The 115343-nt window shown below is 70.6% G+C and carries 93 protein-coding genes, 1 tRNA gene and 2 pseudogenes (2 of these 96 only partly in view); 51 read left to right on the top strand and 45 right to left on the bottom strand.

Going from position 1 to position 115343, the window contains the following annotated elements:
- A protein-coding gene (locus WA640_RS16255) for a helix-turn-helix domain-containing protein (protein ID WP_335988942.1) crosses the window boundary here: on the bottom strand, positions 1 to 646 show its beginning. Its footprint begins 869 nt before the window's first position; only the first 646 of its 1515 coding nucleotides appear in the window; its start codon is at positions 644 to 646; its stop codon lies off the left edge, out of view.
- 129 nt (positions 647 to 775) lie between these two features.
- On the opposite strand from WA640_RS16255, the gene aceA reads away from it, so the two are divergent.
- The 4 genes from aceA to WA640_RS16235 all read left to right on the top strand — a co-directional run bounded on the left by aceA (position 776) and on the right by WA640_RS16235 (position 6057).
- Complete coding sequence (gene aceA, locus WA640_RS16250; RefSeq protein ID WP_106362466.1) at positions 776 to 2089, top strand: isocitrate lyase; 1314 nt, start codon at positions 776 to 778, stop codon at positions 2087 to 2089.
- A gap of 74 nt (positions 2090 to 2163) precedes the next feature.
- Positions 2164 to 3774, top strand: a complete 1611-nt coding sequence (aceB, locus tag WA640_RS16245) for a malate synthase A (RefSeq protein ID WP_442904767.1) — start codon at positions 2164 to 2166, stop codon at positions 3772 to 3774.
- Between the two features lie 173 nt (positions 3775 to 3947).
- Entirely contained in the window at positions 3948 to 5459 is a 1512-nt protein-coding gene (locus WA640_RS16240) for an FAD-dependent monooxygenase (RefSeq protein ID WP_335988939.1), read from the top strand.
- A gap of 19 nt (positions 5460 to 5478) precedes the next feature.
- On the top strand, positions 5479 to 6057 hold the full coding sequence (locus WA640_RS16235; RefSeq protein ID WP_335988938.1) for a TetR/AcrR family transcriptional regulator: 579 nt from the start codon (positions 5479 to 5481) through the stop codon (positions 6055 to 6057).
- 5 nt (positions 6058 to 6062) lie between these two features.
- Here the strand turns inward: WA640_RS16235 and WA640_RS16230 are convergent, their stop codons facing one another.
- A complete protein-coding gene (locus tag WA640_RS16230; RefSeq protein ID WP_335988937.1) occupies positions 6063 to 7097 on the bottom strand; it encodes a hypothetical protein in 1035 nt (344 codons plus the stop codon).
- Positions 7098 to 7389: 292 nt separating this feature from the next.
- Positions 7390 to 8097 (bottom strand): annotated as a pseudogene (locus WA640_RS16225) (FadR/GntR family transcriptional regulator); the annotation flags it as partial.
- A gap of 92 nt (positions 8098 to 8189) precedes the next feature.
- Between WA640_RS16225 and WA640_RS16220 the strand changes: the two are divergent.
- Both WA640_RS16220 and WA640_RS16215 read left to right on the top strand, forming a co-directional pair.
- A complete protein-coding gene (locus WA640_RS16220; RefSeq protein ID WP_106362471.1) occupies positions 8190 to 8693 on the top strand; it encodes a gluconokinase in 504 nt (167 codons plus the stop codon).
- An 88-nt stretch (positions 8694 to 8781) separates the two neighbouring features.
- Positions 8782 to 10176 carry a GntP family permease gene (locus WA640_RS16215; RefSeq protein WP_335988934.1) on the top strand — a complete coding sequence of 465 codons (1395 nt, stop codon included), beginning with the start codon at positions 8782 to 8784 and terminating at the stop codon, positions 10174 to 10176.
- Positions 10177 to 10249: 73 nt separating this feature from the next.
- On the opposite strand, the gene WA640_RS16210 is transcribed toward WA640_RS16215, so the two are convergent.
- Positions 10250 to 11440 (bottom strand): M20 metallopeptidase family protein, encoded by a 1191-nt coding sequence (locus tag WA640_RS16210; protein ID WP_335988932.1) that lies wholly within the window; start codon positions 11438 to 11440, stop codon positions 10250 to 10252.
- A gap of 164 nt (positions 11441 to 11604) precedes the next feature.
- Positions 11605 to 13386 (bottom strand): bifunctional metallophosphatase/5'-nucleotidase, encoded by a 1782-nt coding sequence (locus tag WA640_RS16205; protein ID WP_335988931.1) that lies wholly within the window; start codon positions 13384 to 13386, stop codon positions 11605 to 11607.
- Positions 13387 to 13658: 272 nt separating this feature from the next.
- On the opposite strand from WA640_RS16205, the gene WA640_RS16200 reads away from it, so the two are divergent.
- From WA640_RS16200 to WA640_RS16185, 4 genes are all read left to right on the top strand, one after another.
- On the top strand, positions 13659 to 14657 hold the full coding sequence (locus WA640_RS16200; protein WP_335988930.1) for a 2-dehydropantoate 2-reductase: 999 nt from the start codon (positions 13659 to 13661) through the stop codon (positions 14655 to 14657).
- 90 nt (positions 14658 to 14747) lie between these two features.
- Positions 14748 to 15101 (top strand): YbaB/EbfC family nucleoid-associated protein, encoded by a 354-nt coding sequence (locus WA640_RS16195; RefSeq protein ID WP_335988928.1) that lies wholly within the window; start codon positions 14748 to 14750, stop codon positions 15099 to 15101.
- Positions 15102 to 15422: a type VII secretion target gene (locus tag WA640_RS16190; protein WP_335988927.1), complete on the top strand. Its 321-nt coding sequence runs from the start codon at positions 15102 to 15104 to the stop codon at positions 15420 to 15422.
- Entirely contained in the window at positions 15419 to 16444 is a 1026-nt protein-coding gene (locus tag WA640_RS16185; RefSeq protein WP_335988926.1) for a WXG100-like domain-containing protein, read from the top strand. Before WA640_RS16190 ends, WA640_RS16185 begins: the two co-directional genes overlap by 4 nt.
- A gap of 78 nt (positions 16445 to 16522) precedes the next feature.
- On the opposite strand, the pseudogene WA640_RS28875 reads toward WA640_RS16185, so the two are convergent.
- The 3 genes and pseudogenes from WA640_RS28875 to WA640_RS16170 all read right to left on the bottom strand — a co-directional run.
- Positions 16523 to 17221: pseudogene (locus WA640_RS28875) on the bottom strand (sensor histidine kinase); the annotation flags it as partial.
- Between the two features lie 251 nt (positions 17222 to 17472).
- Complete coding sequence (locus tag WA640_RS16175) at positions 17473 to 18141, bottom strand: response regulator transcription factor (protein ID WP_335988924.1); 669 nt, start codon at positions 18139 to 18141, stop codon at positions 17473 to 17475.
- Between the two features lie 11 nt (positions 18142 to 18152).
- A complete protein-coding gene (locus tag WA640_RS16170) occupies positions 18153 to 19802 on the bottom strand; it encodes a serine hydrolase domain-containing protein (protein WP_335988923.1) in 1650 nt (549 codons plus the stop codon).
- Between the two features lie 239 nt (positions 19803 to 20041).
- Here WA640_RS16170 and WA640_RS16165 point away from each other — a divergent pair, with 239 nt between their 5' ends.
- The gene (locus WA640_RS16165) at positions 20042 to 22285 is read left to right on the top strand and encodes a rhamnogalacturonan lyase family protein (RefSeq protein WP_335988922.1); all 2244 of its coding nucleotides are present in this window, start codon (positions 20042 to 20044) and stop codon (positions 22283 to 22285) included.
- Positions 22286 to 22346: 61 nt separating this feature from the next.
- Here the strand turns inward: WA640_RS16165 and WA640_RS16160 are convergent, their stop codons facing one another.
- Positions 22347 to 23645 (bottom strand): BNR-4 repeat-containing protein, encoded by a 1299-nt coding sequence (locus WA640_RS16160; protein ID WP_335988920.1) that lies wholly within the window; start codon positions 23643 to 23645, stop codon positions 22347 to 22349.
- A 167-nt stretch (positions 23646 to 23812) separates the two neighbouring features.
- On the opposite strand from WA640_RS16160, the gene WA640_RS16155 reads away from it, so the two are divergent.
- From WA640_RS16155 to WA640_RS16125, 7 genes are all read left to right on the top strand, one after another.
- Positions 23813 to 24553, top strand: coding sequence for a GAP family protein (locus tag WA640_RS16155; RefSeq protein WP_335988919.1), 741 nt, complete (start codon positions 23813 to 23815; stop codon positions 24551 to 24553).
- 641 nt (positions 24554 to 25194) lie between these two features.
- Positions 25195 to 26433, top strand: coding sequence for a hypothetical protein (locus tag WA640_RS16150; protein WP_335988918.1), 1239 nt, complete (start codon positions 25195 to 25197; stop codon positions 26431 to 26433).
- A gap of 56 nt (positions 26434 to 26489) precedes the next feature.
- Positions 26490 to 30065 carry a LamG-like jellyroll fold domain-containing protein gene (locus tag WA640_RS16145; protein WP_335988917.1) on the top strand — a complete coding sequence of 1192 codons (3576 nt, stop codon included), beginning with the start codon at positions 26490 to 26492 and terminating at the stop codon, positions 30063 to 30065.
- A gap of 36 nt (positions 30066 to 30101) precedes the next feature.
- Positions 30102 to 36533 carry an RHS repeat-associated core domain-containing protein gene (locus WA640_RS16140; RefSeq protein WP_335988916.1) on the top strand — a complete coding sequence of 2144 codons (6432 nt, stop codon included), beginning with the start codon at positions 30102 to 30104 and terminating at the stop codon, positions 36531 to 36533.
- A gap of 957 nt (positions 36534 to 37490) precedes the next feature.
- Positions 37491 to 39179 (top strand): ABC transporter ATP-binding protein, encoded by a 1689-nt coding sequence (locus WA640_RS16135; RefSeq protein WP_335988914.1) that lies wholly within the window; start codon positions 37491 to 37493, stop codon positions 39177 to 39179.
- Positions 39176 to 40888, top strand: a complete 1713-nt coding sequence (locus WA640_RS16130) for an ABC transporter ATP-binding protein (RefSeq protein ID WP_335988912.1) — start codon at positions 39176 to 39178, stop codon at positions 40886 to 40888. Before WA640_RS16135 ends, WA640_RS16130 begins: the two co-directional genes overlap by 4 nt.
- A 23-nt stretch (positions 40889 to 40911) precedes the next feature.
- Positions 40912 to 41526: a hypothetical protein gene (locus WA640_RS16125; RefSeq protein WP_335988910.1), complete on the top strand. Its 615-nt coding sequence runs from the start codon at positions 40912 to 40914 to the stop codon at positions 41524 to 41526.
- Positions 41527 to 41554: 28 nt separating this feature from the next.
- Here the strand turns inward: WA640_RS16125 and WA640_RS16120 are convergent, their stop codons facing one another.
- A complete protein-coding gene (locus WA640_RS16120; RefSeq protein WP_335988908.1) occupies positions 41555 to 41788 on the bottom strand; it encodes a DUF397 domain-containing protein in 234 nt (77 codons plus the stop codon).
- Between the two features lie 13 nt (positions 41789 to 41801).
- Positions 41802 to 42602 carry a DUF5753 domain-containing protein gene (locus tag WA640_RS16115; RefSeq protein WP_335988907.1) on the bottom strand — a complete coding sequence of 267 codons (801 nt, stop codon included), beginning with the start codon at positions 42600 to 42602 and terminating at the stop codon, positions 41802 to 41804.
- A 169-nt stretch (positions 42603 to 42771) separates the two neighbouring features.
- On the opposite strand from WA640_RS16115, the gene WA640_RS16110 reads away from it, so the two are divergent.
- Both WA640_RS16110 and WA640_RS16105 read left to right on the top strand, forming a co-directional pair.
- Positions 42772 to 43047 (top strand): hypothetical protein, encoded by a 276-nt coding sequence (locus tag WA640_RS16110; protein WP_106362495.1) that lies wholly within the window; start codon positions 42772 to 42774, stop codon positions 43045 to 43047.
- Positions 43040 to 43360, top strand: coding sequence for a hypothetical protein (locus WA640_RS16105; protein ID WP_335988906.1), 321 nt, complete (start codon positions 43040 to 43042; stop codon positions 43358 to 43360). The genes WA640_RS16110 and WA640_RS16105 overlap by 8 nt, the downstream gene beginning before the upstream one ends.
- Positions 43361 to 43529: 169 nt before the next feature.
- Here WA640_RS16105 and WA640_RS16100 read toward each other — a convergent pair whose 3' ends face one another.
- The 4 genes from WA640_RS16100 to WA640_RS16085 form a co-directional block, all read right to left on the bottom strand.
- Positions 43530 to 44048, bottom strand: a complete 519-nt coding sequence (locus WA640_RS16100; protein ID WP_335988905.1) for a hypothetical protein — start codon at positions 44046 to 44048, stop codon at positions 43530 to 43532.
- Between the two features lie 172 nt (positions 44049 to 44220).
- On the bottom strand, positions 44221 to 44562 hold the full coding sequence (locus WA640_RS16095; protein ID WP_335988904.1) for a DUF6204 family protein: 342 nt from the start codon (positions 44560 to 44562) through the stop codon (positions 44221 to 44223).
- Complete coding sequence (locus tag WA640_RS16090) at positions 44559 to 45182, bottom strand: TetR/AcrR family transcriptional regulator (protein ID WP_335988903.1); 624 nt, start codon at positions 45180 to 45182, stop codon at positions 44559 to 44561. The genes WA640_RS16095 and WA640_RS16090 overlap by 4 nt, the downstream gene beginning before the upstream one ends.
- Before the next feature lie 57 nt (positions 45183 to 45239).
- On the bottom strand, positions 45240 to 45953 hold the full coding sequence (locus WA640_RS16085; protein ID WP_335988902.1) for a DedA family protein: 714 nt from the start codon (positions 45951 to 45953) through the stop codon (positions 45240 to 45242).
- A gap of 150 nt (positions 45954 to 46103) precedes the next feature.
- Between WA640_RS16085 and WA640_RS16080 the strand changes: the two genes are divergently transcribed.
- Positions 46104 to 46544, top strand: a complete 441-nt coding sequence (locus WA640_RS16080; protein ID WP_335988901.1) for a hypothetical protein — start codon at positions 46104 to 46106, stop codon at positions 46542 to 46544.
- A 75-nt stretch (positions 46545 to 46619) separates the two neighbouring features.
- Here WA640_RS16080 and WA640_RS16075 read toward each other — a convergent pair whose 3' ends face one another.
- Genes WA640_RS16075 through WA640_RS16050 form a run of 6 tightly spaced genes read right to left on the bottom strand, consistent with a single transcriptional unit; the run spans position 46620 to position 52607 of the window.
- A complete protein-coding gene (locus WA640_RS16075) occupies positions 46620 to 47477 on the bottom strand; it encodes a phosphogluconate dehydrogenase C-terminal domain-containing protein (RefSeq protein WP_335988899.1) in 858 nt (285 codons plus the stop codon).
- A complete protein-coding gene (locus WA640_RS16070) occupies positions 47474 to 48268 on the bottom strand; it encodes a sugar phosphate isomerase/epimerase family protein (protein WP_335988898.1) in 795 nt (264 codons plus the stop codon). Before WA640_RS16070 ends, WA640_RS16075 begins: the two co-directional genes overlap by 4 nt.
- Complete coding sequence (locus tag WA640_RS16065) at positions 48265 to 49035, bottom strand: triose-phosphate isomerase family protein (RefSeq protein ID WP_442904761.1); 771 nt, start codon at positions 49033 to 49035, stop codon at positions 48265 to 48267. Before WA640_RS16065 ends, WA640_RS16070 begins: the two co-directional genes overlap by 4 nt.
- Positions 49035 to 49520 carry a ribose-5-phosphate isomerase gene (locus WA640_RS16060; protein ID WP_335988896.1) on the bottom strand — a complete coding sequence of 162 codons (486 nt, stop codon included), beginning with the start codon at positions 49518 to 49520 and terminating at the stop codon, positions 49035 to 49037. The genes WA640_RS16065 and WA640_RS16060 overlap by 1 nt, the downstream gene beginning before the upstream one ends.
- Complete coding sequence (locus WA640_RS16055) at positions 49513 to 51240, bottom strand: dihydroxyacetone kinase family protein (RefSeq protein ID WP_335988895.1); 1728 nt, start codon at positions 51238 to 51240, stop codon at positions 49513 to 49515. The genes WA640_RS16060 and WA640_RS16055 overlap by 8 nt, the downstream gene beginning before the upstream one ends.
- Complete coding sequence (locus WA640_RS16050) at positions 51237 to 52607, bottom strand: MFS transporter (protein ID WP_442904760.1); 1371 nt, start codon at positions 52605 to 52607, stop codon at positions 51237 to 51239. Before WA640_RS16050 ends, WA640_RS16055 begins: the two co-directional genes overlap by 4 nt.
- A gap of 221 nt (positions 52608 to 52828) precedes the next feature.
- On the opposite strand from WA640_RS16050, the gene WA640_RS16045 reads away from it, so the two are divergent.
- From WA640_RS16045 to WA640_RS16000, 10 genes are all read left to right on the top strand, one after another.
- Positions 52829 to 53569, top strand: coding sequence for a FadR/GntR family transcriptional regulator (locus WA640_RS16045; RefSeq protein ID WP_335988893.1), 741 nt, complete (start codon positions 52829 to 52831; stop codon positions 53567 to 53569).
- A complete protein-coding gene (locus WA640_RS16040; protein WP_335988891.1) occupies positions 53566 to 54102 on the top strand; it encodes an SUKH-4 family immunity protein in 537 nt (178 codons plus the stop codon). Before WA640_RS16045 ends, WA640_RS16040 begins: the two co-directional genes overlap by 4 nt.
- Before the next feature lie 60 nt (positions 54103 to 54162).
- Complete coding sequence (locus WA640_RS16035; RefSeq protein WP_106362509.1) at positions 54163 to 54465, top strand: GNAT family N-acetyltransferase; 303 nt, start codon at positions 54163 to 54165, stop codon at positions 54463 to 54465.
- Between the two features lie 127 nt (positions 54466 to 54592).
- Positions 54593 to 55585: an LLM class flavin-dependent oxidoreductase gene (locus tag WA640_RS16030; protein ID WP_335988889.1), complete on the top strand. Its 993-nt coding sequence runs from the start codon at positions 54593 to 54595 to the stop codon at positions 55583 to 55585.
- 91 nt (positions 55586 to 55676) lie between these two features.
- Positions 55677 to 56408, top strand: coding sequence for an SDR family oxidoreductase (locus tag WA640_RS16025; protein ID WP_335988888.1), 732 nt, complete (start codon positions 55677 to 55679; stop codon positions 56406 to 56408).
- A 106-nt stretch (positions 56409 to 56514) separates the two neighbouring features.
- Positions 56515 to 57585 (top strand): LacI family DNA-binding transcriptional regulator, encoded by a 1071-nt coding sequence (locus WA640_RS16020; RefSeq protein ID WP_335988887.1) that lies wholly within the window; start codon positions 56515 to 56517, stop codon positions 57583 to 57585.
- A gap of 65 nt (positions 57586 to 57650) precedes the next feature.
- A complete protein-coding gene (locus WA640_RS16015; protein ID WP_335988885.1) occupies positions 57651 to 58976 on the top strand; it encodes an ABC transporter substrate-binding protein in 1326 nt (441 codons plus the stop codon).
- A gap of 7 nt (positions 58977 to 58983) precedes the next feature.
- Positions 58984 to 59883 (top strand): carbohydrate ABC transporter permease, encoded by a 900-nt coding sequence (locus tag WA640_RS16010; protein ID WP_335988884.1) that lies wholly within the window; start codon positions 58984 to 58986, stop codon positions 59881 to 59883.
- Positions 59880 to 60713, top strand: coding sequence for a carbohydrate ABC transporter permease (locus tag WA640_RS16005; protein WP_335988883.1), 834 nt, complete (start codon positions 59880 to 59882; stop codon positions 60711 to 60713). The genes WA640_RS16010 and WA640_RS16005 overlap by 4 nt, the downstream gene beginning before the upstream one ends.
- A 20-nt stretch (positions 60714 to 60733) precedes the next feature.
- A complete protein-coding gene (locus tag WA640_RS16000) occupies positions 60734 to 63523 on the top strand; it encodes a family 78 glycoside hydrolase catalytic domain (RefSeq protein ID WP_335988882.1) in 2790 nt (929 codons plus the stop codon).
- 78 nt (positions 63524 to 63601) lie between these two features.
- Here the strand turns inward: WA640_RS16000 and WA640_RS15995 are convergent, their stop codons facing one another.
- The 4 genes from WA640_RS15995 to WA640_RS15980 form a co-directional block, all read right to left on the bottom strand.
- On the bottom strand, positions 63602 to 64495 hold the full coding sequence (locus WA640_RS15995; RefSeq protein WP_335988880.1) for a carbohydrate ABC transporter permease: 894 nt from the start codon (positions 64493 to 64495) through the stop codon (positions 63602 to 63604).
- Entirely contained in the window at positions 64492 to 65475 is a 984-nt protein-coding gene (locus tag WA640_RS15990) for an ABC transporter permease (protein ID WP_335988878.1), read from the bottom strand. The genes WA640_RS15995 and WA640_RS15990 overlap by 4 nt, the downstream gene beginning before the upstream one ends.
- Positions 65472 to 67142: an extracellular solute-binding protein gene (locus tag WA640_RS15985; protein WP_335988876.1), complete on the bottom strand. Its 1671-nt coding sequence runs from the start codon at positions 67140 to 67142 to the stop codon at positions 65472 to 65474. The genes WA640_RS15990 and WA640_RS15985 overlap by 4 nt, the downstream gene beginning before the upstream one ends.
- Before the next feature lie 237 nt (positions 67143 to 67379).
- Positions 67380 to 68072 carry an NADPH-dependent F420 reductase gene (locus tag WA640_RS15980; RefSeq protein ID WP_335988875.1) on the bottom strand — a complete coding sequence of 231 codons (693 nt, stop codon included), beginning with the start codon at positions 68070 to 68072 and terminating at the stop codon, positions 67380 to 67382.
- A 159-nt stretch (positions 68073 to 68231) separates the two neighbouring features.
- Here WA640_RS15980 and WA640_RS15975 point away from each other — a divergent pair, with 159 nt between their 5' ends.
- The 7 genes from WA640_RS15975 (at position 68232) to WA640_RS15945 (ending at position 75428) form a co-directional block, all read left to right on the top strand.
- Positions 68232 to 69392, top strand: coding sequence for a LacI family DNA-binding transcriptional regulator (locus WA640_RS15975; RefSeq protein WP_335988873.1), 1161 nt, complete (start codon positions 68232 to 68234; stop codon positions 69390 to 69392).
- Between the two features lie 16 nt (positions 69393 to 69408).
- Positions 69409 to 70179, top strand: coding sequence for a ThuA domain-containing protein (locus tag WA640_RS15970; protein WP_335988872.1), 771 nt, complete (start codon positions 69409 to 69411; stop codon positions 70177 to 70179).
- Complete coding sequence (locus WA640_RS15965) at positions 70176 to 71300, top strand: Gfo/Idh/MocA family protein (protein WP_335988870.1); 1125 nt, start codon at positions 70176 to 70178, stop codon at positions 71298 to 71300. The genes WA640_RS15970 and WA640_RS15965 overlap by 4 nt, the downstream gene beginning before the upstream one ends.
- A gap of 16 nt (positions 71301 to 71316) precedes the next feature.
- Positions 71317 to 72459 (top strand): Gfo/Idh/MocA family protein, encoded by a 1143-nt coding sequence (locus WA640_RS15960; protein ID WP_106362523.1) that lies wholly within the window; start codon positions 71317 to 71319, stop codon positions 72457 to 72459.
- A 68-nt stretch (positions 72460 to 72527) separates the two neighbouring features.
- Complete coding sequence (locus tag WA640_RS15955; RefSeq protein WP_335988868.1) at positions 72528 to 73085, top strand: 3'-5' exonuclease; 558 nt, start codon at positions 72528 to 72530, stop codon at positions 73083 to 73085.
- Entirely contained in the window at positions 73086 to 73799 is a 714-nt protein-coding gene (locus WA640_RS15950; RefSeq protein WP_335988867.1) for a helix-turn-helix domain-containing protein, read from the top strand.
- 105 nt (positions 73800 to 73904) lie between these two features.
- Complete coding sequence (locus WA640_RS15945) at positions 73905 to 75428, top strand: alpha/beta hydrolase (protein ID WP_335988865.1); 1524 nt, start codon at positions 73905 to 73907, stop codon at positions 75426 to 75428.
- A gap of 51 nt (positions 75429 to 75479) precedes the next feature.
- Here the strand turns inward: WA640_RS15945 and WA640_RS15940 are convergent, their stop codons facing one another.
- From WA640_RS15940 to WA640_RS15905, 8 genes are all read right to left on the bottom strand, one after another.
- A complete protein-coding gene (locus tag WA640_RS15940) occupies positions 75480 to 78503 on the bottom strand; it encodes an alpha-mannosidase (protein ID WP_335988864.1) in 3024 nt (1007 codons plus the stop codon).
- A gap of 145 nt (positions 78504 to 78648) precedes the next feature.
- Positions 78649 to 79335, bottom strand: a complete 687-nt coding sequence (locus WA640_RS15935; protein ID WP_335988863.1) for a substrate-binding domain-containing protein — start codon at positions 79333 to 79335, stop codon at positions 78649 to 78651.
- Entirely contained in the window at positions 79332 to 80315 is a 984-nt protein-coding gene (locus tag WA640_RS15930; RefSeq protein WP_335988862.1) for a phosphoglycerate dehydrogenase, read from the bottom strand. Before WA640_RS15930 ends, WA640_RS15935 begins: the two co-directional genes overlap by 4 nt.
- Positions 80312 to 81739, bottom strand: a complete 1428-nt coding sequence (locus tag WA640_RS15925; RefSeq protein ID WP_335988861.1) for an NAD-dependent succinate-semialdehyde dehydrogenase — start codon at positions 81737 to 81739, stop codon at positions 80312 to 80314. The genes WA640_RS15930 and WA640_RS15925 overlap by 4 nt, the downstream gene beginning before the upstream one ends.
- Complete coding sequence (locus WA640_RS15920; RefSeq protein WP_335988860.1) at positions 81736 to 83454, bottom strand: GH39 family glycosyl hydrolase; 1719 nt, start codon at positions 83452 to 83454, stop codon at positions 81736 to 81738. Before WA640_RS15920 ends, WA640_RS15925 begins: the two co-directional genes overlap by 4 nt.
- 2 nt (positions 83455 to 83456) lie before the next feature.
- Positions 83457 to 84320, bottom strand: coding sequence for a carbohydrate ABC transporter permease (locus WA640_RS15915; RefSeq protein ID WP_335988859.1), 864 nt, complete (start codon positions 84318 to 84320; stop codon positions 83457 to 83459).
- The gene (locus WA640_RS15910; RefSeq protein WP_335988858.1) at positions 84317 to 85237 is read right to left on the bottom strand and encodes a carbohydrate ABC transporter permease; all 921 of its coding nucleotides are present in this window, start codon (positions 85235 to 85237) and stop codon (positions 84317 to 84319) included. The genes WA640_RS15915 and WA640_RS15910 overlap by 4 nt, the downstream gene beginning before the upstream one ends.
- Positions 85234 to 86511 (bottom strand): extracellular solute-binding protein, encoded by a 1278-nt coding sequence (locus tag WA640_RS15905; RefSeq protein ID WP_335988857.1) that lies wholly within the window; start codon positions 86509 to 86511, stop codon positions 85234 to 85236. Before WA640_RS15905 ends, WA640_RS15910 begins: the two co-directional genes overlap by 4 nt.
- A 164-nt stretch (positions 86512 to 86675) precedes the next feature.
- Here WA640_RS15905 and WA640_RS15900 point away from each other — a divergent pair, with 164 nt between their 5' ends.
- The 6 genes from WA640_RS15900 to WA640_RS15875 all read left to right on the top strand — a co-directional run bounded on the left by WA640_RS15900 (position 86676) and on the right by WA640_RS15875 (position 93073).
- The gene (locus tag WA640_RS15900; protein ID WP_335988856.1) at positions 86676 to 87395 is read left to right on the top strand and encodes a GntR family transcriptional regulator; all 720 of its coding nucleotides are present in this window, start codon (positions 86676 to 86678) and stop codon (positions 87393 to 87395) included.
- A complete protein-coding gene (locus WA640_RS15895) occupies positions 87392 to 88630 on the top strand; it encodes an FAD-binding protein (RefSeq protein ID WP_335988855.1) in 1239 nt (412 codons plus the stop codon). Before WA640_RS15900 ends, WA640_RS15895 begins: the two co-directional genes overlap by 4 nt.
- Positions 88631 to 88698: 68 nt before the next feature.
- Positions 88699 to 89424: a GntR family transcriptional regulator gene (locus WA640_RS15890; protein ID WP_219926539.1), complete on the top strand. Its 726-nt coding sequence runs from the start codon at positions 88699 to 88701 to the stop codon at positions 89422 to 89424.
- Positions 89425 to 89582: 158 nt separating this feature from the next.
- Complete coding sequence (locus tag WA640_RS15885) at positions 89583 to 90950, top strand: hemolysin family protein (protein ID WP_335988854.1); 1368 nt, start codon at positions 89583 to 89585, stop codon at positions 90948 to 90950.
- Positions 90947 to 91984 (top strand): hemolysin family protein, encoded by a 1038-nt coding sequence (locus tag WA640_RS15880; protein ID WP_335988852.1) that lies wholly within the window; start codon positions 90947 to 90949, stop codon positions 91982 to 91984. The genes WA640_RS15885 and WA640_RS15880 overlap by 4 nt, the downstream gene beginning before the upstream one ends.
- Positions 91985 to 92125: 141 nt before the next feature.
- Positions 92126 to 93073, top strand: a complete 948-nt coding sequence (locus WA640_RS15875; protein WP_335988851.1) for a cation diffusion facilitator family transporter — start codon at positions 92126 to 92128, stop codon at positions 93071 to 93073.
- Here the strand turns inward: WA640_RS15875 and WA640_RS15870 are convergent.
- Complete coding sequence (locus WA640_RS15870) at positions 93070 to 94005, bottom strand: M56 family metallopeptidase (RefSeq protein ID WP_335988850.1); 936 nt, start codon at positions 94003 to 94005, stop codon at positions 93070 to 93072. The two genes, WA640_RS15875 and WA640_RS15870, sit on opposite strands and share 4 nt — an antisense overlap.
- Positions 94002 to 94367 (bottom strand): BlaI/MecI/CopY family transcriptional regulator, encoded by a 366-nt coding sequence (locus WA640_RS15865; RefSeq protein WP_335988849.1) that lies wholly within the window; start codon positions 94365 to 94367, stop codon positions 94002 to 94004. The genes WA640_RS15870 and WA640_RS15865 overlap by 4 nt, the downstream gene beginning before the upstream one ends.
- 169 nt (positions 94368 to 94536) lie before the next feature.
- Here WA640_RS15865 and WA640_RS15860 point away from each other — a divergent pair, with 169 nt between their 5' ends.
- Entirely contained in the window at positions 94537 to 95580 is a 1044-nt protein-coding gene (locus tag WA640_RS15860; RefSeq protein ID WP_335988848.1) for a polysaccharide lyase family 7 protein, read from the top strand.
- A 72-nt stretch (positions 95581 to 95652) separates the two neighbouring features.
- Here WA640_RS15860 and WA640_RS15855 read toward each other — a convergent pair whose 3' ends face one another.
- The 4 genes from WA640_RS15855 to WA640_RS15840 all read right to left on the bottom strand — a co-directional run bounded on the left by WA640_RS15855 (position 95653) and on the right by WA640_RS15840 (position 99431).
- Positions 95653 to 96462: an RICIN domain-containing protein gene (locus WA640_RS15855; protein ID WP_335988847.1), complete on the bottom strand. Its 810-nt coding sequence runs from the start codon at positions 96460 to 96462 to the stop codon at positions 95653 to 95655.
- Between the two features lie 22 nt (positions 96463 to 96484).
- Positions 96485 to 98878, bottom strand: coding sequence for a TPR repeat region-containing protein (locus tag WA640_RS15850; RefSeq protein WP_335988846.1), 2394 nt, complete (start codon positions 98876 to 98878; stop codon positions 96485 to 96487).
- A 36-nt stretch (positions 98879 to 98914) separates the two neighbouring features.
- Complete coding sequence (locus tag WA640_RS15845; protein WP_335988845.1) at positions 98915 to 99244, bottom strand: hypothetical protein; 330 nt, start codon at positions 99242 to 99244, stop codon at positions 98915 to 98917.
- Between the two features lie 112 nt (positions 99245 to 99356).
- Positions 99357 to 99431: transfer RNA gene (locus WA640_RS15840), tRNA-Val, on the bottom strand.
- A gap of 192 nt (positions 99432 to 99623) precedes the next feature.
- Here WA640_RS15840 and WA640_RS15835 point away from each other — a divergent pair.
- Together WA640_RS15835 and WA640_RS15830 are read left to right on the top strand one after the other, a co-directional pair.
- Positions 99624 to 101930, top strand: a complete 2307-nt coding sequence (locus tag WA640_RS15835) for a rhamnogalacturonan lyase (RefSeq protein ID WP_335988844.1) — start codon at positions 99624 to 99626, stop codon at positions 101928 to 101930.
- Between the two features lie 277 nt (positions 101931 to 102207).
- Entirely contained in the window at positions 102208 to 104445 is a 2238-nt protein-coding gene (locus tag WA640_RS15830) for a hypothetical protein (protein ID WP_335988843.1), read from the top strand.
- Between the two features lie 91 nt (positions 104446 to 104536).
- On the opposite strand, the gene WA640_RS15825 is transcribed toward WA640_RS15830, so the two are convergent.
- Complete coding sequence (locus WA640_RS15825; protein ID WP_335988842.1) at positions 104537 to 105568, bottom strand: ABC transporter substrate-binding protein; 1032 nt, start codon at positions 105566 to 105568, stop codon at positions 104537 to 104539.
- Positions 105569 to 105706: 138 nt separating this feature from the next.
- Positions 105707 to 106717 carry an ABC transporter substrate-binding protein gene (locus WA640_RS15820; RefSeq protein ID WP_335988841.1) on the bottom strand — a complete coding sequence of 337 codons (1011 nt, stop codon included), beginning with the start codon at positions 106715 to 106717 and terminating at the stop codon, positions 105707 to 105709.
- A 98-nt stretch (positions 106718 to 106815) separates the two neighbouring features.
- Here WA640_RS15820 and WA640_RS15815 point away from each other — a divergent pair, with 98 nt between their 5' ends.
- From WA640_RS15815 to WA640_RS15805, 3 genes are read left to right on the top strand one after another with little or no spacing between them, the layout of a single operon-like run.
- The gene (locus WA640_RS15815; protein WP_335988840.1) at positions 106816 to 107889 is read left to right on the top strand and encodes a FecCD family ABC transporter permease; all 1074 of its coding nucleotides are present in this window, start codon (positions 106816 to 106818) and stop codon (positions 107887 to 107889) included.
- Positions 107886 to 108911, top strand: coding sequence for a FecCD family ABC transporter permease (locus WA640_RS15810; RefSeq protein ID WP_335988839.1), 1026 nt, complete (start codon positions 107886 to 107888; stop codon positions 108909 to 108911). Before WA640_RS15815 ends, WA640_RS15810 begins: the two co-directional genes overlap by 4 nt.
- Positions 108908 to 109705, top strand: a complete 798-nt coding sequence (locus tag WA640_RS15805; protein ID WP_106365458.1) for an ABC transporter ATP-binding protein — start codon at positions 108908 to 108910, stop codon at positions 109703 to 109705. The genes WA640_RS15810 and WA640_RS15805 overlap by 4 nt, the downstream gene beginning before the upstream one ends.
- Here the strand turns inward: WA640_RS15805 and WA640_RS15800 are convergent.
- The 4 genes from WA640_RS15800 to WA640_RS15785 all read right to left on the bottom strand — a co-directional run bounded on the left by WA640_RS15800 (position 109671) and on the right by WA640_RS15785 (position 114337).
- Positions 109671 to 110822, bottom strand: a complete 1152-nt coding sequence (locus WA640_RS15800; protein ID WP_335988838.1) for a low temperature requirement protein A — start codon at positions 110820 to 110822, stop codon at positions 109671 to 109673. The genes WA640_RS15805 and WA640_RS15800 overlap by 35 nt on opposite strands.
- 40 nt (positions 110823 to 110862) lie before the next feature.
- Complete coding sequence (locus WA640_RS15795) at positions 110863 to 112059, bottom strand: FAD-dependent monooxygenase (RefSeq protein WP_335988837.1); 1197 nt, start codon at positions 112057 to 112059, stop codon at positions 110863 to 110865.
- Positions 112060 to 112156: 97 nt separating this feature from the next.
- A complete protein-coding gene (locus tag WA640_RS15790; protein WP_335988836.1) occupies positions 112157 to 113572 on the bottom strand; it encodes a sensor histidine kinase in 1416 nt (471 codons plus the stop codon).
- A gap of 3 nt (positions 113573 to 113575) precedes the next feature.
- A complete protein-coding gene (locus WA640_RS15785; RefSeq protein ID WP_335988835.1) occupies positions 113576 to 114337 on the bottom strand; it encodes a response regulator transcription factor in 762 nt (253 codons plus the stop codon).
- A gap of 228 nt (positions 114338 to 114565) precedes the next feature.
- Between WA640_RS15785 and WA640_RS15780 the strand changes: the two genes are divergently transcribed.
- Positions 114566 to 115343: the 5' portion of an SDR family oxidoreductase gene (locus WA640_RS15780; protein ID WP_335988834.1), read on the top strand. It continues 74 nt past the right edge of the window; the window shows 778 of its 852 coding nt (coding positions 1-778); the start codon lies at positions 114566 to 114568; its stop codon lies beyond the right edge, outside the window.

Raw genomic sequence — 115343 nt, 5'->3', positions numbered from 1 at the left:
TGAACCGCAGGTGCGCCGCGAGGTCGGCGATCTGGTGCTGCGACAGCGGCCCGCCCGCGTAGTCGACCTTGCCGAGCAGCGTGCGCGCCTCGGCCTCGATGTCGGCGAAGTAGTTGTCCTTGTCGCGCATCCGCCGCCGCAGCTCGGTGTTCGCCCGCCGGGCCTCCTCCGGCGTCGCCGTGTGCAGGTTGACCTGGCGGTCCACCTCCCTGTGCAGGCCCACGAGGGCTTCGAGCGCCTCCGTGGGGATGCGGCTCGACGGCTTCACCGACGGCAGACCCAGCGAGCGGTACTGGCCGCTGCGCTGGGCCCGCTCCAGCTCGATCTCCAGGGCCACGCGCCGGTTCGGGGGCTCCGCGCCGAGCAGCTCGTCGGAAGAAACGCCGAACGCCTTCGCGAGCGCCCGCAGCATCGACAGCTTCGGCTCCTTCTTGCCGTTCTCGATGAGCGAGAGCTGCGAGGGCGCGGCGCCGACGGCCGCGCCGAGGTCGTCGAGGCTCATCTCGCGCTGTTTGCGCAGGTGCCGGATCTGCTTGCCGAGGCTGATGAGGTCGACCGAGACGTCGTCGGCGGCCAGTTCGGCGGCCTCGGCGGCGCCCCACGGGCGGTGCGGGGCCTCGGAGGGGCGCGGCGGCAGGTTCGTCATTTCCCCAGTATCGCGAAGAAACGCGAATCTTTCTACCGGGAACCTCTGATGCGCAGTCCCGATCGATGAAAGATTGCTGTTACCTGCAAGTAATGACCGCTGCGGCGGTCCCGACTCTCGGAGCCGACGATGTCCGACAGCAAGCGCGACCCGATCGACACGCAACTCGCCGCCGAACGCCTCGCCATCGAGTGGGCGTCCGACCCCCGCTGGGCGGACACCGCCCGCGACTACACCGCTGCCGACGTCGTGCGCCTCCGCGGCCGCGTCACCGAGGAGCACACCCTCGCCCGCCGCGGTGCGGAGCGCCTCTGGTCCCGGCTCACCGAGGACGCCGCCACCGGCGGGTACACCCACGCGCTCGGCGCGATGACCGGCGGCCAGGCCGTCGAGCAGGTCAAGGCCGGCCTGCACGCGATCTACCTGTCCGGCTGGCAGGTCGCCGCAGACGCGAACCTCGCGGGCCAGACCTACCCCGACCAGTCCCTGTACCCGGCGAACTCCGTCCCGCAGGTGGTGCGCCGCATCAACAACGCGCTCATGCGCGCCGACCAGATCGAGGCCGCCGAAGGCGTCCAGTCCGTCGACGACTGGCTCGTGCCGATCGTCGCCGACGCCGAAGCGGGCTTCGGCGGGCCCCTCAACGCCTTCGAGCTCATGAAGGGCATGATCGCCGCCGGCGCCGCGGGCGTCCACTGGGAGGACCAGCTCGCCTCCGAGAAGAAGTGCGGCCACCTCGGCGGCAAGGTCCTCATCCCCACGGGCCAGCACATCAGGACCCTGAACGCCGCCAGGCTCGCCGCCGACGTCGAAGGCGTCCCCAGCGTCATCGTCGCCCGCACCGACGCCGAGGCCGCCACGCTGCTGACCTCCGATGTGGACGAGCGCGATGCCCGGTTCCTCACCGGCGAGCGCACCGCGGAGGGCTACTACCGCGTCGCGAACGGCATCGAGTCGTGCATCGCCCGCGGCCTCGCCTACGCGCCCTACGCCGACCTGCTGTGGATGGAGACCGGCACGCCCGACCTCGAAGCGGCCCGCACCTTCGCCGAGGCGATCAAGGCCGAGCGCCCCGACCAGATGCTCGCCTACAACTGCTCGCCGTCGTTCAACTGGAAGCGCCACTTGGACGACGACACGATCGCGAAGTTCCAGCGCGAGCTCGGGTCCATGGGCTTCACGTTCCAGTTCATCACCCTCGCCGGGTTCCACGCGCTCAACCACTCCATGTTCGACCTCGCCCACGGCTACGCCCGCGAGGGCATGACCGCCTACGTGGACCTCCAGGAGCGCGAGTTCGCCGCCGAGGAACTCGGGTACACCGCCACGAAGCACCAGCGCGAGGTCGGCACCGGCTACTTCGACCTCGTCACGTCCGCGCTCAACCCGAACTCGGCGACGCTCGCGCTCGCCGGGTCCACCGAGCAGGGGCAGTTCCACTAGCCGTCCGGCGACCAGTCCGTTCGGGCGGGGCCGGAGCCGGTCCCGCCCAACCACATGAGGAGTTACCAGTGGTCATCGATTCCCAGATCCGCACCGACGCGGGCATCACGGTCAACGGGCCCCGCGTCGCGCGCGAGGACGAGGTCCTCACGCCCGAGGCGCTCGACTTCATCGCCGCCCTGCACCGCAAGTTCGCGCCCCGCCGCCAGGAGATCCTCCAGGCCCGGCAGGAGCGGCGCATCCGCATCGCCAACGGCGCCGACCCCGGCTTCCTGCCCGAGACCGCCGACGTGCGCGATGACTTCTCCTGGAGCGTCGCCACCCTCGCCCCCGGCCTGGAGGACCGCCGCGTCGAGATCACCGGCCCCTGCGACCGGAAGATGACGATCAACGCGCTCAACTCGGGCGCGAAATGCTGGATGGCCGACCTGGAGGACTCCTCCACCCCCAACTGGCACAACGTCATCGACTCGCAGGTGAACCTGCGCGACGCCATCGAGCGGCGCATCGACTTCACCTCCGAGCAGGGCAAGGAGTACCGCCTGAAGGGCGAGACCCTGACCGACCTGCCGACGATCATCGTGCGCCCCCGCGGGTGGCACCTCGCCGAACTGCACCTGCGCGTCGACGGCCTGCCCGTCGCCGGGTCCCTCGTGGACTTCGGCCTGTACTTCTTCCACAACGCCCACCGGCTCCTGGAACTGGGCCGCGGCCCCTACTTCTACCTGCCGAAGCTCGAATCGCACCTCGAAGCGCGCCTGTGGAACGACGTGTTCGACACCGCCCAGGACCTCCTCGGCGTCCCGCGCGGCACGATCAGGGCCACCGTCCTCATCGAGACGATCACCGCCGCGTTCGAGATGGAGGAGATCCTCTACGAGCTGCGCCGCCACTCCTCGGGCCTGAACGCCGGGCGCTGGGACTACATCTTCTCGGTCATCAAGAACTTCCGCGAGCGCGGCGCGCGCTTCGTGCTGCCCGACCGCGACCAGGTCACCATGACCGCGCCGTTCATGCGCGCCTACACCGAGCTGCTCGTGCGGACCTGCCACCGCCGCAGCGCCTCCGCGATCGGCGGCATGGCCGCGTTCATCCCCTCCCGCAAGGACCCCGAGGCCAACGCGGTCGCGCTGGAGAAGGTCCGCGCCGACAAGACCCGCGAGGCCGACGACGGTTTTGACGGCTCCTGGGTCGCCCACCCCGACCTCGTGCCCGTCGCGATGGAGGTCTTCGACGAGACCCTCGGCGGGGTGCCGAACCAGATCGACCGGCAGCGCGAGGACGTGGTCCCGAACGCCGCCGCGCTCCTCGACGTCGCCGCCACCCCCGGCGCGATCACCGAGGCCGGCATCCGCAAGAACCTCGAAGTGGGCGTGCGCTACATCGAGTCCTGGCTGCGCGGCGTCGGCGCCGCGGCGATCAACAACCTCATGGAGGACGCCGCGACCGCCGAGATCTCGCGCTCGCAGATCTGGCAGTGGATCAACGCCGGAGCCAGGACCGACGAGGGCCGCACCGTGACCCGCGACTGGGTCGGCCAGCTCCTCAAGGAGGAGTACGCGTCGCTCCAGCGCTTCGACGGCGACCGCTTCGACGACGCCCTGTCGGTCTTCACCGAGTGCGCGCTGGGCGAGGACTACCCGACGTTCCTCACCCTGCCCGCGTACACCCGGTTCCTCATCTGAGGGCCGACTCCCTCGGCCGACCCCGCATGCTGGCGCGCGGGGTCGGCCGCCCCCCGGGGATCACAAGATATATGTCGGCATCGATGTAAGCGGCTTTCTCGAATTGACAAGTGGGCAACTGCCCACTCATAATGGGCACGCGGTCATTATCGACTGCGAGGAGAGGAGTGCCCATGGAGGCTGCAACGGCGACCGAGGTCGTCATCGTCGGGGCCGGACCGGTCGGGCTCACGCTCGCGTGCGACCTCGCCCGCCGCGGCGCGGGGGTGCGGATCATCGACCGGGCCGAAAAGTTCCAGGTCGGGACCAGAGCGCGGGGCGTCCGCGGACGCACCCAGGAGGTCTTCGAGGACCTCGGCGTCCTCGACGAGCTGCGGAAGCACGCGGAAGCGCCGGGCACCTCGCGCTTCTACGACGAGGACGGCAACGTGGTGCGCGACGTCGTCATGTACGACGCCCCGCCCGTCCCCGGCGCGCCCTACCCCGGGAGCCTCATGGCCGGGCAGCAGTTCACCGAAGCCGTACTGCGCGAACGCCTTGCGTCCCACGGGGTCGCAGTGGAGCTCGGCGGCGAGTTCACCGGCTTCAGGCAAGACCGCGACGGCGTCACCGCGGACTTCCGGTTCTCCGGGCGCCGCGAGGAGATCCGGGCCCGGTACCTCGTCGGCTGCGACGGCGCCGGGAGCACCGTGCGCAAGCGGGCCGGGATCAGCTTCCTCGGCGAGACGTGGGAGCGGCAGCGGATGCTGTTCGGGAACCTCACCGTCGACGGGCTCGACGACTCGGTCGCGCACCTGTGGGCCGCGGGACCCGGCGGGATGCTCAGCCTCGCTCCGATGCCCAAGAGCGGCACATGGTTCTTCACCGCCCCGCTCCCCGCAGAGGGCGGCGGCGAGCCGGTCTCGGTGGAGGCCTTCGCCGATATCTTCGCCGAACGGGTCGGCCTGCCCGGCGTCACCTTCCGCGACCCCGTCTACCTCTCGGTCTACCAGGTGAACATCCGCATGGTCGACCGCTACCGCGCTGGCCGCGTGCTCCTCGCCGGGGACGCCGCCCACGTCCACCCGCCCGCCGGAGGGCAGGGCATGAACACCGGCGTCCAGGACGCCTACAACCTCGGCTGGAAGCTCGCCCGCGTCCTGCGCGGCGCCCCGGAGTCCCTCCTCGACACCTACGAGGAAGAACGGATGCCCGTGGCCCGCCACGTGCTCGACACGACCGTCGCCCGCGGTCGCCACTGGGCCGCCGCCGGGGCCGCGCAGGTCGCCGACCGCATGCGCGGCACCTTCGAAGGCAAGGACCCGTTCAGCGACGTCAGCGGCCTCAGCCTCCACTACCGCGGCTCCAGCCTCGCCCGGCAGCTCGACGACGGCATCGGCGTCCGCGCGGGCGACCGCGCCCCCGACGCGCACGGCACCGACACCGCGACCGGCGAGCAGGTGCGGCTCTTCGACCTGCTCCGCGGCACGCACTTCACCTTGCTGCTCTTCGGGTCCCGGCCCGCGCCGGTCGCGGGGGAGGACGTCCATGTCCACCGGATCGCCGGGGACGAGGCGCGCGAGCGCTACGGCGTCAAGGACGACGGCCTCGTCCTGGTGCGCCCCGACGGCTACATCGCGCTGGCGGGAGGCGCCTGGGGCGACCGGTCCGTCGCCGACTACCTTGCACCCCTGGCGGTAGAGTGAGCCGCCTGGAGGAGGACCCATGCCGACCGGAATCGCCATGCACGACGCGCGGGAGCGGCTGCTCGCCGCCGCCGAACGGGTCCTGCTGCGCGACGGCCAGAACGCGCTGACCAGCCGCTCCGTCACGGAGGAGGCCGGAGTTTCGAAGGGCGTGCTGCACCGGCACTTCGCGGACTTCGACGACTTCCTGGCCGAGCTCGTGCGCACCCGCATCGCCTCGGCCCAGAACGAGATCGGCTCGCTCCAGGGCTCGAAACCGCTCGTGGAGAACCTGTCCGCGGCCCTCACCTGCGTCTTCACACCCGTGAACCTGGGCCTGGTGAAGGCCGTGATCGCCCGCGACGGCCTGCGCTCGCGCCTGCGCGAGACGACCCCGCAAGGGCTCCCGATCCTCAACGAGGCCAGCGCGTCCCTCGCGGCCTACCTCGACGCCGAGCGCCGCGTGGGGCGCCTCAAGCCGGACGCCGATCCGCGCACGCTCGCGATGACCCTCGTCGGCACCGGGCACCTGCTGTTCGCGGGGGAGCTGGGCGGCCTGCCCGACGAGTCCGCGGTGCGGGAGGTCGTCGAGTCGGTCGTCGTGGGCGCCGTCTCCTGAGCGGCTCATTCGTCGTCGCGCAGTAATGCGCGCGCCGCCTCGACCGCGAGTTCCGCCTCTGCCGTGGCGGCCGCGTAGTGGAGGCGCCGCATCGAGCGGATCGCCGAGCGGATCTCCTGGAGGTAGCCGCTCGCGCTGTGCGCCTTGCGGAAGTGCGGTTCGGGGAGCACGGCGGGGTCGAGGCCGACGGTGTCGATCGCGACGCCGTACGGGAGTCCCATGTGGGCGATGGCGTCGCAGTGCTGGAACGCCGTGTACGGCGCGGAGGTGACGACCAGGACGCTGTCGCCGGGGGTGAGGTCGGCGATCTCGTCGGCCCAGAAGCGGCAGGTGTCGACGGTGTCGGCGCGGCGGCGGTCGGGGACGGACGAGGGGGCGGCGACGGCGCGGACGGTCATCCGGCCGGTCTCGTAGGTCGCGACTTTCCACGACCGGCCGGGTTCGCGGTGCGGGTCGCCGCCTTCGGCGATGTGCGGTCGGCCGTCGATGCCGAAGGCGCGCTTGAGGGACGCTTCGATGGCGTCGACTTCGAACGCGCCGCAGTGGAGTCCGCTGAGGCGCGCGGCCTCCAGGTCCTCGGGGCCGAGCGGCCGGAAGCCGCCGACGCCGGTGACGTGGTCGGCGCGGGTCCCGGTGGCGAGGATCTCTGCGGCGAAGCGGGTGCGGAACAGGCAGGAGGCGACGAGGCCGCCGAGGACCAGCACGTGCGTGTAGTGGTCCAGGCGCGGCTTGAGCTCGGCGCCGAGGCCGAGGGCCAGCGCGGCTTCGGTGACGGCGAGTTCCTGCTCGGGGTCGAGCGGCTGGGGCGCGGTCTCGTGGCGCTCGCGTCCGGCCCGGAAGTCCCAGTGGACGGCGGAGAACGCTTCGAGGTAGGCGAGGTCGGTCGCGGTGCCGGTACCCGGGAGTGCGCCGCCGTAGCGGCGCAGGAGGGCGGCCATGGGCGCGGATTCGACCCAGGCGGCGACGTCGTCGAGGAGCGAGCGGGGGCCGGGGCCCCGGCCGTCGTAGTGCGGCAATCGCACGGGTGCGAACTCGGGCATGGCTAGTCCGATCTGCGGTGGAGTCGCGGCCTTGTGAGCCGTGGTGTCTTTGGGGCTCATGCTAATCGGTTACTGCGTGTACTTCTCTGTTCAGACCAGGCGAAACGCCGTGTCGCGGCCCAAACACGCCGGTGCCGTCAGCGGAGTGGTGCGCGCGCGGCGTGGGGTTGCCGACCGCGCGTGTGGTGGTCCTGGTGTGCGGTGGGCGAACACGGGTGCGCCCCTGTCGCTTGGAAGGCGCTGTCAGGCCTCCCGGGGGTTGCCTCGGGCTCGCTCTGGGTGGAGGCCGGTCGCGTCGTAAGCGGGGGAGCATGGCGGTGCGGACTTCCGCGAGGAGTTCGCGCATGGCGTTCTCGGCGTCCTCGGAGCGGCCGGAGGCGACGGCGGCGGCGACGGCGTCGTGGAGGTCGAGGGCCTCGGGGACGGGCTTGTGGGGCATGAGGCCGAGCTGGGTGCGGCCGCGGAGGACGGCGGCGACGGGGTCGGCGAGGGCGCCGAACATCTCGTTGCCGCTGGCGCGCAGGAGGAGGTCGTGGAATTCGACGTCGCGCTCCATGAACTCGGTGAGCTCGGCGGCCTCGCCGAGGTCGCGGAGGGCCGCGGCGAGTTCGACGACGCGGGCGCGCTGGGGTGCGGTGGCGGCGCGGGCGGCGGCGCCGGCGGCGAGGGGCTCGACGGCGATGCGCATCTCGGTGAGGGTGCGCAGTTGCGCGTTGCGGCCGGGCCCGGCCAGGCGCCACCAGATGACCTTGGGGTCGAAGACGTTCCATTCGGCGATGGGGCGCACGGTGATGCCGACGCGGCGGCGGGAGCGGACCATGCCCATGTTCTCCAGGACCCGCATGGCCTCGCGGGCGACGGTGCGGGAGACGCCGAAGCGCTCCTGGATCCAGTCGAGGGTGAGCACGCGGCCGTCGGCGAGCTCGCCGGAGGCGATCTCCAGCCCGAGCTTGTCGAGCACGGGATCGTGGAGGCCCAGGGGGTTTCGCGTGTCGCCCATGCCGGAATCCTATCCGGGGCCGGGTTGCGCCGCGGTACGAATGGTGTTACCTTTCCGTCTGAAAAGTATTACCTTTCAAGGAGGAGGGGTCCATGTCCGCGACCTGCCTGGTCGTCATGGGGGTGTCGGGCTCGGGAAAGAGCACCGTCGCCGAGCTGCTCGCCGACCGGCTCGGCTGGCCCTTCACCGAGGGCGACGAGCTCCACCCCGCGGCCAACATCGCGAAGATGAGCGCCGGGATCCCCCTGACGGACGCGGACCGCGAGCCGTGGCTGCGGATCATCCGCGACCGCATCAGCGCCGCAGCCTCCCAGGGCCGCTCGACCGTCGTCACCTGCTCCGCCCTGCGCCGCGCCTACCGCGACATCCTCCGCGAGGCCGACGCCCGCGTCCGCTTCGTCCACCTCGACGGCTCCCGTGAGCTCATCGGCGAGCGCCTCGCCCACCGCGGCGGCCACTTCATGCCCCCGAGCCTCCTCGACTCCCAGTTCGCCGCGCTCGAACCGCTCGGCCCCGGCGAGGACGGCCTCGTCGTGAACGTCGCCGACACCCCGGCCGACATCGCCGACCAGGTCCTCGCCTTCCTCGAACACTGACCCGACCCCTCCGACCCCGGTCCCCTCGACCCCCGTCCCCTCCCCCTTTCCTCCCGATTCCCCCGCAATGCAAAGGAGCTTGCACCCCATGGAAATGGACTGGACCCAGACCCTCGGAGCGGGACCGCTCCTGGGGATAGCCGCAGGGGCCGTGGCCCTGCTGCTCGTCCTCATCATCTGGCTGCGCGTACACGCGTTCCTCGCGCTGGTCACCGTCTCGGTGCTCACCGCGTTCGCCACCGGCATCCCCGCCGATCAGCTCATCCCCGTGATCTCCTCGGGCTTCGGCACCACGCTCGCGAGCGTGGCCCTCCTGGTCGGCCTCGGCGCGATGCTCGGGCGCCTCGTCGAGGTCTCCGGCGGCGCGAAAGCCCTGACGGACATGCTCATCGCGAAGTTCGGGGAGGACCGCGCGCCGCTCGCCCTGGGCGTCGCGTCGCTGATCTTCGGCTTCCCGATCTTCTTCGACGCCGGGCTCGTCGTCATGCTGCCCATCATCTTCGCGGTCGCGCGCCGCCTCGGCGGCGGCGTCCTGCGCTACGCATTGCCTGCGGCCGGCGCGTTCTCCGTGATGCACATCTACGTGCCGCCGCACCCCGGCCCGGTCGCCGCCTCGTCGCTCCTCGGCGCCGACGTCGGCCTCGTCGTCGCGCTCGGCCTGCTCGTCGCCATCCCCACCTGGTACCTGACGAGCTACCTGTACGGCCTGTGGGTCGGCAGGCGGATCGAGCTGCCCGTGCCCGACGTGCTCTCGGGCGGCCCGCAGGTGGAGGACGCCGAGAACCCGCCGCGCGCCCGCACCGTGATCCTCCTGCTGCTGCTCCCGCTGGTGATGATCTTCTTCGACACCGGCCTGAACACCGCCGGGTCCGCGGGCTGGGTCGACTCCGAGGCCTCCTGGTTCAGCATCGCCCGCGCGCTCGGCTCCACGCCGATCGCCCTGCTCGTCACCGTGTTCGTCGCGTCCTACGTCCTCGGCGAGCGCCGCGGCCGCACCCGCGCCTGGGTCGAGGACCTGCTCAACAACGCGCTCGGCCCGGTCTGCGCGATCATCCTCATCACCGGCGCGGGCGGCATGTTCGGCGGCGTGCTGCGCACCAGCGGCATCGGCGACGCGCTCTCCGACGCGCTCTCGGGGATCGGCCTGCCGGTCATCGTGGCGGGCTTCGTGATCGCCACCGCCCTGCGCATCGCCCAGGGCTCGGCCACCGTGGCCCTGACGGCCGCGGCCGGGCTCGTGCAGCCCGTCGTCGGCGCGGGGGACTACAACGCCGTGCAGCTCGCCGCGATCGTCCTCGCGCTCGCCGCGGGCTCGGTCATGGCCAGCCACGTCAACGACTCCGGGTTCTGGCTCGTCGGCCGGTTCCTCGGCATGGACGTCAAGACCACCTTGAAGACCTGGACGGTCATGGAGACCACGATCGGCCTCCTGGGCTTCGGCCTCGCGTGCGCGGTCTACGGGATCGCCACGCTCGCAGGCTGACCGGTCGCAAGCTGATTCACTGAGGGAGCGAGGGGAGGCGGGCCGCGGCCCGCCTCCCCTCCGTTCCGTCTCGCTAACCGCGCTTCATGCGGCGCACGGCCAGCTCCGCGAGGAGCGCCGCGCCGTCGGCCAGCACCGAGTCGTCGAACGCCGCGCGCGGCGAGTGGTTCGACGCCGCGTCGGCCGGGTCCTCCTTCACGGTGGCGCCGTAGAACATGTAGCTCCCCGGCACCGCCTCCAGCACGCGCGAGAAGTCCTCCGAGCCCATGACCGGGTCGGGCATCTCCACGTACCGGTCCTCGCCGAACAGGTCCTTCGCGGTCTCGGCGACGAACGCCGCCTCGTCCGCGTTGTTGACCGTCGCCGGGTACTCGCGCTCGAACCGCACGTCGGCGGTGAGCCCGTGCGCGGTCGCGATGTCCTCGGCGAGCTTCACCGACTCCTTCTCGACCTGCGCGAGCGCCTCCTCCGAGAACGTGCGCACCGTCGCCGCGAACTTCGCGTTGTCGGGGATGATGTTGTGCCGGGTCCCGGCGTTGAACGTCCCCACGGTGATCACGATCGGGTCCCACACGTTGAACCGGCGCGTCACCAGCGCCTGGAGCGCCGTGATGATCTCGGCGGCCACCGGGATCGGGTCGAGCGTCGTGTTCGGGCGCGACCCGTGGCCGCCCTTGCCGATCACGTTCACGAACAGCCCGGAGGACGCGGCCATCATCGGCCCCGGCTTCGTGGTGAACACCCCGCGCGGCACCGTGTCGGAGATGACGTGGAGCCCGTACGCCGCGTCGACCTTCCGGCCCGCCGCCTCCAGCACGCCTTCGGCGATCATGTGCCCGGCGCCGTCCCAGCCCTCCTCGCCCGGCTGGAACATGAACACCACGTCCCCGGCCAGCTCGGCCTGGTGCGCGGACAAGAGCTTCGCGGCGCCCACGAGCCCGGCCGTGTGCAGGTCGTGCCCGCACGCGTGCATGGTCCCGACGTGCTTCGACACCCACTCGGCGGGGTTCTCCTCGGTCACCGGCAGCGCGTCCATGTCGCCGCGCAGCAGCACCGCCGGGCCCGGCTTCCCGCCGCGCAGCACCGCGGTCACCGCGGTCGACGACTCGCCGAGCGTGATTTCGAGGGGCAGGCCCTCCAGGGCGGCGAGCACGGCCGCCTGCGTCTTGGGCAGGTCGAGTCCGATCTCGGGGATCTGGTGGAGTTCGCGCCGCAGCGCGATCAGCTCGCCCTCGATGGCGGCGGCCTCTTCCCGGAAGTCCATGTGCGCTCCTGGCGTATTGGGTTCTCGTCTGCTAGCCGGGCGGTCAGTTCGCCTGGTGGACGCAATACTGCCACGTCCGCCCCGAACGTGAAAGGGCGCCGCGGCAATCGGCCGCGGCGCCCGTAATCCTATAGGATATAGGATATATCCTATTCGGTCGGTGGTCAGAAGACCGGGACCCCGTCGCGGGTCAGCACCCAGTCCACCGACGCGAACTCGGCCGGGTCCAGGGCGCCCTTGGCGGTCACCCACTCGATGATCCGGGTGCGGATCTCGATCGACTCGCTCCAGATCTCCTCGGCCGCGGCCACGTGCGGGAAGTTCCCGCCGCCGTTCGCGCGGTAGTTGTTCACCGCGAACACGAACTGCTGCGCGTCGTCCACGTCCGCGCCCGCGTGCTTCAGGTTCGCGATCCGCGACCCGGCGGGCTTGGCGATGTCGATCTCGTAGGTGAAGCCCGAGACGTAGTCGTAGTTGTAGTCGGGCCGGTTGTCCGCGTTCGTGATCGCGTCCGGGTCCACGGCCCCGCCCGCGGCGGTCTGCACGTAGTACTGCGCGGAGTACTCCAGGTAGTCCCGGATCTCGGCGCCCGTCAGCAGCTTCGCCACCAGCGTGTTGTCGTAGATGTACAGGCTCGACAGGTCCTTGATCTTCACGTCGCCCTGCGGGATCAGCGAGGTCCGCGAGAACGGCGACGCCTGCGACACCACCGGCAGGTCCGCGTGCTCGGTCCCCGCCAGCGCGCCCTTGACGACGTCCTCCTGGACCTTCGTGATGAGGTCGATGATCGGCTCGTCCTTGTAGCGGGCCTCGGCCGTGTCGAGGTCGATCGTCGCCTGGCCGACGACCTGGTTGACGTAGGCGACGACCTCGTCGTGCTCGGCGGTGAGGATCTCGGTGATCGCCGGGTGCTCCTCGGCCGTGTTCGAGTTGAGGACCGTCGCGCCCGCGGCCTCCACCTTCCAGGACCCCTTGTCCCACACCAGGTCGAAGTCGAAGCGGGTGAGGCGCTGGCCGTAGCAGAGCGGCTCGGAGAGGATCACCTCGCGCCCGTCGGGGCCGGCCACGCGGGTCTCGGCGATCTCGACGTGGGCGTGGCCCACCAGGATCGCGTCGATGCCGGGGACGGTCTCGGCGACGATCTTCGAGGCGTTCTCGATGCCCAGGCCGGTGGAGGTGTCGTACGCGGAGGTCCCGGAGGTGCCCGAGTGCGCGGAGACGATGACGACGTCGACGCACTGCTCCTCGCGCAGGTGCTTGACCCAGTACGCGGCCTCGGTCTCCAGGCTCGGGAATTCGAGGACGCCCTCGACGATGGCCTTGTCCCAGATGGTCACGCCGGGGGTGCACAGGCCGAGGATCGCGACCTTGACGTCGCGGCCGCGGGGCGTGCGCAGGCGCACGATGTGGTACGGCGGGAACGCGGGGCGGCCGGTCTCGGTGTCGATCACGTTGGCGCCCAGGAGCGGGAAGTCGAGCTGCGACTCGAACTTGCGGAGCGTGTCGAGGCCGTAGTTGAACTCGTGGTTGCCGAGCGCGGCGGCGTCGTAGTCGACGGCGTTCATGGCCTGGGCCATGGGGTGGACGGGCCCGCCGTCGGCGGCGATCGGGTCGACGCGCGCGTAGTAGTACGCGAGGGGCGTGCCCTGGATGGTGTCGCCCGCGTCGATGAGGATCGTGTTCTGCTTCCCGACCTCCTCGCGGATCTCCTCGACGAGGGTCGCGACGCGGGCGAGGCCGCGGGTGTTCCCGGCGGCGTCGGTGTACGCGGCGTCCTTGAAGTAGTCCCAGTTGAAGACGTTCCCGTGAAGGTCGGTGGTGCCCATGACCGTGAACGAGTAGCGCTTCGTGGAGGACTTCGCGGCCGCGGGCGAGGCGGCGGCGACGGCGGCCGCGGCCCCGGCGGCCGACGCGCCGAGGAGGGTTCTGCGGTTGACTGCTGGCATTCGGGGTCGCTCCTTGTTCAGCACCTGACTTGCGGGGATGCCTGGAGTATGGCACCCGGAGATTCCACTCCTCGCAGGGTGTCATCCCATGACCCCATCTTGAACGGCGGATGTCGAACGCGGGTCGAAACGGTGCATGAACCCCGCTTACAGGAACGGCAGGTCCGGTTGGGGGAGCAGCGGGGCGAAGAGGGGAACGGGCCGGTCCACTGTATGCCCCGCAGGCCGCGGCCGCCTCCTCAATGACCGCCCGGCGCCGATAGCATCCGGGGATGATCTGCGTCTACGGGGCCGGGAGCATCGGGTGCTACGTCGGCGGGCGGCTCGCCGCGGCCGGGGCCGATGTCGTGTTCGTCGGGCGCGAGCGCATCGCCGCCGAGGTCCGCGACCACGGCCTGCGCCTGACCGACCTCGACGGGGCCGACGAACACGTCGCGCACCCCCGCTACGAGACCGACCCGGCGGCCGCCGCGGACGCCGACCTCGTGCTGGTCGCCGTCAAGTCCGCCGCCACCGCCGACGCCGCCGCCCAGCTCGCGCCGCTCCTGCGGCCCGGCACGCCCGTCGTCTCCTTCCAGAACGGCCTGCGCAACACCGCGACCCTCCGCAGTGGACTCCCCGAGGCGGTCGTCATCCCGGGCATGGTCGCCTTCAACGTGGTCCACCGCGGCGACGGCGCCTTCCACCGCGGCACCGGCGGCGGCCTCGAAGCCCAGGCCCACCCCGCCCTCGCTCCCCACCTCGACGCCTTCGCCAGGGCCGCAATGCCCCTCGCCCTCCACGACGACCTCCTCGGCGTCCAGGCCGCGAAGCTCCTCCTCAACCTCAACAACGCCGTCAACGCCCTCTCGGGACTGCCGCTGCGCACCGAGCTGTCCCAGCGGCCCTACCGACGCGTCCTCGCCCGCGCCCAGCGCGAGGCCCTCGCCGCTTACAAGGCCGCCGGCATCAGGCCCGCGACGACCGCCGGGGCCGATCCGCGCCTCGTCCCCTACGTCCTCGACCTGCCCGACGCCCTGTTCGCGCGCATCGCCGCCCGGATGCTCGCCGTCGACCCCCACGCCCGCTCCTCCACCGCCGACGACCTCGCCGCGGGCCGCCCCACCGAGGTCGACTACCTCAACGGCGAGATCGCCGCGCTCGCCGCCGAGCACGGCACCGCCGCGCCCGTCAACGAACGCCTCACCGCGCTCGTCCACGCCGCCGAGGCCGGGGGCCGCCGCGACTTCACCGGCCCCGAACTCCTTGCGGCCGTGGTGCGCCCTGACTGAGCGCACCCGTTCAGCACGGGGCCACCTCCGGTTCACTCTCGTTGGCTAGCTTGACATCCGCCCCAACGGCACAACGAGGAAGGAGGACGAATGCGAACGCCAGAAGAGATCATGCAGGAGCTGGAGTCCCGCGTCGCCGTCATCCAGGAGCAGGCCGGGCGCGCCGAATCGCTCCTCGCCGAATCCGAGACCACCGCGGCCGACGAGGACGAGATCGTCACCGTCACCGTGAACGCGGGCGGCACCCTCACCGGCCTGCGCTTCTCGCCCCAGGCGCGCGGCCTCTCCGGCACCGGCCTCGCCGACCTCGTCCTGGAGGTCTACGGCCAGGCCCTCGAAGCGTCCGGCCGCAAGACCGCGGAGATCATGTCCGGCCTCCTCGGCGCCGACTCCGAGGCCATGAGCGTCATCACCGGCTTCACCCAGCCCCGGACGGAGTCCTAGATGGTCCACGTCGACCCCCAGACGCTCCGCGACCACGCGTCGCGGCTCATCAACGGCCCCATGCCCCTCGTGGTCCAGGCCGCCGACGCCGCCAAGACCGTGCGCCTCGGCGACGAGAACGCCTACGGCATCGTCTTCGCCCAGCTGATCCCGCCCGCCCTGGACCTGTTCCTCGACGACGGGTCCGAGACCCTCGACTCCATCGACGACCTCGGCACCGGCTTCACCACGGCCCTCCAGGCCACCGCCCAGCAGTACCAGACCGTCGACGACGAGGTCGCCGCCGTCTTCGACGCCCTCCAGAAGGAGCTCGACCGGTGAACGCCGCGAACCCCCTCATCGAGGGCGAGACCCCCACCTCGATGCCGCAGAGCTCCAAGATCTTCTACGGCGTCTACAAGGCCGGGCAGGCGTACGGCAACGCCATCACCCAGGGCCAGGTCGACGTCGGCGACATCGCCTCCTCGACGTTCTCCCTCGGCCTCGACGCGCTCTCCTTCATCTCCAACCCCTTCAAGCACCTCGTGCAGGCCGGCGTCTCCTGGCTGTTCGAGCACATCTCGTTCCTGCGCGAACCCCTCGACTGGCTGGCGGGCAACCCCAACGCCATCGAGGGCCTGGCGATGACCTGGAACAACATCTCCATGGCCCTCCACGACGCCTCCGAGGCCTGGAACGCCGAACTCCAGTCCACCGCTGACTGGGACGGCCAGGACGCCGACGCGTACCGCCAGAGCGCGGCCGCGTTCGGCGGCGTCATCGCCGGGACCGCCGACGGCGCGAAGTGGACGGCGAACCTCATCACCGGCGCGGGCGTCCTCGTCGCGATCTTCCGCACCATGTTCCTGGAGATCATCTCCAACTTCATCGCCGAGGCGATCCTGTGGATCCTCTCCGCGCTCGCCACCGCCGGGTTCACCTTCGGCGCCACGGCGGCCGCCGCCGTCGCCCGCGTCGTCTCCAAGGCCGTGTCGGTCTTCGCGAACCTCGTCGGCAAGCTCGGCCAGCTCATGTCGAAGCTCGGCCGCTGGGTCGCCTCGCTCCGCAAGTTCGGCACCCAGTCCACCGGCCTGAAGAAGGCCCTCGACGGTGCCACCGACACGATGCTCAAGGGCATCTCCACGGGCCTCATGCGCGGCGGGAGCAGGGTCATGGACGGCGCGCAGAACCTGCGGGGCCTCTCCAACACCCCGCTCGCGAAGTCCCTCGACCCGCTGAAGAACAGCTGGAAGAACCCCATCGACAAGATGAAGACCGTGAAGTACACCGCGAACTCCACGGCCGCGGGGGAGAACCAGATCTCCAACATGGAGAAGGAGCGCGAGGCCAACGGCGGGCCGTAACGGCCGCACGCCGGGCCCGCGCGGCAGCGTCAGCCGGAACCGGCATCCGGTCTCGCCGTCGAGGAGCGCGACGTCCCCGCCGTGCGCCTGCGCGATCTGGCGCGCGATCGGCAGGCCGAGCCCCGTCCCCGGGATCCGGCCGCCGCGCCAGAACCGCTCGAACACGCGCTCCCGGTCCGCCGCCGCGATCCCCGGGCCCTCGTCGACCACGGTGAGCGCCACCGCGTCCGGGCCCGCCTCGACCTCGATCCGCACCGCGGTCCCTTCAGGAGCGTGGCGGACGGCGTTCCCGACGAGGTTCGCCACCGCGCGGCGCACGCTCGGGCCGTCCACCGCGGTCTTCGCACTCGCCGCCCCGGCCACCTCGACCGGCCGCGCGAACTCCGCCGCGACCTCTCTCGCGAGCGCGGCCAGGTCCACCGGCCGCCGGTCGATCACCCGGGCCCGCCCGCGGGCGTCCACCAGCAGCTCGCCCACGACGTCGCGCAGCCGCAGCGCCGCGTTCCGGCTGCGCTCCAGGCCCTCCCGGTACAGGTCGGCGTCCGGATCGGGATGCGCCAGGACCACGTCGGCGCCGGTGATGAGCACTGCGAGCGGCGTCCGCAGCTCGTGGCTGGCCTCCTCGACGAGCTTGCGCTGCACCAGGGCCGACTGCTCCAGCCGGTCCAGCATCGCGTCGAACGCGGCCGCGAGCGCCCGCGCCTCGGCCGTCCCCTGCGCGCTCCCCACGCGCAGCGCGAGGTCGGAGGCCCCGATCCGCTCGGCCGCGGCCCGCACCCGCTCGAACGGGCGCACCGCCCGGCCCGACCACCACCACGCGAGCGCGGCGGTGACCGGCAGCAGCAGCGCCACGGTGAGCACCGCCCACGCCGTGGGGTCGACGCCGGTGCGGGTGACGGTGCGCGCCACGCCGTCGGCGCCGGTCTCGGTCACCTCCTCCTGGTTGATCGAGGTGACCGCGAAGACCAGGACCACCGGGAGGTAGATCGCGAGGAACCCGGTGAGCGCCAAGCGGACCCGCAGCGAGTTCACCGCGCCTCCAGGCGGTAGCCCGCGCCGGTGACCGTGCTGATCGGGCCCGGCTCGCCGAGCTTGCGGCGCAGGCGGCTGAGGATCACCCGCACGGAGGCGGTGAACGGGTCGGCCTGCGCGTCCCACACGTGCTCAAGCAGATCCTCAGTGGACAGCACTTCGCCGGGGCGGTGCATGAAGTACCGCAGCATCGAGAACTCCCTCGCGGTCAGTTCGAGTTCGGCGCCGCCGCGCCAGGCCCGGTGCGCGGCGGCGTCGAGCCGCAGGTCCCCGACTTCGAGGACCGCGTCCCTGACGTCGGCGCGGCGCGACAGGGCCCGCAGCCGCGCCGCCAGCTCCGCGAACTCGAACGGCTTGACGAGGTAGTCGTCCGCGCCCGCGTCGAGCCCGGCCACCCGGTCCTCCACGGCGTCGCGGGCGGTGAGCACGATGAGGCGCCGCGGGCGGCGCAGGTGCGCCTCCGACCCGAGCCGCCGCAACAGCGCCAGCCCGTCGCCGTCCGGCAGCCCCAGGTCGAGGCAGGCCACGTCGAAGTCGTTGGCGCACAGCAGCTCCTCGGCCGCGGCGACCGTGGCCGCGAGGTCCACGGCGTAAGCCTCGTTCCGCAGGCCCAGCGCGAGCACCGGGCCCAGGTCCGGGTCGTCCTCCACCAGCAGGATGCGCACGCCCGCTCCTCTCACTCGCGCCGGGCCGCGGCGGTCCCGGCCGGGCCGGTCACCGTCATCGCGTCGCCGTCGAAGACGACCCGCACGCCGTCGCCGACCCCGGCGAGGTCGCGGCGGTACTCGCCTTCACCGGTGGGCACCAGCGTAAACACCGGCCGCTCGGCCCCGAGCCAGACGCCGCCGATCCCGCCGCGCTCGTCGAGCGCGTACCAGCCGAGCACGGTCTCCTCTGCCGTCACGAGTTCCACGTAGGTGCGCAGCTCGTCCTGCTCCTCGACCGTGCCGGCGAGGCGGACCTCCTCGATCGCGCCGACGTCGCCCTCGACGGCCTCCAGCTCCTCGCGCCCGGCCTCGGTCTCGCCGTCCAGCAGCGCTTCCACCAGGGCCTCATGTGCCGCGACGTCCTCGGCGGTGAAGTCCGCGGAGGCGAACATCGCCGCCACCGCGTCGGCGCCCGTCGCGGCCGCTTCCAGGCCGTCCTCGCCCGCCGTCACCGTGTACGACCCGCCCGAGTCGAGCACATAGGTGCCCTCCCTCGCTTGCAGCTCTTCGGGATCGACCTCCGCGTGCCCCTCCGGCAGCGGGATCGGCTCACCGGCCGCGAGCGCCGGGCCGATCGCGTCCACCAGGTCCCCGGCGGTCACGTCCTCACCGTTCGACGCCACCGCGATGCTCACTTCCTGCTCCGGTAGCCAGGCGGCGACCGCGTTGTGCCCGGTGTCGCCGCCGCCCCCGGACGCGGTGATCACGGGCGTGCCGAGCAGCTCGGGCCCCACGGACACCCACCCGGGGATCTCGGCGGTGCCGTCCCCGTTGTCGAACGTCGTGTCCAGCAGCGCCTGCACCGCTTCAGGATCGATCACCTCGCCCTCGAACAGGGCCCGCGTCCAGTCCGCGAGTTCCCCGGCGGTCATGGCGAGGTCGCCGTTGCCCTCCATGGCCCAGAACGGCCCCGCGAAGTCCCCGTTCGCGGTCGACGGCGCCCCGTCGACCCGCCCGATCGCGCGCGGCCCGGGCGCGGCGGGCTCGCCGTCCCAGAACCCGCCGAACCGCTCCCCGCCGAGCACGAGCACGTTGCCCGCCATGTGGTCCCGGTAGTCCCCGGTCGCCTCGTCGACGATGAGCGCGAGCAGCGAGTACCCGGCGTTCGAGTACAGGAAGTCGCTCCCCGGCTCGAACGCCGACGCGAGGCCGCTGATCGCCGCGACCGCCGCGTCCCGGTCGAGCGGCTCGTGGTCGCGGCCGTGCTCGCCTTCGAGGCCGCTCGTGTGCAGCAGCAGCTGCTCCACCGTCACCTCGGCGGCCGGGCCCGACAGGCCCGGCAGCAGCGACCCGGCCGTGTCCTCAAGGGATAGCTTCCCCTCCTGTGCCAGGTCGAGCACCGCGGCGGCCGTGAACGCCTTGCTCACCGACCCGATCGCGAACACCGTCTCATCGGTGACCGGCGCCGCCCCGTCGGCGGTCCCGAACGCCGCCCTGCACTCCACGCCCTCCCCGGTGATCGCCACGGCCCCGCTGAACCCGGCGTCGGCCCACCGCCCCAGCGCGCTCACCAGCGCCGGGTCGCAGCCGCCCGCCTCCTCGGTCGTGTCAGGGTCGTCCTCGATCGTGCAACCGGCGGCCAGCACGGCCGCCGCGAGCATCGCCGCAATTCGTCTCATGCCCGGACCGTACGGGCGGGCGTGTAAACCGGGCTTGAACGAGCCCCGCCGTCCGAAGAAATTCACGAACTTCGATCGATTGCATTGCCTTTGAAAGCGGATTCCGACTATACTTCCCGAAGGCATTGAATCGATTCACTTCAATGCGTGAATTGAAGCGCACCGTGTCGACCCGGCATGCCCATGGTGCGCCGCTCCGCCGCACCCCGGTGGACTCCTCTCTCACACACGGAGCAACCATGCGTACAACCCGAAACCGGCGGCTGCGCAGCCTGTCGGTCCTGACGGCGGCGGCCCTCGCGGCCGCGACCGCCACGGCGGTCTGGGGCGTCGCCGACGCCGCCACGGTCCGCTATGAAGCAGAGACCTCTCCCGCGACGTGCGACGGGACGATCGACTCCAACAACGCCGGATTCTCCGGCAGCGGCTTCTGCAACACCAGCAACGCCGTCGGGGCCGCGGCCCAGTTCACCGTCAACGCCCCGAGCGCGGGCACTGTGTCCCTCGCGATCCGGTACGCCCACGGCGCCACCGACACCCGCTCGGCCGACATCGCCGTCAACGGCGCCACGATCCAGGCCGCGAGCGCTTTCCCCGCCACCGGCTCCTGGACCACCTGGTCCACCAAGACCGTGTCCATCCCCGTGAACGCGGGCAACAACACCGTGCGCCTCGCGGCCACCACCGCCGCCGGGCTCGCGAACATCGACTACGTCGAGGTCACCGACGGCGGCACCCCGCCGCAGCAGAACGGCAAGTACGAGGTCGAGGAGCTGACGCGCGGCGTTACCGTCGTGCCCTCCGGCTCGGGCCGGCTCGTGTCGTGGCGCCTGCTCGGCACCGACCCGTCCAATGTGGCGTTCAACGTCTATCGCGACGGCACGAAGCTCAACTCCTCGCCGCTCACGGGAGCCACGAACTACCTCGACAACAGCACCTCCGGCACGTACACCGTGCGCCCGGTCGTCAACGGCGTCGAGGGCGCGGCCTCCAGCGCCGAGGCCACCTTCAACTCCTCCGGGTACCTCGACCTCCCGCTCCAGCGCCCGAGCGGCGGCACCACGCCCTCCGGTGAGGCGTTCACCTACGAGGCCAACGACTTGAGCGTCGGCGACCTCGACGGCGACGGCCAGTACGAGTACGTCGTCAAGTGGTACCCCTCGAACGCCAAGGACAACTCGCAGTCCGGGTACACCGGCAACACGATCATCGACGCCTACGAGCTCAACGGCACCCGCCTGTGGCGCATCGACCTGGGCCGCAACATCCGCTCCGGCGCGCACTACACGCAGTTCCAGGTGTACGACTACAACTCGGACGGCCGCGCGGAGATCGCGATGAAGACCGCCGACGCCACCGTCTCCGGCACCGGCCAGGTCATCGGCTCCTCCAGCGCGGACTACCGGAACTCCTCCGGATACGTCCTCTCAGGACCGGAGTACCTGACGATCTTCAACGGCCAGACCGGCGCCGCGATGGACACCATCGACTACAACCCGCCGCGCGGCACCGTCTCCTCCTGGGGCGACAGCTACGGCAACCGCGTGGACCGCTTCCTCGCCGGGACCGCGTACCTCGACGGCTCCACGCCCTCGATGATCTTCGCCCGCGGCTACTACACGCGCAGCGTGATCTGGGCCGTGGACTGGAACGGCACCGACCTGACCACCCGCTGGACCTTCGACTCGAACTCCGCGGGCAGCCAGTACACCGGCCAAGGGGCGCACAGCCTCTCGATCGCCGACCTCAACGGCGACGGGAACCAGGACGTGGTCTACGGCGCCATGGCGGTCGGCTCCAACGGGCAGGCGCTGTGGCGCACCGGCTTCGGCCACGGCGACGCGCTCCACGTCTCCGACTTCGTGCCCAGCCGCGCCGGGCAGGAGGTGTTCATGCCCCATGAGAGCACGAGCCAGCCGTCCTCCAGCCTGAACGGGAGCAACGGGGCCATCCTGTTCCAGACCCCGGCGTGCTGCGACAACGGCCGCGGCGTGGCCGCCAACGTGCTCGCCTCGAACGCGGGCGCCGAGTACTGGTCCTCCAGCGTGGATGGACTGCTCAACGCCTCGGGCCAGAACATCGGCACCAAGCCCGGATCGATCAACTTCCTGTCCTGGTGGGACGGCGACGGCGAGCGCGAGCTGCTCGACGGCACCTCGATCACCAACTACCCGTCGGGGACGCTGCTCTCGGGCTCGGGCGTGGCGTCGAACAACGGCACGAAGGCCACGCCGGGCCTCTCTGCCGACCTGTTCGGCGACTGGCGCGAAGAGGTCGTGTGGCGCACCAGCGACAACACCAAGCTGCGGATCTACGCCACCCCGTACCAGACGGACCTGCGGATCGCCACGCTCATGCACGACGTGCAGTACCGCGTCGCCATCGCCTGGCAGAACACCGCCTACAACCAGCCGCCGCACCCGAGCTTCTACATCGGCTCGGACGTGACGACCTACCCCTGGCCCGACGTCCACACCCCGTGAGTGATTGAACGAGCCCGAGGCCCCGGCGCTCTTTCCGGGGCCTCGGGAACCCAAGCGCCGCTTAGCTGCTCCGCGGAATGTCGCGCAGGACGATCTCGCAGTCGTAGTGCTGCGAGGCGGTCATCGTGCCGCGGAACCACAGCAGCGGCGTGCGGGACGGGTCGCCGGGGGCGACGATCGGTCGCAGGTTGTCCACTTCGGAGTCCTCGGTGACCGGCGTCCAGGTCCACGTGGCGCCGCCGTCCGCGGTGCGGGCGTGGAAGATCTCGTGGAACGCCAAAGACGCGCCGTCCCGCGGGTCCACGGTGGTCGAGACGTACACCGAGTCGAGGTCGTACGGGTCGATCGCGGCCAAGCCCGTGTAGTCCTCCTCGTGCGGCATGAGCCCGGCCCCGGCCTTGGCGAACTCGTTGACGGTCCACTCGCCGCCGGGCGCCATGCGCGCGTAGAAGAATCGCAGGTCCGGGTGGGCCCGGTGGCGGTCCAGGTGCTCCTCGTCGTCCGCGCGGGCGGTGAGCACCGCGGCGACCGAGCCGTCGTCGCCGCGCCGGATGTCGGTGGTCCAGCAGTGCGACATCCGCACCCCGCCCCACCGCGATCCGGCCTCCAAGACGGTCGTCAGCTCCACTTGCGACGGCGCCTCGCCGGAGACGGCCTCGGCGTCGACGACCGTGCCGTCGCTGCGGTGCAGGGCCCCGTTCTCCAAGTAGCCGTGGTAGATCGAGTTGTCGTAGTCCCGGGGGTGGTGGTCGGTGGTGACCAGGTCGATGCGCTTGCCGTCCCCTGCGTACCGCGTGTAGCCGTTGACGTAGCCGACCTTCGGGCGCGTGAACAGCTTGCCCGCGTAGGCCCACGTGTCGCCGTCGTCGTCGGAGACCAGCGCGCACTGGTCGTCGTTCACGGCGCGCGCGAAGCAGTACAGGCGACCGCCCATGGACCGCAGGTTCGAGTACGTGACGCCCGCGCCGCCCGTGTAAGCGCTCCAGTCGAACTCGCGCTCCGGGCCCCAGCGGGTCGGATCGCCCGGCTCGGAGACGCGCCAGCGGGTGCGGTCGTCGGTCTTGTGCTTGGTGTAGACGGCGAGCCAGCGGCCGTCGGCGCGGCGCCACAGCGCGGGCACGTCGTGGTCGTCGGTCTCGAAGACCTCGTGGAGCACCACGACCTCGCTCGTCCCGGCCCGCAGGTCGACCACCGCGAGCTCGACGTTCCCGGACCGGCCCGCGCCGCCGGGGCCCTCGGCCGCGGCGATCGAGCCGACCACGAGGGTCTGCGCCTGCGGGTCGACGAGCGCGCGCTCGTCCTGGAACCAGCACCAGGCTCCGTTGTCGTTGACCGTGAGGATCGGGGAGTGGGCATTCACGGAAGGGGTCCCTTCGTCGGCGTCCTTGCCTTTCCGCCCCACCCTACTGGAAAGCGTTATCCATCGCCAGTCCCACGTTCGTCCTGCCACCAAAGGCGCAGTCGGCCCGGGGAAGATCGATCCCGCGGCCGACGCCCCGGCCCCCTTGCGCTCCATACGCTCGCACCATGGACCTTGCCATGGCCGCATCACTCGCCGCCCTCGCCCTCATCGACTCGACGAGCTTCGGGACGCTGCTCATCCCGATCTGGCTGCTCCTCGCGCCCGGCCGCGTGAAGGCGGGCCGGATGCTCGTCTACCTGGGGACGATCGCGGTGTTCTACTTCGCGGTCGGCATGGCGATCGTGCTCGGCGCGACGACCTTCATCGACGACCTCGGCGCGCTCCTGGACACCCGGCCCGCCATGTGGGTCCAGCTCGCGGTCGGCGTGGGCCTGGTCGTCCTCAGCTTCCGCTTCGACTCCAAGAAGTCGAAGGAGGGCGGCGGCCGCATGACCCGCTGGCGCGAGCGCGCCCTCGGCGTCGAGTCCGAGCCCGGCGCGGTAAAGACCCGCACCGGCGCGCTCCCGCTCGTCGGCCTCGCCCTCGGCGCCGCCACCCTCGAAGTCGCCACGATGCTCCCGTACCTCGCGGCCATCGGCATCGTCACCACCGCCGGCATCGGCGGCGCGGCCACCACCGCGACGATGGCCGGGTACTGCCTCGTCATGATCACCCCGGCCCTGGTCCTCATGACGGCCCGCCTCGTCGCCCGCAACGCCGTCGAACCGCTCCTCGTCAAGATCAACGACTGGATGACGAAGAACGCCGCCTCCACCACCGGCTGGATCGTCGGCATCGTCGGCTTCCTGGTGGCCCGAGACGCCGCCTGGCGCCTCGGCCTCCTGGAGCAGCTGCTCAACCGTTGACCTGCGGACCTGGGAAGTGATGCCATTCCGTTATGAAGCGGCGCGACTGGCTGGAACGTTGGATTGTCGACATTAGGTGCGCAAATATATCTCTCCTGTTCAGACACTCCGCGATGACTCGAGGCGCCGCGCGGAGTTACGTGAGAAACGATCAAATCACGCTCCTGACGCATGACTGAGCGTGCTTGACGATGTCGATCTGGGTTAGATAACTTTCCGTGTTGTTCTGGTCGACGCCGTCGAACCCCCCACAACTGAAAGCGACCCCCATGCGACCCCACCCGCGTGCTGCATCAGGCGCCGATCCCAGCGCCTCGTCCGACCCCTCCCCGACCTCGGGCCGATCCGGTCAAGTGGCACGGGTGTGGGCGCGGTCGGCGGTGCTCATAATGCTCGCGGCGATCGGCCTGGTCGGTGCCTCATCACCGGCGGTGGCGCAATCATGCAGTGCCGGGACCGAGTCGGATTTCGACGGCGACGGCAAGATAGACCTGGCAATCGGTGACCCGGATGCGACGGTTGCGGGGAAGTCGCGTGCCGGGCGGGTGCATGTGGCCTATGGCAGCGGCGCGACGGTGACGATCGATGCCGATGACATCCCAAGCAACGAGAACGGTGCGGGGGAGCGGTTCGGATTCTCGATGGACACCGTGGACTGGAACGGGGACGGCTGCACGGACCTGTTCATCGGCGCGCCGTACGAGACGTGGGCGTCGGGCATGGTGGAGACCGGGATCGTGGTGTTCATCCCCGGATCGCCCACCGGGCTGGACACGACGCTGGCGAAGAACTGGTCGCAGGCGAGCTTCGACGGCGACACCGGTGTGGACGTCAGCCAGCCCGGTGACCGTTTCGGGTGGGACATCGCCGCCGGTCTGGACACCGCCGGCGATCCGTTCATCGTCGTCGGGGTCCCGGGCCAGTCCACGACCACCACCGAGGGTGCGGTCCTGAACCACGGCGGGAACGTGTTCTACGCCCGTCCGGGCAATGCGATCGACTTCAACCAGGACTCTGCGGGCTTCGCCGACGGCTTCGAGGACGGCGACATGTTCGGGTACTCGGTGGCGGCCTCGGAGTCGGGGTTCGTCGTCGGTGTCCCCGGTGAGGACGCCAACTACAGCGACCACACCCTCCACGATGTGGGGACGGTGTTCCTGATGGGGCACAGCGACGCCTCGACGGTGCCCGCGCCGATCGCGGTCTGGGGCCAGGGGAACGCCACGATCAGCGGCGAGTACGAGGACGGCGACATGTACGGGTTCTCGCTCGACATGGTCGACTACATCTCGACCGGCGGCGGCGCCGCGAAGATGATGATCGCGATCGGTGCACCGGGTGAGGACACCTCCGCGGGTTTGTCATCGGTGGTCTCGTCGCCCGGATCGGGGATCACCGAGCACAGGACCATCACCCAGGACGATGACGGCGTCACCGCCGATGCGGCGGAGTCCGGCGACATGTTCGGTGCCGCCGTGGCGATGGTCAACCGAACCCCTGGGCAGAACACCGGTGTGAACACTCTGCTGCTGACGGCAGGAGTGCCCGGCGAGGACGATGAGGCGGCCGGGCTCTTCGATGTCGGTGAGACCCAGTTGTTCTCGATGACCGAGGACCAGGCCCAGGAGAACAACCCGGTCCGATCCCGGCTCCCCTCAGCCAAGTTCACCCCCGCGGACGGGGCCGGTCTCGGTCAGGTCCTCTACGCGACCAAGTCGGACCTGTTCGTGTCGGCGACCGGGGCCACCGGGCCCGCGGTGTACCGGATCCCCTGGAACAACCTCGTCGCCGGAGGCACCGCCGCCGTGACCTCCTACACCCCGGCCACCTTCGGCCTCGCGAATGCCGACGTCGTCTCGTTCGGAGCGTCCCTCGCATGAGCGCACACCGTCGAAACACCGTGACCCCCACACCCCCTGAGAAGACGAGCACCCGCATGCACCTGCCCCCACGAGTCTGGCGGATCGCCGGAACCGGCCTGCTCACCCTCGCCCTCACCGCCGGTCTCGCCACCTGGCCTTGGAATCAAACCGACATCCCTCCCGCAGAAGCGCAGGAGGAGACCACGTCGACCGACGGCGTAGCCGACACCGAGGCCGAAGCGCTCGCCGAGGCCGAAGCCTCCGGGGAGAGCGTCGAGGTCCTCGGCCTCCGCTCGGCCACACATGATGTCGTCGCCAACCCTGACGGGACGTTCACCGCCACGGAGTACACGCTGCCGGTGCGGACGATCGTCGAGGGCGAATGGGTCGACATCGACCCGACCCTGGAGGCCGGCAGCGATGGGCTCATCCGACCGGCCGCTGCGACGATCGACCTCGCCTTCTCGGGTGGAGGAGACGAGCCGCTGGTGACGGTCGCGCAAAACGACCACACCATGACCTTGGACTGGGCGGGGAGCCTTCCGGAGCCGGTACTGGAGGGCGATACCGCGGTCTATGCGGAGGTGCTCCCCGATGTCGACCTCCATGTAACGGCACTGGAAGACGGCTTCACTCATACCCTGGTGGTGAAGACCGCTGAAGCGGCGGCGAATCCCGAGCTGGAAGCCATCGAATGGCCGATCTCGGTCGACGGCGCCGAGGTCTCGACCCGCGCCGAGGGCGGCCTGCAGATCGTCGACGCGACCACCAAGGACCTGTGGATCGAGGCCGATTCCCCGATCATGTGGGACTCGACCGGCGTTGCGGAAGCGTTCGAGACGGACCCGTCTCTGGCCGAAGCCGATCCTGCCGACACCGGATTGGCGGCCGAGGTGGCCGAGCAGACGGGCCAGCAGGCGCCAGTGGAGGCGACAGCCGATACGGACTCGATCAACCTGCTTCCGGACGACTCGTTGCTGACCGGTTCGGACACGGTGTATCCGGTCTACATCGACCCGGTCTTCCGGTCCGCGTCGCGAACCGCGTGGACCATGGTCGCCTCGGCGTACCCCAGCGAAGAGTATTGGGGCTGGACTGGAGACCAGGGCGTCGGCAACTGCTCGGCCTGGTCGGTGTCGGGCGCGTTGTGCGAGAAGAAGCGCTTGTTCTTCCGCATTCCCACCTCCGCCTACAGCGGCAAGAGGATCATCGAAGCGACATTCGCGGCGACCTTGCGGCACAATTACTCAGGCGAGAACAAGGCGCACTACGCGAACCTGTACAAGACCGGAGGGATCTCCTCGTCGACCAACTGGAACAACCAGCCGTCAGGTTCGCTGATCGCGACCGCGAACACCCCGGCCCCCTCCGGCGGAGACTGCGCTTACTCCGCTGATCACGCCACCGAATGGGATGTGCGGTCAACCGTTGCGGCTGCGGCGGCAGCTGGCACGTCGACACTCACGTTTGGGATCCGCAACGACAACGAGTCCGATTCCACGTACTGGATGCGCTTCTGCAACAACGGGCATCTGCGGGTCACCTACAACACGGTGCCGACGCAGCCGGCCATGTCGGATCTGCGGTCGTCGGCGGGCTCGTGCGCGTGGACGATCGGAGCGGACTCGTACACGCCTGTGCGGCCGCGGGTGTTCGCCGTGGTCAAGGACCCGGACGGTGAGCAGGTGCAGGCGCAGTTCAGGTTCCTGAACACTAGCAACAGCACACTGTTCACGTGGACGTCATCGAAGGTGGCATCGGGATCCGAGGTGAACTTGAACACCGCGTCGGTCTCGGGCTTCCCAGCCCTGGCATCGGGAACCGAGATCCGATGGGATGTCCGCGTCTACGACGGTGAAGCGTGGAGTCCGTGGTCGTCGACGAATTCCTCCCACTGCAGGTTCATCTACGACACTTCGAGACCCGCCGCACCGACGGTGACGTCGACGGATCTGCCCGAGGGCGAGGTCCCGAATCCGATGGTCGGTGAGACCGGGACGCTCACGATCGATTCGGCCGCGTCCGATGTGGTCTCCTACACCGTCAAATTCAACGAAGCCGGAGTCGCCGACCAGACCTATACGGCGGCATCGCTGTCGGCGCCGGTCACCGTCGAATTCCAGCCGATGCGCCAGGGACGTTTCACCTTCGATGTGCTCGCGAACGACGCGGCAGGATGGTCGTCCACCACGTCCTACAGCTTCCTGGCCACGGCGACCGCGGCGGCCGGCAGCTGGCCGCTGGACGACCCGGCAGGGTCGGCGACCGCTGCCGACGCCGCCGGGACGAATCCTGGTACAGCAGGGGCCGGAGTGGTCTTCGGCGCAGACGGTCCGGGCGATGACCTCGCTGCGGCATTCAACGGCACCGCCAGCGCCTTCATCGCGACCGACCAGTACCAGGTGGCGCCGACGGGAGAAAGCGTGGCCATCGCCGCGCGGGTGAAGGTCGGCAACTTGTCCAAGAGCGGAGTCGTCGCCTCGATCGACGGCGGCTTGGGCGAGGCGGGCATGATCCTCGGCTACCGATCGATCTCCGCTGCCGGAGGCCAGTGGTATGTCTCGATGCCTGGCACGGCCATGGGAGCCTTCGCCGCCTGGGAGGTCCAGGGAGGCGAAGTCAACGCCAACACCCAGGACGACTGGGTGCAGCTGGTCGGGGTCTGGAACGACGTCACCGGGCAGATCACCCTCTATGTCGACGGGACCGTGGCGGCGACCGGCTTGCGTGAGAGCGCGTGGTGGGGCGACGGCACCGTCCAGATCGGCCGCGCCATGTACGGCGGGGCCTGGGGCGGGAACTTCACCGGGCACGTCGCCGACGTCCATGTCTTCGACCGTGCCGTAACCCCCGATGAGGCGCTCGACCTCGGATTCCAAGCGGCCGTGCGCTCGGGCTACTGGCAGTTCACCGTCGCACCTGACGGCACAAGCCCGGCCTTCGGCACTGGTTTGCCCGCGAACTTGGAAGAAGACGCTCGGATCGCCACCTGGGACGATTCGTTCCCGCTCAACGGTGATGGCAGTCTCGCACTCGACGGGATGGGCGATTACGCCTGGGTGGACGCGCCGATGGCTGACACGGGCAAGTCGTTCTCACTTACTGCCAGGGCGCGTCTGGACACCGAGATCCCTGATCAGTCCATGACGGTCCTGTCCATCCCTGGAACCCTGATCGAGAGCCCGGCGACCCAGGCAGCGGCAATCGAGGTCGGATACGTCTTCGAATGCGACGGCGATGCCACGACGGTAGAGGGCTGTTGGCAACTGCGGATGACCAAGACCGGTCCCGACGGCCAGAGTGTGGTGACCCAGTCGCTCGACAGCCGCATGTCGCCGTCGGCGGATTACAGCGGTCAGTCGATCGCCGTGACATATGACGCGATCACCGGTCAGGCCCGGCTCTACGTCAACGGGACCGACTCGGGTCTCGCGCTCACCGGGCTGTCCGCGAGTGCGTGGTCGGCTGACGGCGACCTGCAGATCGGTCGGGGCTTCGGTGCGACGACCGACACCTCTGGCGCCGCCGTTTCCGGCTACCGCCAGTACTTCTCCGGCCTAGTGGACGAAGTGCGCACCTACGGCGGGGTCCTGACCGCTACGCAGGTCGTTCAGTTGAACCAGGCGTACACCGAAGTCCCCGAGCTCTAACCCCTCCGGTCCGGCACGAAGAGAGACGACACTGCGATGCGCTCCCCAGAATTGACGCCGCTCCTGCCCGCAGTCCGGCTGAGCGAGGCCCGACGCAAGTTCACCGTCGCCGCCTCCGGCCTGATCCTGCTCTCCGGGCTTGCGGTCGCCGGCATGCCGCTGCCCTACTTCGCGTCGGTGCCCGACGCGCCGGAGCCCGGCGACATCGCCGAAGGGCGCAATGGCGACGTCCGGGATCGCGAGGAGAACGAGCTCGCGGTCGAGGCTCCGGTCGAGGCCGCCTGGCCCGGCGCCGGCACGATCGTGCTGGACCTTGAAGGCGGCAGTGCGGCGGGGGAGATCGGAGGTCTACCGATCACCGTGTCGAAGGTGAACGCGGACAGCCCCGACGATGTCGAAGTCGGACTGCTCCCGGCCGAAGCGGCCGACGCCGCGGGGATCACCGGGGTGCTCTTGGCGGTCGCCGCCGAAGGCGGCGAAGTCGAGATCGAAGTCGGCTATGGGACGCTCGCCGGGTACTACGGTGGTTCCTACGGCTCCCGGCTCGCCGCCTGGGCCCTACCCGACTGCGCCGTGGTCACGGACCGGGGATGCGCAGCGGGTGCGGCCGCAACCCCGGCCCGCAACGACACCGAAGTCCGTACGCTGACATTCACGGTCGACACCAGCGACGGCCACACCGGCGGCGCCGGTTTCGCCTCCGGTCACGGCTCGGTCGCCACCACCGACCGATCGAATGAACAGGCATCGGATGCCGCGACGACCTCGGTCGTCGCCCTGGCCGCCGATGACGCTTCGGCCGGCGGCGACTACGCTGCGACGGCTCTGGCCCCCTCCTCTGAATGGACCCACGGCGGTTCGTCCGGTGCCTTCAACTGGTCCTACGGCATCGACGTGCCCACTGTCATCGGCGATCTCGCTCCCGGCATCACCCTGTCCTACTCCTCCCAGTCCTCCGACGGACGCACTTCGGCGACGAACAACCAGGGTTCCTGGATTGGTGAGGGGTTCACGTACGAGCCAGGCTACATCGAGCGGTCCTACCAGTCCTGCTCCGACGACGGTCATGAGGACGTCGCCGGAGCAGGCGACCAGTGCTGGGCATGGGACAACGCCTCCATCGTCCTCGGAGACACCTCAGGAGAACTCGTCAACGACGGCGACACCTGGCGCGTCTCCGGTGACGACGGCTCCAAGGTCGAACGCCTGACCGGCGCCGACAACGGCGACAACGACGGCGAGTACTGGAAGGTCACCACCACCGACGGCACCCAGTACTTCTTCGGCCGCCACCGCCTCCCCGGCTACGAGTCGACCGACACCGCCACCAACTCGACCTGGACCGTCCCGGTCTTCGGCGACGACTCCGGCGAGGAGTGCTACAACGCGACCTTCGAGGACGCCTACTGCGACCAGGCATGGCGCTGGAACCTCGACTTCGTGGTCGATCCGCTCGGCAACGCCATGTCGTACTACTACGCCAAGGAGACCAACTACTACGCCCGCCACGGCGACACCACCGTCGACGGCGACGCCTACACCCGCGGCGGCTACCTCAAGTCCATCCAATACGGCCTCCGCTCGAGTGACGCCTACACGACCGCGCCCGCGCAGGTCCTCTTCACCGTCGACGAACGCTGCCTCGAACTCGACGCTTCAATCGACTGCTCGGCCTCTGCCCTGGCCGAGGACACCGCCGCCGACTGGCCCGACGTGCCCTTCGATCGCAACTGCGCTTCCGGCACCGAGTGCGAGGCCACCCAGTCGAGTCCGACATTCTGGACCCGCAAGCGTCTCACCGGCATCACCACCCGGACCTGGAACGGCACCGGCTACACGACCGTCGACTCCTGGGCCCTGACCCACTCTTTCGTCGACAACGGCGACACCACCCGAACGCTGTGGCTCGACTCCATCACCCGCACTGGCCACACGGGCACGCCGATCACGCTGCCGCCCACGACATTCCTGCCCGTCCAGAAGGTCAACCGCGTCGACGAGATCGGCGACTCGATCGCCCCGCTCATCCGCCCCCGCATGGCCACCGTCTACACCGACACCGGCGGCCAGATCGACGTCGTCTACGACGGATCCGACTGCGCCCCTGACGACACCCCCACGCCCGCGACCAACGAACGCCGCTGCTATCCCGTCATCTGGCAACCCGGCTCATATGACGACGACATCACCGACTGGTTCAACAAGTACGTCGTCAGCGAAGTGACGGTCTCCGACCGCACTGGCGAGAGCCCCAGCCAGGTCACGCGCTTTGCCTACAGCAATCCCGGCTGGCGCAAGGCCGAGTACCAGGGCATCGGCGACGAGGCGACCTTCACCTGGTCCGACTGGCGAGGCTACGGCACCGTCACCACCACCAGCGCGCCCGGCATGATTCACGAAACGAAGGCGGTCACCAAGTACTACCAGGGCATGCACGGCGACGAGACCGCCTCCGGGGGCACCCGCACCGTCACCCTCACCGACGCACTCGGATACGAGCACACCGACTACGAGCAGCTCTCCGGATCCGTCCTCGACCAGATCACGTACAACGACGGCCAGATCGTCGCCAAGACCTCCTCAAGCTACTGGCGCCACATCACCGCCACCGACACGCACTCCTGGGGCGACCTGGAGGCGGCCTTCGTCCGCAGCGACACCACCCGTACGGATGAACTGAAAGCCGACGGCACCTGGCGGCGCACCAGCACTGACAGCGACTGGGACAGCACCTACGGACTCGTCTCCACTGTGGACGACTTCGGCGACGGCGCCACCAGCGCCGACAACCGATGCACCCGCTACGAATACGCGCACAACACCAGCGCCCACCTCATCGACTTCACCAAGCGCGTCGAAACCGTCGCGGTCAAGTGCGAGACGACTCCGAACCGCGCCACCCAGGTCATCACCGACGTGCGGACCTCCTACGACAACGCCGCTTACGGCACCCCACCCACGCAGGGCTTGAGCACCACCGTCGCCGAACTCGCCTCCCATGACGGCACCACGGCCACCTATGCGACGACTGCGACCATGACGTACGACGCATACGGCCGCGCCCTCACCGTCAAAGACGCCAACAACAACACCACGACCACGGCCTACACCGACACCGCTCTGCGCAACACCGGAAATAAGGTCACCAACGCGCTCGGACACGCCGTCACCACCGTCTACGATCCGGCACGGCACCTGCCCCTCACCGTGACCGACGCCAACAGCAAGACCACCACGCAGCGCTTCGACGCCCTCGGGCGCGTCACCGAGACTTGGATGTCCTTCCAGAACCCCAATGACGCGAACCAGTCGCCGTACCAGCGGTATTCGTACGCGGTCTCTGACAGCGACCCGATTGCGATCACCACCGAGCAGCTCGAACAGGACCTGACGACGTACACCAAGACCGTGGAGATCTACGACGGACTCACCCGCCACCGCCAGACCCAGGCCACCGGGCCTGAAGGCGGGCGGCTGGTCACGGACACCGTCTACGACGAACTCGGACGGACCGCGCAGGTCAACGACGTCTACTACGCTGCGGGCGCCCCGACCGGCATCCTCCTGGTCGTCGAGATCAGCCAGGTGGACATGAGCACCCTCAGCGAGTACGACGACCTCGGCCGCGTCACCGCCGACATCACCGTCCAGGCCGGCGTTGAACTGTGGCGTACCGAAACCACCTACTCAGCGGACCAATCCACGGTCACGGCCCCCGAAGGCGGCACGGCCGCGCGGTCGTTCACCGATGCCCGCGGCAACACCACCGCACTCTGGCAGTATCTCGACAACGAACCCATCGGCGACCCCCAGATCACCGAGTACACCTACACGCCCGCCGGGAACCTCGCCGCAGTCACCGACTTCGACGACAACGCCTGGACATTCACGTACAACCAGCGCGGTCGCAAGATCCAGTCCGTCGACCCCGACACCGGCATCGCCACCTACACCTACGACGCGGTCGGCAACCTCACCACGGCCACCGACGCCCGCGGCCAGGTGATCACCACCGTCTACGACGCGCTTTCCCGCCCGACCGCCACCTGGGACGGCCCCGCCAGCACTGCCGCTGGCGGTGTCCAGCTCACCAAACGCACCTGGGACACCCAGTACAAAGGGTACGAGTTCAGTAACGTCTCCTACGAGGAAAGCCTGACCGTCACCACCACGACGCTCGGCCGCAACTGGGCCTACCTGCCGGTCGGTACCAGGGTCGCCCTGGCCGGCACCGCCGCCGGAAGCCTTGCCACCTCCTACATCACCAGCACGGCGTACAACATCGACGGATCGGTGCAAAGCCGGGCGTGGAACGCCTTCGGCGGTCTCGACTCCGAGTCCGTGGCGTACACCCGCGACCTGATCGGCCGCATCACCCAGGTCGACGGCATCGACGGCGTCTATGCCGACAACGTCAACTACAAGCGAAACGGTCTGCTTTCCACTGCCGAGTACCCGACCGACGCGGCGTCGGTCCTGCACTCCTGGTACTACGGCGAGGGCAACCGCGTTTCACGGACACTGACCGAGGCACTCGACCGTTCAGGATCCCTGACCAACACCACCTACGACTACGACGATGCCGGCAACGTCCTCTCCGTCATCGACTCGCCCAACGCCGAGGGCATGGAACGCCAGGCCGAGTGCTACACCTACGACGGCCTCCGCCGCCTCACCGAAGCCTGGACCACGGCCGCGGCCGGCACCGACAGCTCGGCTTGCACCGGCGGACCTGAGACCACCGGCGTGGACGGCGCCGCCGCGTACTGGCAGTCCTTCACCTTCGACGCCGCCGGCAACCGCACCAGCCTGACCGACCACGACACCACAGGGTCCGGCACGGACCAGACCTGGAACTACACCTTCGGCACCGAGACCGCCCACGCCCTCGAAACCGTCACCGAAGCCGGCACCACCGAATCCACCGCGTTCGAGTACGACCAGGTCGGCAACACCACCGGCGTCGACTCGTCGACCGGCTTCACCCAGGACATAACGTGGGACGCCACCGGCAAGGTCGAGACCATCACCACCACCGGCTCGGCCCTCTCCAGTTCCGGCGCGGTGAGCGGCGAGTCCACTGACGGCACCATCCAGTTCTACTACGACGCCGACGGCACCCGCATCATGCGGTCGACGGCGACCGAAGCCACCCTGTACGTTGCAGGAGTGGAGATCACCCTGAACAAGACCACCGGCACGGTTTCCTCCACCCGCAGCGTGGACCTCCCCGGCGGCGTCACCCGGATCGAACAAGCCGGAGGCACCGCGCAGCTCCAACTCGCCGACCACCACGGCACGGGCACCCTCGCCTTCGACTGCTTCACCGGCGACGTCACCCGCCGCTACTCCGACCCCTACGGCAACAACCTCGCCACCGCCACGACTGCAGCCGACGGCGACCCCGAATGGCTCGGCCAGAACGGATACGTCAAAGGCACCATCGACCCCACCGGCTACACCCACATCGGCGCCCGCGACTACAACCCCACCACCGGCCGCTTCCTCTCAGTCGACCCGATTGGCGACCTCAGCCAAGCGCAGCAGCTCAACGGGTACGCGTACTCCGACAACAACCCCACCTCCTTCAGCGACCCGACCGGCTTGAAAAAGGGGAGCAGGAACATGGAGAACGTTGGAGGAAATAAAGGGGAGAAGAAGCACGCTAAGGGCGGAGGTGGGTGCGGGGCCCCCAATCTTCCCAACCCGTGCGGTGGCGGTAACGGTGGAGGTAGGAACGGCGGCGGGGGAGGCGGGGAAGATTACCCCGGCCTTCAAGATGTCATGGACTGCAATAATCTCCACGAGGGAAGTACCTGCGCGACCACAACGAGCACGGACTACATCGTCCCAGGAAACAACGGCACCATCATGATCGACCTATGGATTGAGAGCGAAACTGAGTTCCTTCACGGAAACGAGCGTGGATTGAGCACGGATCCAACTGAGGAGACCAAGGTTAAGATCTTCTGGAATACGGAAACTGGTCAACTCACGATTATCTCAGATCATACGTGTACCGATTTCGGTTCTTGTCATGATGCACGGGAGTCCTGTATCGAGTGCGAGGAGATGAACAGCGTAGAGCTTGGTGAAATAGAGACCTCCGAACTCTGCTCCTTCACGGGTTGTGATTACCGCGGTCCATCGAATTATGATGAATGGAATGGCTTCTCATTTGAAGTTGACGCGGCGGAGAGCTTCTCTAGAGATTGGTGGATTGCGGCGCCACTCATTCCGAATATCAACCGAACCATCAGCATCGGATTTCACGAGTCTGGCAGTGGTATATTTATTGCTACCTCGGGAGACACGTACCCATCATTGGCTGTCGTCCAATACCAAGATGGGGGGACACCGGAAGTATTGGCCTCGAGTTCTGAAAATGATCTCAATGATCCTCTGGTGGACTTCCCAACTGGTCTGTTGCCTGGTGGCCCTACGTACGAGATTTTGAGGTCGTCGTGATCGATAGGACTGATGCGACGGGACAACCGTCCTATAGGATTTCTTGGCTGCGGGCAGTATTCTCTAGGGCGACGCTGCGGAATCTCGGGAGATGGACACTTGTCGAGTTCATCTTTGTGCCACTGCCATTGACGTTGTTGGGGCTCTGGCCAAGTGATGGTGAGGTAAATTCGGGCGTCTTCCGGGTGGCGGCTGGCTTGGCCGGTATTGGGTTTCTCTATGCGCTCGGTATTATCATTCTACCTTGCGTGGTCGGAACCACTTTGTGCTTGCGGAGTGGATCGCCCACGATAATGCATTTCGTGCCGTATTTCGCGACCGTCGTGTGGGCGATCCCAGTAGTGCAGAATGTCGGTATCCTCTTTGGGGTGCTCCTGGTTCCGCAAGTGTTGGCAACGGTAGTTCTTCACGCGCTCATGGCTCGTTACTATCAGAGGGTTTCTGCTGGTGAGACTGCAACGGGATAACGGTGCTGTCGTTGCCTAGGTTGGAACCTGACTTGTCGATGTCGAAACGAATTGCGATAGTATGATATGACACTTTGGACGCTCATCTGCGGGCTTCTAGTGTGGCCGATCCTGATCGCTGGAGCATGGGCCGTGATCCGGCTCTACCTCAACAGGCGCCGCGCCTCGGAACAGGCTAAAGAGGGGCAGAGATTCATCGATCAGGAGATTCATCGCTCCGACGACAAATGACGGCGGTGCCGTCGCCGCCGAATTGGTGAATCGGATCAGATTAGCGCGATGAGATATCGGAGTCCTCTTCTGTGCTGGATAGAGGCAAGGCTCCGTGCGGCCTTAGTTGCGCCACCTGGGGGGGAATGATTCCGTGGGGTGCGGCCCAATGCGCCGCCGCCGGAGCCCGGCCGGAGGATGGGTGGGCGGGGACACCTTGTGTCCTGAGTTAGGTTTGCCTAATATTCCCGTGAACCCCCGCGTCCCCAGACAGGAACTCATGAGGCTGCCCGTCCTGCTCCAGGCCCCCGCCGACCCGATCCCGGTGCGGCCCATCCGCATCGACGCCGCCACCACCCCCAGGCGGCTGACGCTGCGGGCCATCGCCGCCGCACCCCGGCAGATGGTCCCCGCCGCGATGCTGCTCGTCATGCACCAGGTCGGCGAGTCCCTCGTCCCCGTCATCATGGGCTTCGCGATCGACCAGGCCGTCGCCACCGGCGACCCCGTGCGGCTCGCCCTGTGCGTCGCGCTCCTCGGCGCCGACTTCGCGCTGCTGAGCTTCAGCTACCGGTTCGGGTCCCGCCTCGGGCTCCTCGGGATCGAGGCCGTCCAGCACCGCATGCGGACCCTCGTCGCCGACCGGCTCCTGGACCCCAAGGGCGTCAAGGGACGCGCCGGGCTCCCCGGCGTCTCCCTCTCGATCGCCGCCACCGACGTCAACAACCTCGCCCGCGCCGTCTCGATCGCCGCCTGGCCCGTCGGCGAGATCGCCGCCGTCCTGCTCACCGGCACCGTGCTCATGGTCCTGTCCTGGGAGCTCGGCCTCATCGTGCTCATCGGCGTCCCCCTGTTGCTCTTCATCATGGACCGCGCGGGCGGCCCCCTGCGCCGCCGCAGCCACGACCAGTCCGCGCTGGCCGCCGAAGCCTCCGGCAAGGCCGCCGACCTCCTCGCCGGGTACCGGGTCCTCTCCGGCCTCGGCGCCCAGGGCACCGCCGCCGACCGGTACCGCAAGGCCAGCCGCGACGCCCTCGCCGGGAGCCTCCGCGCCGCGGGCTCCCAAGGCGTCTACACCGGCTCGATGAACCTCGCCTCCGGCCTGTTCGTCGCCGGGCTCGCGGTCGTCGCCGGGCTCCGCGCCCTCAACGGCGATCTCACCGTCGGCCAGCTCATCACCATCGTCGGCCTCACCCAGTTCATCATCGGCCCCCTCAGCGGCCTCGCCACGAACGCCGGGGCGATCTGGGCCGCCGCCCTCGCCTCCGCCGAGCGCGTGCTCTCCATCCTCCAACTGCCGCACCACGACGCGGCCCACGGCGACGCCCGCCCCGAACCCGGCGACGGCAAGCTCAGCCTCACCAGCGTGCGCACCGCCAACCTCGACGGCCTCGACCTCGACATCGCCCCCGGCGAATGCGTCGGCCTCCGCGCGACCCCCGCGGCCGCCGCCGACCTCGCCGCGCTCTTGTCCGGCGGCGCCGAACCCGACGCGGGCGCCGTCGCCTGGCAGGGCCGCCCCTTCGCCGAATACGACCTCGAAGCGCTCCGCGCCGCCGTCCTCGTCGTCCCGCACCACGCGGCCCTCTTCGACGGCTCGATCCTCGACAACGTCGGCCTCCTCACCGCCGACCGCGAAGCCGTGGACGCCGCCCTCGACGCCGCCGACTGCGCCGAGATCATCGACGCCGCCCCCGACGGCCTCGACACCGAGGTCGGCGAGGACGGCCTGCGCCTCTCCGGCGGCCAGCGCCAGCGCATCGCCCTCGCCCGCGCGCTCGCGCAGCGCCCGCCGCTCCTGGTCCTCCAGGACCCGACCACCGCCGTCGACTCGGTCACCGAGTCCCGCATCGCCGAACGCCTCCGCGCCGCCCGCGGCAGCGGCTCGACCCTCCTCGTCACCGACGCGCCCGCGCTCCTCGCCGTGTGCGACCGCGTCGTGGACCTGAACGCGAAGGCCACCGCATGAGCGACGACACCCGCGAGACCCTCCCGCTCGCCACCGCCGCCCAGGTCCGCTCCGAGGTCCGCCTCGCCCTCAAGGGCGGCACGGGCAAGGTCGTCGGCGTCGTCGCCCTCCTCACCCTCGGCGCCGCCGCCGGGCTCGCCACCCCCTGGGCCCTCGGCGCCCTCGTCGATGCCGTCGCCGAATCCCAAGGCGCCGAGCGCATCTGGCTCCTCGCCGCGACCATCGCCGCCGGGGCCCTCTTCGCGGCCCTCTTCGACGGCCTCGGCCAGGTCGGCGCCACCCGCCTCGTGGAGCGCGTCCTCGCCTCCACACGCGAGCGCATGGTCGCCCGCGGCCTCGCCCTCCCACGCGCCGCCCTCGAACGCGCGGGCGCCGGGGACCTCGTCTCCCGTGCCGGGGACGACGTGGCCGTGATCGCCGAGGCCGCCCCGATGGTCGTCCCGGCCGTCACCGGCTCCGCGTTCACCATCGCCACCACCGTCGTCGGCATCGCCGTCCTCGACTGGCGCTTCGCCGTCTGCGCCCTGGTCCTGGTCATCCCCGTCTACGTGACGACCCTCCGCTGGCACCGCCGCAACGCCCCGCAGATCTACGAGGCCGAACGCGCCGCCATGGCGACCCGCGCGCAGCACCTGCTCGCGTCGCTGCGCGGCATCGAGACCGTCCACGCGTTCAACCTCTCAGGGACGCACGGCAAGCGGATCCTCCTCGCCTCCTGGGCCGTGAGCATCTGGTCCGTGCGCGCCCGCACCGTGATCAACGGGTTCTTCGCGCGCATCAACCTCGCCGAGTTCCTCGGCATGAGCTCGATCCTCGTCGTCGGCTTCCTGCTGGTGCGCGAAGGCCAGGGGACCGTCGGCGCGGCCACGACCGCGATGCTGTTCTTCCTGCGCCTCTTCGGGCCCATCAACGAGCTCATGTTCGTCGTCGACGAGCTCCAGTCCGCGCTGGCCTCGATGCGCCGCATCGTCGGCGTCATCCACGCCGACGAGTTCAAGGCCGCGGAGCGCGCCGAACCAGTCGACGCGGCGGCCGATGCCTCCGGCATCCGCTTCGAATACGTTGCGGGCCACCCCGTCCTGGACGACGTGTCGCTGCGCATCGGCGCGCAGGAGACGGTCGCGCTGGTCGGCTCCTCGGGCGCGGGGAAGTCGACGCTCGCGGCGATCGTCGCCGGTGTGCTCGACCCTGCGGGCGGGACCGTCTCCGGCACGGCCGCCCTGGTGACGCAGGAGGTCCACGTCTTCGACGGCACCCTGCGGGAGAACCTGGATCTGGTCCGGCCGGGCGCGAGCGACGACGAACTCCTGGCGGCCCTCCGCAGCGTGGGCGCCGAGTCCCTGCTGTCGCTGCCGGACGGCCTTGACACTGGCATCGGCGACCGCGGCACCGAACTGACCCCGGCCCAAGCCCAGTCGCTCGCCTTGGCGCGCATCGTGCTCCTGGACCCGCCGCTCGCGGTCCTCGACGAGGCCACCTCCGAAGCCGGGAGCGCCGACTCCGCGGCCCTCGACCACGCCTCCGCGGCGGCCCTCGACGGCCGCGCGGGGCTCCTCGTGGCCCACCGCCTCGACCAGGCCGCCCGCGCCGACCGCATCGTGGTCATGGAGAAGGGCCGCATCGTGGAGGAGGGCACCCACGACGATCTCACCAACGCCGACGGCCCTTACGCCCGCGCCTGGAGCCTCTGGACGCGGGGCCGCTCCTAGCAGGCGGGAGCCATACTGCGGTCATGCGCCCCTCGATCGCCATCGCCCTGACCGCGCTCGCCTTGTCCGGCTGCACCGCTGAGGAATCCGAGCCGGGCTGGGAGGCGACGGTCTACTACACCGCCGTGGAGTCCTTCCACGACGGCGCTCCGGTCGAGGTCACCGGCTGCCCGACCATCGAATGCGACGGCGGTGACGACCCGCTCGGCGCCTACCCGGAGGACTTCGTCCAGGCCGTCGAGGACGAGGGCACCGGTCGCATCACCAGCGGCGACCATGCGGGCGAGTACCTGAACTGGTCTTACGACGTGGGCTACTGGCTCGACACCGCCCCGCGCAACTCGCACGGGGACCCCTTGCGCCCCTTCGCCTCCGCGGCGGCCGACCCGGATGTCCTCGCGGAGGGGACCCAGGTGCGGATCACCGATTGCGGCGATGCCGAAGACGTCACCGCGGAGGTCTGTGACCGCCTCCAAGCCGCCGAATGGACCATCGAAGACGAGTTCACCCCCGGCCTCGGCGGCGAACGCCACATCGACCTCTACCTGGGCGAGGAAACCGGCCCCGATTTTACCGAAAGCGCCTGGTACACCACCCTCACGAACGCCCGCCTGGAAACGCAGAACGGCCCCCGGTGACGCGGGGGCCGTTGGTCCTGCCGTTGCGCTAGCGCTTCAGACCGCCAAGGATGGCGGCCCAGTCAGCGGCGGAGGCACCGAGGATCGGGGAAGACTCCCCGAGCTTGGTGTCCCGCACCTGAACGAGACCGTCGTGGGCGCGGGCCTCGACGCAGGCCCCACCCTGCCCGCTACTGCGAGAGGACTTCTTCCATCGAGCCTCCAAGCAGGCACCACCTTGGCCGTTGCTGCGCGAGGATTTCTTCCAGTTTTCTGTCAGCATTGCTGGACTCCACTCATCTCAGCCGCTCAGCCATTGTGAGCGTGTCCGAGAATACATCACGCAGCCTGCCGATTTCCTTCTTGGCTGCTTCGTAATGAGCGCCGAGAGGCCCCTCGTGATAGGCGACTTCTCGCTCCTCACCACCCGCGAACGAGAGCAGTTGGTACGAGCCGCTCATGGATCGGTGGAAGCCCTGCGTGGGCAGGATGTAGACCTCGATGTTGGGGCGCTCATTGTCCTCCCTGAGGCGCGATAGCTGGTCCTCGTACAGGTCCATTCCTCGCATTACATCGAGCGAGTACTGGGATTGGATGACTCGCAACTTGGCCGGATTCGACTGATTCAATACGCTCCCGCGACGACTCTCCCGAAGGTCTAGCGATTCTTCGATCTGCTTGACAGTCAGTGCCCCTTCGGCCTCCATGGATGCGCGACCATATGCACGGGTCTGCAAAAGCCCCGTGACATAGGAGTCCTCGAAGATGTCGATCGAGGTCGCCAGTGGCTCAAGCTGTCTCAATCGCTCGAACCATCTCGGGCCGCTGTCGCGCCAGGTGTTCGATGAACCCTGCCGGATCTGCTTGGCCTTCGCCTCAGCCTCGGCGATCACGTATTCCGGTGCACCGTACTTGCGAAGGAGCCACCCGACCATCATCGGCTCCATGTACACGAGCTTGCCGGATTCGTAGGAACCGATGATGTCCTTCGTGGTCCCGAATTCCAGGGCTGCGGCCTCCCTGCTTGTGTAGCCGGCTCGAATCCGCCAGCTAGTCAACAGATCGGCGAGATCGCGTTGCAAGAATCCTGCGCTCATGCGCACATCTTTCCAGTTCGTGACTCTGTGTTGTCAAGTCAGAACCAGGGTGGGATTTCCACTCGGCAATCCCACTAGGCATTTCCGCGTGGATATTTGCCACTGGAAGTCGCCGCTGACCTGCAATTATGTTGGTCTTCACTGGTGTGGGAGTGAGAGGAGAGTTCCCATGGCTGACACCACCGAAGTGCAACGGGGGTCCTTCGACAAGGACGGGACCCGGTTCGACGTATGCGCCTCAAGCGCGATGGCTCCCGAGGCGATGCGCGTGTACCAGGCGGGCGACCGGAGCGTGATCGCGCTCGTCGTCTCCGGGCTCAATTCCGGTGAGCTGAAAGCGAGTTGGGGTTCCGGGTGGGGCGCCTACCCGGAGGAGTGGCGCGACGACTTCGAGGAGCGCGCCTATCGCGCGTACGTCTCCCGAGTGCGATTCTGCAATGGCTAGGCTCGCCGCGGCCGATGAAGGGCCGTACAACCTCCGCTCCGACGGCAAGCCCGGGATCGACGGCTACCTAGGCGACTTCCACCGCGGCCCAGCGGTGTTCACCCTGTACACCCTGGGCTCGCATCCGGCCGATCCCGCCCGCATCACCGAGTACCTGCTCGATGTCGAAGACGGCGCGGGACCGCGCGAGTGCTGCCGCTTCACCGACGACGCGGACTCCGTCCCCGAGTGGAGCCGCACTTGGCAGAACGACCCGTGGTGCCCGGCGATCATGTTGCGCTGCCAGGAACTCATCGACCACCCGAGCGACTAGACCAGTCGGGGCGAGTCTCCCCAGGACCGCGCCCCGACTTCCCGCCGAGCCATGGGTGGATGGCTCGGCAAGGTCCCGCCGCCTCCTTCCGGCCTTGCGGGACCCGGGGCCGCGGCCAGCTGTGACGAGCAGGCCGCGGCCCCGCCAAGGCGATGAAGTCCTCACGCGCCTAGAAGCAGGAGTCGAACCAGTAGGCCGGCTCCCAGTTGATGTCCTTCCAGCCGCCGCCGGGGTTCGCGTTGGGCGAGAGCCACACGTTGTCCTGATCGAAGCGCGCGAGGGCCGCCCCGCCGGTCTGGTTGTTGTTGACCCAGCCGCGCCCGCGCCACTCGTAGAGGTAGTACGACCCGCAGATATAGATCTTCCACACCCGCCATTTGTTCACGCGATCATCCTGGTATTCCAGGACGGCAACACAGACGTACCTCCACTCACAGGTGGGCAGGTAGCTCGGGGCGTACACGCCGCGGGCGCCTTCGTAGACGTTGGAGCCGGGGACCCTCGACCCGCCGAGCCACGGATCCGGGTCGAAGACGTCGGCGGCGGCGACGTCTGGCGACGCAGGCGGCGCCGGCTCGCTAGCCGCTCCCTGCGGGACCGCCACGAGGGCGGCCATGACCAGGGACGCGACCAGGGCGAGCACGAGCCGCCCGGTTCGCCGCCTGAGCCGTTGTACGAGTTCGTTCATGATGGTGCTCCTGTTCGGGAGACTGACTGTTCCGCTCCCATTGAGCACATCGGACACCGCCGGTTCCAAGCCGTCGTTGGAATCGGTTGGAACTGCCGCCCTGCCGCGACCGCCGCCGCGCCGAAGACCGTCGTGACGGGCAGCCGCGGCCTTGTTCTCGTCGGGCCGCAGGTCAGGAGCGGCCTCGGCTTCTGATCTTCACGTCCTCAAGGCAGACCAGGCCCACGCCGGTAATGCGGCCCTGGAATCCGCGGATGCGGATGGCGCTCGCTGCGGCCTCCTCGGCTTCCATGTGGGCGGCGATGTCGGCGTCCTCCGGGCTCTCCTCGTCGATGGTGAGCAGGTAGCGGAACTCGTATCCGATGAGTTCGGGCGCGTAGAGGAAGGTGCCTTCCGGGGTGAACTTCGCCGCGAACATGCCGTGGGCGTCCTGGTCGTCGCGCAGGCGTCGGCGCTGATCGTCGGTGAGGTCTTCGAAGCGCCCGCGGACCGTGGCGCGGTAGGTGCGGCTCATGCCGGCACCTCCTTTCGGGTGGCGGCGATGAACATGGCCGCGATCTCGTCCGCGAGTTCGGCGGCGCCCGCCTGGTCGGCGATGAGGCGCAGGGCGGCGCCGTCGAGGACCGTGCGGACCGCGAAGGCCATGGTGCGTGTGTCGAAGACGCGCATTTCGCCGGTCGCCTGCCCCTCCTCGAAGAGTGCGACCAGGTCGCCGATCGAGGCGGCCGCGCGGTCGCTGTAGTACCGGGGCTGCTGCCGTCCCGCGTGCTCGACCACCGCGATCAGCGCGGCGGCGGCCTCGGGCTGCTGTGCGCAGTACTCCAGGAAGGTCCTGATGTAGGCCGCGAGCCGGTCCCCGGCGGGCTCCGGTCCCGAGAGCACCCGTTGCAGCTCGGGCGCGAGCGCACCGATGACCGACTCGGTGACGGCGGCGGCGAGTTCGTCCTTGCCCGAGAAGTTCCCGTGGACTGCGCCCCTGCTGAACCCCGCGTGCTCGGCGACGGCGTTGAGCGAGGTCCCGGCGACACCGTCGCGGGCGAAGAGCTCGATCGCGGAGTCGATGAGGCGCTTACGGGTCGCTGCTTGGCTCTCCTTGCGCGTCAGCCTGGCCGCGGGTGCGGTGCCCTGATTCACGCGAATCAGGATACAGGGGTGTATCCGGATGTCAACTTGTATCTGAAACCGGTCGGGCTACGGTCGACGCCGGTCAGAGCGGACGGCGGTGAGCTGGATCGTGTCGTCAGGGGCCGCGGGGCGGGGGAGGTGGAGGAGCATCGTGGCGTCGGCGGCGAGAGCGGGCTTGTTGCGGCGGGCGCGGATCGCCTCGATGACCATGGGGATCACCGAGACGAGCACGATGAGGATGAAGATCGACTCGATGTGCTCGCCGATCGCGGGGATGTTGCCGAGGGCCGCGCCGAGGAGGATGATCCCGGCGGCCCAGGCCACGCCGCCGATCGTGGAGTGCAGGAAGAACTTCCGGGGGTTCATGCGGCCGATCCCGGCGATCCAGGTGATGAAGGTCCGCACGAACGGCACGAAGCGCGCCAGGATGATCGCCTTCGGGCCGTGCTTCTCAAGGAACGCATGGGTCTTCTCGACATGCTCGCGCTTGAAGAACCGCGAATCCGGCCGCCGGAACAGCGCCGGACCCGCCTTGAAGCCGATGAAGTACCCCACGACGTTCCCGACCACGGCCGCCGCGGTCGCCAGGACGCACACGATCCACAGCGGCGCGGCGATGGCCCCCTGCGTCACGAACAGCCCCGCGGTGAACAGCAGCGAGTCGCCCGGCAGCACCGGGAACACTGAACTCTCAGCGAAGATGACCAGGCACAGCCCGACCACGACGTACGGCCCGAAGGCGGTCAGCAGGTGTTCGGGATCGAGCCAGGCGGGAAGCATGCGCGCCATGCTACCGATCGAAGCTCAGACCGGCGTCAGCGTGTTTCAGCGCGTTTCGTCACGTCGGCGGGGAGGTCGGCGATGACGGATCGATGACGCCTGCTCCTACCGTTCGGCTTCCAGTCGAAGGCAAGGTATGAGGAGGCGGACATGGTGATGAAGTGGGCCGTGGGTGAGATCGCGCCGCGCGTGGACGGGGTGCCCGGGTTCGTGATCGACGTCGAGGATCATCTGTACGACACGCAGGCCGCGGCACGGGAGTACCTGCAGCGGGCGCTGGACTTCGGCCACGAGGCCAGCACCGAGGCGCAGGCCGCGAAGCTGCTGCGGACGATGACGGCATCGGGCCAGGCGCTGCTGGTCGTGTGCCCGCCGATCCGGGGCTGGGTCGTCTTCCCGGTGCGGGACGGGTTCTCGCCGACGCAGGAGGGCCTGTTCTACCTCGACGACCACCGCGACGACTTGGTGCGGCGCTTCACCGCCCGCACCAACACCGCGACCGGAGGCGGCTGCGCGGTGGTCGCCCTCGCCGCCGTCGGCGGGCTCGTCGCGGGCGTGGCCGCGCTGGCGCAGATTCCTTGGGGCGCTTAGGTTTTCCGGGCAGGCGAAAGGTCCCGGGCGCCGCACACGTCTTGACCTTTCGGCGGCCGGGACCTTTCGGGTCTTCTAGCGCTCGATCTTGTCGAGGTGGAGCATGCGGGCGAGGTTCTTGTCGAGTTCGTCGTCCTGGAAGATCTTCTTCCAGTCCTCCTTGATGATCGACTCGCGGCCGTAGTCCATGGCGATGAGGCACGCCTCGCTGAACGGGTTGTCGCCGCGGAGGCCGTTCGCCAGCGCGACCTGGGTGTGGCCCAGGAGGATCGAGCGGGCGGCGGCCTCGGGGACGCCCATCGTGTTGACGGCCTCGTCGAGGGACTCCTTCAGGAGCGCCCCGACCATGCACGCGATGGTCTCGACCAGGGTCGGCTCCAGCTGCGCGAGCTGCTTCACCGTCACCCAGTGGACGTCGATCACCGGGGCGTAGATCGCGCGGACGGTCGCCTCCACGAGGGCCTTCGCGGCCGGGTCGTCGGACTCGACCGCGGCGATGGCGTCCTGGGGGGCCGCGATGCCGCCGAAGGTGTCCGCGTACTCCTCGGGCGTGGTGCGCTGCAAGAAGATCGACGGGTGGCACGGGTGGGCCACGGCCTGCACGACGTCGTCGCGCTTGGTCAGCAGCCCCGCGTAGGCGGCGGCCGGGTCCAGGGTCAGGGCGATCGCGCCGGACTTCATGAGCGGCACCGCCTCGGCCGTGACCGACTGGAGCGCCAGGTCAGGGACGGCGAGGACCACGATGTCGGCGTCGGCCACGGCCGCGGCCAGGTCGGTCAGCTCGCGGCCGGCGTCGGTCGTGCGCTGGCGTCCGGCGGGGGAGTTCTCCACGTAGGCGACGGTGTGCGCGGTCTTCACCAGGTTGTTGGAGACGCGCATGCCCATCTTGCCGCCCGCCCCGATCACGGCGATGTTGTAGGTCTCGGTGCTCATCGGATGCTCCTCAAATAGTCCACTGTGGTTCTAGTCCAGGCCTGCTCGGCGCGGACGGTCGCTTCGGCGCCGCCCTGCCACGGCAGCCAGTGCTCGACGATCTCGTTCACGCCGCGCTCGCGCGGGCGCACCTCCCGCAGCAGGTGCGGGTAGTCGTGCAGGCCGGTCCCCATCGCCGCGCCCGAGTAGGTGAACCCCACCCAGCCGTCCTGTCTGGCGAACGCGAAGTCCTTGGCGTGCACGTTGACCGTGACGGGCGCCGCGAGCTCCACGACCTCCGTCGGCCGCTCCAGCCTCGCCACGACGTTGGCCGGATCGAGGCACACGCCGATGTTGGGGCTGGCCGCCGCGGTCACCAGTTCGACCAGGTTCTCGGTCGAGACCTGCTCGTACGTTTCGAGGGCGAGCGTGACGCCCTGGGATTCGTAGGCCGGGAGCGCCTCCGTCAGCCAGGCGAGTGCCTGCGGGAGAGTCGGCGCCGAATCCGGGCCGGTGACCATGCTCCGCACCAGCTTCGCGTCGAAGACCTCGGCGAGGGCGAGGAAGCGGGACAGGTGCTCGGGCTCGATTCCCTTGGTACCCAGCTCGATCTGGAGGCCCAGGTCGCGAGCTGCGCCCGCGGCGTCCCTCAGTTCCCGGTCGGTCATGCCTTCGAGCGGCGCGTAGTCGCAGATCTGGAAGAGGTCCACGTCGAGTTCGCGGGTCGCCTCGAACTCGTCAACCAAGGACAGCGGGCGCTCGACCCGGTCCGAGTGCTGCCAGAAGAAGGCGTAGCTCCCCAGGCCGATCATGACGCCACCCTGGTTTCAGCGAGTGCCGTCGCCTCGTCGAGCACCGCCGCCAGGTTCTCCGGGTCGTGCGCGAACCGGCCCAGGAACAGGCCGTCGACCGACCGCCCCAGCTCGGTCAGCAGGCCCGGACCCGCCGAACCGCCGTAGATCACCGAGGAGCCCGCGCGGTCGGGCGCGATGTCCAGCGCCATGCGCAAGGCCGTCGTCACCGCCACGATGTGCTCCACCGGAGCGGGCTCGGACGCGCCGATCGCCCACACCGGCTCGTACGCGACCACGACCGGCCCGGCCGGTGCGCCCGAGAGGCTCCGGCGCAGCTGCGCCACCGTCGCGGCCGCGGCAGCCTTGGGGCCCAAGCGTTCCGCTTCGCCGACGCACACCAGCGGCGTTACGCCGCCGCGCAGCGAAGCCGCAGTCTTCGCCGCCACCGCGTCGTCGGTCTCGCCGAACAGGCGGCGGCGCTCGGCGTGGCCGATCTCCGCAATGGACACCCCGACCTCCGCAAGCTCGGCCGCGCTCACTTCGCCGGTGAACGGGCCCGAATCCGCGACGGCCACGTCCTGCGCGCCGATCCGGACCGGCGTGCCCGCGAACGCGTCGCGCGCGGGAAGGATCTGGAGGTAGGTCGGGATCACGAACAGCTCGACCGCGCCCGAGGCCAGGCCCGGGTGCGAGCGCACGCGGTCGGCGACGCGCGCGAACCAGTCCTTCGCTGCGGCGTGCCCGAAGTACATCTTCAGGCTCACCCCGACCACCACCGGCGCCATCAGCAGGACCCGGTCGTCTCGAACTCGCCGATGACCGCGACCTTCTCGGCCGAGGCGCTCTGCGGGTCGAAGCGGTAGTCGAGCCACTCGCGGACCAGGCGCCGCGCCAGCTCGACGCCGATCACGCGCTGGCCCATGGTGAGGACCTGGGCGTCGTTGGAGAGGACGCTCCGCTCGACGGAGAAGCTGTCGTGGGCCGTGGCGGCCCGGATGCCGGGGACCTTGTTGGCGGCGATGGCGACCCCGAGGCCGGTGCCGCAGATGAGGAGGGCCCGGTCGGCCTCGCCGTCGGCGACGCGCTGGGCCGCCTCGATGGCGACCTTCGGGTACGGGGTGTGGCCCTCGGCGTCCACGCCGACGTCCACTACGGACGCGACTCCAGGGTGGCCTTCGAGGTCCCGCTTGAGGATCTCCTTGTAGTCAAAGCCGGCGTCGTCGCTGCCGACGACGATGCGCAGCGGCGCAGTACGCAGGGGCTCAGGCATGGTGGTTCCTTCCTTCGAGCAGTTCGCCGATCGCGGTGGCGATCAGCGCGAGGGAGTGCGCGCCCGGGTCGGGGGTGCCGAGGCTCTTCTCGGCGTGCGGGCGGGCGCGGCCCATGCGGGGCAGGAGCTCCGCGGTGGCTTTCGCGGCGCGCGAGGCGTCCTCGGCGGCGGCCTTCCAGGCGGTGGGGAGATCCGCTCCGGCGTCTGCGTTGCGCTGCAAGGCTTCGGCGAACGGCATGAGCACGTCCACAAGGGTCTTGTCGCCGACCTCGGCCTTGCCGTAGTCCATGACGCCCTTGGCGCCGTCGGCCACTCCGGCGGCGACGTCGGCTGCCGTGGGCTTCCCGTGGTCGCCCAGGCGTTCGGCGACGCCGGTGAGGATCACGCCCCACAGCGCCCCGGAGGTGCCTCCGGCCTTGTCGGCCCACGCCGCGGCGGCACGGGCCAGGGTGGTGCCCGCGCCGGCCCCGCTTGCGGCTGAACCGGCGGCGAGCGCGGCCTTCGCGCCGCGCTGCATGCCGATCCCGTGGTCGCCGTCTCCGGCGACGGCGTCGATGCGGCCGAGTTCGTCCACATTGGCGTCGATGGTGGCGGCGATGACCTCCAGGGCGGCACGGACCGTGCCCGCGGCCTCCCGGGACGCCTCGTCGGATTCGGGGACGGCGTCCGCATCCGCGGCACCGTTCCCGTTGGCGGCCTTCAGCTGCGCTGGGTTCACCGAGCCGCGGCGGTACGCCGGGGCGTCGACCGGGGTCTCCCACAGCGCTTCGAGCTCCTCGTCGAGCCAGAACAGCGTGAGCGAGGTCCCGGCCATGTCGAAGCTCGTGCAGTACTCGCCCACGTGCGGGTCCACGATGACGAGCCCCGCCGCCTCAAGCAGCTGGGCGACCCGCCGGTAGACGACGAACAGCTCCTCGTACTTCAGCGAACCGAGCCCGTTGAGGATCGGCACGACCCGCGCGCCCGCGGCGGCGATCCCCTCGGGGACCTCCTCCAGGAGCTTGGCGACGAGCAGTTCCGCGAGGCCGTCGGCGGTCGGAATGTCGGTCTCGTCGATGCCCGGCTCGCCGTGGATGCCGAGCCCGACCGCCATGCGGCCCTCGGGGACCGAGAACAGCGGCTCGTCGGCGCCGGGGAGCGTGCAGCCGGAGAACGCGACGCCGAACGAACGGGTGCGCTCGTTGGCGAGCCGCGCGAGGCGCTCGACCCCGGCGAGGTCGTGCCCGGCCTCGGCCGCGGCGGCGGCGATGCGGAAGACCGCGAGGTCCCCGGCGATGCCGCGCCGCTTGTGGCGCTCTTCCGGTGCGGCGCTGAAGATGTCGTCGGTGACGGCGACCGTCGCGCACGGGATGCCCTCGGCGCGCAGGCGCTCCTGGGCCGCGTCGAAGTTGAGCACGTCCCCGGCGTAGTTCCCGTAGGTGAACAGGACGCCGCCGCCGTTGTCGGCGGCCTTCGCGACCGCCTGGATCTGCTGCGCCGAAGGCGAGGCGAACAGGTTGCCCATGGCCGCGCCGTGCGCGAGGCCCTGGCCGACGAGGCCGCCGAACGCCGGGTAGTGCCCGGACCCGCCGCCGACCACGACGGCGACCTGGCCGCGCGGCGACTCGGCGGCGCGGACGACGCCGCCGGTCACGCGCTGCACGTGACGGCCGTTCGCGGCCGCGAAGCCGTCGGTCATCTCGTCGGCGAAGTCGGCGGGGTCGTTCCAGATCCGGGTCATCGCGCGCCCGCCTCCTCAAGGTCCGGTGCGGCCGCGGACTTCCCGCGGCGCGCGAGCGCCACCATGAGCACCGCCGACAGGAGCATGAAGCCGCCGACGACGGCCATCGCGGTCTCGTACCCGCCGGTCCAGTCGTGGATCGCGCCGGTGACGTACGGGGCGCTGAACCCGGCGAGGTTGCCGACCGTGTTGATGAGCGCGACGCCCGCCGCGGCGGCGGCGCCGGTCAGGAACCGGGTCGGGAGCGTCCAGAAGTTCGGGAGCGCCGCGAAGATCGCGCAGGCCGTCACGGTGATGACCGCGATGGTCGCCGCGGGGGAGTCCACGAGCAGCGCCAGCGGGATCGAGGCCGCGCCGAGCACGGCCGGGACGGCGATGTGCCAGGTCTTGAGGCCGCGCTTGGAGGCGTCCTTGGACCAGAAGTACATGACGACGGCCGCGGGCAGGTACGGGATCGCGGTGATGAGGCCCTTCTCGAACACGTCGAACTCGGTGCCGGCCGCGGCCTGGAACCCGTCGATGATCGTGGGCAGGAAGAACGCGAGGGCGTACAGGCCGTAGATGAAGCCGAAGTAGATGAAGGACAGCGTCCAGACGCGTCCGCTCTTGAACGCGTGCCGCACGGACGGGTGCTTCTCGCTCGCCTCGGTGGTCTCGCGCTCGGCTTCGAGGGCGCCGGTGAGCCAGGTCTGCTCCTCGGGGGTGAGCCACTTGGCGTCGGCGGGCTTGTCCTTGAGGTAGAACCAGGCGATGATCCCGACGACGATCGCGGGGATCGCCACGCCCATGAACATGAACCGCCAGCCTTCGAGGCCGAAGAACACGCCGTGCTGCTGGATGAGGGCGCCCGCCAGGGGCGCGCCGATCACCGTCGTCAGGGGCTGGGCCAGGTAGAACAGCATGAGGATGCGGCCGCGGTACTGCGAGGGCACCCACAGGCTCAGGAACAGGATCGCGCCGGGGAAGAAGCCGGCCTCGGCGACGCCGAGGAGGAAGCGGAGGGCCACGAGCTGCTCGAAGTTCTGCACCCACGTGAACAGGAGCGCGACGACGCCCCAGCTGATCATGATGCGGGCGAGCCAGCGGCGGGCGCCGAACTTGTGGAGCGCCAGGTTGGACGGCACTTCCAGGATGATGTAGCCGATGAAGAACACGCCGGACGCGAAGCCGAACTGGGCGGCGGAGAGCGCGAGGTCCCCGTTCATGCCGTTCGGTGCGGCGAACCCGATCGCGGTGCGGTCGAGGTAGTTGATGAAGAACATCAAGGCGACGAACGGCACGAGGCGGATCGAGACCTTGCGGATGGCGCTGCGGGCTACGGGCGGCGCTTCGGGGGCTGCTGACCGGTTCACGGTGTCTCCTGACATCGGCTCTGATGACACTGGGGGCGTCTCCCATATTGGCGAACCGGTTGACCAATTGCAACACGGAGTCCCACATGTTGATCATTCTGTAATGTTCCGGCAGCTCGCAGCCGTTGCCGGGAATCCCCCGACCGGCCCCTGACCGCCTGGACCGCAACTAGACCGGCGTCCCATCCGGGGCGGAAGGGTGGTTTCGCCGCGCAAAGGGACGGTAAGTTTCATCCATGCCCGCCTACCCAGGAGACCGCGCCGCCGACATCGCCGCCTCGCTCGGCGCCCTGCCGAGCAGCAGCCCGGTCTCGGAGGTCGCGCGCCAGCTCCTCGACCTGTTCACCAGCGGATCCATCGAGCCCGGGACGCGCCTGCCCGCCGAGCGCCAGCTCGCCACCACCCTCGGCGTCGGCCGCTCCGCCGTGCGCGAGGCCCTCGCCGCGCTCGAACTCCTCGGCATCGTCGACGTGCGCCCCGGCTCGGGCACCTACCTGCGCGGCACCGCCTCCGAGCTGCTCCCGCAGACGCTGCGCTGGGGCCTGCTCATCGGCCGCCGCAAGACTGACGAACTCCTCGAACTGCGCTCGGGCCTGGAGATCTACGTGGCCCGCCTCGCCGCCTCGAACGCCTCCGAGGACGACCTCGCCGCGCTCGCCGGGCACGTGGCGCGCATGCGCGAATCCGAGGACCTGGCCGCGTTCGCCGGGGCCGACCGCGACTTCCACAACGGGCTCGCCCGCGCCGCGGGCAACGAGGTCCTCATCGACCTCCTCGACGTGGTGCGCTCCCTCCTCCAGGTCTACGCCGACCGCGCCGTCTCCGGCGACGAGGAGGCCCGCACCGCGCTAGACGAGCACGACGCGATCCTGCGCGCCGTCACCTCCCGCGACCACGACGCCGCCGCCTCGGCGATGGCCGTCCACATGGCCACCGCCTCCATCCGCCTCGCGGCAGAGCAGGCGGGCCGACCATGACCTCCGCGCCGCCCTCCGACAAGACCGCGTTCGTCTGGGGCCCAGACGACCTCATGGAACTCCCGCGCGCCGGGCTCCTCGAACTCGGCGTCCCCGCCGCCGGACTCCCCGAGGACGACTGGGTGCCGCGGCTCGTGCCCGGCGTGTACGACGCCGACGGCGCGCCCGAGCCGCTGAAGCCGTTCGCGGTGATCGAGCTCCAGGCCGGGGACGTCACCGTCGACATGCGGCTGATCCTCCTCGGCACGGTCCCCGGCTCCGCGAACCTGCTGTACGTGCTCGACCCGGCCTCGGGCGAGGTCCTCCAGTTCGACCGGCGCAGCCGCGGCGTGCGCGGCGTGAACTCCTCGTACCGCTGGTTCGTGGAGTTCCTGTGGCAGATCGAGGCCGCGAAGAAGCAGCGCGGCGCCGCCGACCTCGGAGGCGTCCTCAACCCGGGCCTGCGCGCGACGCTCCGGTCCGTCGACCCGTTCGCGTTCCAGGCCGAGCAGTGGTGGCCCGCGGTGTGGAGGGAACTCGCTCCTTCTGGGTAACCCCTCGGGGGAACCGAACTAGGGTGGTCCGCAGGACGCCCGAGACGCGAAGGAGCGCTCATGACCGTGGTAGTCACCGATGCCCCCGACCAGCAGCGCTGGGAGGCCCGCATCGACGGGGAACTGGTCGGGTTCGCGCAGTACAAGCGCCACGACGGCGCGATCACGTTCTTCCACACCGAAGTCGAGCGCGAGGGCGCCGGGATCGGGACGGCCCTGGTCCGCACCTCCCTCGACGCCGCGCGCACCGCGGGGGCGCGGGTCCACCCCGTGTGCCCGTTCTACGCCGGGTGGATCGAGCGCCACCCCGACTACGGCGACCTCGTCCACGAGAAGGCGCCGCACCTCGGCGAAGAGGACTGACCGGGCCGCACGGCCGCGGCCGGTGACGAGGGTCATGCCGGAAACGGACCCCGGTCCGGGATTGCCGGGACGCCGGGGAGCGTTGCCCGAAGGGCGAACCCGAACTTCCTCCGAAAGGCGGCCGTCCATGCCCGTAGCCCTGTCGATCCTCGACCTCGCGCCGATCGCGCCCGGACGGACCGCACGCGACAGCTTCGCCGCGAGCGTCGAACTCGCCCGCGCCGCCGAGCGCACCGGCTACGAGCGCGTCTGGTACGCCGAGCACCACTCCATGCCGACCATCGCGTCGAGCGCCACCAGCCTCGTCATCGGCCACGTCGCCGAGCACACCGAGACCATCCGCCTCGGCGCGGGCGGCATCATGCTGCCCAACCACTCCCCGCTCGTCATCGCCGAGCAGTTCGGCACCCTCGAATCCCTCTTCCCCGGCCGCATCGACCTCGGCCTGGGCCGCGCCCCCGGCACCGACCGGCAGACCATGCGCGCCATCCGCCGCGACGCCACCTCCTCCGACACGTTCCCGCAGGACGTCCTCGAACTCCAGGGCTACCTGCGCGGCAAGTCCCTCATCGAGGGCGTCCAGGCCGTGCCCACCGCCGACACCGAAGTGCCCCTGTACCTCCTGGGCTCCTCCCTGTTCGGCGCGCAGCTCGCCGCGAGCCTCGGCCTGCCGTACGCGTTCGCCTCGCACTTCGCGCCCGACGCGCTCCACGAGGCGATCGCGGTCTACCGCGAGCAGTTCCGGCCCTCCGAGCAGGTCCCCGAGCCGTACGTCATCGCGGGCGTCAACGTGTTCGCCGCCGAGGACCCCGCCGACGCGGAAGCCCAGCGCCGCATCGCCTTCCGCAACCGCTCCCGCGCGTTCATCGCCCGCGGCCCGGTCGGGCGCGAGTACACCGACGATGAGATCGACGAGTTCCTGGCCTCGCCCGCGGGTGACCAGCTCAACTCGATGGCCCGCTACACCGCGGTCGGCGGCCCCGAGGACGTGCGCGCGTTCCTGGAGTCCTTCGCCGCCGCCACCGGCGCCGACGAGCTCATCACCGTCCACTACACCGAGGAGGTCCCCGACCGGATCGCCTCGGTCGAGCTCACCGCCAAGGCCATGGGCATCGGCTAGCGAGTCACACGCGCCCCACTGGAGGCCCGCCGTCCGCGGCGGGCCTCTTACGCTGTCCTCCGGATTCGACCCTTCACGAGAGGCCAGGGCATTGGGACAGCTGACGGACACCACCGCGCTCATCACCGGAGCGTCGCGGGGCATCGGCGCGGCCACCGCGCGCCTCCTCGCCGCCGAGGGCGCGCACGTCCTGGTCAACTACCGCGACAAGGCGAAGCGCGCGAACGCCGTCGTCGACGCCATCGCCGCGGCGGGCGGCTCCGCGGCCGCCGTGCAGGCCGACATCACCGCCGCCGCCGACCTCGACCGCCTCTTCGCCGGGATCGAGCGCCTCGACGTGCTCGTCCTCAACGCCTCCGGCGGCCTGGAGAAGAACGTCGACCCCGACTACGCGCTGCGCCTCAACCGCGACGCCCAAGTGGACCTCGCCGCCCGCGCACTCCCGCTGCTGCCCAAGGGCGGCCGCATCGTCTACGTCACCAGCCACCAGGCCCACTTCGCGGCCACCGAGGAGCTCGCGGTCTACGCGCCCGTCGCCCGCTCCAAGCGCGCGGGCGAGGACGCACTGCTCGCGATGCTCCCCGAGTTCACCGCTCGCGGCGTCGACTTCATCACGGTCTCCGGCGACATGATCGAAGGGACCATCACCGCGACCCTCCTCGAACGCGCCCAGCCCGGCACCATCGCGCAGCGCCGCGAGGCCGCGGGCGGGCTCCTCACCGTCGAGCAGTTCGCGCAGCACGTGGCCGACGCCGCCGTCGCCGACCTGGAGACCGGCGCGGTCGTCCTGGCCGGAGGCCCCGGCGCCTGGGCCCGCGACTAGCGAAAACAAGCCGCGCTCCCACGGAAGAAAGTGCGAGCCTCCCTCTTGTAGATCGGTCTACAGTCTGTGTAGATTGATCTACACCCAATCCCCAGGGAGGCTCCCAGTGGCATCGCGTCCGTCGGCCGGCTCGGTCACCATCGAGGACGTCGCGCGCGAAGCGGGCGTCTCCCGGGCGGCGGTCTCCAAGGTCATCCGGAACGCGTACGGCGTCAGCCCCGCGATGAAAGCCCGTGTGACCGAAGCGATCGAGAAGCTCGGCTACCGCCCGAGCGTCTCGGCCCGGGGCATGCGCGGGAAGACGTTCACCGTCGGGATCGAGATCCCCGAACTGTCGAACCCGTTCTTCCCCAAGCTCCTCGCGGGCGCCACTGCTGCGCTCTCGGGCTCGCCCTACCAGCTCATCATCGCCCCGGCCGACCCCGAGCACGGCGAGGGCTACCGCGCCATCCAGGCGCTGGTGGACCGGCAGGTCGACGGGGTCATCGCGGTCTCGCCGCTGGTCGACCCCGAATGGCTGGAGGCGCTGGCCGACCACGTCCCGGTGGTCATGATCGGCCGCCACGACCGCTCGCCCAAGTACGACGCGGTCGTCAGCGACGACGAGGACGGCGCGCGCCAGGTCATGCGGCACCTGCTCGACCTGGGGCACCGCGACATCGCGCACCTGACGCCCGCCGCGGGCCTGGCCGGGGTCGAATCGGGTGCGCCGCAGGCGATCCGGCTCGCCGCCTACCGGGACGCGATGCAGGAGGCCGGCCTCGGCGACCGCATCCGCGTCGTGGGCTCCCCGAACGGCCAGCCCGAGTCGCGGCGCGTGGCGCTGGGGCTCCTGGCCGAGGCGGACCGCCCGACCGCGGTGTTCGCCTCGCACGACGAACCGGCCCTGGGGGTCATGCACGCCGTGGCCGACGCCGGGCTCACCCCGGCCGACGTCTCGGTCGCCGGGTACGACGACGTCGAGATCGCCGCCCACCCGGGCATCTCGCTCACCACCGTCGACCAGCACGGCGAGCGCATGGGCCGCCTCGCCGCCGAGCTGCTGCTCGAACGCATCGCCGGGCGCGCCGAGCCCCGGCACGAGACGGTGCGGCCCGAACTCGTGGTCCGCACCAGCACCAGACCACCCCGCCCGCGGGGCGGGGCCCCGCGCCTGCGCGCGGTCGGCAGGACCTGACCATCACCGATCCACAACCGCACCATGCAATCCCTCTGGAATGAATCGTTCCAATGGCGTCACCAATGGAGGTCACGACCATGTTCCCGACTCGACCCCTCCGCCGCACCGCGGCCGGAGCAGCAGCCGTCCTCTCCGCCGGACTCGCCCTCACCGGGTGCTCCACCGGCGGCGGCGACGACGGGACCCTGAACATCCTCATCGACAACTCCGAGGCCACCGGCCAGCTCATGCAGGCCCTGGTCGACGCGTACACGGAAGCGAACCCAGACGTCGAGATCGAGCTGGAGCTGCGCCCCGGCGGCAGCGAGGGCGACAACATCGTCAAGACCCGCTTGCAGACCGGCGACATGCCCGACCTGTTCTTCTACAACTCCGGGTCGCTCCTCCAGGCGCTCGCGCCGGACCAGACCCTCGTCGACCTCGCGGACGAGTCCTACATGGACGTCGTGACGGACACCTTCAAGGACGGCGTGAGCGCGGGCGACGCGCTCTACGGCGTCCCCGTCGGCCACGCCGTCGGCGGCGGCGTCCTCTACGACCTCGCCGCCTACGAGGAGCTCGGGCTCGAAGTGCCGATCACCTGGGACGAGTTCATGGCGAACAACCAGGCGATCCTCGACGCGGGGGGCCGCGCGCCGGTGATCCAGACCTACGGCACCGAGTCCGCGTGGACCTCGCAGCTGTTCGTGCTCGCCGACAACTACAACGTCCTCGCGGCCGAACCGGACTGGGCCGAGGCGTACACCGCCAACGAGAAGCACTTCGCCGACACGCCCGCGGCCGCCGCCGGGTTCGAGCACCTCCAGGAGGTCGCCGAGGCCGGGTACCTCAACGAGGACTTCGCGTCCCTCACCTACAACGAGGGGCTCGCCGCGCTCGCCGCGGGGGAGGGCGTCCACTACCCGATGCTCACCACCGCGCTCACCGAGATCGAGGCGACCGATCCCGATGCGCTGGACGGCATCGGCTTCTTCGCCCTGCCGGGGACCGACGCCGCGAACGCGGGGCTCACGACCTGGCTGCCCGGCGCGCTCTACCTCCCGCAGTCTACTGAGGATCAAGGTGCGGCGAAGGACTTCCTGGCGTTCGTCGCCAGCACCGAGGGCTGCGACGCGCAGACCGCCGGCGCCAGCGTCATCGGCCCGTACTTCATCGAGGGCTGCACCGTCCCCGAGGACGTGCCCCCTGCCGTGGCCCAGCTCCAGTCCTACTTCGACTCCGGGCTCACCGCCCCGGCCCTGGAGTTCCTGTCCCCGGTCAAGGGCCCGGCCCTGGAGCAGATCACCGTCGAGGTCGGCTCCGGCATCCGCACCGCCGCCGACGCCGCGTCGCTCTACGACGAGGACGTCAAGAAGCAGGCGCAGCAGCTCGGCCTCGAAGGCTGGTAGGCCCCCCATGGCGACCACGGCAACCGCGGCGCCGCCCCGGCGGCGCCGCGGCCACCGGAGCCACTACCCGCTCTGGTTCTACCTCCCCGCGGGCGTCGTCTACGGCGTCCTGTTCATCGCCCCCACGATCGCGTCCTTCTACTTCGCGTTCACGCGCTGGAACCTCTCCGGGACCGAGTTCATCGGCTTCGAGAACTTCGCGCTGTTCTTCAGCGAGCCGTACCTGTTCCAGGGCCTGGTGAACACCTTCGTCTACGGCGTGCTCACCTCCGGGCTGAAAGTGGTCCTCGGGCTGCTCCTCGCGGTGTTCCTGACCTCGCAGATCATCGCCCGCGGGTACCTGCGCTCCGTCGTGTTCTTCCCGACGCTGGTGAGCACCGTCGGCGTCGGCATCACCTTCACCGTGCTCATGGACCCCGGCGATGGGCTCGTCAACCAGGCGCTCGCGCTGTTCGGCGTCGACGGGCCCGGCTGGCTCACCGACCCGAGCCTCGCCCTCATCTCCGTTGCGCTCGTGGACGTCTGGAAAGGCGTGGGCCTGGCGACCCTGATCTACATCGCCGGGGTCGTGGCGATCCCGCAGGAGTACTTCGAAGCCGCCCGTGTCGACGGCGCCACCAGCGCGCAGCGGCTGCGGTACATCACCCTCCCGCTCATGCGGCCCGCCACCGCCACCGTCATCGTCCTGTCGCTCATCGGCGGCCTCAGGTCGTTCGACCTCATCTGGGCCATGACCCAGGGCGGCCCCGGCTTCACCTCCGACGTCGTCGCCTCGGTGATCTTCAAGCAGTACCAGGCCGGGTTCTGGGGCCTGTCCAGCGCCGGGAACGTGGTCCTGTTCCTCATCGTGGCCGCGTTCATGGTCCCGCTCTACTGGAAGCTCAACCGCAAGGAGGTAGACCGTTGAGGCGCCGCCGCACCGCCGGGGTCCTCTCCGGCACGATCGCGATCATCGTCTCCGCGGTGGTCTTCCTCGTCCCGTTCGCGTTCATCGTCCTCACCGCGTCCAAGACCCGCGGCGAAGCGGCCCTGCGGGAGTTCACGCTCCCCACCGAATGGGCGATCTGGGAGAACTTCCTCGCAGTCATCCGCGAACGCGACTACATGCTCCTGGGCGCGTTCGTGAACTCCACGATCCTCACCGTCGCGAGCGTCGCCGTCATGGTCGTCCTCGCGGCCATGGTCGGGTACGTCATGCAGCGGCGCCCGAACCGCCTGACGCCCTGGCTGAACGCGCTCGTCCTCGCCGGGCTCATCATCCCGCCCGCGGTCGTCCCCACCATCTGGGTCCTCCAGGGGCTCGGCCTCTTCCGGACCCTCCACGGCCTCGTCCTCATCGAAGTCGCGTACGGACTCTCCTTCTGCGTCCTCCTCTTCCGCGCCTTCGTCGCCACCATCCCGCGCGAACTCGACGAGGCCGCCGTCATCGACGGCGCCGGGCCCGTGCGCCTGTTCTTCCAGGTCGTGTTCCCGCTGCTCAGATCCGTGATCGTCACCGCCGTGATCGTCCAGTCCGTGGCCGTCTTCAACGACTTCCAGAACCCGCTGTACTTCCTGCCCGGCGACGACCACGCCACCGTCCAGCTCACCCTCTACAACTTCAGGAGCCAGTACACGACCGAGTGGAACCTGCTGTTCATGGACATCCTGCTCATCACCATCCCGCCGCTCGTCATGTACGCCTTCTTCAACCGCCAGATCGTCGCCGGCCTCACCACCGGCGCCATCAAAGGCTGAATATCCACAAGGGAGACCCGATGCACGTTTACGGACTGCGCGCCGAGTACCGCACCGACACCCCGTTCACCGCCGCGGCCCGGCCCCGCCTGTCGTGGAAGACCGCCGACGCCCCGCCCGGCTGGACCCAGGCCGCCGCCGAGATCGAATGGCGCCGAGGCGAAGCCGCCGCCGTCGCCCGCGTCGACGGCCGCGACTCCGTGCTCGTCGCCTGGCCCTTCGAATCGCTCCAGCCCCGCGAGCAAGGCAGCGTGCGCATCCGCGTCCACGGCGCCGACGGTTCTACTTCGGACTGGAGCGAGCCCTGCGACATCCGCGCCGGATTCCTCGGCGACGGCGAATGGCACGCCCGGTTCATCACCGTCCCCGAACCCGCCGACATCGGCCAGCCGCTCCTGCTGCGCCGCGAATTCACCGTGAAACCCGGCCTGGAGGCCGCCACCCTGTACGCCACCGCGCGCGGCGTCTACCAGGTCGAGATCGACGGCGTCCCCGTCGACGCCGACCGCCTCAAACCCGGCTGGACCGCCTACCGCTCCCGGCTCGTCCACGAGACCAACGACGTCACCGACCTCCTCCGCGAGGGCGCCAACGTCATCGGCGCGAACCTCGCCGGAGGCTGGTACACCGAGGGCTTCGGATTCCACGGCCAGGCCAGGCCCTTCTACGGCAAGTACCCGTCCTTCGCCGCCCAACTCCACCTCGAATACGACGACGGCACAACAGAAGTCGTCGCCACCGGCGACGGCTGGCGCGCCACCGCCGACGGGCCCATCACCGCCAGCGGCATCTACGCGGGCGAGTCCCACGACGCCCGCCGCGCCCTCCCCGGCTGGTCCTCGCCCGGCTTCGACGACGCCCGCTGGCTCGACGCCCGCCCCGACACCGCCAAAGCGATGGTCCCCGTCGCCGCCACCACCGCGCCCGTGCGCGCCACCGCCGAACTCGCCGTCCAGGAGGTCATCACCACCCCCAGCGGCCGCACCGTCGTCGACTTCGGACAGAACCTCGTCGGCCACCTCCGCATCAGAGTGCAAGGCCGCGAAGGCGACACCGTCGTCCTGCGCCACGCCGAAGTCCTCGAACACGGCGAACTCGGCACCCGGCCGCTCCGCCACGCCAAAGCCACCGACACGTACACCCTCGCCGGGAACGGCACCGAGACCTGGGAGCCCGAGTTCACCTTCCACGGCTTCCGGTACGCCGAGATCCAAGGCTGGCCCGGCGAATTCGAACCCGCCGACGTCACCGCCGTCGTCGTCCACTCCGACCTCAAGCGCACCGGCCACTTCTCGTCCTCGCACGAACTCCTCGACCGCCTCCACGAGAACGTCGTCTGGGGCATGAGGGGCAACTTCGTGTCCATCCCCACCGACTGCCCCCAGCGCGACGAGCGCCTCGGCTGGACCGGCGACATCCAGGTCTTCGCCCCCGCCGCGAGCTTCCTCTACGACTGCGACGGCTTCCTCGCCTCCTGGCTCGACGACCTCGCCCTGGAGCAGTTCGACGACGGCGCCGTGCCCTTCATCGTCCCCAACGTCCTCGAATGGGCCCAGACCCCCGCCGCCGCCTGGGGCGACGCCGCCACCGTCGTCCCCACCGTCCTCTTCGACCGCTTCGGCGACCGCGCCGTCCTCGAACGCCAGTACCCCAGCATGCGCGCCTGGACCGACCACCTCGCCGCCCTCGCCGGAGACCGCCACCTGTGGGAGGGCCGCTTCCAGTTCGGCGACTGGCTCGACCCCGACGCCCCGCCGGACGACCCCGCCCGCGCCAAGACCGACCCCGACATCGTCGCCAGCGCCTACTTCGAGCGCTCCGCGGCCCTGACCGCCCGCGCCGCGACCGAACTCGGGCACGCCGAGGACGCCGCGACGTACGGCGCGCTCGCCGAAGCCGCCCGCGAGGCGTGGGTCCGCGAATACGTCACGGGTGCGAGCCGCATCGTCTCCGACGCGCCGACCGCGTACGCGCTGGCGATCGAGTTCGACCTCGTGACCGACCCCGAGGCGCGCGAGCGGATGGGCGCGCGGCTCGCGTGGCTCGTGCGCCGCGCGGGCTACCGGATCGGGACCGGGTTCGTGGGCACGCCGATCATCCAGGACGCGCTGACGCGCACCGGCCACGCCGAGACCGCGCGGCGCCTGCTGCTCCAGACCGACAACCCGTCGTGGCTGTACCCGGTGACCATGGGCGCCACCACGATCTGGGAGCGCTGGGACTCCATGCTGGAGGACGGCACGATCAACCCGGGGGAGATGACCTCCTTCAACCACTACGCGTTCGGGGCCATCGCCGACTGGCTGCACCGCACCGTCGCCGGGCTCGCGCCGCTGGAGCCGGGCTACCGGCGCATCGCCGTCGCCCCGGTCCCGCTCGCGGGGCTGGACCGAGCCGCGGCCGAGCTGGAGACCCCGTACGGCCGCGCCCGCGTCGGCTGGGAGGCCCACGACGGACGCGTCGTGGTCCACGCGCAGGTCCCGCCGAACACAACCGCGCTCGTGACCCTCCCCGGCCTGGAGGCGTTCGAAGTCGGCTCGGGGGACCACGAGTGGACGATCGACGACCCGCGGACCGAGCCGCGCAGGGCGGGACTGACGATCGACTCTCGGCTGTCGGACCTCATCGAGGACGCCGAAGCGCACGAGGCGGTGCTGCGGGCCGTCGAGGCCGTCGACCCCGAGCGGGCCCGGAGCCTGCGGTCGGCGCAGTGGACGGAGCACCGGACGCTCCTGGGCGAGCTGACCCCGGGCCCGCCCGCGGTCCTCGCCCGCGTGGAGGCCGCGCTCGCGAACCTCAAGCGCGACTAAGGCCCGACCAGGAATGTAAGGGCCCCGGATCGTGCATCCTATAGGATATAGGATGCACGATCCGGGGCCCTGAGGCGCTTACCCCTTGACGGCGCCGATGATGACGCCTTTCTTGAAGTGCTTCTGCACGAACGGGTAGATGACGAGCGCGGGGACGATCGCGACCATGACGATCGCCATCTTCACCGCGAGCGTCGGCGGCGCGCTGCTCAGTCCCGAGGCCTGCGGCAGCGGGGCCGACTCCACCACGTAGGTGCGCAGGACCAGCGCGAGCGGCCATTTCGACGTGTCGTCGAGGTACAGGAACGCGTTGAACCAGCTGTTCCAGTAGGCGACCGCGTAGAACAGCGTGACCACGGCGATCACGGCCTTCGACAGCGGGGCCACGATCTGCCACAGGACCCGGAACTCCCCGGCGCCGTCGATGCGCGCGGAGTCGAACAGCTCCTGCGGGAGGCTCATGAAGAACGCCCGCAGGACCACGACGTTGAACGCGGACACCGCCATCGGCAGGATCATCGCGAGGTAGTTGTCGCGCAGGCCGAGGGCGCTCACCCACAGGTACACGGGGATGAGCCCGGGGAAGACCACGAACATCATCAGGACCGAGAACAGGACGGTCTTGTGCCCGAAGGACCCCGGCTTCGACAGCGAGTACGCGCCGAGGATCGACACGACGACGCTGACGACCGTGCCGACGGCGGTGACCGCCAGGGACACCACCAGGGACCGCAGCACGACCGGGTTGCGGAACATCTGCTCGTACGCCTCGAAGGTGATCCCGTCGCCGGGCCAGACGACGAGGCCGCCGACGCGCTGCACGGTCTCGGCGCTGGAGAGGCTCGTCAGCGCGATCGTGTACAGCGGGAACAGGATGAGCAGGGCGATCACGATGATGCTCGCGCCCTTCGCGGTCTGCCCCGCGACCGTGGGCTTCTCCTCCCACGCGGCCCGTTTTGCTTTGGCGCTCATGACTTCGAGTACACCCCCCGTTCGCCCAGCAGGTGGGCGGCCTTGTTGGCGGCGAGGATGAGCACGAGCCCGACCACGCCCTTGAACAGCCCGGCCGCGGCCCCGTAGTCGAAGTCGCCGGTGCGGATGCCGCTGTAGTAGACGAACGTGTCGAACACTTCGGACGCCTGGGACCCGACTGCGCTGCGCTGCAGGAAGAACTGCTCGAACCCGACGTTCAGCGCGTCGCCGAGGCGCAGGATGAGCAGCAGCACGATGACCGGCCGGATGCCCGGCAGCGTGATGTGCCACAGGCGCCGCCAGCGTCCGGCGCCGTCGACCGCGGCGGCCTCGTACAGGTTCGGGTCGATCGCGGCGAGGGCCGCGAGGAAGATGATCGCCCCGAACCCGGCCTCCTTCCAGATCGCCTGGGAGGTCACGAGCAGGATGAACGTGTCCGGATTCGTCATCCAGTCGACGCCTTCGAAGCCCGCGCTGCGCAGCGTCTGGCTGAGCAGCCCGGCGCCGCCGAGCATCTGCTGGAAGATCGCGATCACCAGCACCCAGGAGAAGAAGTACGGCAGGTAGACGATGCTCTGGAGCATCGACCGCAGGCGCTCGGACACCAAGGAGTGCATGAGCAGCGCGAGCGCGATCGGCACCGGGAAGTAGAACACCAGCTGGAACGCGGTGATCGACAGCGTGTTCACGAGTGCGCGCGTGAACTCCGGGTCCGAGAACAGCAGCTGGAAGTGCGTGAAGCCGACCAGGCGCGAGCCGAGGATGCCGCCGGTGTACGGCTTGTAGTCCTGGAACGCGACCACGTTGCCGAGCGTGGGGATCCACCAGAACCCCCACACGAGGAGCATCATCGGCGCGGCCATGAGCAGCAGCGGCCAGTCCCGGCGCAGCCGGGTCAGCCAGTGCGCCTTCGGCTGCGGCGCACGGGGTGGGGCGTCCCCCGCCGCGGCGGCGGGGGACTCGATCGTCGTGGTGCTCACAGGCGGTCGTTGTCCTCGGCGATCTTGGTGTAGTACTCGCGGGCGGCGTCGCCGACCTTCGCGCGCCAGTCGTCCACGATGGTCGACCACTCGGAGACGTCCCGCTGGCCGCGGTAGATCTCGTGGCAGGCCTCGGTCATGGGCTCGTTCTCGGCGGAGAGGTCGGAGGGCATCTCGACGCGCAGGCCCTGGAACGGGCTGGGGTCGAGGAAGGCCGCCGCGTTGGTCTCCCACTCGTGCAGGCGCTCGACCATGCCGGGGTACTGGAACTTGTTGTTGGCGTTGGCCCGGCCGGACAGGAACATGTAGGTGGGGGCGACCTCGGTCTGGCCCAGCTCGGTGCGCTGCGGCACGCCTTCGGCGTCCACTGTGAAGTGGACGCCCTCGACGCCGTCGGAGACGAGGTCGTACTCCAGGGTCCCGTACGGCGCGGAGCACCAGTTGGCGACCCGCAGGCACTCCTTGACGCGCTCCTCGGAGAGGTCCTTCTTGATGAAGGTGAACATGCCGGCGGGGTCGTCGCGCCAGATCGTGGGCGTGCCGCCCGCCTCGCGCGCGAGCGGGTCGACGATCTGGAGGTTGAATCCTTCGACGCCGCGGTAGGTCGCGAACATCTCGTGCCAGGCGCCGACGCCGTCCTCGAAGAACAGGCCCTGGCCGGACCCGATGATCTCCTTGGCGTTGGTGCTGCGGTCGGCCACGTAGTCGGGGTGGACGAGGCCCTTGTCGAAGACCTGCCGCGTGTACTCGACGGCGGCGGCGAACGCCTCGGTCTCGAACTTGTGGACGAGCTTGCCGTCCTCGACCTTCCAGAGGGTGGGCACGCCCATGGCCTCCTGGACGGTCTGGTCGAGGCTCGCGAAGGCCCACCGGTTCGCGGACGGGTCGTTGACCTCCTCGGCGAGGGCGAGGAGCTCTTCGAGGTCCTTCGGGTGCTCGCCCAGGCCCAGCCCGTCGAGGAGGTCCTGGCGGGTGAACAGGGCGTTCGTGTACGGGGACCTCTCCCACGGGATGCCGAGGAGCTTCCCGCCGAACACACCCATCGCCCATGCGGCCGTGGGGTACGAGGCGAGGAGCGGGTAGTCGGCGGCGGCCTTGTCCCCGGCGAGGTAGGGGGAGAGGTCGGCGAACAGCTCGTTGGCGGCCTCGGTGAAGTCGGAGAGCTTGATGATCTCCCAGCCGGGGATCTGGAACATGTCGGGGACGTCGCCGCCCGCGAGGGTGGTGGTGATCTTGTCGACGTAGTTGTTGCCGTCGGCGATGTTGAAGACGACGGTGCCGCCGAGGATCTCGTTGACCGCGGTGAAGTACGAGTTGCCGGGCAGGCCGGGCGGGGTGGGGTTCCACAGCGGGGTGATCGCGGTGATGTCCTCGCCGGTGGTCATCACCGGCTCGGTGACGACCTGCTCGGGCGCTTCGGGGCGCGAGAGGTAGCCGGGGGTCACGGTCCCGTCGGGCTGGCCGGGGAGGTCGGGTTCCAGGCCGCCTTCGTACGGGGTGTAGGTCGGCAGCAGGTCGGCGAGCTCGTCGGAACCGGCCGCGGTGCCTTCGGGCCCTTCGTCGAGGTCCGCGCACGCCGCCAGCGATGCGGCGGCGGCCGCGGCGGCGCTCGCTTGGAAGAGGCCGCGGCGGTGCATTCGAAGGGTGCCGTTCTGGTTGTCGCCCATGGCGATGCCTTTCGTCGGGGGATACAGGATTCGCCGGGTATGCAGGCCGAGGGGCCGTTTTTTTAAAGGTATGACCAAACGAATTTAACTACACGGATGAGAGCTGCGCAACTCTGGGCCCGCGGCTCGCCCCCGACCTCGCCTTCTCCCCGTTCCGCCTGGCTCCATTGGGGACTGACGCGCGGCAGTGGAAAGCCCGGGACGGTCGGGCCGTCCCGGGCTGCTGGTCGATTGGTCCTACATGTCGCGGTAGCGCTTGGCGGCCTTCAGGAGCGGCTCGATGATCTCCGGCGTGACCTGGCGCGGGGCCGGGACCTTGTCGAAGCTGAACTTCTCGGTGAAGAACACCCCGTAGGCGGGGGTGTCGCGCTGGAAGCGCCAGCCTTCGGCGAGCGGCCCGGCGTCGTAGGCGTCGAAGCCGATCGAGTCGAGGAAGTCGGCGACGGCCTTCTTGGCGGCCGCGTCGTCGCCCGCGATGGCGAGCACGGACCGCTCGGGGTCCCCGGCCGGGCGGGCGAGGGTCGCCACGTGGCCCTGATAGATGTTGTTGAAGCCCTTGACGACGAACGACTCCGGCAGGTGCGCCTGGAGGAGTTCGCTCACGGTGGTCGACTCGTCGTCGAGCTCGGGGATCTGCCCGTCGCGCTCGGGGTAGTAGTTGTTGGTGTCGAAGACGACCTTGCCGCGCAGCTCCTCGACCGGGACGGTCTTGTACGCCTTCAGCGGGATGGTGACGACGACCAGGTCGCCCGCGGCGGCGGCCTCGGCGGGCGTGGCGGCGCGGGCGTTCGGCCCCAGCTCCGCGACGAGGTCCGCGAGGGTCTCGGGCCCGCGGCTGTTGCTCAGGACCACGTGGTGGCCCGCCTTGACGGCGAGGCGCGCGATGGCGCCGCCGATGTTGCCGCTGCCGATCAATCCGATTGTGCTCATACCGGTGAGTAACGAGCGCACAACTGCCGCAATTCCGCCTTTTCAAGGTGTTCTGCGCCATGTTCGGGCCCATTTCGAATGCGGGGAAGGCGCTTGATTCTCTCTCGTCTTTATGCTTAAAATCGCCCGCGGCACTTGATCGGTAAAGGGGGAGCGGGCATGGGCGCACCGCGGAAGGCCAGCATGGCCGACGTCGCCGACCGCGCCGGCGTCTCCGTCATGACCGTCTCGAACGTCATCAACCGGCCCGAGATCGTCGCCGAAGTGACCCGGGACAAGGTCCACGCCGCCATGCGGGAGCTGCGCTACCGCAACAACCTCGTCGCCCGCAGCCTTCGGCTCGCGCGGCCGCGGCAGATCGGCTACATCCTCCCCGCGCCCGACGCCTCCGGCAACCCGTACATGAACGTGTTCCTCCACGACCTCGCCACCGCCTGCCAGGCCGCCGACCGCAACCTCACGCTCATCACCCAGCAGGACATCGAAGCGCTCATGAGCGCCTGCGAGGACCTGTACTTCGGGCAGGCCGTGGCCGGGTTCGTCGTCTCCAACGTCGGCTCGGAGGACGACCGGCTCATCGAGCTCCAGAAGCGCGGCATCCCCTTCGCCGCGTACGGCCGCGACGCCGCCGCGTTCGACAGCCCCTGGTCGTGGGCCGAAGGCGATGCGGCCCTAGGCGTCGCGAACGCCGTCGACCACCTCGTCGAGCGCGGCCACCGCGAACTCGCGTTCGTCGGCGCCGACCGCCGCAGCGAGACGGTCCTCCAGCGTGAGCTCGGCTACCGGGAGGCCTGCGAGCGGCACGGCCTCGCCGCCTCCACCGCCGACGCGCGGATCGTCCACTGCCGCGGCGACCTCGCCACCGGCGTGCGCGTTGCCGCCGCCCTCCTCGACTCGGACGCGCCGCCCACCGGGATCGTCTGCAAGACCGACACGCTCGCCGCGGGCGTCGTCATCACCCTCCAGGCCCGCGGCCTCACCCCCGGCCGCGACGTCGCCGTCACCGGGTACGACGACACCCCGCTCACCGAGTTCGGCACGGTCGGCATCACCTCGGTCCACCAGGACTCGGCCGGGATCGCCGCCGCGCTCGTGCGGCTCGTCGTGGAGCAGCCCGCCGAGCCGGAGCACGTGCTCGTGGCGCCCTCGCTCACGGTCCGGTCCAGCACCGACCCCATGCGCAACGGGACCGCCCATACCGGGACCGCGCACATCGGAACCCTGCACGCCGAGACCGCGGACTCCGAACCCGCGCACACCGAGACCCTTCACGCCGAAACCCAAGCGGCCCAACGATTCACCACCGAAGAACACGTATAGCAAGGAGCACTGCCACATGTCACAGGCACCCATCCGCGTCGTCGTCTGGGGCGAGAACCGCCATGAGCAGGTCGAGCCCTCGGTCGCCGAGCGCTACCCCGACGGCATGCACGGCGCCATCGCCAAGGGCGTCGGCGAATGGCTCGGCGAGAAGGCCGTCATCACCACCCACACCCTCGACGAGCCCGAGCACGGGCTCACCTCCGACGTCCTCGACGCCACGGACGTTCTCATCTGGTGGGGCCACGCCGCGCACGGCGACGTCGACGACGAGATCGTCGACCGCGTCCACCGCCACGTCCTCGCCGGGATGGGCCTGATCGTGCTCCACTCCGGGCACTGGTCGAAGATCTTCACGAAGCTCATGGGCACCACCTGCACCCTGCGCTGGCGCTCCGAGCACGACCGCGAGCTGGTGTGGACGGTGAACCCGCAGCACCCGATCGCCCGCGGCATCCCGAACCCGATCGTCATCCCCGAGCAGGAGATGTACGGCGAGTACTTCGACGTGCCCACCCCCGACGAGCTCATCTTCATCTCCGGGTTCACCGGCGGCGAGGTCTTCCGCTCCGGCATGACCTACCGCCGCGGCTTCGGCCGGATCTTCTACTTCAGCCCCGGCGACCAGGACTTCCCGGTGTACCACCACCCGGACGTCAACCACGTCATCGCCAACGGCATCGAATGGGCCCGGCCCGACCGCGAGCGCGAGACGCCCACGCTGCTGCGCTACGACACCGACGACTTCTTCAACGGCCAGGGCTACCGCGGGGCGTTCGAGCGATGAGTTTCACGACGCTCGACATCGAAGGGCCGCTGCGACTCGTCGTCGTCGGCGCCGGCGGCATGGGCCGCGCCTGGATGCACACCATCGAGGCCGATCCCGCCACTGAGCTCGTCGGGATCGCCGACCTGTACCCGGCCGCCACCGAAGCGGCCGCGGCCGACCTCGGCCGCGACCTCGCCACCGGGACCGACGCGGTCGAACTCGCGCAGCGCACCGGCGCCCACGCGATCGTGAACGCCACCATTCCCGAAGCGCACCACCCGGTCACGATCGCGGCGCTCCGCGCCGGGCTCCCGGTCCTGGGGGAGAAGCCCGTGGCCGCCACCGTCGCCGAGGGCCTCGCACTCGCGGCCGCGGCCGAGCTCACCGGGCACCTGTTCATGGTCAGCCAGTCGCGGCGCTACAACCGCGGCCTGTTCCAGGCCAGGCAGGACGCGGAGGCGCTGGGGCGCATCGGGATCGTCTCGGTCGACTTCTTCCAGTCCCCGCACTTCGGGGGCTTCCGCGACGAGATGGACTCGCCGCTCCTGCTCGACATGGCGATCCACCAGTTCGACATGGCGCGGTTCCTCCTCGACGCCGACCCGGTCGCGGTCGTCTGCGAGGAGTACAACCCGCCGTGGTCCTGGTACGCCGGGAACGCCGCGGCCACCGCCGCGTTCGAGATGGAGGGCGGCGCCCGGTTCACGTTCAACGGGTCCTGGTGCAGCCCCGGCCTGGAGACCTCCTGGAACGGCGCGTGGCGGATCTCCGCCGAGCACGGCAGCACCGTCTGGGACGGCGAAGGCGAACCGGAGACCAAGGCGCTGTCGGACGCCGAGTCGAAGGCGGGCGCCGAGGTCCCCGGCGAGGGCATCGCCGGGTCCCTGCGCGAGTTCACCGAGGCGCTGCTCCACGGCAGCGAGCCGATGGGCCGCGTCCACGCGAACGTGCTCAGCCTCGCGATGGTCGAGGCCGCGATCCGCAGCGCCGCCGAGGGCCGCCGCGTCCGACTGGACGAGATCCTCGACGGGGCCTACGAGTCCGCGCTCGCGACGACGACGGACATCGATATCCTCACCGTGTTGCAAGGGTGGCCGTCGGTCCGCGACGGCCTGAACCGAGGGAGCCGCAGTGACTGAACCTCTCCGCATCGGCATGGTCGGCTACGCCTTCATGGGCGCGGCCCACTCCCACGCGTGGCGCACCGCGCCGCGCTTCTTCGACCTGCCGCTCGCACCCGAGATGACCGCCCTCGCCGGGCGCGACGCCGACCGGCTCGCCGCCGCGGCCGCCAAGCTCGGCTGGGACTCCACCGAGACCGACTGGCGCCGCCTGATCGAACGCGACGACATCGACCTGGTCGACATCTGCGTCCCCGGGAACCTGCACGCCGAGATCGCCATCGCGGCGCTCGAAGCGGGCAAGCACGTCCTGTGCGAGAAGCCGCTCGCGAACTCCGTGGAGGAGGCCGAGGCGATGACCGCCGCGGCCGAGGCCGCGAAAGCCAACGGCGCGCTCGCCATGTGCGGGTTCTCGTACCGGCGCACCCCGGCCCTGTCGCTCGCGAAGCGCCTGGTCGACTCGGGCGCGCTGGGGGAGATCCGGCACGTGCGGGCGCAGTACCTCCAGGACTGGCTCACCGACGAGAACGCGCCGCTGACCTGGCGCCTCGACAAGGCCAAGTCCGGTTCGGGGTCGCTCGGCGACATCGGCGCGCACATCATCGACGCGGCGCAGTGGATCTCCGGGTCCGACGTCACGGGCGTCTCGGCGATCCTGGAGACCTTCGTGAAGGAGCGGCCCGTGGGCGGCGACTTCGTGGGCCTCGGCGGCCACGGCGGCGCCGACGGCCCGAAGGGCCCGGTCACCGTGGACGACGCGGCGGTGTTCACCGCGCGGTTCGCGAACAACGCGGTCGGCGTCTTCGAGGCCACCCGCTTCGCGCTCGGCCGCAAGAACGCGATGCGCGTGGAGGTCAACGGCTCCAAGGCGTCCCTCGCATTCGACTTCGAGGACATGAACTCGCTGTGGTTCTACGACGCCGCCGACGAGCCGAACGCGGGCTTCCGCAAGATCCAGGCCACCGAGCCCGAGCACCCGTACACCGGGAACTGGTGGCCGGTGGGCCACGGCCTCGGCTACGAGCACGGCTTCACCCACCAGGTCGTCGACCTCGTGAACGCGATCGGCGCGGGCGAGCAGCCCACGCCGTCGTTCGCCGACGCCCTCCAGGTGCAGCGCGTCCTCGCGGCCGTCGAGGCCAGCGCCGCCGACGAGAGCCGCTGGACCGCGGTCTGACCCGTCCGACCAGGCACTCGGGGCCCGTCCACCGCAAAGTAGTGGACGGGCCCTTTACGCTGCAAGGCATGGACACCCTGCTGAACGTGATCGACGTCGAGGCCACCTGCTGGGAGGGCCAGCCTCCTGCGGGCGCGGTCAACGAGATCATCGAGATCGGCCTCACCGTCGTCGACCTCGCTGCCGGAGCACGGCTCGCCAAGCACCGCATCCTGGTGCGCCCCAGGCGCTCCCGCGTCAGCGAGTTCTGCACGCGGTTGACGGGCCTCACGCAGGCCGAAGTGGACACCGGCATCGAGTTCCCGGACGCCTGCGCCCTCCTCGTCAAGGAGCACCGCGCCGACTCCCGCCCGTGGGCCAGCTGGGGCGACTACGACCGCAACCAGTTCCAGCGCCAGTGCAAGGCGACCGGCACCCGCTACCCGTTCGGCAGCCGCCACACCAACGCCAAACTCGTGTTCACCCAGGCGAACGGCCTCAAGCGCCGCCCCGGCATGGCGACCGCGCTCGACATCGCGGGCCTGCCCCTCGACGGGCGCCACCACAGCGGCGCCGACGACGCCTGGAACATCGCCGCCCTCGTCCTCGGCCTCGCCGCGACCGGGGACTGGCCCGAAGGGGACTGAATGGCCTGGAGCACCCGTGAGATCGCCGAGCTCGCCGGGACCAGCCTGCGCGCCGTCCGGCACTACCACGAAGTCGGGCTCCTGCCCGAGCCCGAACGCAAACCCAACGGATACAAGCAGTACGGCGTGGCCCACCTCGTCAGGCTCCTGCGCATCAAGCGCCTCGCCGACCTCGGGTTCTCGCTCCCGCAGATCGCCGCGATGGGCGACGACGACGGCCACCCCGAGCAGGCCCTGCGCGACCTCGACGCCGAACTCGCCGCCACCATCGAACGGCTCCAGCGCATCCGGCTCGAACTCGGCGCGATCCTCCGCGAGTCCGCCCCCACCGACCTGCCGCCCGAACTCGCCCCCATCGCCGCGGAAGACGGCCTGTCCGCCACCGACCGGAACTTCATGGTCGCCATGTCCCGCATCCTCGGCCCCCGCGCCGTCGGCGCCTACGCCGACCTCTTCCGCGACACGCCTCCCGTGCCCGTCGACCGCGAATTCGAGGAGCTGCCGCCCGACGCCGACGAGGCCACCCGCGCGGACCTCGCCGAACGCATGGCGCCGTTCGCCCGCGAGGTCGCGCAGCGCTTCCCGGGCATCAACGACCTCAGCGACGCCCCGCACGGCGAGGACTTCGCGCGCCGCTCCATCGGCACCACGCTCCGCGACCTCTACAACCCCGCGCAGCTCGACGTCATGGTCCGCATCCACGCGCTGCTGTGACCTCCTTCATCCCAACGCCCGAAGCGCTTGACTGTGCCGCAGCGGCATGGCCTGAACTGGCCCGTATCCCCGCAAACAGGGGAACAGGCACAGGAAGGGTGCACCATGAGACGACACACCAGAAGACGGCGCATCGCGATCGCCCTCGCGCTCGCCGCCGCGGGCGGGCTCGGGACCGTCGCGGTCCTCCCGGCCGTCGCCCAGGAGTCCGGGCCCGAAGCGGACGCGGTCGACTGGGGCGCCTGCCCCGACGACGTGACCGGCGGCGACCGCCTCGAATGCGCGACGGTCGACGTCCCGCTCGACTACGACGAGCCGGACGGGAAGACCATCGAGGTCATGGTCTCCCGTCTCGCCAGCACCGACACCGAGGAGCGCCGCGGCATCCTCCTCCTCAACCCCGGCGGTCCCGGCGGCGCCGGGCTGAGCCAGCCGGTCGAGCTCGTCGACCTCGGCCTGCCCGACGGCGTCACCGACGCCTACGACCTCATCGGCATGGACCCGCGCGGCGTCGGCCACTCCACGCCCGTCTCCTGCGGCTTCACCAATGAGCAGGGCCACCCCGGGAACGTCCCGCCGTACGCGGTGGACGACGCGGCGGTCGCCGAGCACGCCGCGTACGCGAAGTCCGTCGCCGAGCAGTGCGCGGCGAACGACACCGAGGGCCTCATGCCCCACATGTCCACGGCCAACACCGCGCGAGACATGGACTTCATCCGCGCCGCCCTCGGCGAGGAGCGGCTCAGCTTCTTCGGCGCCTCCTACGGCTCGGTCCTCGGCGCCGCGTACGCCTCGCTGTTCCCCGAGGAGAGCGACCGGATCGTCATCGACTCCAACGTCGGCGGCACCGCCCTCGACTACGACGCCCAGCGCCGCTGGGGCAGCGGCTTCGAGGAGAACTTCCAGTACTTCGCCGAGTGGGCCGCCGAACGCGACGCCGCCCACGGCCTCGGCGACACGCCGGAAGCCGTGCAGGACAAGTACTTCGAGATCGCCGAGCGGCTCGACCAGGAGCCGGTCGGGGAGTACGACGGCCGGCTGTTCCGGTTCCTCGTGTTCGTCTCGCTCTACAGCGAGGACGCCTTCGCCCCGGCCGCGCGCCTCTGGGAGTCGCTCGACCTGGGCGACGCGGCCGCCGCCGACCGCGCCGTCGACGAACTCGACGCGCAGGTGGCGACAGACGCCGCGGACACGCCCTCCCCGTACGACAACGCCTGGTCCGCATACCTGGCCGTGACCTGCAACGACGCCGACTGGCCGGAGGACCTGGCGACCTACCAGGCGAACACCGCCGCCGACCGCGAGGCGCACCCGATGTACGGCGGCGCGGGCGCGAACGTCAACGCGTGCGCCTTCTGGGCCAACGAGCCCCTGGAGCCGCAGGTCGAGATCACCGACGAGGGCCCGGCGAACGTCCTCATCGTCCAGAACGAACTCGACGTCGCCACCCCGTACCCGGGCGCGGAGCTCAACCGCGAGGCCTTCGGCGACCGGGCCCGCCTCGTCAGCGTCGACGGCTTCGGCCACGGCGTCTACGTGTACGGCGGCAACGCCTGCGCCCTGAACACCACCACGGCATTCCTCCTCGGCGGCGAGCTGCCCGAGGACGACGTCCACTGCGAGGCATAGCGAAGACGACAAGGGCCGGGCGCGCATGCGCGCCCGGCCCTTTCCCCTGTCCTAAGCCCGGGTGATCCGCAGCGTCGCGATCTGGAAGGGCCGCAGCGCCAGCGACACCGAACCGGCGTCGCTCGCGGTCACCGCGGCCGTCTCGACCTCGCGTTCCAGCAGGTCCGTCTCCGCGACGGCGCCCGCGGTGAAGCCGAGGTCGAGCACGGCTTCCGTGCGCGCCCCGTGCGCCTCGTAGAGCCGCACCACGACATCGCCCGAGCCGTCCTCGGCGAGCTTCACCGTCTCCACGACCACCGCCGGGTTCCCCACGGCCACCAGCGGTTCGACCGCTCCGGCGGCCACCGCACGGAGGGGCAGGTTCAGCCGGTACCCGGCCCGCACCGCCTCGGCGACGCCGCCGGGGACGAGCGACGTGCGGAACACGTGCTCGCCCTGGTCGGCCTCCGGGTCCGGGAACAGCGGGGACTTGAGGAGCGTCTGGCGCACCACGGAGAAGGTGCCGCCGCCGCTTCGCGGGTGCCGCGTCACGTCGTGGCCGTAGGTCGCGTCGTTCGCGACCCCCAGGCCCCGGCCCGCTTCCCCGACGTGGACCCAGCGGTGCGCGCACGTCTCGAACCGGGCCTCGTCCCAGCTCGTGTTCGTGTGCGTGGGCCGCTCGATGTGCCCGAACTGGATCTCCGAGCGCGCCGACGCCGTGTGCACGTCGACGGGGAACGCGAACTTCAGCATCGTCTGCCGCTCATGCCAGTCCACAGTGGTCTCGATGTCGACCGCGGCCCGGCCCGCCTCCACGCTGAACACCTGAGTGATCGTGGACTCGCCGAAGGAGCGGACGGTGCGCAGCGCGGCGCGCTCCTTGCCCTCCTCGACCACCTTCACCTCGTCGGCGGCCTCCAGGTCCCGGCCCGAGCGCCGGTACTCGACGTCCACGTCCCACGCGTCGTAGTTCCGCGGCGTGTCCGTGAACGCCTGGAGCAGGCCCGCGCGTTCGCCCGGCGGCACGGTCTCGCGGCCGGTCGCGCCGTCCACCAGGGAGGTGATGAGCCCGTCGGCGTCGAAGACCACGCGCACCGCGCCGTTCGCGATCACCGTGGAGCCCGAATCGCGCTCCACCGTCACGACATCGTTCACCTGCTTGGCGCCCACCGAGAACGCGGGCACCCCGTCGACCTCGTAGGGCCCGGAGTTCACGAACCCCTCGCCCTCGACGGCGCCGCCGGAACCGAGCGCGGCCACCGCTCCGGCGATCACCGGCTCCAGGTCCGCCTCGATCCGCGCGTACTCCTTGGCGGTCTGGTCGTAGACCCACCCGATCGAGGAGCCCGGCAGGATGTCGTGGAACTGGTTGAGCAGCACCGTCCTCCACGACCGCCGCAGCAGCTCGTACGGGTATTCCGCGCCTGTGCGCACGGCCGCCGTCGCCGCCCACAGCTCCGCTTCGTGGAGCAGCGCCTCGCTGCGGCGGTTCCCGCGCTTCGTGCGCGCCTGCGACGCGTACGTGCCGCGGTGGTTCTCCAGGTACAGCTCGCCCGACCACACCGGACGCGACGGCAGCTCCTCCTCGGCCGCCTCGAAGAACTCGATCGGCGGCGCGATCCGCACCGTCGGCGACCCCTCCAGGTCCGCCGCGCGCCGCGCCGCCGCCATCATCTCCCGGGTCGGACCCCCGCCGCCGTCGCCGAACCCGAAGGGCACCAGCGACATCGACGCGCGGCCTTTGTCCGCGAAGTTCCGCTCGGTGTGCGCCAGCTCCTTCGGCGTGAGCTGCGAGTTGTACGTGTCGACCGGCGGGAAGTGCGCGAAGATCCGCGTCCCGTCGATGCCCTCCCAGTCGAACGTGTGGTGCGGGTACTTGTTGACCTCGTTCCACGACAGCTTCTGCGTCAGGAAGTACCCCGCGCCCGCCGCGCGCGCGATCTGCGGCAGCGCGCCCGTGTACCCGAACGAGTCCGGCAGCCACACCTCGCGCGTGTCGATCCCGAACTCCTCCAGGAAGAACCGCTTGCCCTCCACGAACTGCCGCGCCATGGCCTCCGCGCCCGGCATGTTCGTGTCCGACTCGACCCACATGCCGCCCACCGGCACGAACCGGCCCTCGGCGACCCGCGCGCGGATCCGCTCGAACAGCTCCGGATACGACTCCTTGATCCACGCGAACTGCTGCGCCGACGAGCACGCGAACACCAGGTCCGGGTCGGCGTCCATGAGCTCCAGCACGTTCGAGAACGTGCGCGCGCACTTGCGCACCGTCTCGCGCACCGGCCACAGCCACGCCGAGTCGATGTGCGCGTGGCCCACCGCGTACACCTGGTGCGCCGACCGCGCCGCCGGGGACGACAGCACGCGCCGCAGCGCCTTGCGGCCCGCCACCGCGGTCCCGTGCACGTCGTGCGGGTGCACCGCGTCGACCATGGCGTCGAGGGCCGCGAACAGCTCTGCGCGCCGCGGCGAGCCCTCCGGCAGCTCCAGCGCCAGGCCGCGCACCGTCGCCACGTCCTGCACCAGCTCCCACACCGTCGCGTCGCGCTGCACCACCGCGATCCGGCCCAGCCGGTAGATCGGCGTGTCGGGCGCGGTCTCCCAGCGCCCCAGCGGGGTCGGCGCGAAGCGGACGCCGCTGGTGAACACGTCGGGGTTCGCCGCGGCCTCCACGTACAGCTCGAACGACTCGCCCGGCTTGAGGCCGAGGCGCACGTAGTCGTTCTTCGGCTCGATCGCCTTCAGTGTGCGGCCCGAGCCGTCGAAGACCAGGGCCTCCACCTGGAAGCCCGCGCCCTCGCCGATGAACCCGGGGTCGATCGCGAGCTCCACTTCGCCCGGCTCGGCCGTCCAGTCCGCCGGAACCGCGCCGGACACCTTGAACCACACGGTGCCCCAGGCCCGGCCCCACGCGTAGCCCTCCTCGACCGGCGCGTACGACTGCCCGACGGCCTCACTGAACGGCACCGGCTCCCCGGGGACCGCCCAGGCCGCCACCCGGACCGGCGCGCTCGCCCGCTCCCTCGCCGGTTCCAGGCGCTCCTTCACGAAGCGGTCGAGGCGGACCTTGACGGCGTGCTGCTGCTGATGCAATTGAAACTCCTCTATGGGGGAGGGTCGTGAGCATTCGACGTGCCGGGTCGGCCCCCGGGTGCTGCACCCGCGGCCGATGCGAGTGTAAGCCCTTTCCCGGGGTTCGCGAAACGGGCGGAAGCGGGCCGTTCACTCCCGCTGCCGCTCAGCCGGCGACGCCCTCCAGTCCCGTGTCGCGGTACCGCGCGACCGCGGCGGGCGACGCGAGGTGCGCCACGAGCGCCCGCGCGGCCTCGTCCGCTCCGGCGCCCGTGGCGGCGGCGAACACCGTGTAGTGCTGGGCCGCTTCGGGAAGCGGCCCCACGAGCCGGGCCTCCGGCACGAACCGCAGCTCGCTCAGCTGCTGCACGGCCAGATCGGCGCGCCCGTCGAGGAGCGTCTCGGCGACGAAGCCCTTCTCGACCACGATGGCGCGGGCGTTCACGCGGTCGGCGATGCCGAGGTCGGCGAGGAGCGACGCGAAGTAGACCCCGCTCGCGCCGGTCTGCGAGTACGCGACCGAGCGGGCCGCCACGAGCGCGGCCTTCAGCGACTCCACAGTGGATATATCGGGCAGTTCGCCCTCCCCGGGCGGGGCCGCGACGCCGACCCCGACGCGGGCGATCTCCACGGCCTCGTCCAGGACGCCCGCCGCGACCAGCTCGGCGAGCTGGTGTCCGACCCCGATCATCACGTCGGGGTAGTCGTGGTGCTCGATGCGCTGCAACAGGACGTTCGTGGGGTCGTAGACCGCCTCGACCTCGTGCCCGGTGGCCGCGGTGAAGTCGGCGAGGACCCCCGCGTCCAGGGCGAGGCGGACGGCCAGGGTGCTGAACAGTCGGACGGGCTTCACACGGCCCCCTTCAGGTAGTCGGGGTTGACGAGGTTACCCGGGCGCGGGTCCCCCGCGAGGAAATCGGCGACCTGACCCGCGGCCATGAGGCTCGACCGGGCCCGCGCCTGGTGCGTCGCCGCTCCGATGTGGGCGGTCACGAACACCCGGTCGAGGCCGCGCAGCGGGCTGTCGGCGGCGAGCGGCTCGGTCTCCAGCACGTCGAGCGCGGCCCCGCGGAGGTGCCCGCTGCGCACCGCGTCGGCGAGGGCCGCTTCGTCGAGGACGCCGCCGCGGGCGGTGTTGACGAGGAACGCGCCCGGCTTCATCGCCGCGATCCGCTCGCGGTCGATGAGGTTCCGGGTCGACTCGTCCAGGAACAGGTGCAGCGTCAGGAAGTCGGAGGCCGCGAGCACCGCGTCCAGCGAGCCCCGCTCGATCCCGTGGTCCCCGGCGAAGTCCGCGTCGAAGTACGGGTCGTACGCGATCACGGTCATCCCGAGCGCCCGCGCGACCCGCGCGACGGCCTTCCCGATCGAGCCGAGCCCCACGATCCCGAGCACCGACCCGGCGAGCTCGGTGCCGCTCGGCTGCTCCCACCGGCCCTCGCTCACAGCCGCGATGTTCTGCGGCAGCAGGCGGGCGCCGTTGACGAGCTGGCCCAGGACCAGCTCCGCGACGGACTCGCGGTTGACGCCGGGCGTGTACGTGACGGCCACGCCCGCGGCGGTCGCGGCGGCGACGTCGATGTTGTCGTACCCCACCCCGCAGCGCCCGAACACGCGCAGTCGCGTTGCGGCCGTGATGACCTCGGCGGTGAACCTTTCCGTCCCGGCCACGATCGCGTCCGCGTCTGCCACGGCCTCCGCCAGGGACTGCCCGCTGGCGCGCCGGTCCGCGGCCCGCGCGAACACCACCTCGTGCCCGGCGCGGCGCAGGAGCCGCTCGACCTCGCCGCCCGGCTCCAGATATGCGGTGGTGACCAGCACCCGCGCGCTCATGCGCCCTCTCCTCTCACCTGCGTGTAGACGGCGACGGTGTATTCGCCGATCCCCTCGGTGCCGCCTTCGCGGCCGTACCCGGAGGACTTGACGCCGCCGAACGGCGCTTCGGCGACCGCGAGCGCGGTGCTGTTGACGCCGATCATGCCGACGTCGAGGCGTGCGGCCACGTCCCGTGCGGCCTCCGCGGGCCCGAAGACGTAGGCCGCGAGGCCCTGCTCCACGGCGTTCGCGCGCGCCACCGCCTCGTCGAGGTCCCGGTACGGCAGCACCGGGGCGACCGGGCCGAACGGCTCCTCGGTGAGGATGCGCGCGTCCTCGGGCACGTCCGCGACGACCGTGGGCGCGTAGAACCACCCCGGCCCCTCGATGCGGTGCCCGCCCGTGAGGATGCGGGCCCCGCCCTCGCGCAGGTCGTCTACCAGGGACTCGACGGCGGCGAGGCGCCGCGCGTTCGCGAGCGGCCCCACCTCGACGCCCTCGACGTCCCCGGGCCCGACCTTGAGGTTCGCGGCGGTCTCGGCGAACACCGCCGCGAACGCCTCCGCGTCTTCCTGCGGCACGAAGAATCTGGTGGGGGAGATGCACACCTGCCCCGCGTTGCGGAACTTCGCGCCCGCGAGCGTCTTCGCAGCCGAGGCGGTGTCGGCCCCGGGGAGCACGATCACGGGCGCGTGGCCGCCGAGTTCGAGGCTGAGCGGCTGGAGGTGCTCGGCGGAGAGCCGCACGAGCTCGCGCCCCACGGGGATCGACCCGGTGAGCGTGATCTTGCGGATCGCGCGCGACCCGATCACCTGCGCCGCAATGGAAGGCGCGTCTCCGGTGACGACGGCGACCGCGTCTCCGGGCAGGCCCGCCTCCACGAGGCACTGCGCGAGGGCGAGGGCCGCGCTCGGGGCCTCCTCGGCGGGCTTGACGAGGATCGAGCATCCGGCGGCGACGGCGGGCGCCAGCTTCCGGGCCGGGAGCGAGGCGGGGAAGTTCCAGGCGGTGAACGCGGCGACGGGTCCGATCGGGCGCCGCTCGACGCGGAACTCGCGGTCGCCGTCGCCCCAGGTCCGGCCGAGGTCGCGCAGGGCCTCGTGCGCGAACCAGTCGAAGTACCCGGCGGACTGCTCGATCTCGGCGCGGGCCTCGCCCAGGGGCTTGCCCTGCTCGGCGGTGATCGCGCGTGCGACGGTCTCGGCCCGGCCGCGCAGGAGCGCCGCGGCCCCGGTGAGGACCCGCGCCCGCTCATCGGGTGCCGAACGGCGCCAAGCCTGAAAGCCCCGCTCGACCGCGGCGAGCGCGTCGTCCACATCGGATGCGGTGGCGAGGGCCGCGGTCCCGACGGCCTCGCCGGTGGCGGGGTTGCGGAGCGGGACGGCCCCGCCGTCGGCGGCCGCGCGGAGGCGGCCGCCGACGTACAGGAGGGTGTCGGTCATCGCGGTTCCAGGACCACGAGGGACACCGACGGCAGCGGGAGCGCCGTCTCGTACCGCAGCGCCCCGCCCTCGGCGGTCACCGTCCGCGCCTCCCCGACGGTCTCCAGGCCCTGCCTCGCGTGGATCGCCTTGAGCGCGTCCGCGTCCGGGTCCTGCGGGGACCCGAGGGCCTCCCACACGGTGTGGGCGTTGGAGTGGTCGGCGTCGATGCGGTACTCGGTCGCCGTGTAGGACCCGGCCGCGAGGCCGGTGAAGGCCAGGACCGCGGCGGTCGGCTCCGGGTCCTGCGCGTACTGGTCGTCGCCGTGGCGCCACACCAGTGCCGTGACCGTGCCGTCGTCGGCGATCGACGCGAGCGCGTCGACCTCCTCGGGCATCCCGTACTCGCGGCCCGAGAGGTCGTCGATGGGGAAAGCCCGGTCCGAGACGGCCGGGAGCCGCCGCTGTCCGAGCTTGGCGAAGAGCCGGTAGGCGTTCATGAGCGGCTTCTCGATGCCGCCCTGGGTGGTCCACGACCGGGTGCCCTCGAAGTACCGCTCGCCCTCGAAGTAGAACGACCAGGTGGTGGCCTGCTCGATGTTGTCGCTGTGCGCCGCGGAGAGGTCGAGGAGCTTCTTCATGAGCTTGGCCTGGAACACCGGGTAGTACTCGGTGTTCTGGAACCGGAAGTTCGGGTTGTCGTAGGCGGAGTGGTGCGCGGGCACGCCCGCGTCGCACTCGTCGATGAGCGCGGGCAGCGCCGCGTACTCGGGGAACTCGTCCATCACGGCGAGAAGGCGGTCCACTTCGAACAGCATCTTCACCGCCGAGGGCGACTCCTGCACGGGCGCGGGCGCCCCGATGGGCCCGTAAGTGCGCCACGGCGTGAACGCCGAGCCCTTGGTGTGGAACGAGACGTAGTCCAGCGGCGTGCCGGTCGCCTTGCAGTGCTTGAGGAACCCGCGCAGGAACTCGACGCCGTCGTCGCCGCCGGTGACCGAGGGCCCGCCGACCCGCGCGTCCGGGAGCACTCCCCGGATCGCCTCGACGGTGACGGTGTACAGGTCGTAGTACTGCTGCGGAGTGCCGCGCCAGTAGAAGATGTCGGGCTCGTTCCACAGCTCCCACACCCAGGTGGACACCTCTTCGGCGCCGTACCGTTCGAGGACGTGCGCGGCGGTGGCGGCGCACAGGCCGGCCCACTTGCCGTAGTCCTTGGGCGGGAACGACCACAGGCCCTGCTCGTAGGCGCTGTAGACGGTGGGGCTGGAGAGCACCGGGAACACGGCCTTCTCGGGCACGAGGTCCTTCGGGGTGAACCCGAGTTCGACGAGCACGTGGTGCCCGGCGCCGGTGATGGCGTCGTAGGTCTCGTCGAGGAGCGTGAAGTCGTAGAACGGGTTCCCGTCGGCGTCCTCGTGGTAGACGTTCCCGTTGCCCCAGTGCGGCTGGCCCCAGCCGCTGCCGGAGCAGAACATGTAGTGCGGGCGCACGTGGAACGGCTGCGGTGAGAACTCCCCGATGCTGTTCAGCAGCTTCTTGCCGTCGGGCCGGTACGTGTAGTTGATCTCGTCGTAGCCCATGCTCGCCCAGATCGGGGCGAGGTCGACGCCCGGCGCGGCGGCGTCGATGCGGACCTCCGCGTCGCGCACGTGCCGCGGGTTCGGGTCGGACCGGGTCGCGGACGGGTGCCGCCGGTTCTGCCCGGCGTGCGCGGTGGTTCGTGAGTTCGGCATGGTCAACCTTTCAGGCCGGTGTTGCTGATGCCCTGGACGATGAATCGCTGGGCGAGGAGGAAGATGAGCAGCGGCGGGGTGATGGCGAGGATCGTGGACGCCATGACCACCCCGTACTCGCTGTCCCCGTAGGCGGATCGGAACGTGATGAGCGCGAGCGGGAGGGTCTGCATCGACGGCGTGGAGGTGGCGATGAGCGGCCACAGGAAGTCGTTCCACGCCGCGAGGAACACGAGGATGCCGAGGGTGGCGAGGCCGGGCCTGATGAGCGGCAGCACGATGTACCGGTAGTTCTGCCAGGCGTTCGCGCCGTCGATCTTCGCGGCCTCGGTCAGCTCCACGGGCAGGTTCGCGATGAACTGCCGCAGCAGCACCACCCCGAACAGGGACACCACGTGCGGGATGATCAAGGCGCCGTACGTGTTCAGCAGGCCGAGCGCGGCGAACTGCTGGAACAGCGGCACGAGGATCACCTCCGTGGGGACGAGCATCATGAGCACGATCGCGGCGAGCACCACCGCGGAGCCGCGGAACGGCAGGCGGGCCAGCGCATACGCCATCATCGAGCACACGACGAGCGCGAGCACTGTCGCCGCGACGGCGACGACGGTGCTGTTGAAGAACGCCACGAACACGTTCACGGCCCGCCCGTCGGGCTGCACGAGCTTCGTCCAGTTCTCGCCGGTCGGATCCGACGGGAGGAACCCGGAGCCGGAGGTGATCCGCTCGGCGTTGAACGAGCCGACGAGGACCCACAGGATCGGCAGGGTCCACGCGAGGGCGAGGACCGCGGCGATGACCGTGCCGATGCGGCGGGCGCGCCGGTCGGGGCTCTTGGATCGCGGGCGCAGGGCGGCGGCGGTCATGAGGCCCTCCTTCGGGTGAGCGCGAGCTGGACGGCGGTGACGACGAGGATGACGAGCGCGAGGGTCCAGCCGATCGCGGCGGCGTAGCCGGTCTGGAAGTCGCGGAACCCGGACTCGTAGAGCATCTGGAGGACGACGCGGGTCGACCCGGCGGGCCCGCCCTGCGTCACCAGGTACACCTGCTCGAAGACCTTGAACGAGTCGATGAGCCGCAGCAGGACCACGAGCATGAGCACCGGCGCGATGGCCGGGAGCGTGATGTGCCGGAACCGCTGCCAGAGGTTGGCGCCGTCGATCTTCGCGGCCTCGTAGAGCTGCGCGGGGATGTCCTGGAGCGCGGCGAGGAGCACCAGCAGCGGGAAGCCGACGCGCCACCACAGGGTGATGAGGACGACCGCGCCCATGGCCTCGCCGGGCGTGGACAGCCACGCCTGCTCGGGCATGCCGATCGCGCCGAGGATCTGGTTGACGTTGCCGCCCAGGGGGTTCAGCGCGGTCTGCCAGATGATGGCGACGGCCGCGCCAGTGAGCAGGTAGGGGGAGATGAACGCGGCGCGGATGGCGCCGCGGCCGCCGAGCCGCTGGTTGAGCAGCATCGCCAGCAGCAGGCCCACCGCGACCAGGACGGGCACGTTGAGGACCACGAACAGGGCCGTGTTCCCGAGGGCCGCATGGAAGTCCGGGTCCGTGATGAGGCTCGCGTAGTTGTCGAGGCCGACGAACCCGCCGGTCCCTTCGGCCATGTTGGTGTCGGTGAGGCTCGTGTAGAAGCCGTTGACGACCGGCACGACCCACAGGAACAGCAGGAGCGCCAGGAACGGCGCGGCGAACAGGATGCCGACGCGCGTGAGCCGCTTGCGCCGCTTGGGGGCCGCCACGGGCGTCGTCTCGGCCTGCGTCTCGATCGCGGCGGTCATCGGGTCGCCCCCTTGATCGCGGCGGTCGCCTGCCGGGCGGCCTCGGACATGAGCGAGAGGTCCTCGTTGCGGTACACGATGGACTGCGTGGCGCTGGTCAGGTACGTGAGCGCCTGGTTCCAGCGCGGCGCGTAGGGGACGAACCGGGCGCGCGGCTGCTCGGCGACGAACGTGCCCATCGCGGCGACGACCGGGTCGTCGCTGGCGGCGATCTCGGCGTCGACGCCGTTGAACGAGGGCGCCTGCGACCCGGCCCAGGTGACCGACCCTTCGCGCACGACCCACTCGATGAACTTCGCGGCCTCGGCCCGCACCCAGTCGTCGTTGCTGCGCTGCACGGGGATGCAGTACACGTGGGAGGTGGCGGCGACGGCGGGCGCGGCGTCGAAGAACGCCGGGACCGGGGCGACCCCGAACTCCTTGCCGTCCTCCTCGTTGGCCTTGACGATGTCGGCGAGGCCCCACGGGCCGATGAAGATCATGCCGACCTGCTCGTCCTGGAACTGCTGCCCCATCTGGACGCCGTCGAGGAGCTGCGAGGGCGCGATGCCGTCCTCGTGGACCCAGCGCCGCTCCATGTCGATCGCCTCCAGGGAGGCGTCGGAGTCGAACGCGGCGGTGCCGTCCTCGGCGACGAGCGTGCCGCCGTTCTGCCAGTTCATGGTCAGCCACGGCATCCACGTGGCGGGCTCGCGGATGAACCCCCAGACGCCGCTCTCCTTGAGCGCCTTGCCGGCCGCGACGAACTCGGCGGCGTCGGCCGGGGGCCGCTCGGGGTCGAGCCCGGCCTCCCTGAACAGCCGCTTGTTGTAGACCATGGCCTGCGGTCCGGTGCTCATGGTGATGCCGAGGCGCCTGCCGTCGGCGACGGCGAGGTCCTGCGTGCCCTCGACGAAGTCGCCTTCGGCGAAGCCGAACGCGGCGAGGTCGAGTTCGTGGAGGAACCGGCGCAGGGGCGGGACCTCGTTGTTGTGGAGCGCCATGATCGCGGGCGGGTTGCCCGCGATGGACGAGGTGACGAGCTTGGTGAGGTAGTCGCCGCCGTACGCGGGCGCGGACATGCGGATCTGCGCGCCCTCGGACTGCTCGTTGTAGCGGTCGACGATGCCTTGCATGACGACGCCGTCGGGTCCCGTGTAGAAGGTGACGAATTCGAGGACGTTCCCGCCGGCGGCGGTGGTGTCGTCGAACGGGGAGCCGCAGGCGGTGAGGAGCGGTCCGGCACTGGCTGCCGCACCCGCTCCGAGGAGTGCTCTTCGGGTTATCTGGACCATTCGGCGCGCCTCCTTGCGCGATCCGGTGCCGCTGTCAGGGGTCGTCGGCTCGGGTTGTGCGAGGGCACCGGTGCCGACTCCGGGAACGCTAACCCAGTGATTGGAGATTGTCAACAATAAATAATCTGCAACTTGGTGGTAGGCTTCCGGGCGAAGGAGGACCCGTGCAACTCACCCCGTTCGACGTCGCAGCCACCACTCCCGCGCTGGCCGCCCTGGTCGCGGACCGGTTGCGGGACATGATCACCCGCGGCGAGCTCGCCCCCGGCGAGCGCCTGAAGGAGACCGATCTCGCCGACGCGCTGCACGTCAGCCGCGGCCCCGTGCGCGAGGCGATCGCCCTGCTCGCCGCCGAAGGGCTCGTGGAGACCCAGCGGTACCGCGGCGCGCGCGTCATCAGCCTCACCGCCCGCGACATCGAGGAGGTCTACTCGCTGCGCCTCGCCATCGAGCGCCTCGCGATGGCCCGCGCCGCCGCCCGCTGCGGCCCCGAGGACCTCGCGGCCCTGGACGACGTCCTCGCCCGCATGAAGGACCTCCCCGCCGACGCCGCGCCCGGCGACGTCGCCGCCCTCGACCTCGAATTCCACGACCTCGTCTACGAGGCCGCCGCCCACGCCCGCCTCGACCGCACCTGGGCGCCCATCCGCAGCCAGGTCGCCGTCTTCCTCAACGCCCGCACCGACGGCGACTACTTCCGCTCCACCAGCCACGCCAAGCACGCGCGGCTGCGCGACGCCCTCGCCTCCGGCGACCCCGCCGCCGCGGTCGCCGCCATCGACGACCACATCGGCTGGGTGCTCCTGCGCCTCGCCCCCTCCCACATCGACGAGACCCCCGAAGACAAGACCACCGAAGACAACACCTCTGAAGGACCTGCATGAACACCAACTGGGCCGGGAACATCCGCTTCTCCACCGACCAGACCGCCCGCCCCCGCACCGTGGCCGAACTCCAGGAGACCGTCGCCGCCGCCCGCCGCATCCGCGCCGTCGGCACCGGCCACTCCTTCAACGACATCGCCGACTCCAAGGGCCTCATGGTCTCCGTCGCCGACCTCCCCGCGCACGTCGACGTCGCGCCCGACCGCCGCACCGCCGCCGTCCCCGCCGGAGCCCCTTTCGCACACGTCGCCCGCGCCCTCCACGCCGAAGGACTCGCCCTCGGCAACACCGGGTCCCTCCCGCACATCTCCGTCGGCGGCGCCGTCGCCACCGGCACCCACGGCTCCGGCGACCGCAACCCCGCCTTCTCCGGGTACGTCGCCGCGATCGAATACGTGCGCGCCGACGGCGAACTCCTCACCCTCAGCCGCGGCGACGACGCCTTCGACGGCTCCGTCGTGGCCCTCGGCGCGCTCGGCATCGCCGTCCGCCTCCACCTCGACGTCCGCCCCGCATTCGACCTGCGCCAGGACCTCTTCCTCGACGCCCCATGGGAACCGGTTCTCAACAACTTCGACGCAATCACCGCGGGCGCCTACTCCGCGAGCCTCTTCATCCAGGACTGGGCCGCCCCCGCCCTCACCCAGATCCTCCTCAAGACCACCGGCACCGCCCGCCCCGACCTCCCCGTGCCCGCCCGCTACTCCACCGCCCGCGCCGTCTCGCCCGTCGCCGGAGCCGACGACGACACCGTCACCCGCCAAGGCGGCGCCCGGGGCCCCTGGCACGAGCGCCTCCCGCACTTCCGCCACGACGCCGCCCCCTCCAACGCCGGAGACGAACTCCAGTCCGAGTACTTCATCGACCGCGCCCACGCCCCCGCCGCCCTCGACGCCCTCCGCACCTACGCCGACGCGATCAACCCCGCGCTCCTCGTCTCCGAGATCCGCACCCTCGCCGCCGACGGCCTCTGGCTCAGCGGCGCCTACAAACGCGACACCGCCGCCGTCCACTTCACCTGGAAACCCCACATGGACGCCGTCCGCACCGCCCTCACCGCAGTCGAGCACGCCCTCGCCCCCTACGACCCCCGCCCCCACTGGGGCAAGCTCGCCGCCGACCCCGACCGCCTCGCCCGCTTCCCCCGCGGCCGCGCCTTCCGCGAACTCGCCGACCACGCCGACCCCACCGGCAAGTTCCGCGGCCCCTTCCTCGACCGGGTGCTCGGGGCCTGAAGCGCCCCACCGGCATACACTGGACCACCGGGCCGGCAGGCGGCCCGGGCACAGGAGAGGAGACCGACGTGGCGGCACCGGACCTCATGGGCGCGCCCGCGATGCCCCCCGCCCTGTCCACGCTCGTCGCCGACCGCCTCCGCGAGATGATCACCCGCGGCCTCCTCGCCCCCGGCGAGCGCCTCAAGGAAGCCGAACTCGCCGACTCCATGGCCGTCAGCCGCGGCCCCGTCCGCGAAGCGATCTCCATCCTCGAACGCGACGGCCTCATCGAGACCCTCCGCCACCGCGGCGCCCGCGTCATCACCCTCACCTTCGACGACATCGAAGAGGTCTACTCCCTCCGCCTCGCCATCGAACGCCTCGCCATGGAGCGCTGCGCCGCCCGCGCCACCCCCGAGACCCTCGCCCGCATGGACGACGTCATCGCCCGCATGAAGGCCCTCGCCCCCGACGACGACCACGTCGCCCTCGACCTCGAATTCCACGACCTCGTCTACGCCGCCGCCGACCACACCCGCCTCCAGCGCACCTGGAACCTCCTGCGCAGCCAGGTCTCCATGTTCCTCAACGCCCGCCTCGACCGCGACCACTTCCGCGCCTCCGCCTGGAGCGAGCACGCCGAACTCCGCGACATCCTCGCCGAAGGCGACCCCGCGGCCGCCGTCGCCGCCGTCGAACGCCACATCGGCTGGACCCTCCGCCGCATCCGCGAGACCCGCGGCGCCGACCCCGACACCCCCGCCACCGGCCCGCTCTCCGGACCCGGACCCCAGGGCAAGACCGGCCTCTGACCGCCCGCGACACGGAATGTGATCCGGGCGCCCGCACCCTGCGAACACCGCCGAAGGACCGCTATCCTCGTGCGCATGGACGATTCACCCAGTCATAAACCCTGGCTCACCTCGGGGCGGCCGCTGCCGATTCCCGCCACGTCGCAGCGAGGTGAGCGTTGAGCACGGAAGTCTGGGGCATCCTCGCGGGTGTCATCCTGACCGTCGGCACCGGCCTCTTCGTGGCCTCCGAATTCGCCCTCGTCAACCTCGACCGGCCCGAACTCGAACGCCGCCGCTCCCAAGGGGAGAAGGGCCTCGGCCCGAGCATCAAGGCGCTGAGAGTCACCTCCACCCACCTGTCGAGCGCCCAGCTCGGCATCACCCTCACCACCCTCCTCGCCGGGTACACCTTCGAACCGGCGATCTCCTCGCTCCTGCGCGAACCGCTCCTCGGCCTCGGCGTCACCGAGAGCGCCGTCTCCGGTGTCGGCGCCGTCGTCTCGATCGTCGTCGCCACGCTGTTCTCGATGATCCTCGGCGAACTGGTCCCCAAGAACTTCGCGCTGGCGGTCCCGCTGGCGACCGCGAAGCTCGTGGTGCCCTTCCAGATCGGGTTCACCGCGGTCTTCAAGCCGCTGGTGCTGCTGTTCAACGGCACCGCGAACCGCACGATCCGCGCGATGGGCATCGAGCCCAAAGAGGAGCTGTCGGGGGCGCGCAGCGCCGAGGAGCTGAGCTTCCTCATCCGCCGCTCCGCCACCGAAGGCGCGCTCGACCGCGACGAGGCCGCGATGCTCCACCGCACGCTCACCTTCTCCAGCCACACCGCCGGAGAGGTCATGACCCCGCGCGTCAACGCGGTCACCTTGGAGCGCACGGCCACCGCCGCCGACGTCATCGCCGAGGCGGCCCGGACCGGGCACTCCCGGTTCCCCGTCCTGGGGGAGGACGTCGACGACGTCATCGGCGTCGCGCACGTCAAGACCGCGTACGGCGTCGAGTTCGACCGGCGCGCAACCGTTGCCGTCACCGACCTCATGTCCGAGCCGCTCAAGGTCCCCGAGACCGCGGGCGTCGGCTCGCTCCTGGGGACGCTGCGCGGCCGCGGCTTCCAGATCGCCGTGGTCGTCGACGAGTACGGCGGCACCGCCGGGATCGTCACCCTCGAAGACCTCGTGGAGGAGCTCCTCGGCGAGGTCCACGACGAGCACGACCGGCGCCGGGCCGACATCGTCAAGCACGCCGACTCCGTCGTCGTCTCCGGGTCGCTGCGGCCCGATGAGCTCTGGGAGCGCGCCGGAATCCGCATCCCCGAAGGGGAGGACTACGAGACCGTCGCGGGCTACGTCCTCGACGCGCTGGAGCGCATCCCCGCGCTCGGCGAGGAGATCCGCCTCGAACGCGGCCTCCTTCGCGTGGACCGGCTCACCGGCTCCCGCATCGACCGCCTCCGCTACCTGCCCGACGACCCGGCCACCGACCCGGCCTTCGGCGGCACGCGCGAGCGCATCCTGGAAACCTTCGAGCAGGAGGCCGACCGATGAGCGAGTACGTGCCCGGACTGGTCTGGCTGGTGGTCCTGCTGGTCGCCAACGCGTTCTTCGTGGGCGCGGAGTTCGCCGTCATCTCGGCCCGCCGCTCCCAGATCGAGCCGCGCGCCGCCGCGGGAAGCCGCGCGGCGAAGACGACCCTGTGGGCCATGGAGCACGCGACGCTCATGCTGGCGACGAGCCAGCTCGGCATCACCGTGTGCTCCCTGGTGATCCTGAACGTCTCCGAACCGGCGATCCACCACCTGCTCGAATACCCGCTCGGCTGGACCGGGCTCACGCCCGCGATGGTCAGCGGGATCGCGTTCGCGGTGGCGCTGCTGGCCGTGACGTTCCTCCACGTGGTCTTCGGCGAGATGATCCCGAAGAACATCGCGTTCTCCGTGCCCGACCGCGCCGCGCTCATCCTCGCGCCGCCGCTCGTGCTCGTCTCGCGGATCGTGCGCCCGCTCATCTGGGCGCTGAACGCGATCGCGAACGGCGTGCTGCGGCTGTTCCGCATCGAGCCGAAGGACGAGGCCCAGAGCGCCTACACCATCGACGAGGTCGCGACCATCGTCGAGGAGTCGCAGCGCGAGGGCACCCTCGTCGACGACTCCGGGACGCTCGCGGCCGCGTTCGAGTTCACCGAGAAGACGGTGGCCGACGTGGAGGTCCCGCTCGCCGACCTGGTGCTCCTGCCCGCGGGCGCGACCCCGCGCCAGGTCCAGGAGGCGGTCTCCGACAGCGGGTACTCCCGCTACGTCCTGGAGAACGGCGGCACGCCGCACTCCTACCTGCACCTCAAGGACGTGCTGGACCTCACCGGCCCGGCCGACCTCGACGCGCCGATCCCCGCCGACCGCTTCCGGGACCTCCCCGCGGTCGACGCCGCGGCCGAGCTGGAGGACGCGCTCGCGCAGATCCGCTCCCAGAACGCCCACGTCGCCCGCGTCGCGGACGCCTCCGGCGCCGTCACCGGCGTGCTCTTCCTCGAAGACATCATCGAAGAGCTCATCGGCGAAGTGCAGGACGCCGCCAGCGCCTGAGTCCCCGACCGGCCGCGCGGTCCGCCGCGCGGCCGGTCTCACAGATTCCCGTTCCGCTTGACTTCCCGCCGGGGACCGCGTAGCGTCGGCCATATACATGCAAGCATTGCAATATGACATTGATTTTGAAAGCGAGTTTCAATGGGCCACGGACACGACCACGGTGCAGCCGCTCACGCGGGCGGACGCCACGCCTGGCGGCTGCGGGCCGCGCTCGCGCTGATCGGCGTCTTCTTCGTGGTCGAACTCGTCTTCGGTCTGCTCTCCGGTTCCCTGTCGCTGCTCTCCGACGCCGGGCACATGGCCGCCGACGTCACCACCCTCACCGCCGCGCTGGTCGCCACCCGCCTCGCCGTGCGCCCCGACACGACCGGCCGCCGCTCCTACGGCTCCTACCGCGCCGAGATGTTCGCCTCCGCGTTCGCGGTCCTCGTCATGCTCGGCGTGGCCGTCTACATCGTCGCTGAGGCGATCGGCCGCATCGGCGAGTCCCCCGAGATCCAGGTCGGCCCGATGCTGGTGGTCGGCGCGCTCGGCCTGGCCGTGAACATCGCCGCGATGGCCCTCCTGCGCGCGGGCGCGGGGGAGAGCCTCAACGTCAAGGGCGCCTACCTCGAAGTCATGGCCGACACGGCCGGGTCGGTCGGCGTCATCGTCGCGGGCGTCCTCGTCGCGACCACCGGCCAGGCCGTGTGGGACACCGGTGTGGCCCTTGCGATCGGCGTGTTCGTCGTGGCCCGCGCGCTGCCCCTGGGCCGCCAGGTGCTCGCGATCCTCGCCCAGCACGCCCCGCCCGGGATCGAACCGGCGCGGGTCGCCGGGTCGCTCGCCGGGATCGACGGCGTGCGCGAGGTCCACGACGTGCACGTCTGGACCCTCACCTCCGGGATGCACGTCGGCACCGCGCACCTGGTCACCGAGCCGGGCGCCGACGGCCACGCCGTCCTCGACCGCGCCCAGGACCTTCTACGCGAGGACTGGGGCATCGACCACCCCACGGTCCAGGTCGAACCGGCCGCCCACGCCGGGTGCGACGAACCGGGCCGCTGCCCGGTCCCCAATGAGGTCGCGGCCCCCAAGGAGCGCTAGCAGCAGGCGATGCCCACTGCGGCCGCGACCGGCGCGGCCATGATCAGGAGCGGCGCCGCGAGCGCCGCGAGGTTCCCGCCGAGGATCGTCCCGACCCCGGCGGGGCCGGGTCCGCTCCGCTCGCCGAGGAGCCGTTCGATCCTTGCGACGGTGTCGCCGCCGCTCGCGGCCATCGCCCGCGGCGGCACCTGCGCCGCGGCCACATGGAGGAGGCTCGCGGCGAGCGTGCGCCGCCCGGCCGCCCGCGCGGCGGTGTCGTCGGCGGCCATCTCCACCAGGTGCGCAACGTGATCCGGGAGTTTCGCGAACAGCGGCACGGCCCGGAACGCCCGGCCCGCCGCCTCGGCGACGAGCGCGATCAGGTGGTGTCGCCCCGCCAGGTGCGCCCGCTCGTGCGCCACGACGGCCCGCAGCTGCGCCCGGTCCAGGAGCGCGACGGCCCCTGACGTGAGCGCGATGAGGCCCCCGCGGCCGGGCAGGCAGAACGCCGCGACCCGCGCGTCGTCGACCACGCTCGCCCCGGACGCCCGCTCCACGGGGCAGCCGGACAGCATGCGCCGCAACCGGTCCCGCTCCCGCCCGGCCTCCCGCGCCACTGCCGCGAGCGTCCCGAGCGCCCGCGCGGGCACCCCGAACACGAGCACGACCGCGATGGCGCCCAGCGCGATCGCACCGAACGTCCCGTAGTGCTCCCGCAGCTCCGTGAGGCAGTGCCACGCGAGGCCCCGCGGGCCGCCGTCGTGGACCTCCAAGGGCACCACCAGGACCGCGCCCGCGAGCACGACCGCCAGAAGCCACGAACCCGCGAGCGCGAACCACGACGCGATCGCCAGCCGCGGCAGCGACGAGACCCACCGGGCCCGCTCCAGCACGCGCGGCCCGAACCAGCCGAGCACGGCCGCATAGGAGAGGAGGAGTCCGGCGGCGATCACGACGGCCGCCCTTCGGCCTCGTCCATCAGGGCCTTGAGCTGCGCCAGCTCCTCCGGCGAGATCTTCCCGATGAACCGCAGCAGCGTCGCGCCGCGGTCGGCCGAGGACTCCAGGACCGACGCCATGGCCTCGGCGTCGAAGTCCTCCCGGGCGAGCGCCGGGCGGTACGCCCAGGCGCGGCCGACGCGCATCCGCGTCACGATGTCCTTGCGGTGCAGGTTGTCCAGCACGGTCATCACGGTCGTGTAGGCCGGTTCGGGCTCCCGTTCGAGGGCCTCCAGGACCCCGCGCACGGTCACCGCCTCCGCGGCGCCCCACAGCACCGCCATGATCGCCGCCTCCAGCTCGCCGAGCCGCCGCATCCGCGCCCCCAAATCGTTCCGTGAGCGCCCATCGTAGTTGCCGCGCTGCGTCGTTCACCCGCCCGTCGCTTCGCGGGACCGGTCCCGCCGGGTCCGGGTTACACCTGGGCCGATCCCCGCACCTCTCCGGATCCCCGAGCCCACTGCGACTTTCAAGGATTGCGACACGATGGACGACCAACCGCGCAAGGGTCCGCGCCACGCCACGCCCCCCGAGGACCTCCCCACCCGAATGCGGACCCATTTCGACCGGGTCCGGGACTCCTTCGGCGAGAACCGGTCCATGGCCGGCGTCTCGGCCGCAGCCGCTCTCGTCCTCATCGTCGCCGTGACCTGGGCGGTCGTCTCCGCCGGGGACAGCGGCGCCGACGAGACCGACGAGGCCGGGGCCGAGACCGAGACGACGTCCCCCGAGCCCGACCCGTCCGTGTCCGTCTCCGTGAGCCCCTCGCCCTCGCCGACCCCGGTGTACGTCCCGGGCGACGACGGGGACGACGGCGCCGACGCGGAGGACGGCGGCGGCAGCGGGGCCAGCAGCGGCGGTGACGCCGAACTCCCCTCCGAGGTCTTCGACCTCGCGAACTGGAAGGTGACCCTGCCGATCGGCGACGACGGCGACCCGACCGAGATCGTCCAGCCCGAGCTCGACGGCTTCTCGGACGACGAGTACTTCACCGTCGCCGACTCCGGCGACGCGATCCGCTTCCGCACGCCCGTCAACGGCGTCACCACCGAGAACTCCAGCTACCCGCGCTCGGAGCTGCGCGAGATGGAGCCGGGCGGCGGCGACGAGATCGAATGGGACGCGGGCTCGGGGGAGCACGTGCTCACCGTGACCGCGGCGTTCACGCACCTGCCCGCGGAGAAGTCGGAGGTCGTGGGCGCCCAGATCCACGGCGGCGACGACGACGTCACCGCGCTCCGCCTGGAAGGGTCCGAGCTGTGGCTCACCGACGGCGACGAGACGAACTTCCACCTCGTCACCGACTCGTACGAGCTGGGCACCGTCTTCGAGTTCTCGTACGTGGTGAGCGACGGCGAGATCGCCGTGTACTACGACGGCGAGCTCCAGACGACCCTCGACTACGACGGCTCCGGCAACTACTTCAAGGCCGGGGCCTACACGCAGGCGAACTGCGAGAACTCGTCGCCGTGCAGCGACGACAACTACGGCGAGGTCGTCATGTACGACCTCGCCGTCTCGCATTCCTGACAGGGGAGGCGGGCCGCGGCGGGCACGGGCCTGTAACCGCCGCGGCTCCTCCCGGAGCCCAAGGGCCCCAGGTCAATCGGGGGACAGGGTCCACCTCTGGGACGGGTCCGACGCGTCGCACTCCTGGATCGCGACCGCGTCGCCCGCCTCCGAAGAGGAGTCCTTGAGGACCCCCAGGCACATGCCGCTCGCCTCGGTCCGGATCGCGTACCCGCCTCCGGCCGCTTCGAGCCGCCACAGCTGCGTCGCCGCGTACTCGCACCCCGCGAACCCCACGAGCAGCCCGTTCTCGTCCCCGCCGTAGTCGACGGTCATGCACGGCGTCGTGTCGTCGAAGTCCATCTCCACCTGGAACACGCCCTCGTCCTGCTCGTCCCACGACAGCTCCGGGTACGGGTCGCCGCAGTCCCCGAGCACGAGCACATGGCGCCCCTCGTCGTTCCCCGGCTCCTCGCCCCAGTCCAGGCACAGCCCGCTGGCCTCCTGCCGCACGGTGTACCGCCCGTCCTCGGGAAACCCTTCGCGCGCTTCGGCTTCCGCCTCCGGCGACGCGGACTCCTCCTCGGCCGGTTCATCGGGGTCGACCGGAATGTAGACCGGCGAAGGCGACGGTGACGGCGAGACGGTCACGACCACCGACGGACTCGGCTCCGGTTCGGGTTCCGGCGAGGAAGGCGGCGCCGAAGCGGCTTCTTCCGCGACCGCCTCGCCACCGTCCCCACCCGAGGTCAGCACCGCCCACCCCACCGCGACGCCCAGCACCAGCGCGCACCCCGCAGCAGTCCCGGCCACCGACGGACTCGCCCCGAGCGAGTCCTTGGCCCGCCCGAGCAACTCCCGCACCCGGCCCGGGAAGTCGCCCTGCGGCGCAGCGGGTCGCATCAGCGCAGCCTCCGGATCACGGTCAGCCCTTGCGGTGGTCGTGGACGTCTTGCAGGTATTTCCAGATCCTGTCCTGGGTCACCTGATCGAACTGCCTGCGGAAGTGCATGGTCGCGTCCCGGTAGTCCAGGTCGTCGGGGTGCGCGGGATGCAGGAGCCGGTGCGTCGTCTCCAACTGCGGCCCGTTGGCGCCGTCGACGACGAGCCTCGGATCGGCCCCTTGGAGCCCGTCGAGCGTGACCCCGGACCCGTCGGTCATGAGCGCGTGATCGACGATCGCGTGGTAGACGCCGAAGTCGAACTCCTCCTTGCTGTTGTCCCAGATCGCCCCGAGGTCTCCCGCCTTCGGGGCGGTGCCCTTCTCCCAGATGAAGTCGTAGGACTGCGCGACGCCGGGCGTCCATTTGAAGCTCTCGGTGAGCTGACGGGCGAGGATGTTGAGTGCGCGGCTCGCGCCCTTGACGACGGGCAGGTCCATGACGACCTCCTTGGCCGCCGCGGCGCCCGCCCGGGCCCAGTTCGCGTGCTGCGTGGCCTCGGTGGTCGCCAGGTCGCCGTCCATGTTGGCGTCCTCGAAGACCTTGGCGAAGCCGGTGTCGAGCAGGCTCATGAGCTTGCCCGATTCGGCGGCCTGCCGCAGTGCGGCGGCGTCGTCGGGGAACAGCGCCGGGTCGGAGAGCCGGGACGCCTCGGCGATCACGTGCTCGTACGCCTTCTGGCCGAACTCCTCCCGGGCCTGGTCGCCCGCCATGATCAGTTCGACGAAGTCCTCGCGCGTCTGCTGGCCCAGATACATCGGAGTGTCCTCGTCCCACAGCGACAACCGGCTCGGCCCGCCGCTGTCGACCTCGCTGAAGAAGTCCAAGTACGGCACCGCGGTCTTCGCCATCGACAGCGCGATCGCGGGGTTCGCCGCCCCGATCGGCGCCGCCTCGAACTTGCCGATCTGCCCGTAGGAGTCCGTGAAGAACTCGTAGGCCGACTGGTCCCAGTGCGGCGCGGCGCTGCGGTCGGTCATGGTCGTGAACAGCCCGAACGCGGCCGCGTCGGCCTGCTTGCGCACGTCGGAGTCCTGGCTCAGCGCGTCCTCGCCGATCCAGTCGACCAGCCGGGCGGCCGTCGCGCCGTCGTCGGCCCACTGGTGCCCGAAGACGCCGCGCAGCACGAACTCGTCGGTGCGGTCGCCGTAGACCGGGGTCTGGATCGCCCCGCTGAGAAGGCCCGCGTTCGCCTCGGTGTTGCGGGTGCTCGCGTCGAGGAGGGTCGTCGCGTTCAGGTCGCCCGGGTCGAAGGCGTTGCCGACGGTGCCCGCGACCTCCAGGGTCAATGCTGCGGACAGCTCGCGGCCCGCCTGCATGTCGTCGAGGCCGTTCTCGTTGGCGGCGCGGATCATCGGGGCGAGGTCGGCGAGGTTCTCGAACGTGGCCGGGGGCTTCTCGGCCGGATTGACCCCGAAGTGGTAGTCGACCAGGTTCCGCAGGCTCGGCGGCAGGAACGCGGAGCCGAGGCCGACCCGCTTGTCCGACAGCGCGAGCAGGCCGCCGCCGACCGCGGCGAGCACCGCCGACTGCTGGCCTGCGCCGAGGTCGGTGTACGACACCAGCTCGGGCAGGTTGTACAGCGGTTCCTGTTGCAGTGCCGGCGCATTCGGTCCGACCGTGCCCATCACGCCGTAGAAGCCGCTGAGGAAGTCCCGCTCGCCCGCCGACAGCATCCCGCCCGCGGCCTGGAGGTCCCGGGCCTTCGCGGCGATGTCCTGCAAGGTCTGCATGCGCTGGAGCAGCGGCGCCGGGACCGTTCCGTTGGCGAGGGCTTCGCGCAGGTCGCGGGCGAGCGCCTCGCCGCCGGAGGCGTCCATGGGGATGAGGGCGGGGTCGCCGGAGAGGTTGTAGGCCATCCAGGACGGGCCGGTGGCGGCGGCCAGGGCCTGGAGGTTCGCCGGGGTCGGGCCGCCCGCGAGGCTCGATCCGGCCTCCTTCGCGCGGTCGAGGAGGAGGTTGTGGGCCGCCGTCGCGGCGGCGTTCACCTCCTGGAGCTTGGCGACGCCGGCCGCCTCGATCACCGGCTCGGGTTCCCCGGCCTTGCCGAACTGGGCGGCGACGGCCGCGGCCCAGTCGGCTGTGAGGCGCTCGATCTCGGCGTTGAACTCGCGCACGTGCCCGGCCCACTGGCCGGTGATCGTGGACCCGTACACGGCCGCCTGCATGGCGCCGCGGCTGGCGTCGAGCGACAGCCCGCCCTCGCGCATGAGCGGCGCGGCCACGAGCTCGCTGAACTCGACTGCGGTGCTGGTCATCTCGCCGAGGATCTCGGTCCCGCGGCCGATGATGCGGGTGCTGCTGGCCTGGAGGAACTCGGCTTCGGCGTCCAGCGCGGCCGGGTTCGCCTTCGTGGTCGGGGGGACGAAGCTGCTCACGTCAGGAATCGGGGGCATGGGGGTCCTCTTCCCGGGTCAGTTGATCGGGTGGAAGGGATCGATCGGCGGCGGGGCGACCTGGTAGCCCCCGAGGTTGGTGAAGTCGACGTTCGCGATGTCCGCGACGGTGACGAGCGCGGTCCCGCCCACGGACTCGCCGTGGACGGCGATCCCGGCGAGCGCGGTGGACCAAGTGGGCCCGAAGCTGTTGTATCCGGCGATCACTTCCGGTTCCCCGGCCGCGGCGACGCACCGGTCGATGCAGGCCATCAGGTCGCTCTGGAGCGTCCGGAAGCTCTCCGCGACGGTCATGGTCGATTCGGCCGCCCCGGCGGCCTGGTTCGGATTCGTCCCAAGGAAGTCCATGCAGCGAGGGTCCCAGCCCGCCCGCGAGACCGGTCCCTCCCGGACCATGCCACGATCAACGATTCGCCGCGGGCATGCAAAAAGTGCCACTAGTTGTACTAGTGGCACCGGATGGTGGTCGATACTGGGATCGAACCAGTGACCCCTCGCGTGTGAAGCGAGTGCTCTCCCGCTGAGCTAATCGACCGGGACGAGGGGTAACTGTACCGGAGTGCGGCAGGGGCGGATGCGGTGGGGTGGGGGCGGTGTCGGGGCTCACCGGGGGGTTCTTGACAGGGCTTGCCAATGTCGATAGTCTTCGATGCGTTAAATCGTTTCAATTGAGGCGCGGAGGTCCCCCTCGACGCTCCGGCCTCGCAGGAATCGAGGAGCCCCTTCGATGCAACCCCCCAGAAGACTTCGCAGAGCAGTGGCCGTGGCGCTGGTCGGCGTGCTGGCCGGTGCCGGTGTCACCGCCTCGGCGCAGGGCCACGGCGGCCGCCATGACGAGATCCAGTTGGAGGACCTCGACCGCGGCCTGGTCGCCGCGGTCACCGGCGACGGCGTGTTCCTGAGCTGGCGCCTGCTCGCCGACGAGGTCACCGGTTATAACGATTCAGGCCTGGAAGGAGCGGTCTTCAAGGTCTACCGTGACGGCCGCAAGATCGCCACCGTCACCGACTCCACCAACTTCCTCGACACCGCGGGCGACGCGGACGCCGAGTACAAGGTCGTCGCCGTCAAGCGCGGCCGCGACGACGTCTCCGACACCGTCTCGCCCTGGGCCGACGGCTACCTGGACGTGCCGCTCCAGAAGCCCGCCGACGGCGTCACGCCCGCGGGCGAGGCGTACACCTACAAGGCCAACGACATCAGTCCCGGCGACCTCGACGGCGACGGCGACTACGAGTACATCGTCAAGTGGGACCCCTCGAACTCCAAGGACGTCTCCCAGGTCGGCTACACCGGCAACGTCTACCTCGACGCCTACACGCAGGAGGGCGAGCTGCTCTGGCGCATCGACCTCGGCGTGAACATCCGAGCGGGCGCGCACTACACGCAGTTCGACGTCTACGACTTCGACGGCGACGGCAAGGCCGAGGTCATGATGAAGACCGCGCCCGGCACCAAGACCACCTCGTTCGTCAAGGACCGCGAGCAGTACATCACCCTGCCCCGCGACGACCGCCGCGCCGGGGTCACCCACCAGGACGACTACCGGATGTCGGCCGCCGACTACTACGACCACCTCGTGGCGATGTTCCAGGGCTGGAGCGACCACCCCGAGGTCGTGAACGGCGACTGGCCCGCCACCATCGAGGCGGCCCTCGGCGCCGACGCCCAGTTCGACTTCGCGTACCCGCTCTCGCAGGCCGACGCCGAGACCCTCGCCGACTACTTCATCGACGTCTACGCGCCGTCCCGCTCCGCCAGGAACCAGCTCCGCAACTTCCAGGGCTTCATCGTCGACGGACCCGAGTACCTCACGGTCTTCAACGGCCGCACCGGACTTGAGATGGACACCGTGGACTTCCCTGTGGAGCGCGGCGACGACGGCCTCCTGTGGGGCGACTACGCCATGGCCCGCATCGAACCGGGCAACCGGGTCGACCGGTTCCTCTCCGGCGTCGCCTACCTCGACGGGGAGCACCCGAGCGCGATCTTCGCGCGCGGCTACTACACCCGCACCACCGTCACCGCGATCGACTGGGACGGAAGGAACCTGACGCAGCGCTGGCAGGCCGACTCCGGGCACGCCCCGATGTCGAACCCGTTCAACGACGGGCCGCACGGCGTCGAGGGCCCCGACCCCGAATGGGGCACCCTCACCACGCAGGGCGACCACTTCATGCAGGTCGCCGACGTCGACGCCGACGGCAGGCAGGAGATCGTCTACGGCGCGGCGACGCTCGACGACGACGGCTCGCTGCTCTACTCCTCCTACGACACCATGCCGGAGGGCTCGGCGAACCCGGGCGCCTGGGCGAAGCTCGGGCACGGCGACGCCCTGCACGTGGGCGACTTCGACCCCGACCGCGAGGGCCTGGAGATCTTCTCGGTCTTCGAGGGCGGCACGTGGGCGCCGTACGGCTACGCGATGCGCGACGCCGCGACCGGCGAGGTCCTGTGGGGCGGCTACACCGGCCGCGACACCGGGCGCGGGATGGTCGGCGACATCGACCCGTCGATCCCCGGGGTCGAAGCCTGGGCGGGCCTGCCGCCGGACCAGGCCGGGAACCCCGAGGGCCTGTTCACCGTCACCGGCGAGCCCATCGAGGGCGCCGCGCCGGGCACGAACATGAGCATCCGCTGGGACGCCGACCTGACGACCCAGCTCGTCCACGGCGCGGACGCCGCCACCGTCGAGGAGACGACGATCCGCGACTACCAGGACGGCGTGGTCCTCGACGCCGCCGGGACCCTGACCAACAACTACACCAAGGGGAACCCGGGCCTCGTGGCCGACGTGCTCGGCGACTGGCGCGAGGAGCTCCTGGTGCGCACCAGCGACTCCAGCGCGATCCGGATCTTCACGTCGACGGAGGTCACCGACCACAAGCTGTTCACGCTGATGCACGACCCGCAGTACCGCGTGGGCGTGGCGAACCAGCAGACCACCTACAACCAGCCGCAGTACACGAGCTTCTACCTGGCCTCGGACATGGACTTCGGCGACGTGCGGGTGCCCGACTACTACACGCCGTGACCGCGACGGCTTGAGATGAGATGAGATGAGGAACTGAGGCGGGCCGCGGATCGTACATCCTATTTCCTATAGGATGTACGATCCGCGGCCCGCCTCCATTTCGTACGGTGCCCTCGCATGGTGCCCGCACGGCGGCGTGGCCGAATTGAGACGTGGGATGATACGAGGAATTCACCTGGAGGTCTTGCGCAGGCCCAGGTGTTGCGGTTGAGTGAGTACCGCCCCATCACCAGCTTCCGGCGCCCCGCGCCGAGCACAAGAGCATTGGAGCTTCCCCGTGCAGTCCCTCAGACGGCGTGCCCGACTCGCGGCGGCGGCCGCGGGCGCGGTCATCATCGGCGCCTCCGGGTTCCTCTTCGCCTCGCAGGCGCAGGCCCAGGCCGACATCGTCCACATCGGTGCGGTCCAGGGCTCCATCGAGGACGGCGACACCGACTTCTCCTCGCCCCTCGCGGGCCAGACCGTGTACGTGCAGGGCATCGTCACCCAGGAGACCCTCGACCCCTCGGGCAACAAGGGCTTCTTCCTCCAGGAGCGCGCCGACGCGACCGACGGCGACGCGAACTCCTCCGACGGCATCTTCGTGTTCAACAACCAGTACTCGACGCTGCGGACCCTCGCGGGCTCCCCGGCGCGCGAAGAGCTGGGCGCCAACTGGACCGTGAACGTGGGCGACGAGATCGTCCTGCGCGGCGTCGTCGGCTCCTACTTCGGGAACATCCAGTTCTCGGGCGGCTCCGCGTACGTCTACGACGTGGTGGAGACCGGCCTCGACCCGCTCGCCGAGGTCGAGTCCGTGGAGGTCGACCCGCCGGACGACGCGAAGGCGTCCCTTGAGTACATGCGCCGCCACCTCGGCATGCAGATGACCGTCCCGGCCGACTCGGTGGTCACGGCCGGTCGCGACGTGTTCTCCTCCGGCGGCGAGGTCTGGGCCATGCGCGGCGATTCCGAAGCGGCGCAGCAGGACGGCTACGCCGCCCGCGCCTACCGCGACGCGCACCCGCTCGACACGGTCGAGGGGAACTTCGACGACGGCAACGGCTACCTGTTCGTCATCGGCGACCTGGGCATCCGGGCCACCGCGGGCACCACCGAGTCGATCATCGCCCCCGCGAAGACCTACGACGTGATCACCGAGGCCGCCACCGGCGGGATCTACCTCTCGTTCGCGAAGTACGCGGTCGAGGTCGCCGAGGACCTTGTCCTCGAAGGCGGCCTGGAGCCCGCGGAGAACGAGCCGGTCGAGGCTGCGGGCAAGCACGAGGCGTCCGTGGCCTCGTACAACATCGAGAACCTGTACGACACCCGCGACAACCCGAACTCGGGCTGCGACTTTACCGGCAACGCCGGGTGCACCGACCCCGAGGACCCCGAGGGGAACGTCAGCCCGCCGTTCGACTACGTGCCCTCGACCTATGAGGAGTACGAGGCGCAGCTCCAGCGCCAGGCCGCGCAGATCGTCGAGGACCTGAAGAGCCCCGCGATCCTCATGACGCAGGAGGGCGAGGCCCAGGACGTCTGCTCGGTCAACCCCGAGTGGACGAAGGACTCCGACCTCGGCGAGGACCGGCTCGTGTGCGACCTGGTGAACACCGGCGACGCGAACACCGGCGGCGACGGCGCGCCCGACTCGATCCAGGAGCTCGCGCTCGTCATCGCCGAGTACGGCGGCCCGACCTACACGGCCGTCGGCGACCTCGACGCGGCCGACACCCGCGGCATCATGACCGGCTTCCTGTACCAGCCCAAGCTGGCCGGCCTGTCGAACGTGAAGTCCTGGGACCCGGTCTTCGGCGACTCGCCCGAGATCGACTACCCGACCGAGGCCGACGCGATCAACGCGGACTTGCAGAACCCGAAGGCCCTGAACGCCTCGCTCCCGCAGGACGTCATCGACCAGTGCAAGTCCTCGGGCGTGTTCGCGTGCAACGGCTTCGACGTGTTCAGCCGCGCCGCGCAGGCCGCGAAGTTCTACTTCAAGGACAAGCACGGCCGGAACATCGGCGAGATCTACCTGATCAACAACCACTTCTCGTCGAGCCCGAACACGCGCGTGCTGCACCGCACCGAGCAGGCCAACTACGTGGCGGCGATCAGCGCGGCGATCCTCGACCACCAGCGCCGGGCGAAGGTCCTCGCGGGCGGCGACTTCAACGTCTTCCCGCGCCCCGACGACCCGTTCGCCGAGGGCCAGGTCATCGCGGGGGACTGGACCGGCCCGTCGGACCAGCTCGCCGGGATGTACGAGGACTCGGGCCTGTGCTCGCTGTACGACGTGCAGGTGGAGGACCACCCGGCGGCCGCGTACTCCTACACCTATGTGGGCCAGACGCAGACGCTCGACCAGATGTTCGCGTCCCCGGCGCTGCTGCGCGAGGTCGAGTGGACCGGCTCGGCGCACATCAACGCCGACTACCCGGCCGACGCGTGGGACTTCGGCGAGGAGCCCGCTTACGGGCGCTACGGCGTCTCCGACCACGACCCGTCCGTCGTGGTGTTCGACATCAAGTAGTCGAGTAGCGCAAGGCGAAAGGGCGGGGGCCACGCAACCCCCGCCCTTTCTCACTTTGCATTCAGTTGTGGGAGTGGAAGAGCGGTCTGCCTTAGACCAGCTTCTTCGCGTTCTTGATGGCGTCGGCTAGCGCCTCGATGGAGACGGCGGCGAGGCCGTAGGAGTACATGGGCTCGGCCTCCCACGCGACGACCTGGCCCTCCTGGACGGCCGGGAGGGCGGTCCAGGTCGGGAACTCGGTGAGCGCGTCGGGCTGGAGGGCCTGGATGCGCGAGTCGAGGAAGAGGACGTCGGCGGGGTACTTGTCGGCGTTCTCCCACGAGAGGCTCTCGAAGTAGCCGCCCTCGTCGAGGTTGTCGGGCTGCACGAAGTTGACGCCCAGCTCGGTGAAGAACCGCATGTCGTTGCCCATGGCCGGGTTCGAGGCGTAGAAGACCTCGGCGGCCGCGGAGCAGGCGAGGACGGTGACGGGGTTGGCGGCGGCGGCCTCGGTGAGGGCCGCGACGGCGGCGTCGTACCGCTCCTTGTTCGCGGTGTTCTCGTCCGATTCGAGGTCGGCTCCGAGGCTCTCGGCGAGCTCGGCGTGGCGGCCGATGACCGCGTCGAGGGTGTTCGCGCCGTCGTCGGCGCTCAGGGCCACGACCTCGGCGAGTCCGGTGATGTTGTCCTTGGACTCCTCGGGGATGTACCAGAGGGTCGCCGGGTCGTAGTAGAAGTGGGTGAGCAGGACCTCGGGGCCCCAGCTCGCGTATTTCTCGACGTCGAACTCGCCGTAGGTGTTCCCGAAGACTTCGAGGTCGCCGACGGGGAGGTTCCCGGCCTGGCTGGTGGCGGTGCCGTCCTCGTTGGTGGTGGGGCCGAAGACGGCGGGGACCTCGATGCCGAAGTCGTACAGCGCGGCGGCCATGCCGGTGTAGGCGACGAGCTTGGTGGGGACGTGGTCGAGCTCGGAGGTGACGGGCTGGTCGTCGGTGAACGACCAGGGGCCGGTCGACTCGGCGCCGGAGTCGGCGTCGTCGTCGCCCGAGCCGCAGGCGGCGAGCGCCCCGGTGAGGCCGAGGGCGCCGCCCCCGGCGAGCAGGCCGCGGCGGCCGAGCTTGACCTTGTCGGCATCGAATGCCATGTGAACTTCTCCTTCGTGCAGGGGCGGGGGGCCGGAACAGGCGGTCGGATTGCGGGACTGGCCCGGCCGAACCGAGGTTAGGCTAGCCTAACCAGAATGCGGGCGCGTGACCTGGGCCGGTCACGTGGCGTCAGCCACTCAGAGCGCCTGGCCCGAGGTGAGCCCCTCGGCGATCCGCTCCAGCTCGATCGCGCCGCCGACGTGCGAGTACACCGGCTCGGCGTTCCAGCCGTAGACCTGCCCGGCCTCCACTGCCGGGAGCGCCGCCCAGGTGGGCTGCTCGGCGCGGAGCTGCTCGGCCGTGAGGTTCCCGGTCCGGGTGTCGAGGAAGATGACGTCGGCGTCGTACTTGTCGACGTTCTCCCAGGACAGCAGCTCCCAGTAGTTGTTCTGGTCGGGGTTGTCGGGGACCACGAGGTCGACGCCGAGCTCGGTGCTCTTGGCGAGGATGTTGAACGTCGGCGGGTTCGCGATGTACAGCCCGTCGGGCCACGCGCCCACGGCGAGGACCTTGAGCGGCTTCTCGGCGACGGCGGCGGCCACGGACCCCGCGGCGTTCCCGAAGCGCTCCACGGCCGCGGCGTTCTCCTCGGAGTTCAGGTCCGCGCCGAGCGCTTCGGCAAGGGCCGCATGGCGGTCGATGATCTGGTCGATCGTGGGCTTCGAGACCTCGATGCCGATGCCCGGCGCGAGCGACTCGATCTCCTCCAGCCGGTCCTCGGGCACGAACCACAGGTCGAAGCCCTCGTAGTAGTGGGAGACGAGGAGTTCGGGCCCGAGCGCGGCGTACTGCTCGACGTCGAACTCGCCCCAGGCGTTGCCGAGCACGGTCAGCTCCTCCACAGGCAGCCGCCCGGCCTGGAGGTCCGGCTGCCCGTCGGAGAGCGTGGTCGGCCCGAAGACCGCCGCGACCTCGACGCCGTAGTCGTACAGGGCCGCGGCCAGGCCGGTGAACGCGACGATCTTCGTCGGCACGGCCGCGAGCTTCACGTCCTCGCCGCTGCGCTCGTCGAGGAACGAGAACGGCCTGCCGTCGGGCTCGGTCTGCACGGGAACAGGGTCGTCGCTGCACGCGGCCAGGAGGGAGGCGGCGCCGAGGCCGCCCGTGGCGGCGAAGAGGCGGCGGCGGTCGAAAGCGGGGAGTGGCACGGCGAACTCCTTCGGAGGGTGATCGGCGATGGCGGGGGAAGCGACGGTTAGGTTAGCCTAAACAAAACCGCAGCCACTATCCCCGCCGGAGACCGCACTTGTCAACCGCGCACCGCGCCCCCTCCGCACCGCCCGCAGCGGCGGTCGAAGGCCCAAGGGACGCAAGCGAACCCGCGCCCCGCTCGCGCAACGCGCGCCGCATCACCGGACTCGTGGTCCTCGTTGCGGTCATCGCGGCCCTCGCCGTCGCGAGCGTCGCGCTCGGGGCCCGCGCGATGGACCTCGGCCAGGTGTGGGCCGGGCTCACCGACCCCGCCTCCGACGCCTACCCCGTGGTCACCGAGCTGCGCCTGCCCCGCACCGCCCTCGGCCTCGCGGCCGGGGCCGCGCTCGGCCTCGCCGGGGCCCTCATGCAGGCCATGACCCGCAACCCGCTCGCCGACCCCGGCCTCCTCGGCGTCAACACCGGCGCCGCCGCCGCGGTCGTCACCGCCGCGTACTTCCTCGGCTTCTCCGGGTTCGCGCAGACCATCGGGTTCGCGTTCGCGGGCGCGGCCGTCGCCACGGTCGCGACCTACCTCATCGCCGGGGCCGCCACCGCGACCCCCGCCCGGCTCGCGCTGGCGGGCGCCGCCGTCACCGCCGCCGGGTACGCGTACGTCTCCGCGATCCAGCTCATGGACGCCGCGTCCCTGGAGACCATGCGGTTCTGGTCCGTCGGCTCGCTCGTCAACGCCCACACCGCGCCGATCCTGCCCGTGGTGATCCTCATCGGCGTCGCGGCCGTCGTCGGCATCCTCCTTGCCCGGCCGCTCAACGCCCTCGCGCTCGGCGACGCCACCGCGACCGGCCTCGGCGTCGACCCGCGGGTGCTGCGCGTCGCCGGGATCGCCGCGATCACCGTCCTCGCCGGGACCGCGACGGCCGTGTGCGGCCCGATCGTCTTCGTCGGCCTCGTCGTGCCGCACGTCGTGCGGGCCTTCACCGGGCCCGACCAGAACTGGGTCCTGCCCTACTCGATGCTCACCGGCGCCGCGTTCCTCGTCCTCATGGACGTCATCGGCCGCCTCGCCGCCCGCCCCGCCGAAGTCCAGGTCGGCATCGTCTGCGCCGTCGTCGGCGGCCCGTTCTTCATCTCCCTCGTCAGCCGCAGGAAGGTGGCCCGGCTGTGACCGTCCTCCGACTCGGCGGCTACTCGATCCGCCTGCGCCACCGCGTGCTCGCCGCGGTCCTCGGCTCCCTCGCCGTGCTCGCCGCCGTCGCGATGTGGTCGGCCGCAACGGGATCGACGTCCCTCGGCCTCGAACGCGTCTGGGACGCCCTCCTCGGCCAGGGCACCAAGGGCGACGAGTTCATCCTCTGGACGCTGCGCCTGCCGCGCCTCGCCACCGGCCTCGCCGTCGGCGCCTGCATGGGCCTCGCCGGGGCCCTCTTCCAGACCCTCACCCGCAACCCCCTCGGCAGCCCCGACCTCCTCGGCCTCACCCAGGGCGCCACCACCGGCGCGCTCATCGCCATCATCGTCACCGGCGCGTCCCTCCAGGTCACCACCGTCCTCGCCGCGGTCGGCGCGCTCGCCACCGGCCTGCTCATCTGGACCCTGACGCGCGGCGGCGACCCCTCCGGGTACCGGCTCGTCCTCGTCGGCATCGGCGTCTCCGCGATCCTCGCCGGGATCAACGGGTACCTGCTCACCCGCACCACGATCGTCGACGCGTTCCGCGCCGTCTACTGGCTCACCGGCGACCTCTCCGGCCGCGACTTCAGCCAGGCCGCCGTCGTCGGCATCGTCCTCGCCGCCGGGCTCGTCGTCATCGCGTTCCTCCACCGCGGCCTCGACTCCCTGCGCCTCGGCGAGGCCGCCGCCACCGGCCTCGGCGTCCGCGTCGGCGCCACCCGCGTCACCGCGCTCGTCACCGCCTCCGTGCTCACCGCCGGGGCCGTCGCCGTCGCCGGGCCGCTCGCGTTCGTCGCCCTCGCCGCGCCCCACATCGCCGCCCGCCTCACCGGCTCCGCCCGGAGCCTCCTGTGCTCGGCCCTCGTCGGCGCCCTCATCGTGACGGCCGCCGACATGATCGCCGTCGCCGGCGTCGGCGACCGCCAGCTGCCCACCGGCGTCGTCACCGGCGTCGTCGGCGGCGCCTATCTCATCTGGCTGCTCATCGCCAACCGCAAGAAGGGGATCCTGTCGTGACCGCTAGCCCGCTCGCCGCCCGCGAAGCCACCCTCGGCTACGGCCGCCACGTCATCAGCGAGGGCCTCACCGTCGACGTCCCCGAAGGGGAGTTCACGGTCATCATGGGCCCCAACGCCTGCGGCAAGTCCACCCTCCTCAAGGCCCTGGCGCGCATGCTCAAGCCCTCGCACGGGACGGTCCTCCTCGACGGCAAGGACATCCACCACCAGCCCACCCGCGCCGTCGCCCGCCGCCTCGGCCTGCTCCCGCAGTCCCCGATCGCGCCCGACGGCATCACCGTCGCCGACCTCGTCGCCCGCGGACGCTACCCCCACCAGGGGATCCTCCGCCAGTGGTCCGCCGAGGACGAGCGCGTCGTCGCCGAGGCCATGGACGCCACCGACATCGCCGACCTCGCCTCCCGCGGCGTCGACGAGCTCTCCGGCGGCCAGCGCCAGCGCGTGTGGATCGCGATGGTCCTCGCCCAGCAGACCCCGCTGCTCCTGCTCGACGAGCCCACCACCTACCTCGACATCACGCACCAGATCGAGGTCCTCGACCTGTGCGCGAAGCTCCACCGCGAGGGCCGCACCCTCGTGGCGGTCCTCCACGACCTCAACCAGGCCGCCCGCTACGCCACGCACCTCATCGCGATGCGCGACGGCGCGGTCGTCGCCGAGGGCGCCCCCGCCGACATCGTCACCGCCGAGACCGTCCAGGAGGTCTTCGACCTGCCGTGCCGGATCATCGACGACCCCGAGTCCGGGACGCCTTTGGTCATTCCGCGGGCGCTGGCCGCGGCGCCGCGCTAGCCCGGCCCTCCAGCGCGAGCGCGCCGACCAGGACGACCACGACGGCCGCGAGCTGGAGCGCGGTGTTGACCAGGCCGAGCGGCGCGACCGCGAGCACGGCCGCGGCGAGCACGACTCGCTCCCACGGCCTCGGCAGCCGCATCGACCACCGCAGCCCGGCCGTCCCCAGCATGAACGCCGCGACGCCGCCCGACAGCAGCACCGCCGACTCGAAGTCCAAGGGCGACAGCGCATGTCCGACGGCGTGCTTGAGGCCTGCGGCGAACACGAGGATGCCGACGAGCACCGGGATGAACGCGTACGACAGGCCCGCGAGGACCTTCCGGACCCGTTTCACCTGGTCCGTCGTGGCCTTGAGCGCGTGCTCGGTGCCGGGCAGGTCCCGCACGAACAGCGACCACCACAGGCACGCGCCGATCGCAAGGCCCAGGACCGCCGCGACGAGCAGGTCCGCGTCCACCGGCAGCCCGCGGGCGCCGATCCCGATCGCCACGACCGACTCGCCGAGGGCCACGATGACGACCAGGCCGTGCCGCTCGGTGATGTGCGCGGGGTGGAGGTTCAGGCCGCGCTGGCCGTGCCAGACCGGGACGGACCACACGATGGCGGCGGCGAGTGCCCAGAACCCGTAGCGCCAGGCTCCTGCGGGCCCGATCTCGGCCGCGAACACGGCGGCGACCGCGGCGAGGTTCGCGACGAACACCGGGCCGAACGCGCGGGCGGCCTGGAGGTACATGAGGCCGTGCACGAGCACGACGACGAGCATGCCGATCGCGATCCACACGCTGCCGCTATCGAACGCGGCGGGGATCGTGAGCGCGACGACGAGCCATCCGGCCATGGCGCACAGGAGGAGGATGCGGCGGGCGGGGCGCACGGGCGGGATGACGTTGGTGAGCCACGAGTACCCGGCGTACATCCACCACAGGAACCCGAACATGAGCACGGTCTGGAGCAGGCCCTCGGCCGGGTCGTAGGCGATGATCGCGGTGAACTGGGCGACCGTGAAGACGAAGATGAGGTCGAAGAACAGTTCCAGTGTGGAGACGGGCAGTTCGTCCTCGTCGCGGACGGGGGCGATCCGCTCGACGAACCACCGGGGGAGGAGTCGTGTCACGGTCGCCGACATTAGCACGGCGCCGCGGCCCGGCTCCCGGTCATTTCTCGTAGTCGGGCAGGTCGATCGCGGTGGCCGCGCGGTGGATGGCCTTGACGACGGGGGCCATGAGCCGGTCCTTGCCGGGGAGGCGCGAGGCGAGCTTGAGGAACCCGATGCCGAAGCGCACCTGGGCGTCGCTGCGCATGACCATGCTCTTGACGTTCTTGGGGCCGAGCGCCTGGTTGGCCGCGGCGAAGGGCCGCATCCGCTCCTCGTAGGCCCGGAACGCGCGCTCGTGGCCGCCGTCCCGGCCGAGTTCCCCGGCGAGGACGTAGGCGCCGACGAGCGCGAGGCTCGTGCCCTGCCCGGAGGCGGCGGAGGCGGCGTGCGCGGCGTCGCCGAGGAGCACGACCCGGCCCTGCGACCACCGGTCCATGCGGACCTGCGCGAGCGGGTCGAGGTACAGGTCCTCGGCGTCCGCGGCCGCTTCGAGGAGCCTGGGGATCTCCCATCCCTCGCCGGCGTAGGCGTCGCGCAGGACTTTCACCTGGCCGTCGCGGTCGCGCCGCTCGTCGCCGAGCCCGGTAGCGGCCCAGAGGAACAGCGCGGTCGCGTCGTCGCTTCCGGCGGTGTTGTAGACGAGGGCGGTGCGCCCGGCGCCGACGTAGGTCATCTCGCACCGGTCGAGGCCGAGCGTGTTGGGCACGGTGCACGAGGCGACGCCGTACCCGAGGTCCACGACGTGGTCGCCGGGGAAGGCGGCGCGGCGGGTTCTGGAGTGGAGCCCGTCGGCGCCCGCGACGAGGTCGAACCGCTCGCTGCGGCCGCTCTCGAACACGACGTCGACGCCGTCGCCGTCCTGTTCGAGGGTGGCGATCGAGTCGTCGAAGCGGTACTCGACCGTGTCGGCGGTGAGGCCGTGGATGAGCCGCGCGAGCGCGCCGCGGTGGATCTCGGCGTCGCCGTGGACGCGCCCGCCGAAGGTGTCGGCGTCCATCGCGGCGGCTTTGCGGCCCTTGGCGTCCACGATGAACGCCTCCTGCATGTCGGTGCGCGCCTCGCGGATCGCGTCGAGGACGCCCATGCGCTCGACGACCGTGAGGGCCGCGCCGCGCACGTCGATCTTGTAGCCGCCGGGCCGCAGCGCGGGGGCGCGCTCGACCACGACGGGCGCGAAGCCCTTCGCGGCGAGCCAGTGGGCGAGGGTGGTGCCGGCGATGCCGGCACCTGAGATCAGCACGCGTGCAGCGGCCATGGTGGGCTCCGTTCCGAGGGGGCGGCAGGGGGTCCGCGGTCTCAGCGTAGACCTGCGGGGCCCGTTGCACCACTGGGGAGTCCAGCCGGCGGGACGGCTATTCGAGGTGTGCGACCGGGAGCCTGACCTCGATCGTCGTGCCCTCGCCTTCGGCGCTGTCGAGGCGGATGAGGCCGCCGTGGGCGGCGACGATCGAGGACACGATGGACAGCCCGAGCCCGGAGCCGCCGGTGGCGCGCGAGCGGGACGGGTCGGCCCGGTAGAACCGGTCGAAGACCTTCTGCCGGTGCTCGGCGGGGATGCCGGGGCCGTGGTCGGCGACGCGCATGACGGCCCAGCCGTCCTCGGTCTTGACGGACACGTCGATGGCGGTCCCGGCCGGGGTGTGGACGCGCGCGTTGGTGAGCAGGTTGACGAGGACCTGCCGGAGCTGGCCCTCGTTGGCGACCACCGTGACCGGCTCGGCCGCGACCAGGCCCACCGGGTGGGTCGGGTCGGCGACCTCGGCGTCGTCCACGGCGTCCTGCGCGAGCTGCGCCAGCTCGACCAGCTCGCGGTCGCCGCCGACCTCCTCGTCGAGGCGCGAGAGGACCATGAGGTCGTCGACGAGCTTCGCGAGCCTGGCGTTCTCGGATCCGATCCGGTCCATGGCCCGGTCGAGCTTCTCGCCCTGCGCGGCCGCGCCGTTCTGGTACAGCTGCACGTACCCGCCGATCGCGGTGAGCGGCGTGCGCAGCTCGTGCCCGGCGTCGGCCACGAACTGCCGCAGCCGCTCGTGCTGCCGGTCCCGCTGGGTGATCGCGTCGGTCAGCCGCGACACCATCCGGTTGAGCGCCAAGGACAACCGACCCATCTCGGTCCGCGGGTCGGCCGCGGTGATCCGGTGGTCGAGGTGCCCGGTCGCCACGGTCTCGGCGTCGGCCACCATGTGGTCGACCACGCGGAGGCCGCGGCGGGTGATGATCCACGCGGCGAGGATGCCGATGATCGCCACGGCGACGCCGGTGATGAGGACGGTGCGCGTGAGCGTCGAGATGGACGCCTGCACCTCGGTCAGCGGCGTGGCGACGACGAAGGTGTAGATGTCGCCGGTGGTGGTCTGGCGGAAGCTCTGCGCGTAGACCCGGTAGGTCATCGTGCCGTCGGTCGAGGCGACGTTGAAGTACAGGCCGGTCTGCGGGGCCGAGGAGATGTCGGGGAGCGGGTCGGGGTCGTCGGCGGTCCCGGCCTGCTGCTCGGCCACGACCTGGCCGTCGCTGTCGAACAGCAGGAGCGCGTACTGCGAGACGAGCCGCGGCCCTTCGGGCCCGCCCGCGCCGTCGGCGCCGCCGAGGACGTCGACGGTGTTCATCCACATCGACAGGTTGTCCTCGTTGGTGGCCTTGCGCAGCTGCTCGTCGACCTGCCCGGTGAGCTTGTCGGAGACGACGCGCACGGTCACGAACCCGATGACCGCGACGGCCACGATGAGCAGGACCGCCATGGCCGCGGCGATCTTCGTCCTGATGGCCACGGGCTACTCCTGCGGCGGGCGGAGCATGTAGCCGACGCCGCGCACGGTGTGGATGAGCCGGGGGCCGAGCTTGTCGAGCTTGCGGCGCAGGTAGAACACGTACGTCTCGGCGAGGCTCGACTCGGTCTCGAAGTCGTAGCCCCACACCTGCTTGAGCAGCTCCGACTTGGACACCACGCGCCCGGCGTTCGCCGCGAGGTAGCGCAGGAGCCGGAACTCGGTGGGGGACAGGTCGATCGTCTTGCCGTCCCGGGTCACCTGGTGCGCGGCGAGGTCGAGGCTCAGGTCCGCCACCGTGACGGTGTCGGCGGCCTGGCCCGGCGCGGCCTCGCGGCCGATGGTGCGGCGCAGCACGGCCGAGACGCGCAGCGACAGCTCCTCCAGCCGGAACGGCTTCATGAGGTAGTCGTCGCCGCCGGAGCCGAAGCCGTCGCGCAGGTCGTCGGGCGCGGTCCGGGCGGTGAGGAAGATGATCGGGGTCGCGTCGCCGGAGGCCCGCATGCGGTCGGCGACGCCGAACCCGTCGAGGCCCGGCATGTTCACGTCGAGGATCACCAGGTCGGGGCGCACGGACTCGACGGCGGTGAGCGCCTCGGTGCCGCTGCGCGCCGCGCTCACGGTGTAGCCCTGGAACGAGAGGGCTTCGACCAGCAGGTCGGCCAGGCTCTCCTCGTCGTCGACGACCAGGAGACGCGCCGGGGACCCGTCGCCCCGGAGCGGCACCGCAGGCGGTACGGCGCCGGCTGGCCCGCTGGTCGAAGTCATCCACCGCTCCTCAGTACTCGTGCAAGACCCTTTGTGGTTGCCCAGCGTATGCCACCGTTTCCGGCGGTGACAGGGTTCGTGACCGTTTCCAGGCGACTTCCGCGACCGCTCCCAGCGGACGTTCAGGAAACCGCCAGGATCGCGGCCGGAGTGTCGCCCCCGCCCTGCTTTCACCTGAAGTTACTTTCCAGTAATATCAGGGGTCACCGAACCAATGGAGGCAGAGCAATGGAGCCAGCCGTCAGGGCCGCCCTGGTCAAGGACCACCCCCTCAACGGGCGCGCGGCGTTCGTCACCGGCGCCAGCCGCGGCATCGGCGCGGCCATCGCCGTCGCGCTCGGCGCCGCCGGAGCGAAGGTGGCGCTGTTCGCCAAGACCGGCGAACCGCACCCCAAGCTCCCCGGCACCCTCTACGAGACCGCCAAGGCCGTCGAGGCCGCGGGCGGCCAGGCCCTCCCCATCGTCGGCGACCTCCGCGACGCCGAATCCGTCGCCGCGGCCGTCGACCGCGCCGCCGCCGAGTTCGGCGGCCTCGACGCCTGCGTCAACAACGCCTCCGCGCTCGACCTCACCGGCATCGGCGAGCTCTCCCTCAAGAAGTTCGACCTCATCGCGGGCGTCAACCTCCGCGGCACCTTCGCCGCGATCAGCGCCGCCCTCCCGCACCTGCGCGAGTCGGACCACGCGCACCTGCTCACCGTCAGCCCGCCGCTGAACACCGACCCGCGCTGGTTCTCCGGCGGCCCCTACACGGCCACCAAGTACGGCATGACGATCATGACCCTCGGCGCCTCCGAGACCGAGCCCGGCGTCGCCGCGAACTGCCTGTGGCCCAAGACGACCATCGCCACCGCCGCCGTCGAGTTCGCCCTCGGCGGGCAGCCCATGCTCGACCGCTCCCGCAAGCCCGAGATCGTCGCCGACGCGGCGCTGGCGATCCTCTCGCGCGACCCGGAGTCGTACACGGGGAATGCGGTCATGGTCGAGGACCTGCTGGCCTCGATCG

Source organism: Glycomyces sp. MUSA5-2 (genome assembly GCF_037034145.1).
GTDB lineage: Bacteria > Actinomycetota > Actinomycetes > Mycobacteriales > Micromonosporaceae > Glycomyces > Glycomyces artemisiae.
Note: the sequence above shows the minus strand (reverse complement) of the source record. Positions and strands in the feature narration are given on the sequence as shown.

What these genes read in the sequence shown, in the direction of transcription:
- aceA (WP_106362466.1), top strand. Translation starts at nt 776, where the DNA reads ATGTCCGACAGCAAGCGCGACCCGATCGACACGCAACTCGCCGCCGAA.
- WA640_RS16240 (WP_335988939.1), top strand. Translation starts at nt 3,948, where the DNA reads ATGGAGGCTGCAACGGCGACCGAGGTCGTCATCGTCGGGGCCGGACCG.
- WA640_RS16235 (WP_335988938.1), top strand. Translation starts at nt 5,479, where the DNA reads ATGCCGACCGGAATCGCCATGCACGACGCGCGGGAGCGGCTGCTCGCC.
- WA640_RS16230 (WP_335988937.1), bottom strand. Translation starts at nt 7,097, where the DNA reads ATGCCCGAGTTCGCACCCGTGCGATTGCCGCACTACGACGGCCGGGGC.
- WA640_RS16220 (WP_106362471.1), top strand. Translation starts at nt 8,190, where the DNA reads ATGTCCGCGACCTGCCTGGTCGTCATGGGGGTGTCGGGCTCGGGAAAG.
- WA640_RS16215 (WP_335988934.1), top strand. Translation starts at nt 8,782, where the DNA reads ATGGAAATGGACTGGACCCAGACCCTCGGAGCGGGACCGCTCCTGGGG.
- WA640_RS16210 (WP_335988932.1), bottom strand. Translation starts at nt 11,440, where the DNA reads ATGGACTTCCGGGAAGAGGCCGCCGCCATCGAGGGCGAGCTGATCGCG.
- WA640_RS16205 (WP_335988931.1), bottom strand. Translation starts at nt 13,386, where the DNA reads ATGCCAGCAGTCAACCGCAGAACCCTCCTCGGCGCGTCGGCCGCCGGG.
- WA640_RS16200 (WP_335988930.1), top strand. Translation starts at nt 13,659, where the DNA reads ATGATCTGCGTCTACGGGGCCGGGAGCATCGGGTGCTACGTCGGCGGG.
- WA640_RS16195 (WP_335988928.1), top strand. Translation starts at nt 14,748, where the DNA reads ATGCGAACGCCAGAAGAGATCATGCAGGAGCTGGAGTCCCGCGTCGCC.
- WA640_RS16190 (WP_335988927.1), top strand. Translation starts at nt 15,102, where the DNA reads ATGGTCCACGTCGACCCCCAGACGCTCCGCGACCACGCGTCGCGGCTC.
- WA640_RS16170 (WP_335988923.1), bottom strand. Translation starts at nt 19,802, where the DNA reads ATGAGACGAATTGCGGCGATGCTCGCGGCGGCCGTGCTGGCCGCCGGT.
- WA640_RS16165 (WP_335988922.1), top strand. Translation starts at nt 20,042, where the DNA reads ATGCGTACAACCCGAAACCGGCGGCTGCGCAGCCTGTCGGTCCTGACG.
- WA640_RS16155 (WP_335988919.1), top strand. Translation starts at nt 23,813, where the DNA reads ATGGACCTTGCCATGGCCGCATCACTCGCCGCCCTCGCCCTCATCGAC.
- WA640_RS16150 (WP_335988918.1), top strand. Translation starts at nt 25,195, where the DNA reads ATGGACACCGTGGACTGGAACGGGGACGGCTGCACGGACCTGTTCATC.
- WA640_RS16145 (WP_335988917.1), top strand. Translation starts at nt 26,490, where the DNA reads ATGCACCTGCCCCCACGAGTCTGGCGGATCGCCGGAACCGGCCTGCTC.
- WA640_RS16140 (WP_335988916.1), top strand. Translation starts at nt 30,102, where the DNA reads ATGCGCTCCCCAGAATTGACGCCGCTCCTGCCCGCAGTCCGGCTGAGC.
- WA640_RS16135 (WP_335988914.1), top strand. Translation starts at nt 37,491, where the DNA reads ATGAGGCTGCCCGTCCTGCTCCAGGCCCCCGCCGACCCGATCCCGGTG.
- WA640_RS16130 (WP_335988912.1), top strand. Translation starts at nt 39,176, where the DNA reads ATGAGCGACGACACCCGCGAGACCCTCCCGCTCGCCACCGCCGCCCAG.
- WA640_RS16125 (WP_335988910.1), top strand. Translation starts at nt 40,912, where the DNA reads ATGCGCCCCTCGATCGCCATCGCCCTGACCGCGCTCGCCTTGTCCGGC.
- WA640_RS16120 (WP_335988908.1), bottom strand. Translation starts at nt 41,788, where the DNA reads ATGCTGACAGAAAACTGGAAGAAATCCTCGCGCAGCAACGGCCAAGGT.
- WA640_RS16115 (WP_335988907.1), bottom strand. Translation starts at nt 42,602, where the DNA reads ATGAGCGCAGGATTCTTGCAACGCGATCTCGCCGATCTGTTGACTAGC.
- WA640_RS16110 (WP_106362495.1), top strand. Translation starts at nt 42,772, where the DNA reads ATGGCTGACACCACCGAAGTGCAACGGGGGTCCTTCGACAAGGACGGG.
- WA640_RS16105 (WP_335988906.1), top strand. Translation starts at nt 43,040, where the DNA reads ATGGCTAGGCTCGCCGCGGCCGATGAAGGGCCGTACAACCTCCGCTCC.
- WA640_RS16100 (WP_335988905.1), bottom strand. Translation starts at nt 44,048, where the DNA reads ATGAACGAACTCGTACAACGGCTCAGGCGGCGAACCGGGCGGCTCGTG.
- WA640_RS16095 (WP_335988904.1), bottom strand. Translation starts at nt 44,562, where the DNA reads ATGAGCCGCACCTACCGCGCCACGGTCCGCGGGCGCTTCGAAGACCTC.
- WA640_RS16085 (WP_335988902.1), bottom strand. Translation starts at nt 45,953, where the DNA reads ATGCTTCCCGCCTGGCTCGATCCCGAACACCTGCTGACCGCCTTCGGG.
- WA640_RS16080 (WP_335988901.1), top strand. Translation starts at nt 46,104, where the DNA reads ATGGTGATGAAGTGGGCCGTGGGTGAGATCGCGCCGCGCGTGGACGGG.
- WA640_RS16075 (WP_335988899.1), bottom strand. Translation starts at nt 47,477, where the DNA reads ATGAGCACCGAGACCTACAACATCGCCGTGATCGGGGCGGGCGGCAAG.
- WA640_RS16070 (WP_335988898.1), bottom strand. Translation starts at nt 48,268, where the DNA reads ATGATCGGCCTGGGGAGCTACGCCTTCTTCTGGCAGCACTCGGACCGG.
- WA640_RS16065 (WP_442904761.1), bottom strand. Translation starts at nt 49,035, where the DNA reads ATGGCGCCGGTGGTGGTCGGGGTGAGCCTGAAGATGTACTTCGGGCAC.
- WA640_RS16060 (WP_335988896.1), bottom strand. Translation starts at nt 49,520, where the DNA reads ATGCCTGAGCCCCTGCGTACTGCGCCGCTGCGCATCGTCGTCGGCAGC.
- WA640_RS16055 (WP_335988895.1), bottom strand. Translation starts at nt 51,240, where the DNA reads ATGACCCGGATCTGGAACGACCCCGCCGACTTCGCCGACGAGATGACC.
- WA640_RS16050 (WP_442904760.1), bottom strand. Translation starts at nt 52,607, where the DNA reads ATGTCAGGAGACACCGTGAACCGGTCAGCAGCCCCCGAAGCGCCGCCC.
- WA640_RS16045 (WP_335988893.1), top strand. Translation starts at nt 52,829, where the DNA reads ATGCCCGCCTACCCAGGAGACCGCGCCGCCGACATCGCCGCCTCGCTC.
- WA640_RS16040 (WP_335988891.1), top strand. Translation starts at nt 53,566, where the DNA reads ATGACCTCCGCGCCGCCCTCCGACAAGACCGCGTTCGTCTGGGGCCCA.
- WA640_RS16035 (WP_106362509.1), top strand. Translation starts at nt 54,163, where the DNA reads ATGACCGTGGTAGTCACCGATGCCCCCGACCAGCAGCGCTGGGAGGCC.
- WA640_RS16030 (WP_335988889.1), top strand. Translation starts at nt 54,593, where the DNA reads ATGCCCGTAGCCCTGTCGATCCTCGACCTCGCGCCGATCGCGCCCGGA.
- WA640_RS16015 (WP_335988885.1), top strand. Translation starts at nt 57,651, where the DNA reads ATGGAGGTCACGACCATGTTCCCGACTCGACCCCTCCGCCGCACCGCG.
- WA640_RS16010 (WP_335988884.1), top strand. Translation starts at nt 58,984, where the DNA reads ATGGCGACCACGGCAACCGCGGCGCCGCCCCGGCGGCGCCGCGGCCAC.
- WA640_RS16000 (WP_335988882.1), top strand. Translation starts at nt 60,734, where the DNA reads ATGCACGTTTACGGACTGCGCGCCGAGTACCGCACCGACACCCCGTTC.
- WA640_RS15995 (WP_335988880.1), bottom strand. Translation starts at nt 64,495, where the DNA reads ATGAGCGCCAAAGCAAAACGGGCCGCGTGGGAGGAGAAGCCCACGGTC.
- WA640_RS15985 (WP_335988876.1), bottom strand. Translation starts at nt 67,142, where the DNA reads ATGGGCGACAACCAGAACGGCACCCTTCGAATGCACCGCCGCGGCCTC.
- WA640_RS15980 (WP_335988875.1), bottom strand. Translation starts at nt 68,072, where the DNA reads ATGAGCACAATCGGATTGATCGGCAGCGGCAACATCGGCGGCGCCATC.
- WA640_RS15975 (WP_335988873.1), top strand. Translation starts at nt 68,232, where the DNA reads ATGGGCGCACCGCGGAAGGCCAGCATGGCCGACGTCGCCGACCGCGCC.
- WA640_RS15970 (WP_335988872.1), top strand. Translation starts at nt 69,409, where the DNA reads ATGTCACAGGCACCCATCCGCGTCGTCGTCTGGGGCGAGAACCGCCAT.
- WA640_RS15965 (WP_335988870.1), top strand. Translation starts at nt 70,176, where the DNA reads ATGAGTTTCACGACGCTCGACATCGAAGGGCCGCTGCGACTCGTCGTC.
- WA640_RS15960 (WP_106362523.1), top strand. Translation starts at nt 71,317, where the DNA reads ATGGTCGGCTACGCCTTCATGGGCGCGGCCCACTCCCACGCGTGGCGC.
- WA640_RS15955 (WP_335988868.1), top strand. Translation starts at nt 72,528, where the DNA reads ATGGACACCCTGCTGAACGTGATCGACGTCGAGGCCACCTGCTGGGAG.
- WA640_RS15950 (WP_335988867.1), top strand. Translation starts at nt 73,086, where the DNA reads ATGGCCTGGAGCACCCGTGAGATCGCCGAGCTCGCCGGGACCAGCCTG.
- WA640_RS15945 (WP_335988865.1), top strand. Translation starts at nt 73,905, where the DNA reads ATGAGACGACACACCAGAAGACGGCGCATCGCGATCGCCCTCGCGCTC.
- WA640_RS15930 (WP_335988862.1), bottom strand. Translation starts at nt 80,315, where the DNA reads ATGAGCGCGCGGGTGCTGGTCACCACCGCATATCTGGAGCCGGGCGGC.
- WA640_RS15925 (WP_335988861.1), bottom strand. Translation starts at nt 81,739, where the DNA reads ATGACCGACACCCTCCTGTACGTCGGCGGCCGCCTCCGCGCGGCCGCC.
- WA640_RS15920 (WP_335988860.1), bottom strand. Translation starts at nt 83,454, where the DNA reads ATGCCGAACTCACGAACCACCGCGCACGCCGGGCAGAACCGGCGGCAC.
- WA640_RS15915 (WP_335988859.1), bottom strand. Translation starts at nt 84,320, where the DNA reads ATGACCGCCGCCGCCCTGCGCCCGCGATCCAAGAGCCCCGACCGGCGC.
- WA640_RS15910 (WP_335988858.1), bottom strand. Translation starts at nt 85,237, where the DNA reads ATGACCGCCGCGATCGAGACGCAGGCCGAGACGACGCCCGTGGCGGCC.
- WA640_RS15905 (WP_335988857.1), bottom strand. Translation starts at nt 86,511, where the DNA reads ATGGTCCAGATAACCCGAAGAGCACTCCTCGGAGCGGGTGCGGCAGCC.
- WA640_RS15895 (WP_335988855.1), top strand. Translation starts at nt 87,392, where the DNA reads ATGAACACCAACTGGGCCGGGAACATCCGCTTCTCCACCGACCAGACC.
- WA640_RS15880 (WP_335988852.1), top strand. Translation starts at nt 90,947, where the DNA reads ATGAGCGAGTACGTGCCCGGACTGGTCTGGCTGGTGGTCCTGCTGGTC.
- WA640_RS15875 (WP_335988851.1), top strand. Translation starts at nt 92,126, where the DNA reads ATGGGCCACGGACACGACCACGGTGCAGCCGCTCACGCGGGCGGACGC.
- WA640_RS15865 (WP_335988849.1), bottom strand. Translation starts at nt 94,367, where the DNA reads ATGCGGCGGCTCGGCGAGCTGGAGGCGGCGATCATGGCGGTGCTGTGG.
- WA640_RS15860 (WP_335988848.1), top strand. Translation starts at nt 94,537, where the DNA reads ATGGACGACCAACCGCGCAAGGGTCCGCGCCACGCCACGCCCCCCGAG.
- WA640_RS15855 (WP_335988847.1), bottom strand. Translation starts at nt 96,462, where the DNA reads ATGCGACCCGCTGCGCCGCAGGGCGACTTCCCGGGCCGGGTGCGGGAG.
- WA640_RS15845 (WP_335988845.1), bottom strand. Translation starts at nt 99,244, where the DNA reads ATGGACTTCCTTGGGACGAATCCGAACCAGGCCGCCGGGGCGGCCGAA.
- WA640_RS15835 (WP_335988844.1), top strand. Translation starts at nt 99,624, where the DNA reads ATGCAACCCCCCAGAAGACTTCGCAGAGCAGTGGCCGTGGCGCTGGTC.
- WA640_RS15825 (WP_335988842.1), bottom strand. Translation starts at nt 105,568, where the DNA reads ATGGCATTCGATGCCGACAAGGTCAAGCTCGGCCGCCGCGGCCTGCTC.
- WA640_RS15795 (WP_335988837.1), bottom strand. Translation starts at nt 112,059, where the DNA reads ATGGCCGCTGCACGCGTGCTGATCTCAGGTGCCGGCATCGCCGGCACC.
- WA640_RS15785 (WP_335988835.1), bottom strand. Translation starts at nt 114,337, where the DNA reads ATGACTTCGACCAGCGGGCCAGCCGGCGCCGTACCGCCTGCGGTGCCG.